This window comes from Mesorhizobium sp. NZP2234 (genome assembly GCF_013170765.1).
GTDB classification, from domain to species: Bacteria; Pseudomonadota; Alphaproteobacteria; order Rhizobiales; family Rhizobiaceae; genus Mesorhizobium; species Mesorhizobium loti_D.
Window position 1 is genome coordinate 5,257,042 of sequence record NZ_CP033364.1, and the last position, 112,117, is coordinate 5,369,158.

General features: G+C 63.1%; 115 protein-coding genes (2 of these 115 running past the window's edge). 61 read left to right on the forward strand and 54 right to left on the reverse strand.

What is annotated here, in order from left to right:
• Together ribB and aroC are read right to left on the reverse strand one after the other, a co-directional pair.
• Positions 1–336, reverse strand: partial view of a 3,4-dihydroxy-2-butanone-4-phosphate synthase gene (gene ribB / locus EB230_RS25960; RefSeq protein ID WP_056564010.1) — the 5' end (the start) only. Its footprint begins 765 nt before the window's first position; the window shows 336 of its 1,101 coding nt (coding positions 1–336); it begins with the start codon at positions 334–336; its stop codon lies off the left edge, out of view.
• 100 nt (positions 337–436) lie between these two features.
• Positions 437–1,543, reverse strand: a complete 1,107-nt coding sequence (gene aroC / locus EB230_RS25965) for a chorismate synthase (protein WP_056564013.1) — start codon at positions 1,541–1,543, stop codon at positions 437–439.
• Positions 1,544–1,727: 184 nt separating this feature from the next.
• Here aroC and EB230_RS25970 point away from each other — a divergent pair, with 184 nt between their 5' ends.
• Entirely contained in the window at positions 1,728–1,988 is a 261-nt protein-coding gene (locus EB230_RS25970; protein ID WP_056564015.1) for a DUF1344 domain-containing protein, read from the forward strand.
• A 10-nt stretch (positions 1,989–1,998) separates the two neighbouring features.
• Here the strand turns inward: EB230_RS25970 and EB230_RS25975 are convergent, their stop codons facing one another.
• From EB230_RS25975 to EB230_RS25990, 4 genes are all read right to left on the reverse strand, one after another.
• The gene (locus EB230_RS25975) at positions 1,999–2,586 is read right to left on the reverse strand and encodes a histidine phosphatase family protein (protein ID WP_056564018.1); all 588 of its coding nucleotides are present in this window, start codon (positions 2,584–2,586) and stop codon (positions 1,999–2,001) included.
• A gap of 51 nt (positions 2,587–2,637) precedes the next feature.
• The gene (gene fabI / locus EB230_RS25980) at positions 2,638–3,456 is read right to left on the reverse strand and encodes an enoyl-ACP reductase FabI (RefSeq protein WP_056564020.1); all 819 of its coding nucleotides are present in this window, start codon (positions 3,454–3,456) and stop codon (positions 2,638–2,640) included.
• Between the two features lie 105 nt (positions 3,457–3,561).
• Positions 3,562–4,491, reverse strand: coding sequence for a J domain-containing protein (locus tag EB230_RS25985; RefSeq protein WP_056564023.1), 930 nt, complete (start codon positions 4,489–4,491; stop codon positions 3,562–3,564).
• A gap of 100 nt (positions 4,492–4,591) precedes the next feature.
• Entirely contained in the window at positions 4,592–5,053 is a 462-nt protein-coding gene (locus tag EB230_RS25990; RefSeq protein WP_172374191.1) for an RT0821/Lpp0805 family surface protein, read from the reverse strand.
• A 40-nt stretch (positions 5,054–5,093) separates the two neighbouring features.
• Here EB230_RS25990 and pdxH point away from each other — a divergent pair, with 40 nt between their 5' ends.
• Complete coding sequence (gene pdxH, locus EB230_RS25995; RefSeq protein WP_056564028.1) at positions 5,094–5,711, forward strand: pyridoxamine 5'-phosphate oxidase; 618 nt, start codon at positions 5,094–5,096, stop codon at positions 5,709–5,711.
• Positions 5,712–5,718: 7 nt separating this feature from the next.
• On the opposite strand, the gene EB230_RS26000 is transcribed toward pdxH, so the two are convergent.
• Both EB230_RS26000 and EB230_RS26005 read right to left on the reverse strand, forming a co-directional pair.
• The gene (locus EB230_RS26000; RefSeq protein WP_056564031.1) at positions 5,719–6,468 is read right to left on the reverse strand and encodes a crotonase/enoyl-CoA hydratase family protein; all 750 of its coding nucleotides are present in this window, start codon (positions 6,466–6,468) and stop codon (positions 5,719–5,721) included.
• 19 nt (positions 6,469–6,487) lie between these two features.
• Positions 6,488–8,257 carry an acyl-CoA dehydrogenase family protein gene (locus EB230_RS26005; RefSeq protein ID WP_172374192.1) on the reverse strand — a complete coding sequence of 590 codons (1,770 nt, stop codon included), beginning with the start codon at positions 8,255–8,257 and terminating at the stop codon, positions 6,488–6,490.
• Between the two features lie 213 nt (positions 8,258–8,470).
• Here EB230_RS26005 and EB230_RS26010 point away from each other — a divergent pair, with 213 nt between their 5' ends.
• Positions 8,471–8,707 carry a hypothetical protein gene (locus EB230_RS26010; RefSeq protein WP_056564040.1) on the forward strand — a complete coding sequence of 79 codons (237 nt, stop codon included), beginning with the start codon at positions 8,471–8,473 and terminating at the stop codon, positions 8,705–8,707.
• A gap of 66 nt (positions 8,708–8,773) precedes the next feature.
• Here the strand turns inward: EB230_RS26010 and EB230_RS26015 are convergent, their stop codons facing one another.
• Complete coding sequence (locus tag EB230_RS26015) at positions 8,774–9,874, reverse strand: autotransporter domain-containing protein (protein WP_246738848.1); 1,101 nt, start codon at positions 9,872–9,874, stop codon at positions 8,774–8,776.
• A gap of 429 nt (positions 9,875–10,303) precedes the next feature.
• On the opposite strand from EB230_RS26015, the gene EB230_RS26020 reads away from it, so the two are divergent.
• Positions 10,304–11,743 carry a caspase family protein gene (locus EB230_RS26020; RefSeq protein ID WP_056564045.1) on the forward strand — a complete coding sequence of 480 codons (1,440 nt, stop codon included), beginning with the start codon at positions 10,304–10,306 and terminating at the stop codon, positions 11,741–11,743.
• A 245-nt stretch (positions 11,744–11,988) separates the two neighbouring features.
• Positions 11,989–13,086, forward strand: coding sequence for a glycoside hydrolase family 25 protein (locus EB230_RS26025; protein WP_056564054.1), 1,098 nt, complete (start codon positions 11,989–11,991; stop codon positions 13,084–13,086).
• Between the two features lie 17 nt (positions 13,087–13,103).
• Here the strand turns inward: EB230_RS26025 and purD are convergent, their stop codons facing one another.
• Both purD and EB230_RS26035 read right to left on the reverse strand, forming a co-directional pair.
• Positions 13,104–14,381 (reverse strand): phosphoribosylamine--glycine ligase, encoded by a 1,278-nt coding sequence (gene purD / locus EB230_RS26030; RefSeq protein ID WP_056564057.1) that lies wholly within the window; start codon positions 14,379–14,381, stop codon positions 13,104–13,106.
• A gap of 153 nt (positions 14,382–14,534) precedes the next feature.
• Positions 14,535–15,356, reverse strand: coding sequence for a phytanoyl-CoA dioxygenase family protein (locus EB230_RS26035; protein ID WP_056564061.1), 822 nt, complete (start codon positions 15,354–15,356; stop codon positions 14,535–14,537).
• 90 nt (positions 15,357–15,446) lie between these two features.
• On the opposite strand from EB230_RS26035, the gene EB230_RS26040 reads away from it, so the two are divergent.
• Both EB230_RS26040 and ubiA read left to right on the forward strand, forming a co-directional pair.
• Entirely contained in the window at positions 15,447–16,358 is a 912-nt protein-coding gene (locus tag EB230_RS26040) for a LysR family transcriptional regulator (protein WP_056564063.1), read from the forward strand.
• Positions 16,359–16,425: 67 nt separating this feature from the next.
• Positions 16,426–17,409: a 4-hydroxybenzoate octaprenyltransferase gene (ubiA, locus tag EB230_RS26045; protein WP_172375164.1), complete on the forward strand. Its 984-nt coding sequence runs from the start codon at positions 16,426–16,428 to the stop codon at positions 17,407–17,409.
• Positions 17,410–17,505: 96 nt separating this feature from the next.
• Here the strand turns inward: ubiA and EB230_RS26050 are convergent, their stop codons facing one another.
• The 3 genes from EB230_RS26050 to EB230_RS26060 all read right to left on the reverse strand — a co-directional run bounded on the left by EB230_RS26050 (position 17,506) and on the right by EB230_RS26060 (position 20,671).
• Entirely contained in the window at positions 17,506–18,072 is a 567-nt protein-coding gene (locus EB230_RS26050) for a DUF6101 family protein (RefSeq protein WP_056564066.1), read from the reverse strand.
• A 184-nt stretch (positions 18,073–18,256) separates the two neighbouring features.
• Positions 18,257–19,687, reverse strand: a complete 1,431-nt coding sequence (locus EB230_RS26055) for an FAD-binding oxidoreductase (protein WP_172374194.1) — start codon at positions 19,685–19,687, stop codon at positions 18,257–18,259.
• 9 nt (positions 19,688–19,696) lie between these two features.
• Positions 19,697–20,671 carry an L-threonylcarbamoyladenylate synthase gene (locus EB230_RS26060; protein ID WP_172374195.1) on the reverse strand — a complete coding sequence of 325 codons (975 nt, stop codon included), beginning with the start codon at positions 20,669–20,671 and terminating at the stop codon, positions 19,697–19,699.
• Between the two features lie 177 nt (positions 20,672–20,848).
• Here EB230_RS26060 and EB230_RS26065 point away from each other — a divergent pair, with 177 nt between their 5' ends.
• Positions 20,849–21,289, forward strand: a complete 441-nt coding sequence (locus tag EB230_RS26065) for a hypothetical protein (RefSeq protein WP_172374196.1) — start codon at positions 20,849–20,851, stop codon at positions 21,287–21,289.
• A 177-nt stretch (positions 21,290–21,466) separates the two neighbouring features.
• Complete coding sequence (locus EB230_RS26070) at positions 21,467–21,856, forward strand: hypothetical protein (RefSeq protein ID WP_172374197.1); 390 nt, start codon at positions 21,467–21,469, stop codon at positions 21,854–21,856.
• A 79-nt stretch (positions 21,857–21,935) separates the two neighbouring features.
• Here the strand turns inward: EB230_RS26070 and EB230_RS26075 are convergent, their stop codons facing one another.
• The 3 genes from EB230_RS26075 to EB230_RS26085 all read right to left on the reverse strand — a co-directional run bounded on the left by EB230_RS26075 (position 21,936) and on the right by EB230_RS26085 (position 25,150).
• Entirely contained in the window at positions 21,936–22,217 is a 282-nt protein-coding gene (locus EB230_RS26075) for an ATPase (protein ID WP_172374198.1), read from the reverse strand.
• A 110-nt stretch (positions 22,218–22,327) separates the two neighbouring features.
• On the reverse strand, positions 22,328–24,484 hold the full coding sequence (gene glyS / locus EB230_RS26080; RefSeq protein WP_172374199.1) for a glycine--tRNA ligase subunit beta: 2,157 nt from the start codon (positions 24,482–24,484) through the stop codon (positions 22,328–22,330).
• A 75-nt stretch (positions 24,485–24,559) separates the two neighbouring features.
• Positions 24,560–25,150 carry a DUF559 domain-containing protein gene (locus EB230_RS26085; protein ID WP_244493900.1) on the reverse strand — a complete coding sequence of 197 codons (591 nt, stop codon included), beginning with the start codon at positions 25,148–25,150 and terminating at the stop codon, positions 24,560–24,562.
• 60 nt (positions 25,151–25,210) lie between these two features.
• Between EB230_RS26085 and EB230_RS26090 the strand changes: the two genes are divergently transcribed.
• Complete coding sequence (locus EB230_RS26090; protein ID WP_171883324.1) at positions 25,211–25,387, forward strand: hypothetical protein; 177 nt, start codon at positions 25,211–25,213, stop codon at positions 25,385–25,387.
• Position 25,388: 1 nt separating this feature from the next.
• Here the strand turns inward: EB230_RS26090 and EB230_RS26095 are convergent, their stop codons facing one another.
• The 6 genes from EB230_RS26095 to EB230_RS26120 form a co-directional block, all read right to left on the reverse strand.
• Positions 25,389–26,309, reverse strand: coding sequence for a glycine--tRNA ligase subunit alpha (locus EB230_RS26095; RefSeq protein ID WP_171883367.1), 921 nt, complete (start codon positions 26,307–26,309; stop codon positions 25,389–25,391).
• Positions 26,310–26,600: 291 nt separating this feature from the next.
• Entirely contained in the window at positions 26,601–28,376 is a 1,776-nt protein-coding gene (locus EB230_RS26100; protein ID WP_056564096.1) for a tetratricopeptide repeat protein, read from the reverse strand.
• 183 nt (positions 28,377–28,559) lie between these two features.
• On the reverse strand, positions 28,560–28,997 hold the full coding sequence (locus EB230_RS26105) for a DUF1284 domain-containing protein (protein WP_056564098.1): 438 nt from the start codon (positions 28,995–28,997) through the stop codon (positions 28,560–28,562).
• Positions 28,994–29,584 (reverse strand): biotin transporter BioY, encoded by a 591-nt coding sequence (locus EB230_RS26110; protein WP_065004954.1) that lies wholly within the window; start codon positions 29,582–29,584, stop codon positions 28,994–28,996. The genes EB230_RS26105 and EB230_RS26110 overlap by 4 nt, the downstream gene beginning before the upstream one ends.
• Before the next feature lie 106 nt (positions 29,585–29,690).
• Entirely contained in the window at positions 29,691–30,359 is a 669-nt protein-coding gene (locus EB230_RS26115) for a GntR family transcriptional regulator (RefSeq protein ID WP_056564101.1), read from the reverse strand.
• Between the two features lie 105 nt (positions 30,360–30,464).
• Positions 30,465–31,481: a polyprenyl synthetase family protein gene (locus EB230_RS26120; protein WP_056565639.1), complete on the reverse strand. Its 1,017-nt coding sequence runs from the start codon at positions 31,479–31,481 to the stop codon at positions 30,465–30,467.
• 199 nt (positions 31,482–31,680) lie between these two features.
• Between EB230_RS26120 and EB230_RS26125 the strand changes: the two genes are divergently transcribed.
• From EB230_RS26125 to EB230_RS26155, 7 genes are all read left to right on the forward strand, one after another.
• Positions 31,681–31,905, forward strand: coding sequence for a DUF2007 domain-containing protein (locus EB230_RS26125; RefSeq protein ID WP_056564102.1), 225 nt, complete (start codon positions 31,681–31,683; stop codon positions 31,903–31,905).
• Positions 31,905–32,720 (forward strand): methyltransferase, encoded by an 816-nt coding sequence (locus EB230_RS26130; protein WP_056564103.1) that lies wholly within the window; start codon positions 31,905–31,907, stop codon positions 32,718–32,720. Before EB230_RS26125 ends, EB230_RS26130 begins: the two co-directional genes overlap by 1 nt.
• Before the next feature lie 79 nt (positions 32,721–32,799).
• A complete protein-coding gene (locus EB230_RS26135; RefSeq protein ID WP_056564104.1) occupies positions 32,800–33,660 on the forward strand; it encodes a S49 family peptidase in 861 nt (286 codons plus the stop codon).
• A gap of 140 nt (positions 33,661–33,800) precedes the next feature.
• Entirely contained in the window at positions 33,801–33,986 is a 186-nt protein-coding gene (locus EB230_RS26140; RefSeq protein WP_013896713.1) for a membrane protein, read from the forward strand.
• A gap of 26 nt (positions 33,987–34,012) precedes the next feature.
• A complete protein-coding gene (locus tag EB230_RS26145; protein ID WP_065004952.1) occupies positions 34,013–34,900 on the forward strand; it encodes a 4-(cytidine 5'-diphospho)-2-C-methyl-D-erythritol kinase in 888 nt (295 codons plus the stop codon).
• 1 nt (position 34,901) lies between these two features.
• Positions 34,902–35,456: a molybdenum cofactor biosynthesis protein B gene (moaB, locus tag EB230_RS26150; RefSeq protein WP_065004951.1), complete on the forward strand. Its 555-nt coding sequence runs from the start codon at positions 34,902–34,904 to the stop codon at positions 35,454–35,456.
• Positions 35,457–35,726: 270 nt separating this feature from the next.
• Positions 35,727–36,017 (forward strand): hypothetical protein, encoded by a 291-nt coding sequence (locus tag EB230_RS26155; RefSeq protein ID WP_172374200.1) that lies wholly within the window; start codon positions 35,727–35,729, stop codon positions 36,015–36,017.
• A gap of 6 nt (positions 36,018–36,023) precedes the next feature.
• On the opposite strand, the gene EB230_RS26160 is transcribed toward EB230_RS26155, so the two are convergent.
• On the reverse strand, positions 36,024–36,998 hold the full coding sequence (locus tag EB230_RS26160) for a hypothetical protein (protein ID WP_065004950.1): 975 nt from the start codon (positions 36,996–36,998) through the stop codon (positions 36,024–36,026).
• A gap of 145 nt (positions 36,999–37,143) precedes the next feature.
• Positions 37,144–37,671: a glycosyltransferase gene (locus EB230_RS26165; RefSeq protein WP_056564116.1), complete on the reverse strand. Its 528-nt coding sequence runs from the start codon at positions 37,669–37,671 to the stop codon at positions 37,144–37,146.
• A 150-nt stretch (positions 37,672–37,821) separates the two neighbouring features.
• On the opposite strand from EB230_RS26165, the gene EB230_RS26170 reads away from it, so the two are divergent.
• Positions 37,822–38,976, forward strand: coding sequence for a PA0069 family radical SAM protein (locus EB230_RS26170; RefSeq protein WP_065005111.1), 1,155 nt, complete (start codon positions 37,822–37,824; stop codon positions 38,974–38,976).
• 149 nt (positions 38,977–39,125) lie between these two features.
• Entirely contained in the window at positions 39,126–39,821 is a 696-nt protein-coding gene (locus EB230_RS26175; protein WP_056564120.1) for a ribonuclease HII, read from the forward strand.
• Between the two features lie 260 nt (positions 39,822–40,081).
• On the opposite strand, the gene EB230_RS26180 is transcribed toward EB230_RS26175, so the two are convergent.
• From EB230_RS26180 to EB230_RS26205, 6 genes are all read right to left on the reverse strand, one after another.
• The gene (locus tag EB230_RS26180) at positions 40,082–40,573 is read right to left on the reverse strand and encodes a F0F1 ATP synthase subunit B (protein ID WP_056564123.1); all 492 of its coding nucleotides are present in this window, start codon (positions 40,571–40,573) and stop codon (positions 40,082–40,084) included.
• Positions 40,574–40,583: 10 nt separating this feature from the next.
• Positions 40,584–41,186 carry a F0F1 ATP synthase subunit B gene (locus tag EB230_RS26185; RefSeq protein ID WP_056564126.1) on the reverse strand — a complete coding sequence of 201 codons (603 nt, stop codon included), beginning with the start codon at positions 41,184–41,186 and terminating at the stop codon, positions 40,584–40,586.
• A gap of 64 nt (positions 41,187–41,250) precedes the next feature.
• Complete coding sequence (locus EB230_RS26190; protein WP_013896722.1) at positions 41,251–41,475, reverse strand: F0F1 ATP synthase subunit C; 225 nt, start codon at positions 41,473–41,475, stop codon at positions 41,251–41,253.
• 84 nt (positions 41,476–41,559) lie between these two features.
• Positions 41,560–42,318 (reverse strand): F0F1 ATP synthase subunit A, encoded by a 759-nt coding sequence (locus EB230_RS26195; RefSeq protein WP_056564128.1) that lies wholly within the window; start codon positions 42,316–42,318, stop codon positions 41,560–41,562.
• A gap of 83 nt (positions 42,319–42,401) precedes the next feature.
• The gene (locus EB230_RS26200) at positions 42,402–42,809 is read right to left on the reverse strand and encodes an AtpZ/AtpI family protein (protein WP_056564131.1); all 408 of its coding nucleotides are present in this window, start codon (positions 42,807–42,809) and stop codon (positions 42,402–42,404) included.
• Between the two features lie 255 nt (positions 42,810–43,064).
• On the reverse strand, positions 43,065–44,249 hold the full coding sequence (locus tag EB230_RS26205; protein ID WP_056564132.1) for a cell wall hydrolase: 1,185 nt from the start codon (positions 44,247–44,249) through the stop codon (positions 43,065–43,067).
• A 238-nt stretch (positions 44,250–44,487) separates the two neighbouring features.
• Between EB230_RS26205 and EB230_RS26210 the strand changes: the two genes are divergently transcribed.
• Positions 44,488–45,693, forward strand: coding sequence for an acyltransferase (locus tag EB230_RS26210; RefSeq protein ID WP_172374201.1), 1,206 nt, complete (start codon positions 44,488–44,490; stop codon positions 45,691–45,693).
• On the opposite strand, the gene EB230_RS26215 is transcribed toward EB230_RS26210, so the two are convergent.
• Entirely contained in the window at positions 45,658–46,992 is a 1,335-nt protein-coding gene (locus EB230_RS26215) for an MFS transporter (protein WP_172374202.1), read from the reverse strand. The two genes, EB230_RS26210 and EB230_RS26215, sit on opposite strands and share 36 nt — an antisense overlap.
• A gap of 120 nt (positions 46,993–47,112) precedes the next feature.
• Between EB230_RS26215 and EB230_RS26220 the strand changes: the two genes are divergently transcribed.
• Positions 47,113–48,033 (forward strand): LysR substrate-binding domain-containing protein, encoded by a 921-nt coding sequence (locus EB230_RS26220; protein WP_056564139.1) that lies wholly within the window; start codon positions 47,113–47,115, stop codon positions 48,031–48,033.
• A 17-nt stretch (positions 48,034–48,050) separates the two neighbouring features.
• On the opposite strand, the gene der is transcribed toward EB230_RS26220, so the two are convergent.
• Positions 48,051–49,490, reverse strand: a complete 1,440-nt coding sequence (gene der, locus EB230_RS26225; RefSeq protein ID WP_056564143.1) for a ribosome biogenesis GTPase Der — start codon at positions 49,488–49,490, stop codon at positions 48,051–48,053.
• Positions 49,491–49,553: 63 nt separating this feature from the next.
• Positions 49,554–50,219, reverse strand: coding sequence for a tetratricopeptide repeat protein (locus EB230_RS26230; RefSeq protein WP_056564145.1), 666 nt, complete (start codon positions 50,217–50,219; stop codon positions 49,554–49,556).
• 216 nt (positions 50,220–50,435) lie between these two features.
• Here EB230_RS26230 and EB230_RS26235 point away from each other — a divergent pair, with 216 nt between their 5' ends.
• Positions 50,436–51,443 (forward strand): polysaccharide deacetylase, encoded by a 1,008-nt coding sequence (locus EB230_RS26235; protein ID WP_172374203.1) that lies wholly within the window; start codon positions 50,436–50,438, stop codon positions 51,441–51,443.
• 35 nt (positions 51,444–51,478) lie between these two features.
• Here the strand turns inward: EB230_RS26235 and sbmA are convergent, their stop codons facing one another.
• The 3 genes from sbmA to EB230_RS26250 form a co-directional block, all read right to left on the reverse strand.
• Positions 51,479–52,738, reverse strand: coding sequence for a peptide antibiotic transporter SbmA (gene sbmA / locus EB230_RS26240; RefSeq protein ID WP_056564147.1), 1,260 nt, complete (start codon positions 52,736–52,738; stop codon positions 51,479–51,481).
• Positions 52,739–52,849: 111 nt separating this feature from the next.
• Positions 52,850–54,007 (reverse strand): YbfB/YjiJ family MFS transporter, encoded by a 1,158-nt coding sequence (locus tag EB230_RS26245; protein ID WP_082582525.1) that lies wholly within the window; start codon positions 54,005–54,007, stop codon positions 52,850–52,852.
• A 119-nt stretch (positions 54,008–54,126) separates the two neighbouring features.
• Positions 54,127–54,351 (reverse strand): hypothetical protein, encoded by a 225-nt coding sequence (locus EB230_RS26250; protein WP_056564149.1) that lies wholly within the window; start codon positions 54,349–54,351, stop codon positions 54,127–54,129.
• A gap of 96 nt (positions 54,352–54,447) precedes the next feature.
• On the opposite strand from EB230_RS26250, the gene EB230_RS26255 reads away from it, so the two are divergent.
• The 3 genes from EB230_RS26255 to EB230_RS26265 are packed head-to-tail and all read left to right on the forward strand — an operon-like array spanning position 54,448 to position 57,075.
• Complete coding sequence (locus EB230_RS26255; RefSeq protein WP_056564151.1) at positions 54,448–55,440, forward strand: LysR substrate-binding domain-containing protein; 993 nt, start codon at positions 54,448–54,450, stop codon at positions 55,438–55,440.
• Positions 55,437–56,693, forward strand: coding sequence for an aminopeptidase (locus tag EB230_RS26260; protein ID WP_172374204.1), 1,257 nt, complete (start codon positions 55,437–55,439; stop codon positions 56,691–56,693). The genes EB230_RS26255 and EB230_RS26260 overlap by 4 nt, the downstream gene beginning before the upstream one ends.
• A gap of 25 nt (positions 56,694–56,718) precedes the next feature.
• The gene (locus EB230_RS26265) at positions 56,719–57,075 is read left to right on the forward strand and encodes a DUF488 domain-containing protein (RefSeq protein ID WP_172374205.1); all 357 of its coding nucleotides are present in this window, start codon (positions 56,719–56,721) and stop codon (positions 57,073–57,075) included.
• A 195-nt stretch (positions 57,076–57,270) separates the two neighbouring features.
• Here the strand turns inward: EB230_RS26265 and EB230_RS26270 are convergent, their stop codons facing one another.
• Complete coding sequence (locus EB230_RS26270; protein WP_056564156.1) at positions 57,271–57,621, reverse strand: ArsC family reductase; 351 nt, start codon at positions 57,619–57,621, stop codon at positions 57,271–57,273.
• A 168-nt stretch (positions 57,622–57,789) separates the two neighbouring features.
• Here EB230_RS26270 and EB230_RS26275 point away from each other — a divergent pair, with 168 nt between their 5' ends.
• Complete coding sequence (locus tag EB230_RS26275) at positions 57,790–58,146, forward strand: metalloregulator ArsR/SmtB family transcription factor (protein WP_056564159.1); 357 nt, start codon at positions 57,790–57,792, stop codon at positions 58,144–58,146.
• Positions 58,143–58,622: an SRPBCC family protein gene (locus EB230_RS26280; RefSeq protein ID WP_172374206.1), complete on the forward strand. Its 480-nt coding sequence runs from the start codon at positions 58,143–58,145 to the stop codon at positions 58,620–58,622. Before EB230_RS26275 ends, EB230_RS26280 begins: the two co-directional genes overlap by 4 nt.
• A gap of 90 nt (positions 58,623–58,712) precedes the next feature.
• Here EB230_RS26280 and EB230_RS26285 read toward each other — a convergent pair whose 3' ends face one another.
• The 7 genes from EB230_RS26285 to EB230_RS26315 form a co-directional block, all read right to left on the reverse strand.
• A complete protein-coding gene (locus EB230_RS26285) occupies positions 58,713–59,066 on the reverse strand; it encodes a SnoaL-like domain-containing protein (RefSeq protein WP_056564169.1) in 354 nt (117 codons plus the stop codon).
• A 138-nt stretch (positions 59,067–59,204) separates the two neighbouring features.
• The gene (locus tag EB230_RS26290) at positions 59,205–59,822 is read right to left on the reverse strand and encodes a 2'-5' RNA ligase family protein (protein ID WP_172374207.1); all 618 of its coding nucleotides are present in this window, start codon (positions 59,820–59,822) and stop codon (positions 59,205–59,207) included.
• Positions 59,823–60,117: 295 nt separating this feature from the next.
• Entirely contained in the window at positions 60,118–61,203 is a 1,086-nt protein-coding gene (locus EB230_RS26295) for an ABC transporter ATP-binding protein (protein WP_172374208.1), read from the reverse strand.
• Positions 61,193–61,801 carry a cupin domain-containing protein gene (locus EB230_RS26300; RefSeq protein WP_056564178.1) on the reverse strand — a complete coding sequence of 203 codons (609 nt, stop codon included), beginning with the start codon at positions 61,799–61,801 and terminating at the stop codon, positions 61,193–61,195. The genes EB230_RS26295 and EB230_RS26300 overlap by 11 nt, the downstream gene beginning before the upstream one ends.
• Positions 61,802–61,977: 176 nt before the next feature.
• Positions 61,978–63,045, reverse strand: a complete 1,068-nt coding sequence (locus EB230_RS26305; protein ID WP_065004940.1) for an ABC transporter substrate-binding protein — start codon at positions 63,043–63,045, stop codon at positions 61,978–61,980.
• 26 nt (positions 63,046–63,071) lie between these two features.
• A complete protein-coding gene (locus tag EB230_RS26310; protein WP_172374209.1) occupies positions 63,072–63,893 on the reverse strand; it encodes an ABC transporter permease in 822 nt (273 codons plus the stop codon).
• On the reverse strand, positions 63,890–64,774 hold the full coding sequence (locus EB230_RS26315; RefSeq protein WP_172374210.1) for an ABC transporter permease: 885 nt from the start codon (positions 64,772–64,774) through the stop codon (positions 63,890–63,892). Before EB230_RS26315 ends, EB230_RS26310 begins: the two co-directional genes overlap by 4 nt.
• A gap of 351 nt (positions 64,775–65,125) precedes the next feature.
• Between EB230_RS26315 and EB230_RS26320 the strand changes: the two genes are divergently transcribed.
• The 6 genes from EB230_RS26320 (at position 65,126) to EB230_RS26345 (ending at position 70,769) form a co-directional block, all read left to right on the forward strand.
• The gene (locus tag EB230_RS26320; RefSeq protein WP_056564184.1) at positions 65,126–66,283 is read left to right on the forward strand and encodes a fumarylacetoacetate hydrolase family protein; all 1,158 of its coding nucleotides are present in this window, start codon (positions 65,126–65,128) and stop codon (positions 66,281–66,283) included.
• 103 nt (positions 66,284–66,386) lie between these two features.
• Positions 66,387–66,581 carry an ATP-binding cassette domain-containing protein gene (locus EB230_RS33020; protein ID WP_056564186.1) on the forward strand — a complete coding sequence of 65 codons (195 nt, stop codon included), beginning with the start codon at positions 66,387–66,389 and terminating at the stop codon, positions 66,579–66,581.
• Between the two features lie 194 nt (positions 66,582–66,775).
• Positions 66,776–67,711 carry a substrate-binding domain-containing protein gene (locus tag EB230_RS26330; protein WP_056564187.1) on the forward strand — a complete coding sequence of 312 codons (936 nt, stop codon included), beginning with the start codon at positions 66,776–66,778 and terminating at the stop codon, positions 67,709–67,711.
• Positions 67,712–67,827: 116 nt separating this feature from the next.
• Positions 67,828–68,814, forward strand: coding sequence for an ABC transporter permease (locus EB230_RS26335; RefSeq protein ID WP_056564189.1), 987 nt, complete (start codon positions 67,828–67,830; stop codon positions 68,812–68,814).
• Positions 68,815–68,817: 3 nt separating this feature from the next.
• Positions 68,818–69,609: an ATP-binding cassette domain-containing protein gene (locus EB230_RS26340; protein ID WP_056564191.1), complete on the forward strand. Its 792-nt coding sequence runs from the start codon at positions 68,818–68,820 to the stop codon at positions 69,607–69,609.
• A gap of 137 nt (positions 69,610–69,746) precedes the next feature.
• Positions 69,747–70,769, forward strand: a complete 1,023-nt coding sequence (locus tag EB230_RS26345; RefSeq protein ID WP_056564193.1) for a LacI family DNA-binding transcriptional regulator — start codon at positions 69,747–69,749, stop codon at positions 70,767–70,769.
• 313 nt (positions 70,770–71,082) lie between these two features.
• On the opposite strand, the gene EB230_RS26350 is transcribed toward EB230_RS26345, so the two are convergent.
• Positions 71,083–71,673, reverse strand: coding sequence for a TetR/AcrR family transcriptional regulator (locus EB230_RS26350; RefSeq protein ID WP_172375166.1), 591 nt, complete (start codon positions 71,671–71,673; stop codon positions 71,083–71,085).
• 479 nt (positions 71,674–72,152) lie between these two features.
• Here EB230_RS26350 and EB230_RS26355 point away from each other — a divergent pair, with 479 nt between their 5' ends.
• Both EB230_RS26355 and EB230_RS26360 read left to right on the forward strand, forming a co-directional pair.
• On the forward strand, positions 72,153–75,338 hold the full coding sequence (locus EB230_RS26355) for a multidrug efflux RND transporter permease subunit (RefSeq protein WP_171883325.1): 3,186 nt from the start codon (positions 72,153–72,155) through the stop codon (positions 75,336–75,338).
• A 15-nt stretch (positions 75,339–75,353) separates the two neighbouring features.
• Positions 75,354–76,508, forward strand: a complete 1,155-nt coding sequence (locus EB230_RS26360; protein WP_172374211.1) for an efflux RND transporter periplasmic adaptor subunit — start codon at positions 75,354–75,356, stop codon at positions 76,506–76,508.
• Between the two features lie 44 nt (positions 76,509–76,552).
• On the opposite strand, the gene EB230_RS26365 is transcribed toward EB230_RS26360, so the two are convergent.
• Positions 76,553–77,461, reverse strand: a complete 909-nt coding sequence (locus EB230_RS26365; RefSeq protein WP_172374212.1) for a LysR substrate-binding domain-containing protein — start codon at positions 77,459–77,461, stop codon at positions 76,553–76,555.
• Between the two features lie 101 nt (positions 77,462–77,562).
• Here EB230_RS26365 and EB230_RS26370 point away from each other — a divergent pair, with 101 nt between their 5' ends.
• From EB230_RS26370 to EB230_RS26410, 9 genes are all read left to right on the forward strand, one after another.
• Positions 77,563–78,351 carry a 2OG-Fe(II) oxygenase gene (locus EB230_RS26370; protein WP_172374213.1) on the forward strand — a complete coding sequence of 263 codons (789 nt, stop codon included), beginning with the start codon at positions 77,563–77,565 and terminating at the stop codon, positions 78,349–78,351.
• A gap of 122 nt (positions 78,352–78,473) precedes the next feature.
• Positions 78,474–79,199: a GntR family transcriptional regulator gene (locus EB230_RS26375; protein ID WP_172374214.1), complete on the forward strand. Its 726-nt coding sequence runs from the start codon at positions 78,474–78,476 to the stop codon at positions 79,197–79,199.
• A gap of 56 nt (positions 79,200–79,255) precedes the next feature.
• The gene (locus tag EB230_RS26380) at positions 79,256–80,359 is read left to right on the forward strand and encodes a mandelate racemase/muconate lactonizing enzyme family protein (RefSeq protein ID WP_056564213.1); all 1,104 of its coding nucleotides are present in this window, start codon (positions 79,256–79,258) and stop codon (positions 80,357–80,359) included.
• A gap of 1 nt (position 80,360) precedes the next feature.
• Positions 80,361–81,545 (forward strand): mandelate racemase/muconate lactonizing enzyme family protein, encoded by a 1,185-nt coding sequence (locus tag EB230_RS26385; protein ID WP_056564216.1) that lies wholly within the window; start codon positions 80,361–80,363, stop codon positions 81,543–81,545.
• 263 nt (positions 81,546–81,808) lie between these two features.
• Positions 81,809–83,473 carry an ABC transporter substrate-binding protein gene (locus EB230_RS26390; RefSeq protein WP_056564218.1) on the forward strand — a complete coding sequence of 555 codons (1,665 nt, stop codon included), beginning with the start codon at positions 81,809–81,811 and terminating at the stop codon, positions 83,471–83,473.
• A 122-nt stretch (positions 83,474–83,595) separates the two neighbouring features.
• Complete coding sequence (locus EB230_RS26395) at positions 83,596–85,956, forward strand: molybdopterin-dependent oxidoreductase (protein WP_172374215.1); 2,361 nt, start codon at positions 83,596–83,598, stop codon at positions 85,954–85,956.
• A gap of 2 nt (positions 85,957–85,958) precedes the next feature.
• Positions 85,959–86,912 carry an ABC transporter permease gene (locus EB230_RS26400; protein WP_081294671.1) on the forward strand — a complete coding sequence of 318 codons (954 nt, stop codon included), beginning with the start codon at positions 85,959–85,961 and terminating at the stop codon, positions 86,910–86,912.
• Positions 86,909–87,787: an ABC transporter permease gene (locus tag EB230_RS26405; RefSeq protein WP_056564225.1), complete on the forward strand. Its 879-nt coding sequence runs from the start codon at positions 86,909–86,911 to the stop codon at positions 87,785–87,787. Before EB230_RS26400 ends, EB230_RS26405 begins: the two co-directional genes overlap by 4 nt.
• Positions 87,780–89,822 (forward strand): ABC transporter ATP-binding protein, encoded by a 2,043-nt coding sequence (locus EB230_RS26410; protein WP_172374216.1) that lies wholly within the window; start codon positions 87,780–87,782, stop codon positions 89,820–89,822. The genes EB230_RS26405 and EB230_RS26410 overlap by 8 nt, the downstream gene beginning before the upstream one ends.
• Before the next feature lie 37 nt (positions 89,823–89,859).
• Here EB230_RS26410 and EB230_RS26415 read toward each other — a convergent pair whose 3' ends face one another.
• On the reverse strand, positions 89,860–90,762 hold the full coding sequence (locus tag EB230_RS26415) for a LysR family transcriptional regulator (protein ID WP_172374217.1): 903 nt from the start codon (positions 90,760–90,762) through the stop codon (positions 89,860–89,862).
• Positions 90,763–90,877: 115 nt separating this feature from the next.
• On the opposite strand from EB230_RS26415, the gene EB230_RS26420 reads away from it, so the two are divergent.
• From EB230_RS26420 to EB230_RS26450, 7 genes are all read left to right on the forward strand, one after another.
• The gene (locus EB230_RS26420; protein WP_172374218.1) at positions 90,878–92,533 is read left to right on the forward strand and encodes an ABC transporter substrate-binding protein; all 1,656 of its coding nucleotides are present in this window, start codon (positions 90,878–90,880) and stop codon (positions 92,531–92,533) included.
• 172 nt (positions 92,534–92,705) lie between these two features.
• A complete protein-coding gene (locus EB230_RS26425; protein WP_172374219.1) occupies positions 92,706–93,575 on the forward strand; it encodes a DUF427 domain-containing protein in 870 nt (289 codons plus the stop codon).
• A 93-nt stretch (positions 93,576–93,668) separates the two neighbouring features.
• Complete coding sequence (locus EB230_RS26430; RefSeq protein ID WP_172374220.1) at positions 93,669–94,433, forward strand: SDR family oxidoreductase; 765 nt, start codon at positions 93,669–93,671, stop codon at positions 94,431–94,433.
• A gap of 230 nt (positions 94,434–94,663) precedes the next feature.
• On the forward strand, positions 94,664–94,819 hold the full coding sequence (locus EB230_RS26435; RefSeq protein ID WP_155772374.1) for a hypothetical protein: 156 nt from the start codon (positions 94,664–94,666) through the stop codon (positions 94,817–94,819).
• Positions 94,820–94,845: 26 nt separating this feature from the next.
• Positions 94,846–95,820 carry an ABC transporter substrate-binding protein gene (locus EB230_RS26440; RefSeq protein ID WP_056564253.1) on the forward strand — a complete coding sequence of 325 codons (975 nt, stop codon included), beginning with the start codon at positions 94,846–94,848 and terminating at the stop codon, positions 95,818–95,820.
• A 78-nt stretch (positions 95,821–95,898) separates the two neighbouring features.
• Positions 95,899–96,978: a glycine betaine/L-proline ABC transporter ATP-binding protein gene (locus EB230_RS26445; RefSeq protein ID WP_172374221.1), complete on the forward strand. Its 1,080-nt coding sequence runs from the start codon at positions 95,899–95,901 to the stop codon at positions 96,976–96,978.
• The gene (locus EB230_RS26450; RefSeq protein ID WP_056564260.1) at positions 96,975–98,954 is read left to right on the forward strand and encodes an ABC transporter permease subunit; all 1,980 of its coding nucleotides are present in this window, start codon (positions 96,975–96,977) and stop codon (positions 98,952–98,954) included. Before EB230_RS26445 ends, EB230_RS26450 begins: the two co-directional genes overlap by 4 nt.
• A gap of 21 nt (positions 98,955–98,975) precedes the next feature.
• On the opposite strand, the gene EB230_RS26455 is transcribed toward EB230_RS26450, so the two are convergent.
• The gene (locus tag EB230_RS26455) at positions 98,976–100,334 is read right to left on the reverse strand and encodes an NAD(P)/FAD-dependent oxidoreductase (RefSeq protein ID WP_056564262.1); all 1,359 of its coding nucleotides are present in this window, start codon (positions 100,332–100,334) and stop codon (positions 98,976–98,978) included.
• Positions 100,331–100,546 carry a hypothetical protein gene (locus EB230_RS26460; RefSeq protein WP_172374222.1) on the reverse strand — a complete coding sequence of 72 codons (216 nt, stop codon included), beginning with the start codon at positions 100,544–100,546 and terminating at the stop codon, positions 100,331–100,333. The genes EB230_RS26455 and EB230_RS26460 overlap by 4 nt, the downstream gene beginning before the upstream one ends.
• Before the next feature lie 49 nt (positions 100,547–100,595).
• Between EB230_RS26460 and EB230_RS26465 the strand changes: the two genes are divergently transcribed.
• Entirely contained in the window at positions 100,596–101,315 is a 720-nt protein-coding gene (locus EB230_RS26465; RefSeq protein ID WP_056564265.1) for an XRE family transcriptional regulator, read from the forward strand.
• A 303-nt stretch (positions 101,316–101,618) separates the two neighbouring features.
• Here EB230_RS26465 and EB230_RS26470 read toward each other — a convergent pair whose 3' ends face one another.
• From EB230_RS26470 to EB230_RS26485, 4 genes are all read right to left on the reverse strand, one after another.
• Positions 101,619–102,659 carry a DUF3445 domain-containing protein gene (locus EB230_RS26470; RefSeq protein WP_172374223.1) on the reverse strand — a complete coding sequence of 347 codons (1,041 nt, stop codon included), beginning with the start codon at positions 102,657–102,659 and terminating at the stop codon, positions 101,619–101,621.
• Between the two features lie 90 nt (positions 102,660–102,749).
• Positions 102,750–103,715 (reverse strand): PDR/VanB family oxidoreductase, encoded by a 966-nt coding sequence (locus tag EB230_RS26475; protein ID WP_172374224.1) that lies wholly within the window; start codon positions 103,713–103,715, stop codon positions 102,750–102,752.
• Positions 103,712–104,308 carry a dimethylamine monooxygenase subunit DmmA family protein gene (locus tag EB230_RS26480; RefSeq protein ID WP_172374225.1) on the reverse strand — a complete coding sequence of 199 codons (597 nt, stop codon included), beginning with the start codon at positions 104,306–104,308 and terminating at the stop codon, positions 103,712–103,714. The genes EB230_RS26475 and EB230_RS26480 overlap by 4 nt, the downstream gene beginning before the upstream one ends.
• 41 nt (positions 104,309–104,349) lie before the next feature.
• Positions 104,350–105,483 (reverse strand): aminomethyltransferase family protein, encoded by a 1,134-nt coding sequence (locus tag EB230_RS26485; RefSeq protein WP_172374226.1) that lies wholly within the window; start codon positions 105,481–105,483, stop codon positions 104,350–104,352.
• 284 nt (positions 105,484–105,767) lie between these two features.
• Between EB230_RS26485 and EB230_RS26490 the strand changes: the two genes are divergently transcribed.
• The 9 genes from EB230_RS26490 to EB230_RS26530 all read left to right on the forward strand — a co-directional run.
• Complete coding sequence (locus EB230_RS26490; protein ID WP_056564288.1) at positions 105,768–106,055, forward strand: hypothetical protein; 288 nt, start codon at positions 105,768–105,770, stop codon at positions 106,053–106,055.
• 12 nt (positions 106,056–106,067) lie between these two features.
• Positions 106,068–106,445 (forward strand): hypothetical protein, encoded by a 378-nt coding sequence (locus EB230_RS26495; RefSeq protein WP_056564291.1) that lies wholly within the window; start codon positions 106,068–106,070, stop codon positions 106,443–106,445.
• A 39-nt stretch (positions 106,446–106,484) separates the two neighbouring features.
• Complete coding sequence (locus tag EB230_RS26500) at positions 106,485–106,640, forward strand: hypothetical protein (RefSeq protein ID WP_162258859.1); 156 nt, start codon at positions 106,485–106,487, stop codon at positions 106,638–106,640.
• Positions 106,641–106,654: 14 nt separating this feature from the next.
• Positions 106,655–108,058, forward strand: a complete 1,404-nt coding sequence (locus EB230_RS26505) for an amino acid permease (RefSeq protein WP_056564294.1) — start codon at positions 106,655–106,657, stop codon at positions 108,056–108,058.
• A 45-nt stretch (positions 108,059–108,103) separates the two neighbouring features.
• Positions 108,104–108,793, forward strand: a complete 690-nt coding sequence (locus EB230_RS26510; protein WP_056564297.1) for a hypothetical protein — start codon at positions 108,104–108,106, stop codon at positions 108,791–108,793.
• Entirely contained in the window at positions 108,790–109,119 is a 330-nt protein-coding gene (locus EB230_RS26515) for a hypothetical protein (protein WP_056564300.1), read from the forward strand. The genes EB230_RS26510 and EB230_RS26515 overlap by 4 nt, the downstream gene beginning before the upstream one ends.
• A gap of 85 nt (positions 109,120–109,204) precedes the next feature.
• Positions 109,205–110,101 carry a glutamine amidotransferase family protein gene (locus EB230_RS26520; protein ID WP_056564304.1) on the forward strand — a complete coding sequence of 299 codons (897 nt, stop codon included), beginning with the start codon at positions 109,205–109,207 and terminating at the stop codon, positions 110,099–110,101.
• Positions 110,102–110,105: 4 nt separating this feature from the next.
• The gene (locus EB230_RS26525) at positions 110,106–110,837 is read left to right on the forward strand and encodes a GXGXG domain-containing protein (RefSeq protein WP_056564307.1); all 732 of its coding nucleotides are present in this window, start codon (positions 110,106–110,108) and stop codon (positions 110,835–110,837) included.
• Positions 110,838–110,843: 6 nt separating this feature from the next.
• Positions 110,844–112,117, forward strand: the 5' portion of a protein-coding gene (locus EB230_RS26530; protein WP_056564310.1) for an FMN-binding glutamate synthase family protein. It continues 55 nt past the right edge of the window; 1,274 of the gene's 1,329 nt are visible here — the first part of the coding sequence; it begins with the start codon at positions 110,844–110,846; the stop codon falls past the right edge of the window.

Sequence of the window (112,117 nt, forward strand, 5' to 3'; positions counted from 1 at the left end):
GTTGCGCACGGTGAGCGTGCGGTCGTCGGCCGAAATGCCTGTCGTCGTGCCATGCTTGAAATCGACGCTGACGGTGAAGGCCGTGGTGTGGGCGGAATCATTGTCGGCGACCATCGGCTGCAGGTTGAGCCGCTTGGCCTCCTCGCGCGGCATCGGCGTGCAGACGATGCCGGAGGTGTTGCGCACGATGAAGGCCATCTTCTCGGGCGTACAATGGACGGCGGCGACGATCAGGTCGCCCTCGTTCTCGCGCCCGTCATCATCCATGACGACGACGATCTCGCCACGTTCGAAGGCTCGGATGGCTTCGACAATCTTCTTTTGATCGTAAGGCATGGGCGCTCGCTTGGCTCGCAGGGCAGTAGGGAATAGGGCAGTTGGGAAAGGGAGGGTTTTGGCTGTTTCGGCAGGCAGCGTAACATACTGCCCTACCGCCTCATCCCCCTCCCTTCCCCGTCTGTCCTCGATGCCGCAGATAATGATCAGCGATCGCGCAGGCAACCATCGCCTCGCCGATCGGCACGGCGCGGATGCCGACGCAAGGGTCGTGGCGGCCCTTGGTCATTACCTCGACGTCGTTGCCGTCCTTGTCGATCGACTTTCGCGGCGTCAGGATCGATGAAGTCGGCTTGACTGCGAAGCGCGCAATGATCGCCTGTCCGGTCGAGATGCCGCCGAGGATGCCGCCGGCATTGTTGGACAGGAACACCGGCTTGCCGTCATTGCCCATGCGCATCTCGTCGGCATTCTGTTCGCCGGTGATACGGGCGGCCTCGAAGCCGTTGCCGATCTCGACGCCCTTGACGGCATTGATCGACATCAGCCCGGAGGCGATGTCCTGGTCGAGCTTGGCGTAGATCGGGGCGCCGAGACCTGGCGGAACGCCGTCGGCGACGATTTCGATCACAGCACCGACTGACGAACCGGCCTTGCGGATGCCGTCGAGATACTGCGTGAAGACGGGAACAGAAGCGGGATCGGGGGTGAAGAACGGGTTCTCGGCATCACCGATGAAATTCCAGTTCCAGTTGGCGCGATCGATCGACTTCTCGCCCATCGACACCAAAGCGCCGCGCACCACCATGCCCGGCACGACCTTGCGGGCAAGCGCCCCGGCGGCAACGCGCGCGGCCGTCTCGCGGGCCGAGGAGCGGCCGCCGCCGCGATAGTCGCGTATGCCGTATTTGACGTCATAGGTGTAGTCGGCATGGCCTGGCCGGTATTGGCGTGCGATCTCGCCATAGTCCTTCGAACGCTGGTCGACATTCTCGATCAGCATCGAGACCGGCGTGCCTGTGGTGATCATCGTCTGGCCGTCCCCGTCGAGGACGAAGCCGGACAGCACCTTCACCTCGTCTGGCTCGCGGCGCTGGGTGACGAAGCGCGACTGGCCCGGCCGGCGCTTGTCGAGTTCGGCCTGGATTTCATCCCGCGTGAAGCGGATGCCCGGCGGGCAGCCGTCGACCACGCAGCCGAGCGCTGCCCCATGGCTTTCGCCCCAGGTGGTGACGCGGAAAAGGTGGCCGAACGTGTTGTGAGACATGGAAAACTGCCCTGCCCGGCAGTCGAGCCGGTTGAAGCCTGCCTTCTATTGGCGTTTTTTGCGGTGGTCAAACTGTCATCCCCGCCGTTTAAGTTTTGACACATTCGGCTGGTTTCTGCTTTCTTCCATCCGCCGTTGAGGATCCGCCGCCACAGTGCCGGCGCAATGACCAAAGAGGACAATCATGCGTACCCTGATTGGCGCTGTTGCCGCCATGCTGCTTTGTTCCACCGCCGCCTTCGCCGGACAGACCGAGGGCCTGATCAAGAAGATCGACAAGGATGCGCTGACGCTGACGCTGGACGACGGCAAATCCTACAAGCTGAACGCCGAAACCGATCTCGACTCCCTGAAGCCGGGCATGGACATCGTAATCGCTTACGATGTGACCAATGGCGAGAATGTCGTGACCGATATGCAGTTGCCGGACAGCGACACGAACTAGCTCAGGCGGCTTAAAGCCACTCCAGACTATGCCCTTCGAGCTTGAGCACGCGATCCTGCGGTATCTCCAGGTTCGCGGCCTCGTCCTCGGCCATGTCAAGCACGAAGCGGAACAGGGTGCGCATGACGCCGCCATGCGTCACGCAGATCGTCCTGCGATCGAGTTCGTCGAAGCAAGGCTTCACCCGTTCGAGCAGCATCTGGTAGCTTTCCGCCCCCTCGCCGGGTGGCTGAAAATTCCATTTGTCCAGGGCACGTGACCGGCTTGCTCCGGGAGACTGCGTCTCGAGCTCGGCAAAGGTAAAGCTCTGCCAATCGCCGAAATTGACCTCAACCAGCCTGACATCGGTTCGATAGGCGAGCGGATCGAGCTTCATCGCGGCGCGGATGCGCTCCATCGTTTCGCGCGTCCGCCGCATCGGGCTGGCGACGAAATCGAAATCCCTGACATCGCCGACAAGTTGGGCCAGCCGATGCCCGTTTCCGGTTGCCTGTTCGCGGCCAAGGGCATTGAGGTCGGTGTCGGCCTGGCCCTGAAGCCGGAACTCGGCGTTCCACGCAGTCTGGCCGTGGCGCACGATATAAACCAGCGGGTACATCAGGTCTTCCGGAGGTCGGGCCAGGGCCTGGGCGGAGGAGGAGCGGAGGGATTAATCCTTGACCGTCGAAATATCGGGCGCGTCGACCGCCTTCATGCCGACCACGTGATAGCCGGAATCGACATGATGCACTTCACCGGTGACGCCACGCGACAGGTCGGACAGGAAATAGACGCCGGAATCGCCGACCTCTTCCTGCGTGACCGTCTGCTTCAGCGGCGAATTGTATTCGTTCCACTTCAGGATGTAACGGAAGTCGCCGATGCCGGAGGCGGCCAGCGTCTTGATCGGCCCGGCGGAGATGGCATTGACGCGGATTTTCTTGGCGCCAAGATCGACGGCGAGGTAACGCACGCTAGCCTCGAGCGCGGCCTTGGCGACGCCCATGACGTTGTAGTGCGGCATCACCTTCTCGGCGCCATAGTAGGTCAGGGTCAGCAGCGAGCCGCCATCGGTCATCAGCGCTTCGGCGCGCTTGGCGATGGTGGTGAAGGAATAGACCGAAATGTCCATGGTGCGCAGGAAATTGTCGCGCGTCGTCTCGACATAGCGGCCGGTCAGCTCGTCCTTGTCGGAAAAAGCGATCGCGTGGACGAGGAAGTCGAGCTTGCCCCAATGCTTGGCGACATTGGCGAAAACCTCGTCGAGGCTCGCCGGGTCGGTGACGTCGCAATGGCCGGCGACAAAGGCGCCGAGTTCCGCCGCCAGCGGCTCGACACGCTTCTTGAACGCCTCGCCCTGATAGGTCAGCGCGATTTCGGCACCATGATCAACGCAGGCCTTGGCGATGCCATAGGCAATCGACCTGTTGTTCGCGACGCCAAGAATGAGGCCGCGCTTGCCGGCCATCAGGCCCTGTCCACCCGCCATGTGAGCGCTCTCCGCAAGGTTTGTGCTTTGTGGAGTGCCTATCGCACAGGCACACTGCCCCTTCAAGCGCTCAAACCGGACAGTTCAGGGGACAAAAGCGCCGGATCAGCCTTTTTGGCCGCGCAACAGCGTTTCCAGCGCGCTGTCGCCGCCTTCCGGCAGCATGATGCGCACATGGGCGTAGAGGTCGCCATGGCCGCCGGCTTTTTCCGGGAGACCCCGCCCCTTCAGGCGCAGCACCTTGTCCGAACTCGACCAGGCGGGAACGTTGACCGCGAGCCGGCCGGTCGGCGTCTCGACCGGTACCTTGGCGCCCAGCACCGCATCCGCCAGCGGCACCGGCAGATCGGCATGCAGGTCGCGGCCTTCGATGCGGTAGCGCGGGTGACGGCGGATATGGATCTTGACCAGCGCGTCGCCAGGCTGGCCCGGCCCCTGCTCGCCCTGCCCCTTCAACCGGATGGTCTGACCATCCTCGACAAAGGTCGGCAGCTTGACAGCCACCTTGCGGCCATCGGGAAACATCGCCGTCACCTTTTCGGCGTTTGCCGCTTCCTCGATGGTGATGTCGAGCGTGACGTTCAGATCGGCCGCCGTCGCCGGCTGGCGACGGTCGCCTGCGCCCGCGCCGCGCGCACCGGAAAAGGCGTCGCCGAAAATCTGGCTGAAAATATCGCTGTTGCCGTCGAAAGGATCGCCGCCCGGGCGCCCTGACCGGAATTCGAATCGCGAACCACCGGCCCCTTGCTGGCGGCGAAACCCTGCAAAGGGGTCGCCACCACCGGCGGCGCCCTCAAACCCCTGGAAGCGCGGCTTGCCGTCGGCATCGATCTCGCCGCGATCGAAAGCGGCACGATTCTTCTCGTCGCCGACGATCTCATAGGCCTGATTGGCCGCGGCAAAACGGTCCTTCGCCTTGGGATCATTCGGATTCTGGTCCGGATGATGTTTCTTGGCGAGTTTCCGGTACGCCGATTTTATGTCCTTGGCCGATGCGTTCTTTGCAACGCCCAGCACCTCATACGGGTCGCGCATGCGTTCTGCCCTGGAGAAGAGTTGAGTCCATACTTGCCTCCTATATGCGCTCGCATAGGAAGAAATTCCAGTGGCGGACCGTCATATCAAAAGCGGAAAGTCAGAGCGCCTTGAAGCCCTGCATGCGCCATCCGCCGGCGCCGGCGAGGCACAGTTCACCCTCGAACATGGCAACGCCGTCAAAGCTTTCGCGTGAGGCCTTGAAGCGGCGGCACGTCTGCCCCCTGTCCTTCAACTCCGCCAGCTCGGTGATGGAGCCACGCGACCCGGTGCCGGCATTCGCCCACGGCACGGCCCGGCCGCCGAGTTGCTCGATATCGGCGGAGGACACCGCATTACCGATCGTCGTCTGATCGGAGTCGCGATCCGAATCGGCGGGGGCGGATGAAGCCGAGGTGCTGCTGGTCAGGATCGAGCGGTCGACTTCGGCTTTTTCCAGGCTGAATCCACCTGCGCCACAGCCAACAAGTGGCAGGGCGATTGCCACGATCGCCGCTTTCGCGCTGGCCGAAGCGATAACGCTCCATTGCCTGCTGTCAAAAGCTTGCGCGATACGCGACAATCGGCAACCTCCCCCGGTTCGTGACAATTTGAGAAAAACTATGAGTGACACAGAGTTAACAAGCAGTGACTTTACCGAGGCGGCCGAGCCGTTTCGCCTCTTTGCCGCATGGCTGGACGACGCCACCAAGAGCGAGATCAATGACGCCAATGGCGTGGCGCTGGCTACCGTCGATGCCGAGGGCATGCCGGATGTGCGGATGGTGCTGCTCAAGGGGTTCGATGAAGGCGGCTTTGTTTTCTACACGAATTTCGAGAGCGCGAAGGGCCAGGAGATTCTTGGCAGCATGAAGGCGGCGATGTGTTTCCACTGGAAATCGCTGCGCCGCCAGGTACGCATTCGCGGCCCGGTGGAGATCGTCAGCGACGCCGAGGCCGATGCCTATTATGCGACGCGGCCGCGCGGCAGCCGCATCGGTGCCTGGGCATCGAAACAGTCACGGCCGCTCGAAAGCCGCTTCGCGCTGGAGAAGGCGGTCGCCGAATACACGGCGCGTTATGCCATCGGCGAGATTCCGCGGCCAAGACACTGGTCGGGTTTCCGCATCGTGCCGAAGACGATCGAGTTCTGGCACGACCGACCCTTCCGATTGCATGACCGGGTGGTCTTTTCACGCAACGCCAAGGGCGGCTGGGACAAGACGCGGCTCTATCCCTGAGGAATTGCTACTTCTTCCTTGTCATGAACGCCGTGAGCGCCGCGCGCGCCTCGTCCGACTTCAACCGCTCGCGGAAATGCTCGCTTTCCTCGCCGATGCGCGCGACGAGGTCGTCGCGCGAGCCGCGCATGAGATCGCGCGCGATCTTCAGCGCCTGCGGCGGCTTGGCCGCGATCTGGCCGGCAGCCGCCAGCACCGAGGCCTCCAGCGCAGCCTCCTCGACCACGTCGTAGATCAGGCCGGCGGCCTTCGCACGCTCGGCGGAAAAGCCCTCGCCAAGGCCAAGCAGCGCGAACGCGCCTTGCTGCCCCAGGACCCGCGGCGCCAAAAGGCTGGATCCCGCCTCGGGCACCAGGCCAAGATCGACAAAAGGCGTCCTGAACACAGTGCGCGGCGTGGCAAAGGTCAGGTCGCAATGCAGGTTGATCGTGGTGCCGATGCCGACCGCGATGCCGTCGACGCCGGAGACGATGGGTTTTTCGACCCTGGCCAGCGCCATCAGGAAATCCCAGACTTCCGTGCCGCCATCGCCACCCGTGGCCACGACCATGAAATCGGCAAGGTCGTTACCCGAGGAGAACGCGCCAGGCACGCCGAGGAACACATGGACGCGGATCGCCGGATCGGCGTCACCCGAGGCCAAGGTTTGCGACATCTTGGCGTACATGGCGCGCGTCAGTGCGTTCTTCTTGTCCGGGCGGTTCATGCGTATGATCTGGATGGCGCCCTGGCGCTCGACGAGGATATGGTCTGTCACAGTGTTTTCCTTGTGAACGTCAGACTGAAATCAGCGTCTTGCCGGCAGCCACGAGGCTTTCCGCGCCATCGACAACACGCCCTTTCAGGGCACCCGTCTCGCCGAGCAGGTTTTCGGCAAAGAAGCGGCAAAGGCCGATGCGGCCCTGATCGGCAAGAGCGCCCCGCGCCAGATAGGCGCCGCCGGCGGCAAGCGAGATCAGTCTGAGATAAGGCGTCGCACCCGCCAGCGCCTCCTCCGCCCGACCGTCCGCCGACAGTTTTTGCAGGAAACGCGTCGCCTGCGTCAGATCGCCGAGTGCTGCGTCGAGCGCATCCGCGGTGCGACCGAAACCCTGCAGGTTCGAGGTGCGCACGGCGTTGGCGGCCACAGCCAGTTCGCCAATGAAGCCATGCACATGCTCGCCGCCGCCGAGCGGCAGCTTGCGGGTGACCAAGTCGATCGCCTGGATACCGTTGGTGCCCTCGTAGATCGGCGCGATGCGCGCGTCGCGGTAGAGAGCTGCCGCGCCCGTCTCCTCGATGAAGCCCATGCCGCCATGCACCTGGAGGCCGAGCGAGGCCACTTCGACGCCGACATCGGTCGAAAATGCCTTGGCCAGCGGTGTCAGAAGATTGGCACGATCACGCCAATGCCCGGCCTGGTCACCGTCCGAGACCCGCGCCATGTCGATCGCATGGGCACAGGAATAGCTGATCGCCCGCGCCGTCTGCGTCAGCGCCTTCATGGTCAAGAGATTGCGCTGCACGTCGGGGTGGTGAACGATCGGCGCCATGCCGGCGCCGGCGTAATCCGCCGCCTTGCCCTGGCGGCGCTCATTGGCATAGGCGACCGCCTTCTGGGTGGCGGCTTCCGCGACGGCGACCCCCTGCATGCCGACGGCCAGGCGGGCATTGTTCATCATGGTGAACATGCAGGCGAGGCCCTTGTTCTCCTCGCCGATCAGCCAGCCAATGGCGCCGGGCTTGGCGCCCTGGAACCCATCGCCATAGATCATGGTGCAGGTCGGCGAGGCATGGATGCCGAGCTTGTGCTCGAGGCCGGAACAGAAGACATCGTTGCGGACGCCGAGCGAGCCGTCGTCGCCGACCAGGAATTTCGGCACCAGGAACAACGAGATGCCGCGCGTCCCGGCAGGCGCATCGGGCAGCCGCGCCAGCACCAGATGGATGATGTTGTCGGTGAAATCGTGCTCGCCATAGGTGATGAAGATCTTCTGGCCGAAGATGCGGTAGGTGCCGTCGCCGGCAGGCTCGGCGCGGGCGCGCAAGGCAGCGAGGTCCGAGCCCGCCTGCGGCTCGGTCAGGTTCATGGTGCCCATCCATTCGCCGGAGACGAGCTTTTCGAGATATTTTGCCTTGAGCTCTTCCGAAGCATGCTTGTCCAGCGCTTCGACCGCGCCCATGGTCAGCGTCGGGCCGATGCCGAAGGCCATGGCGGCCGAATTCCACATTTCTAGCGCGGCGACGCCCAGCAGGGTCGGCAGCGCCTGGCCGCCATATTCCTCGGGCCCGGACAGCGCGTTCCAGCCGCCATCGATCCAGCGGCGATAGAGCTCCTTCCAGCCGGGCGGCGTGGTGACGGCAGCGTCCTTCAGCACCGCACCGTGTTCGTCGCCGATCTTGTAGAGGGGAGCCACTTCCTCGGTGGCGAAACGGCCAGCTTCGCCAAGAACGGCATCGACCAGATCCTCGCTGAGATCGCCAAATGCGCCGGCATCGAGCCCCTGCTTGAGCCCAGCCACGTGCTTCAGCGTAAAGGCGATATCCTCGACCGGTGCCCGATACATGCCGTTCGATCCTCCTGATGCATCGGCCTCGCCGACCCTAGAGCCAGTGCCGCCACAAAACCATCCGCCTTTGGGCGGTCTCCCATCGTCTTTTTACGTAAACGTCAAACTTTGTCACGCGGATTTTGCAATCGCGCCGGCCTGTATTAAATTCCGTCGAAGCCGGATCAAATCGACCGGCGATACACCAGAATCAGCCGACCGGAACATCCCATGCTCGCCAGACCCGACGCCTACCGCTGCATCGAATGCGGCCTGCCTTATCGCGCACCCGGGTTCTGGTATCATGAGGGCAGGCTGGAACATGGTGCGGCCTACTGGTCGGATCGCGGCATATTGTGCTCGCCGCAATGCTCGCTGGCCCACCACCGCAAGCGCGCCGCCGAAGGCACGCTGCAGCAGGAGCCCGCGCCCGACCCGTTTGAATTTCCGCCCGGCATCCGGCGCTAGCCTCATAACCGCCCGCCGAGCATCTTGCGTTGCCGGCGACCGAAACGATCATCTGGTCGTCCATGTTCAGAAGGCGATCTTTACGCCCAGCTTGCCGCTGACGGTTGAACTGTCTTGGGACCACTTGCCCCGGATCTCGCTGCTGAGGGTGGTCGATTGGGACATTTTCAGATTGAAGCCTGCCGACACCGCCGCCGAGAAGTCCGCATCTTCGAAGTCACTCTCGATACCGGATACGCTCGCGGTGTTTGAATAGCCGAAGCGCTGCTGCAGATCGGCTCGCGCGTAGGGGCTGATCACCATACCGTTTCCGAGTTGATAATCTGCATAAACTCCAGGTTCGAACTTGATTGCGCCAAATGACAGGCGGCTTTTTCCGTACGAAACGCCAGAGCTGTCCGTGTACTCGTCGCCGGTGAAACTAACACCAAGCAATCCACCACGCAGATCGAAGCGCACCCGATCGGTCAAGTTGAAGATGTGGCCGACCGATCCCGTCACGGCGTAGCCTTGTGTGTCATACGTGCCGGAGCCAAGGCCTGTGCTTTCGACATCGGTGTTGCCGAGGAACGCCGATGCCGCCACGAGCATATAGCTGGTGCCGCGACGATAGAGCCCATAACCGCCGAACATACCGCTTCTGTTGGTGGCTTCGCCGTTGGGAGGAAAGAAACCGAACGCATTGGCGTCTACGCTGGCCGATGCATAACCGCCAAACAGCCCCAGGTTCAGTCCGTGCTCATTGTCGAAACCGAAGTGCTTTGCAGCATTGAAGTCCACGCTGACCGCGGCGGAAAATTCGTCAACGTCGAAGTCCGGTCCGGTAATCACGGTCGGCCCCTGTGAAATCGTGAAGCCGTCGTGCTTCGTGTGCGCCAACTGGCCCGAAGCGAAGACGCCGAACGGCGCCGACAGAGCTTGCGCGGGGCCGCTCGCAGAGCCGACATCCGACTCGATCGCGTTATCGACAACACTCAGAAGCGCATCCAGGGACGTGTCGACAACCGCGCCATTGGCTATGCCGTTGAGATAGCACTGCCCTGACAGAACAGTTCCCTCGCCAACGAAGATGCAGGCGGCGGCCTTGGAAGGCAGGAGGACGGCCAGGGCACCGATCGAGAGCGCAATCGCGTTGACGGGGTCAAGATACCATTTCTTTGCTGTCATTGTCATTTCCCCTCTTTATTACAAGTAAGACAATAATAATCAGGGATGCAATTCGCCGACGATATTCAAAATATCCATCCAGCCTCAGCGTGCGCGCTCAACATACTGCGACTGCACTATGGTGATTATAACAGGCTATGCCCTGGGAAGATATGGCTTCGAGCGTCGAATCGGCTTGCGCATGCCGGCGCGGCCGCGGTCCTTGCCAAACGAGTCTTTTGAAGCGCTTATAAGACGATGGTTAGCGCCGTCCCGCTTGGCCGATCAAACGCGGGTCGCGAGACCCTCGCCCTTTCTTTGAGGCGGTTTGTGGTGTAAAATTCAGCGGTCTTCGGAGATACGGGTTTCCGGCGCCCAAGGGGGCGGCGCATCAGCCGGACGGACACTTCGACGGCGCGAACGTTGTCGCAGCTGAAACGAGCCCGTGACATGACCCACAGTTTCTTCCGGCACTTCGCTGCAGTTCTGCTGGTCGTGTTTTTCGGTTCGATGGCCGCCCAAGCCGCGGTCGAGGAAGTGCTTGCATCAAAGCCAAGCAAGCGGCTTGCCATCATCATTGGCAATTCGCATTACCAAAGCGCCCGCCTTCAACATCTGACCAATGCGGTAAACGACGCCACACAACTCTCCGAGAGTCTGAAGAGGCTGAATTTCGACGTGCTGACGGGGCTCGACCTTTCGTCGGACGGGTTTGCCAAGCTCTTCGACAGCGCCGACAGCAAACTCGCAACCGCCAGCGCCGTGGTGATCTTCTACGCCGGTCACGGCGTTCAGTTGCAGGGAGAGAACTATCTCCTGCCCGTCGATACACCCGATCCTGAAACCCTGGAAAAACTGACCGCGGGCGCGATCAGGCTAAACGACGTGATCGCAAAGTTTTCCAACCGGGAGAGGCAGACGTTTATTTTTCTCGACGCTTGCCGCAACAACCCGGTCGGCAAGGGCGCCAGCGTCATGGATGGCCTTGCCCAGGTCGAAGTGGGCGAAAACACGTTTGTCGCCTTCGCGACCCAGCCAGGCAACATCACGGCCGATGGCTCGGGAGACAACAGCCCCTTTACCACGGCCCTGTTGAGGAATGTTGAGATTCCCGGGCTCAGCATCTCGGATATGATGATCCGCGTTCGCAACGAGACAGAGGCACTCACCGCAGGTCGTCAGGTTCCGTGGGACCAGTCGAACCTTCGCGAGCAGTTCTATTTCACCGAGCAACAAGAGCTCGACCCGGCTCAGTTGAGCGCTAGCCTGTCTCGCATTCTGTCGGACCCGGCCGCCAAGAAAAAACTGCAGCTCGAGCTTGCTTCCAACGACCTGCAGACCGCCGTGCTTATCGTGGGACAGACATTGCGATCGGCCGAGATTTCAGTCCCGCCCGGCGCTTCACCGGAACCGGCAGGTACGCAGCTTGCCAGCCTTGAAGGAGCCCGGCAAAGCGTGGTTTCCGGTCTTGAAACATTGATCGTCGGCACGTCGGCAGGCGAGCCGGACCCTGCGAAAGCGACCGACCTCGCACGCAACATCCAGACGGAATTGCGCCGCTTGGGCTGCTATCGCATGACGGTCGATGGAGATTGGGGCAAGCACTCGGTCCAGGCTCTCAACACCTACTACAAGAACACCAAGCGGGCCGCGTCGGCGACCGAGCCAACGGTTGAACTTCTGGGCGATCTCTTCCTGCACTCCGGCCGCGTCTGCAAGGATCCGGTCATCGTGAAAGTCAAACCGGCGAAGGTCGCCTCGGACACCGCTCTGCGCAAAAAGGGAGCGCCGAGCAGAAAGGCCTCCACGCCCTCACGATCGCCATCGTCGCGTCCCGCCGCGCCCCCTCCCGACATCAGTGGCGGTATTGGGATTGGCGGTGTGTTCTAATCTGGCACGGGCTGCCCCAGCATCGAGAAGCATTCCTTAACCATGACGGTTCAGGATTTGCCTTTGATCAACGGGGATTCCCTGTTTTGAAATTGCAAAGGCGTTTCCATCGCCGTTCAAAGAGCGCTGTGCCAACGCTCGCCAGACCCTTTTTCCCTGGGCATGCCGCTTCTCTGAAACCTCTGTATATTTTCTGGCGACACGCACTGACGCCTCTGGCTTTCGCGGCGGCCTTGGGGCTGTCGATGGCGGCACAGGCTTCGAATTTCTCCGAGCCGTGGAAGAATGCCGACCGCGCCCTGGTGGTCGATGCCTATGAATACAATTCCATCGACTGGGCGCAACTTGCCACCGACAAGCGCATCGTCGGATTCATCAACAAGGCTTCCGACGGCATGCCGCCGCCCTATTTCTGTTCTGGCAGCGATACAGACGTGAAGCTGTGCAAGGCGCTGTGGAAACGCCATGCGGTGACCCGCGAACTGTTCCAGACGCGCCGGGTCGTGGCCAAGGCGCTCGGCATGAAGTGGGGCGCCTATCACCTGGCCCGCCCCGGCAATCCGGTCGAGCAGGCGAACAATTTCCTCGATTTTGCCGATCCCGCGCCGGACGATCTCATGGTTCTCGACCTCGAGGGCAACGATCCCTCGCAGTGGATGTCGCTCGACGATGCCGAGGAGTTCGTGCGCCAGGTGCATCGGCGCATGGGCCGCTTCCCGGTGCTCTATACCAACGGCAAGACGGCCCAGTACATCGCCGACAATCGCTACAAGTACCGGCTTCTGTCGCGGCTGCCGCTTTGGTACGCGCGCTACAGGCCTGATATCGACGTGCATTTTCCGATGGGCAACTGGCAAGGCTATGCGCTCTGGCAATTTTCCGCGCAGGCCAATTGCGGCCGCTTCCGTTGCCCCTACAGGGTTGCCGGCACGCCCAACGATATCGACGTCAACGTCGCGCCGACCGATGCCGCCACGCTGCGCCAGCAATGGCCGTTTGGCGGGCTGATCGACGTGCCATCAGACTATCTTGCCAGCGTGCCGGTGCCGCTCTCGCGCGAGGCAGCGCTCGCGGGCAAGGCGACCCTGATCTATGCGGATGTGGCAACGCCTCCGACGTTCGAGGAAATGGTCGCCGTGCTCGGTTCGCGCTGGTCGAAATTCCGCGACGGGTTCCACATGCCTGTGGTGAAGACGGTGCCGCGCAGGCCGGGCTTCGGCATTGTGCAATATGTCGCCTGGAAGCGAACCGAACAGCGTTCGCCCGAGCAGCTCGACGCCGCTTTCGCCGGGGCCGATCCGGTCAGCACCGCTTCGACCGAAATCGACCGCGGTCAGCAATAGGCCGCTACGCCCTAATTTCAGCTCGCCTGCTCGCGCGCCACGGCCTGCCAGCCGATGTCGCGACGGCAGAATCCGTCCGGCCAGTCGATCCGGTCGAGCGCGGCGTAGGCCCGCGCCTGCGCCTCGCGGACCGTGGCTCCGGTTGCCGTGACATTGAGGACACGGCCGCCATTGGCAACCAGCGCGCCGCCATTGATGGCGGTACCGGCGTGGAAGATCTGGGCGCCTTCGCCCGCCGCCTGCTCGACGCCGCGGATGACGGAGCCTTTTTCCGGCGTGCCGGGATAGCCCCGCGCGGCCATCACCACGGTGAGCGCCGCCTGGTCGCGCCAGCGTATGGAAGTGTGCGCCAACTGGCCGTCCACGGCGGCATTGAGCAGCACCAGCAAATCGTCCTTCAGCCGCATCATCAGCACCTGGCATTCCGGATCGCCGAAACGGGTGTTGTATTCGATCAGCTTCGGCCCCTTGTCGGTGATCATCAGCCCGGCGAAGAGAATGCCGGCGAAGGGCGCGCCAAGATCGGCCATGCCGCGCATCGTCGGCTCGATGATTTCGCGCATGGTGCGCTCGACCATCTCAGGCGTCATCACCGGGGCCGGCGAATAGGCGCCCATGCCACCCGTGTTGGGGCCGACGTCGCCGTCGCCAACGCGCTTGTGATCCTGTGCCGTGCCGAAGGGCAGTGCGGTGGTACCGTCGCAGAGACAGAAGAAGCTCGCCTCCTCGCCGGTCATGAACTCCTCGATCACCACTTCCGCGCCGGCGGCGCCGAAGGATCCCTCGAAACAGGCATCTAGTGCCGCCAGCGCCTCGTCCAGCGTCATGGCGACGGTAACGCCCTTGCCGGCGGCGAGCCCGTCGGCCTTGATGACGATCGGCGCACCAGTCTTCTCCAGATAGGCCTTGGCGGAGGCCAGATCGCCGAAACGGCCGTAGGCGGCGGTCGGGATGTTGTATCGCGCGCAGAGATCCTTGGTGAAACCCTTCGAACCCTCCAGCCTCGCGGCGGCTTTCGAAGGCCCAAAGACGCGGATGTTTTCCGCGCGCAGGTCGTCGGCAATTCCGGCGACGAGGGGCCCTTCCGGGCCGACCACCACGAGGTCGATTTCTTTCTCCCGGCAGAAGGCGGCCACGGCGGCATGATCGGTGATATCGAGCTTCACCAGCTCGGCATCGCTGCCGATGCCCGGATTGCCGGGGGCCGCGTAGAGCTTGGTCAGCAGCGGCGAGGCGGCGATCTTCCAGGCAAGCGCATGTTCGCGGCCGCCGGAGCCGAGAAGAAGAACGTTCATGGCCACCTCTTGATGCAAACCCTGGAGAGCACCCGCTATTGCTCTCCGGGCGACGGGTCAAGACACCAGGGTGTTTTGATCAAAATTGCACACGGGAACGTTATCCCGGCCGAAACCCGGCGCCGGCCATCGCCGCCGATTTTCTAGCCCGCTTCAGGCGGGAAAAACCACCGGGAACCAGTCCTCGCGCAATTTCTGGCCCGGCTGCATGCCGTGACCATGATAGGGCGGCGAGGTGCGGCCCGGCCGCTCGACATAGTGGGCATCGTCGCCGACCCAGCGCAGCGACAGCGCCCGGCGCCGTGCCGCGGTCGGGTTGCCGCGCGCGCCGTGCGCTGTGCGGAAGTCGAACAAGATGGCGTCGCCTGGCTCCATCTCCCATTCAAGAACCTTCATCGACGGATCGTTGTCGGGATCGGGTACCGGCAGGTAGTCGCCCTCGCCGGCGTAGAAATTGCTGTCGTCGAGCCAGCGCACAGGCAGGATCATCTTGTCCCATTTGTGCGAGCCGGCGATCAGGCGCAGCGTCGCCTCCTTTACCGGGTCGATGGGGATCCAGAAGCTCACCGTCTGCTGGCCATCGACGAAATAATAGGGGATATCCTGATGCCAGGGTGTCGGCTTCTGGGTGCCGGGTTCCTTGACCAGCACATGATCATGGAAGAACTGCGCGGTGCGCGACTGCATCACCGCCGCCGCCAGTTCGGCGGCCGGCGATTCGCGCACCACCCTGACGAATTCGGGAATACGCTCCCAGTTGCAGTAATCGTCGAAGAAACTGCCCTTGCCATTGGCGATGTCGGACGCGGTGGCGCTGCGGTTTTGCATATTGCGCTCGATGCCGGCGGCAATCGTGTCGACCCAACCCTTGAAGGCGCCGCGAATGCAGACTGCGCCGTCACGCTGGTAGTCGGCAATTATATCCGCGTCGATGATATCGGTGTCGATTGCGTGGGCAGCAGTCTGGGAAGCCATTGTGTCCTCCTTTCAGGATCGAGACGACTATCGCAACGATCGCTTATTCAGTAAAATAATAACTTCTCATCTGACATATAGACTGAAACTATGAACCTCACCCTCACCCAGTTGCGTTATCTGGTCGCTGTCGCCCGCCACGGCAGCGTCACCGGAGCGGCCAGAACTCTGAATATCTCGCAGCCGTCGATTTCGGTGGCTATCGACGCCATCGAAAAGGATTTCGGCCAAAAACTGTTCGTGCGCCAGCGCGGAAGCGGCGTTTCGCTGACCTCGTTCGGCCGTGTCGTCGTGGCGAAGGCAAAACAGGTTCTTGCTGAGACCGATGAACTCATGAGTCTCGGTTCGGGCAATTCAGTTATCGGCGGCGAGCTGGTGCTTGGATGTTTCGAGGATCTGGCGCCTTATTTCGCGCCGGGTCTCATCCGCGCTTTCTCCGAGCGCCATCCAAGTGTCGACGTCATCGTTCGCGACGAGACATTCGAGACGCTCGGACGACGCCTGGCGGACGCAGCCATCGATCTCGGGCTCAGCTACGATCTCGGTCTGCCCACGCATTTCGCCCGCATCCTGCTGCACGAACTGCGACCGCACGCGCTGTTGCCGGCGGGCCATGCTCTAGCGGGTCGCCCCGAAGTGAGCCTCGCGGATCTGGCCGCCTATCCGCTGATCACCACGAACCAGCCGCAGAGCTGGCAGCATATGCTCGATCTGTTCCGCAGCCGTGGTCTCTCGCCAGTGGCCGACAAGGCGACGAGTTCGTTCGAACTCCAGCGCAGCATGGTGGCGAACGGTTTTGGTGTCGCCGTCAGCTACACCCGGCCGCATGGTGACCGCAGCTACGACGGCCTGCCCCTGATCTGCAAGCCGCTGTCGGACCCGCTGCCGATGCAGCGGATCATTCTCACCTATGACACGCATCAGCGCGTGTCGAACGCGGCACTCGCGTTCGTCGAGGCGGCAAAATCCTGGTCTTCGACCCGCGATATCTTTACCTCATGACGGGTGACAGTCGCCCCTCGTCCGCTTGCCGCTTGACGGGTTCCGCGCCTGCTGCCACTCCATGGACATGGAACCTATCCAATCGAAAGCGGCCCAGGGCCGTGTCGCCGATGCGCCGAACGGCCATTGGGTCTACCGCGTGCTGCCGCGCGCGGTTTGGCCCTATGCGCAACTTGCGCGATGGGACAGGCCGATCGGCTGGCAATTGCTTCTGTGGCCGTGCTGGTGGTCGGCGGCGCTCGCGGCGAGCGCCTATCCGCGCCCCGGCGACCCGCTGCTCTCGCTGCTGCCGGCGCCATGGTATCTCGTGCTGTTCCTGGTCGGCGCCATCGCCATGCGCGGCGCCGGCTGCACCTACAACGACATCGTCGACGAAGGCATAGACAACCAGGTCGAGCGCACCCGCTCGCGCCCGCTGCCGTCCGGCCAGACCACGCGGCGGCGGGCCTGGCTGTTCCTTGTGCTGCAGGCCCTGGTCGGCCTTGCCGTGCTCCTTCAGTTCAACAGCTTCGCCATTCTGCTCGGCGTCTGCTCACTGGCGATCGTGGCCATCTATCCATTCATGAAGCGGATAACCAACTGGCCGCAACTGTTCCTAGGCCTTGCCTTTTCCTGGGGTGCGCTGATGGGATGGGCGGTCGAGTTCGGCGATCTCGATGGCCCCGCCATCATGCTCTATATCGGCTCGATCCTGTGGGTGATCGGCTACGACACGATCTATGCGCATCAGGACAAGGAAGACGACGCCATTGTCGGCGTGCGTTCAACGGCACGGCTGTTCGGCGACAACACCAAGGCGTGGCTGGCGGGGCTTTATGGCGGCACGCTGGTCTGCTTCGCCATCGCCTTCGCCTCGGCGCAGGCACCAGTGGTGGCGCTGGCGGGATTGATCGCCGCCGGCGCCCACATGGCCCGCCAGATCGCGGTTCTGGATATCAACGATCCGGACCAATGCCTGCGGCTGTTCCGGTCGAACAACCAGGTCGGCTGGCTGATCTTCCTTGGCCTGATCGGCGGCGCATTGTGGGTGGCCCTGAAGCCGCTGGTGTAGTGACTTTTTTCCGCGCCCCAGCCCTTCGCAGGCTCAGGCCGTTCGAAGCTCGAAAAGCCAAGCAATTGGCTTTTCGTTCGCTGCGCGAAACGCTTCTCAATCCCTTGAAATGATCTCCTGGCCGCCGATGACCAGCCTGAGACCAAGGTTGCCGGCCCTGCGGCGGGCGAGGAAGCGCGGGCGGCGCGTGGTCGAAATGCGGCCCTTGCGGCGATCCTGCGGCGGCAGCGTCTTGATGGCGGCGCCGAGCGATTCCTCCAGCGTGCGGGCAACGCCATCCGATTCGATCAGGAGCATCGGCAGGCGGTAGGCATCGGCCCAGGCGCGCCAGTCGGCGGCGACATCATCGAGGTCGTCGGCCACCAGCAGAGGCACCGACAGCATGGGGTCGTTGTGAAGGAGTTCGAGGGTAACCGTGACGTTGCCGTCCGGATCCTCCATCGCGCGGGCGGCAACGCCGCGGAACGCATTGGCGGGCAGTGCGATGATCGCCGGCACGCCGCTCATCTCAAGCATGCGACGGATCACAGCGCCGCGCTGGTCAATGGTGAAGGTCACGTCGCCATAGTCGTCGCGTGTGGCGTAGCTAACCACCTGCGGCAGGCGGAATGGGTCGAGGCGCATGTTGCGTCCCGCCCAGACTGGCTTCAGTCCAGTGTTCATAGAGTGCCTTCCTGTCTGTCTCCTGAGAGCCGGTGTCCGGTTCTCTCCGGGCCAGTTTTCCCGGCCTCGTTATGGGGAAACAGTAGCGTGGGCTCCTTACCGCCGCGCTTAAGAAAGTCGGTTAAATTTTGCTGATCTCAGGGATGGTTATCGGAATGCCACCGGGCACAAGCTGTTGAAAGGATCAGATAACCTTACCGGGATTCATGATGCCGGCAGGATCGAAGGCAGCCTTCACCCGGCGCATCAGATCGATGGCCATCGGCGGCGCGGTGGCGATCAGTTCGTCGCGCTTCAACTGGCCGATGCCGTGCTCGGCGGAGATCGAACCGTGGAAGGACCGCACGACATCATGCACGGCCTTGTTCATGGGATGATAAAGGGCGAGAAACGCCTCGTCGTCGCCCTCGAGCGGCCTCGAGATGTTATAATGGAGGTTGCCGTCGCCCATATGGCCGAAGCAGACCACGCGGGCACCGGCGCTGACCGATGCCACCGCGCCGGCCGCCTGTTCGATGAACCGGGGGATCGATGCTATCGGCACCGAAATGTCGTGCTTGATCGAAGCGCCTTCCGGCTTCTGGCATTCTGGGAGCGTCTCGCGAAAATTCCAGAAAGCGTCGCCCTGGGCAAGGCTTGCCGCGACCACGGCATCGCCAACGATGCCTTGCTCGAGACCATCCGCCAGCACCTCCTCGATCAGAGCCCGGCCGTCGGCATCCGAGCGGCCTGAGGAAACCTGCATCAAGACATACCAGGGCCAATCTTCGGCCAACGGCCTCACGACACCTTGACCATGCCTGAGGGTGAAATCGTAAGGTCTCTTGCCGATCAGTTCGAAGGCGGTGAGCGAAGCGCCGGCGCGGTCCATCGCCAGGCTGAACAGCGCCAGTGCCGCCTCGGGCGACGACAGCCCAACGAATGCGACCTCGCGCCCTTTCGGCTTGGGGAACAGTTTGAGCACTGCGGCGGTGATGATGCCAAGCGTGCCTTCAGCGCCGACGAACAGGTTCTTCAAATCGTAGCCGGTGTTGTCCTTCTTCAGCTTGCGCAAATCGTCGAACACCTCGCCCGTGGGCAGCACCACTTCGACCCCGAGGCACAGTTCGCGCGCGTTGCCGTAGGCAAGCACGCCGGTGCCGCCGGCATTGGAAGACAGGTTGCCGCCGATCTGGCAGGAGCCTTGCGCGGCGAGCGACAGCGGAAACAGCCGGTCGGCGGCGTCGGCCGCCTCCTGCAGCGTCTGCAGGATAACGCCGGCCTCCGCCGTGACCGTGTTCGACAGGACATCGATCTCGCGGATGCGGTTCAGCCGCGACAGCGACAGGATGATCTCGCGGCCGGATCTGTCCGGCACCTGGGCGCCGACCAGGCCGGTGTTGCCGCTTTGCGGCACGACCGGCGTTCCCGTCTCGGTCGCAAGCCGCATGATCCTGCTGACCTCGTCGACACTGCCCGGCCGCAGCACCAGCGATGTCACGCCATGCCAGAGCCCGCGCCGCTCGATGAGATAGGGCGCGATATCCTGCTCGTCGCGCAGCGCGTATTTTTCGCCAACGATGGCGGCGAAGCGATCGATGAGAGCGGGATCGAGTTTTTGCGAAATGTCGGTCATGTGGGAAAACTACGGTGCGGGCTGTACATTGTCACGAGGGGCGGCGGCACGCGAGAGCCGGTCGTTGATGGCCTCGCCAAGCCCGTCGAATGGAATCGTCTCGACGGCGATGGTGCGCGCGCCGCTGCGGTCAAGTTCCTGCATATAGGCGAAAAGATTGCCTGCCGCTTCGCGCAGGTCACCGGTTTCAGACAAATTGAGGAACGCTGCGGCATCACGCCAGCCTTCGGCCCGCTGGCGCCCGAAGCCGAGCAGGGCTTCGTCTTTGCCTACCGTTCCGGCGTTGAGCCGCACCCCTGCCCCCGGCGCGTAGTGCGAGGCAAGCATGCCCGGCGCCTCGATGCCGGCGGCACCGCCACGAAACAGTTTCACGCCAATGGCCGCTTCGATTTCCTCGGCGGAGACGCCCCCTGGCCGAAGCAAGCGCACTCCTGCCCCTTCGGCTTTGACGATGGTCGATTCCAGCCCGACCGGCGTCGCGCCGGCATCGACCACCAGCTTGATGCGCGTCCCGAGATCCGCCGCCACTGCTTGTGCGGTCGTCGCGCTGATCTTGCCGGATGAGTTGGCGCTGGGCGCGGCAAGTGGCCGGCCGAGTCTTGCGATGAGGTCACCGCCAAAGCCCCTCGGCATGCGCAAGGCAATCGTATCGAGCCCGGCCGTGACTAGCGGATGGATGCCGTTTCCGGGCCGCTGCGGCAGCACCAGCGTCAGCGGACCCGGCCAGAACGACTGCGCCAGTCTCCTCGACAGCGGATCGAATATTGCGATGCGCTCGGCCATCGCCATGTCAGCGACATGGGCGATCAGCGGATTGAAACGCGGCCGCCCCTTGGCCTCGAAGATGCGCGCCACGCCGATGCCGTTAGTGGCATCGGCGGCAAGCCCGTAGACGGTCTCCGTCGGGATGGCCACGACATCGCCGCCCTGAAGCAGAGCCAGCGCCCGCTCCAACGCTTCGTCGACGGCAAGTATCTCAGCCACTCTCGTCACCTCGCAGATGCCGGCTGCGTAGTACGATGGCGGCTATTGGGCAAGCCGGCTGTTGGGCAAGAGAGGGTCTTGGCGAATTATCAATTCCTAAAATGCTACGTTTTCGCGAAAGCCGGCATCAATTCCGGTCCGCTACCGTCAGGGCCTGGGCAAAGGGGAGTGGTCATCGTGTCTGTGCGTATCCTGTTGGGGATCACTCTGGCGGCGTTGAGCGGCGGAGTTCAGGCCTCGTCACTTGTCTTTCCCGGCGCGCCGGCCGCGACGCCCTCCATCCTTGTCGTGAAGGCGGACGGCATCCGAGCAAGCGACGTGCTGTCCGTCGTCGAGCTCGGCGAACCCGAGGTTACTGATGAAAAGGTGGCGGCGATCCCCAACGCGCCCGAGCCACGGCACGGTTTCATACAGGGCCCGATGATCATTCGTGGCGGCGTGGCCGGCGGCGACTTCTCGAAACCGACGCTAGTCAAGGCACCTGCCACGACCGCCACCCCCGCTCCTGCTCCAGCCCAGGCGACCGCCTCGGCGGTTCCGGCGTCGGGCACGCAGAAGAAGCCGACCGCACGGGCAGCCATACCAACGCCCGCTCCCGGGGCCAACAAGGTCAAGTAGCGGCCACAAATTGCTGGACTGGCCAGATCGTTGACAGCTTGACGGCGCCCTGCGCACCATTGCTGCGCGAGTTCGCCTTGAAGTATCTGACCGCTCGAAGCCGCCTGGATTTGGTCAAGCGATTCAGGCCAAGGGGCGGCTCTGGCAGACGACTTCGTCGTTCAAAGGGGGTTGATCATGAGACTATCCAAGACAGTTACCGTGGTCGCGCTTTTGCTGGCATCGATGCTGGGTGCCAGCGCGGCGCAAGCCGATGACATGCTGGGATCCTATGTGGCGCGTATTTCCGATCGGGATCACCAGGCGAGCGACGGCTATGCGCTGGACAGCGCCGCGCAGATGGTGCGGCAGGACCGCGCCAACTGGCACAAATTCCATCGCCGCGACCGCGACGATGAGGGTGATGCCTGGTTCGGGACCAACGACCAGCGCGCCGATCTGCAGCGCATGCTGGAACGTCCCGGCGCGATGAGTTCCTCGACCAAGCGCGCCATCGTCAACGGCGAACCGCTGATCCAGGTCGATGTCTACGAAAACAGCGTGCGGGTCAGCGTCCTGGAGAACTGACAAGTCAGTTCGGGACGACCGACAAAAACGGCGGCGCCGATGCGCCGCCCCTTCTTCCCGACAAAACCGGATTGAAATCTCAGGCCGCTTCTTCCTTGTCGTCGTCTTCGTCGGACTCGGCGTCTTCTTCGTCCTCGGCGTCGTCGCCTTCGGCCTTCACGGCTTCATCGTCGTCTTCGTCGGAATCTTCGCCGTCTTCATCGTCGCCTTCTTCGTCATCGGCATCGTCGTCATCCGACAGATCGGCGGCTTCGACCGCGGCGGCGGCGGCGTGATCGATGGCGGTTTCGGAAGCGGATTCAAGCGCCTCGGCGCCGGCCGAGGTTTCTTCAGTCACTTCGATTTCGTGATCGGAATTCATGGAAGCCTCCGTTGGGTTGGGGAACATGTCCCTTTTGCCACGCAGAGATCATCGTCATATGACTGTAAGCCGGCTCGAACGGCCGGCCGGAAGATATTTTTCCTGGGCGCTCAACCGGCGATTTTCGAGAAATCAGCGACCTGCCCCGTGGCCGCGCGGATGCGCGTGAGAAGCGCAAGACGGTTGGCCCGCACCGCCAGGTCTTCATCATTCACGAGAACGCCTTCAAAGAATGAATCAACGGGTTCGCGTAACGCGCTAAGCGCCAGCATGGCGGCGGAAAAGTCTTCGTTTTGAATCGCTTCGCCGGCTTGCTTCTCGGCCTGATTCACCGCCGCGAACAGCGATTTCTCGGCATTCTCCTTGAACAGAGCCGGCTCAACGGCTTCGGCGACCGCCGTTTTCTTCTTCTCTTCGGCAGCCAGGATGTTGGCCGCGCGCTTGGTGCCGGCGAGCAAGTTCTTGCCGTCCTCTGTGTCAAGGAAAGAGCCGAGCGCCTCGACGCGGCGGACGATCTGCAGGAGGTCGTCGGACTGCGGGGTGATGACGGCGTCGATGAGATCGTGCCGGGCGCCCTGATCGCGGAGGTAGACTTTCAGGCGGTCGTGGAAGAAGGCCAGGAGGTCTCGGATCTGCTCCACGCCGCCCCCCGCATACCGGGCACCAGCCTTTGCAAAAAGGGAAGTGAGCCGCAATTGAATTCGATTCTCGACCAAAATCCTCACAACGCCCAGCGCTGCGCGACGCAACGCATAAGGATCCTTTGACCCCGTCGGCTTTTCATCGATCGCCCAGAAGCCGACCAGCGTATCGAGCTTGTCGGCGAGCGCGACGGCGACCGACACCGGGTCGCTCGGCACATAATCGGACGGGCCCTGCGGCTTGTAGTGTTCTTCGATGGCCGCGGCCACGGAGGGGTGTTCGCCCTGCAGCAGCGCGTATTTGCGGCCCATGGCCCCCTGCAGTTCGGGGAACTCGCCGACCACCTCGGTGGTGAGATCAGCCTTGGCGAGAACCGCGGCGCGGGCGGCGAGCGCCGGCTCAGCGCCGACGTTCGGCGCCAATTCCCCAGCCAATCGCTGGATCCGCTCCACCCGCTCGCCTTGCGTGCCGAGCTTGGCGTGGAAGGTGACGCCGAGATGGTCGAGGCGGGCCATGCGCTGGTCGAGCGGCTTCTTCAGATCGAGCCCAAACTTTTTTGCCGACGCTTCGAGCTGGCCGAGGTCCGGCAGATCGCCTTGGTCGGTCGTCCAGAAATAGAGCGCGTCGGAGAGGCGCGCGCGCACCACCTTGCCGTTGCCGTGGGCAATCTCCTTGCCGCCGTCCCTGGCCTCGATGTTGGAAGTGAGGATGAAGCGGTTGGACAGCGTTTCGCCTTCACCTTGCGGGCGCGTGACAAAGCACTTCTGGTTGGCGCGGATGGTCAACCGGATCACCTCGGCCGGAATGGCGAGAAATGCCTCCTCAAACTCACCCATCAGCACGACAGGCCATTCGACCAGCCCGGACACTTCCTCCAACAGCCCATCGTCCTCGACCAGGTCGAGCCCGTTGGCAAAGGCGAGGTTGCGGGCGTCGGCGAGGATGATCTCCTTGCGCCGGTCGGCATCGAGCACGACCTTCGCGGCCTCCAGCTTGCTCACATAATCGTCGAAGCGACGCACGGTGATTTCGCCGGGCGCCAGGAAGCGGTGGCCATAGGTGGTGTTGCCGGAGCGGATGCCGTCGATCTCGAAATCGACCACGACAGGCTCCTCGGTCTCCGGGCCGAAGGTGCACAGGATCGATTGCAGCGGCCGCACCCAGCGCAGCGAGCCGGGCTTGGCCGAGGCCGGCCCCCAACGCATCGATTTCGGCCAGGGGAAATTGCGGATGATGCCAGGCACCAGTTCGGCGATGATCTCTTCAGCCGCCCTGCCCGGCTTCGAAATGTGAGCGACATAGAAGTCGCCCTTCTTCGGATCGGAGTGGACATGTGCCTCGGCGATGGAAGACAGGCCGGCCTTGCGCAGGAACCCCTGGACCGCCTGCTCGGGCGCCGTCGTCGACGGCCCCTTGATCTCTTCACTTATATCCTTCGAGCGCGCCGTCAGGCCCCTGATGTCGAGCGCCAGACGCCGCGGCGTCCAGTACTCGCGCGCCGCCTCATAGGTCAGCCCCGCCTCGACCAGACCGTCGGTCAGCATCTTCCTGAGATCACCAGCCGCCTTGCGCTGCATGCGGGCGGGGATCTCTTCCGAGCGGAGTTCTAGAAGCAGGTCAGGCATGGTTAGCTCCTCACCCTCCCCTTGATGGGGAGGGTCGGCGCGTTAGCGCCGGGGTGGGGTGGCGGCGTCTCGGTCTCAAGCGCCTTCGGCGTCTCGCGGGCCAAGGTGGGATTTTCGTTCTTCCACCGCCGCATAAATCGTATCGAGCACGGAATCCAGTTCGTTTTTGATTTCATGGTTCCAGAAGCGGATCACGCGATAACCCTGGCTCTCAAACCATCTTGTTCGACGCTCGTCATGGCGTTGCGGGTCATCGAGGCTGTGATGGGCGCCGTCCACCTCGACGATCAACTTCAGCCGATGTGAGATGAAATCAGGGAAGTAGATACCGACCGACGCTTGCCTGCGGAAATGAGTGTCTTCGACTGGAATGCGCCATAGATGCCGCCACAAGATGCGCTCCTCGTCGGTCATTGCCGCACGAAGCCGTTGCGCGGACAGCAGCTTGAACCGATCGAGTTTCGGCATGGAAAGTCGCGCCAGCACCCCCACCCGCCGCTTCGCGGCGACCTCCCCATCTAGGGGGAGGTAAGAGGGCATAGCAACTCGGCTGGCCGCTGTCACCCTTTCCGCGAGGTGATCGCCGACTTCGGCTGATTTCCAGAAACTTTGGCTGCCCTGTCGGGACGCGGCGATCCGGCCCGTCCTTGGATCAAAGATTTCCATGAACCGAACGCGGCGCTGAAGCGACCCACGCTCAGGCAGGGAACTATTGGCTGAACGACGATGAAAACGGCATCCAGACTTCTGCAGATCCTCGCGCTCAGCGCCTGCTTCACCGCGCAGGTCCACGGCACCTTCTCGATGCCGGGCGTACGGCAGGCGCTGCGGACGATGGCCGGACAAAGCGGCCAGATCCTGTCGCCGGCCCACGCTTCCCTCGAAATGATGAAGGGGGCCTGACTCAGGCCGCCAAACCACCAGCCTGCGTCTTCAAGAAGGCCTCGCCGCAGGCCTTCGCCAGATTGCGCACCCGCAGGATGTAGCTCTGCCGCTCCGTGACCGAGATCACGCCGCGCGCGTCGAGCAGGTTGAAGACGTGGCTGGCCTTGATGCACTGGTCGTAGGCCGGGAAAACCATCTTGTGCATCGGCAGATTGTCGTTCGAGGCCGGCGCACCGGCATCGAGCAGCGCCTTGCACTCGGCCTCGGCATCCTCGAAATGCCTGAGCAGCATCGCCGTGTTGGCGTATTCGAAATTGTGGCGCGAATATTCCTGCTCGGCCTGCAGGAAGACGTCGCCATAGGTCACCTTGTCGGCGCCCTCGCGGCCGTTGAAGTTGAGGTCGTAGACATTGTCGACGCCCTGCACATACATGGCCAGCCGCTCCAGCCCATAGGTCAGTTCGCCGGCCACCGGCGCGCATTCGATGCCGCAGACCTGCTGGAAATAGGTAAATTGCGAGACTTCCATGCCATCGCACCAGCATTCCCAGCCAAGACCCCAGGCGCCCAGCGTCGGGCTTTCCCAGTCGTCCTCGACAAAGCGGATGTCATGCAGCAGCGGGTCGACGCCGATCGCCTGGAGCGAACCGAGATAGAGTTCCTGCAAGTTCGGCGGATTCGGCTTCAGGATCACCTGGTATTGGTAGTAATGCTGCAGCCGGTTCGGGTTCTCGCCGTAGCGGCCGTCCTTGGGACGGCGCGAAGGCTGGACATAGGCGGCGTTCCAACGACGCGGTCCGAGCGCGCGCAGCGTCGTTGCCGGATGAAACGTGCCGGCGCCGACCTCCATGTCGTAGGGCTGGAGAATGACGCAACCATAGGCGGCCCAGTAATTGTGCAAGGTCAGGATCAGCCCCTGGAACGAGCGGCTGGGATGCATATGGGCGGGAATTTCAATCGTCACGGGTGGCCTCGACAGCAAAGGCTAGCTTGCCGGCACGTCCTAGAGACACGACGGCGAAGCGTCAAGCAAGGCACGCCGGATGCGGACGCCGAGAGGGTGCCGCGCAACGTTGAAGGTTTGCCGGAAGACTGCGATCTGCTTCGTCCCCTGTTCCAGGGTCAGCTGATATTCAGGTGATGCCGGCCCGAGCTGAATTCTGGCAAGCCCACGCCCGAAATGGAAAACGGGGCTGCCAAAGAAGCCCCGTTCGCATTCAAAAAGCCGACTTCACCCCTTCGGGGCGGGCACCGGCTCGGGCTTGACCTTCGGTGTTTCCTGCGCCGTGTTGGATTCGATCGGCGGCAGGCCCTTCATCAGCTTCTGCTGCAGCGTGGCCAGCACATCGGGATCGGGCTTCAGGTCGCGGGCCTGGTTCCATTGGAAGGTGGCTTCCAGCTTGCGCCCTACGCGCCAGTAGGCATCGCCGAGATGATCGTTGAGAACCGGATCCTCCGGCTTCAGCGATACGGCACGCTCCATCTCGCGCACCGCGTCATCAAACCTGCCGAGCCGGAAATAGGCCCAACCCAGCGAATCCACGATGTAACCGTCGCTCGGCCTGAGGTCGACGGCCTTCTGGATCATCGCCAGGCCTTCCTTGAGGTTGGTGTTCATGTCGACCCAGGAATAGCCGAGATAGTTCAGCACCTGGGGCTGGTCCGGCTGCAATTCCAGCGCCTTGCGGAAATTCGGCTCGGCCTTTGGCCATTCCTTCAGGCGCTCATAGGCGATGCCGCGCTGGTAGAAGATGTTCCAGTTGGCCGCGGTCGGCGTCTTCAGCACCTCGACAGCCTTGTCGTAGAGGTTGGCGGCGGAGCGGAAATCGTCCTTGGAGGAATAGACGCCGCCGAGCGCCAGATAGGCGCGCATGTCGTTGGGATGGGCGTCGACGAAAGCCTTCAGGTGAGTGATCGCCTCGTCATGGCGATCGAGATCGGCAAGGTTGAGGCCAAGCTGCAAGTCCGAAAGCTCTTTCAGCGGCGAAGAATCAGGGATGCGCCGATAGAGCGCGATGGCGCCCTCGCCGTCCTTCAGCTGTTCGGCGACGGCGGCGAGTTGCACGAGGGCAGCGTCGCTGTCGGGCCGCAGAGCCAGGGCGTATTGCAGGTAAAGACGGACGAACGGCTCGCCACCGCCACGGTTGAGCGCGGTGGCGAGATCGAGCAGGATTTCGGAAGCGCCATCGGACGGACCCGAGACAAACGGCGCGATCTTGTCGCCCTTGGCGATCCTGTCGCGCAAGGAGACGATTTCGAGCTTGCCCGGCGAAAACGTTTCAGCCTGATCCAGCACCGATATCGCCTTGGCCTTGTCGCCCTTGCGGGCCAGGAACGAGGCATAGGCCTGGGCATTGCGCATCCAGGTTTCAGGCGCGGCGCCGCCGGCGGCCGTGTCCTGCATCGTCGCGGCGTAGATCGCCTGGGCCTTCTCGGGCATGTTGGAGGCATCGGCGATCAGCGCGCGGTGGAAGGCCTTGAACAGGCCGAACCAGTCGGGGCCCTGAAGCTTGTCGATGGAGGCCATTGCATCGCTGGCCTGGCCGGCGCCCTGTTGGGCCCAACCGGACATGACGCCGGAGATCAGCCGGTCGAGGTCGGATTCCAGCGACAGCTTGAGCCAATACTGCGCCTTGGTGAAATCCTTCTTGTGGAAGGAATCGACAGCCAGCGCCAGGCGCGAGAATCGCTCCACATCGGGCACTTCCTTGAGCTTGTCGGCATAGACCAGGGATTCGTCGAAGCGGCCTTGCGCGATCAGCGACAGCATCAGGCTCTGTTGCAGGCCGGTGTCGCTCGGGTCAAAGGCCAGGGCCTGCTTGTAGTAGGCGATGGCGCTGTCGAGATCGTTGTCACCTTCGGCGATCCGGGCAGCCAGATAGGCACCCGAGAACGAGGAAATCTTGACCGGTTCGGTGGATTGCTTGGCATAGGCAGGCAAAGCCGAGATCGCCATGCCCGTCACAATTGCCAGCCTTGTCAGCCAGCGCGCACGTCCTTGCTGCATCGTATCCCTTTCAGCCAGGCGCCATCTCCGCGTCAGCGGGATCGACGTAGACTCGATCTTTCCGGGCAAAGCATGGCCTTTTTGGGGTCGCGCTTCAATCCGCCTGAAATTCACAATCGGGTCAGCCGATTAACAAACCATGGCTGGAACAGATTTTCGACCGGGGAAAAGCCCGCGTCAAGGTCAGCGCGGTACGGCGGACCGCTGCACCCTGGTATCGGGAAAGCCGCCGGCCGCTATCGCTCCGCACAACTCGTTCCATTCGCAGCCGCAGCAAGCCTTGCGTACGCCGCCAGCCGAAAACGCCCGGCGCATCCGTGCCAGTGTTGCCGCATCGAGATCGAGGCGGACGCCGGGTTGGATTGGCAGGGCCAGCAAATCCTCGACATCGCGTGCCGCTAGCCGGTCCCGCTCGCTGACGCTCTCGTTGAGACAATGCGGTTCCGGCCCGTCGAGCAACGGCGCGCACACATCATCCGGACCGGAGACGAGGAGGATGTCCTCGCCCCGGCTCAGGCGCTCCGCGATCGCGTCATAATTGGCGGTGAAGGCGGGGCTGTATCCCTTGCCCACATAGGTGAGCAGGCAAAGGAGGTGGTGGGCGCGCAGCCTGACCGTCACGGATTGGCCGGCTTGGCCTTGCCGCGAAGCGCCATGAGTGTCGCCGCGCCGAGCGCCGACTTCAGCAATCCGCCGACGATGAACGGCAGGAAGCCGAAGGTTATGGCCTGCTCGGCACCGATCATGACGGCAAGCCATGCCGTGCCGAGAGCCAGGCAGGCCAGATTGCCGAGCAGCATGGCGGCAAAGGCAAGCACCACCCTGTTGCCGTTCCAGCCGCGCTCGGCCAGCCAGCCGACCAACGCGCCGGTGACCGGGAAGGCGAAGAGATAGCCGCCGGTCGGCCCGACGAAATGCGCGGCGCCGGCAGCGCCGCCGGCCAGGACCGGAAAGCCGGCCGCGCCTTCGACAAGCCACGCAGCGATGGTGATCGCGCCAAGACGCCAGCCATAAAGCGCACCGATCAATGTCACCGCGAAAGTCTGCATGGTCACCGGCACCGGCACCATCGGCACTTCGATGTAGGATGACAGCGCCAGGAACAGCGTCCCGAGCACGACGGCTCCAACTTGCCAGGCGAGCGAGCGATCCTGGAGCCGAAGCGGGCTGAAGGACGGCTTGCGGGACGTGAATGCGATGTCTGTCATAGGGATTTCCTTCGACCGATTGAAATTATAGATAATTTCTTTTTTCGATCTATTATCGAATCCACATTTCCCAGGAGATAGCAAGCCCTGGCTGTGCAAAGACTGCCTAGCCCACGATCGCGAAGGCTTCGCGCGTCGCGCCCGAGGCCGTCCTGACCGGCTTGCGGCCGATCCATTGGACATGGCGCCCCAGCGTTGCAGCGGCCGATTCGGTGTTTCCCTGCCGTAAGGCGGTCAGGATTGCCCGGTGGTCCTGATCGGTGCGCGTCTCCCATTCCGATCGCCATGCCGCGAACAGGAAGCGGGCACTGGCGGCGTGCAGATCGTCGATGGTGGCGAGCAGGCGGGGCATGGCACATGGCGCCAGGATCAGCCGGTGAAAGGCGCGATTGGCTTCCTCCCATGACCTGACGTCGCGGGATTTGTCTCCGGCCTTGGTCGCTTCCTCGGCGAGATCGAGAATGGCTGACGTCAGATGCGGCGCGGCGTGGCGCAGTGCCAGCACCTCGAGTGCCGCCCGCATTTCGGCGACCTCCTTGACCTCGCCAAGATCGAAGGCGGCGACGCGCACGCCGCGGCGCGGTTCGCTAACGGCCAGGCCCTGCGCCTCGAGACGGCGGAACGCCTCGCGCACGGGAACATGGCTGGTATGGAATTCCTCGGCGATATGATCCTGGCGCAGCCTGGCCCCCGGCTCTATCGCGCCGGAGATGATGCGGTCCGCCAGCACCTTGCTGATGCGCACCGCGATGGTGTCGTCCGTGCCCTTTGCCATGTTTTATAGATAATTTGCGGCAGGGCAGCTTGTCGAGACGGCGAGGCCGTATTCATCGGCGTTCTCCCCAGCGCAAACCAGGAATTCCGGGAAAGGCCGGCCTTCTCAGTTCACCCGGCTGATGCAGAAATCGATGACGTCGATCAGCGCCGACTTCTGCAGCGTTTCTTCCAGCGGCGCCAGCGCATCGCGGGCGATCTCGCCGAAGTGGCGGGCTCGCCCGATCGTGTCGGCTATTGCGCCATGGCGGGTCATCAGGCCGATCGCCTTTTCCAGGCCCGCATCGTCGACGATGTTGTCCTCGATGGCACGTTTCCAGAAGGTGCGCTCGGCCTTGGTGCCGCGCCGGTAGGCGAGAATGACCGGCAGTGTCACCTTGCCCTCGCGGAAATCGTCGCCGACATTCTTGCCCAAATCCTTGCTGGTGCCGCCATAATCCAGCGCATCGTCGATCAGCTGGAAGGCAAGGCCGAGATTCATGCCGTAGGAGCGCAGGGCCGCGCGATCGTTGCGGGTCGCCTGGGCAATGACGGGGCCGACTTCGGCGGCGGCCGAAAACAGCGCGGCGGTCTTGGCCTTGATGACGGCGAAATGCTCATCCTCGGTGGTTTCGAGGTTCTTGGCGGCGGCAAGCTGCATGACCTCGCCCTCGGCGATGATCGAGGCAGCACTCGACAGGATGTCGAGAGCCTCGAGCGAGCCGACGTCGACCATCATGCGGAAGGCCTGGCCGAGCAGGAAGTCGCCGACCAGCACGCTCGCCTGGTTGCCCCAGATCATGCGGGCGGTCTTCTTGCCGCGTCGCATGCCGCTCTCGTCGACGACATCGTCGTGGAGAAGCGTGGCCGTGTGCATGAACTCGACCGAGGTGGCGAGCTTGACGTGGCCTTCGCCGGCATAGCCGAACATCTGCGCGGCGGCGAGCGTCAGCATCGGCCTGAGCCGCTTGCCACCGGACGAGATCAAATGGTTGGCGACCTCGGGAATCATCTCGACGTCGGAGCCGGCCTTGGACAGGATCAATTCATTCACGCGCCCCATATCGGTGGCCGTCAGATCGATGAGATCCTTGATGGAGGCGGGTTCCCGCTTCCCGTTTTCGATGTTGAGAACGACACCCACGACAATCACTCCCGTCTTGGTAAAACGCGTGCGACGGCACCCTTAGTCCCGATACGGACTCTAGGGCGGCGGACACGGCCACGGCAAGTGGCGAATTGGCGCGGCGCCGGTAACAGCCTGTCAACCGCTGGAGGAGCGAGGCCCGGCCAGGGAATCTCCGCCCGTTTACATCAATAGCGCAAACTGCGAGTTTCATCGGATGATAGAACTTGTCCGCACAAACGATGCCGTGATCATCTCCTTCGTCGAATCGCTGATGCGCGACGCCGGCATCGCCTGCTTTGTCGCCGATCAGAATATGAGCATTCTCGAAGGGTCGATCGGCCTTTTGCAGAAACGCGTCATGGTCGACGCCGATCAGGTCGATGCCGCGCGGCGTATCCTGACGGACGCCGGCATCGCCAACGAGATCCGCACAAAATAATGCCGGCCGCGCCAGCCGCCCCTGCCCTTGACACCCTTGGCCCGGACACGCCGGCCCATACGGTCGACGCCTTCCATCGCGGCCGGTTCTGGCTGGTGCAGCCCAAGCATGGCGGCCATCGCGCTGGCATGGATGCGATGATGCTGGCGGCGTCCGTACCATCCGCCTTTGGCGGACGCCTCGCCGATTTCGGCGCCGGCGCAGGCGCCGCCGGCCTGGCCGTGCTGTCGCGATGCCCGGCGGCCCAGGCCGTGCTGGTCGAACGCGCGCCGGAAATGGCGGCCTTTGCGGCGGCCACCCTTGCTCATCCCGGCAATGCCCATCTCAGTGATCGTGCATCCGTGCTCGTCGCCGATGTCACGGTATCCGGCCAGGCCCGGGCGGCGGCAGGTCTGGCCGACAATGACTTCGACTACGTCATCATGAACCCGCCCTTCAACCCCGCCCGGGACCGCGCCACGCCTGACCGGCTGAGAAAGGAAGCCCATGTCATGGAGGACGGGCTGTTCGAAAGCTGGATCCGAAGTGCGGCGGCGGTGGTCAAGCCGCGCGGCGGGTTGGCCGTCATCGCGCGGCCCGAACAGCTCGGCGCCATCCTCGACGCGATCGCAGGCCGTTTCGGCGATGCCGAGATGCTCGCCGTGCACCCTCGCCCCGACGCAGCGGCGATCCGCATCGTCGTACGCGCCGCGCTGGGAACCCGCGGAAAACTCGCCATCCGTCCGCCCCTGATGCTGCATGCGCAATCGGGCAATGGCCCCGACGAACGCAGCGAAATGATCACCAACGGTCTCGCCTCGCTGTTTGGAGATTGAGCTATTCCTGGCCGCCACATTGCCGTTGGCCGGGAAATCCCTACATGCCTGCAACCCATCGACCGGAGACCGCGTCCTCGTGAAACGTCTTTTCAACCGCCTGCTGCCGAAATCCTGGCGCTCCACCGTCGTCACCATTCCGGTCATCCGACTGCACGGCACCATCATGTCGGGCGGCCAGTTCAGGCAGAACCTGTCGCTGGCCTCCACCGCCGGCCTCATCGAAAAGGCCTTTTCCTTCGACGCGCCGGCGGTCGCCGTCTCGATCAATTCGCCCGGCGGTTCGCCGGTGCAGTCGCGGCTGATCTTCAAGCGCATCCGCGACCTGGCGAACGAAAAGAACAGACAAGTTCTGGTCTTCGTCGAGGACGTCGCCGCCTCCGGCGGCTACATGATCGCGGTCGCCGGTGACGAGATTTTTGCCGATCCCTCCTCCATCGTCGGCTCCATCGGCGTAGTCTCGGCCTCGTTCGGTTTTCCTGAACTGATGAAGAAGATCGGCGTCGAGCGCCGTGTCCACACCGCCGGCCAGAACAAGGCTGTGCTCGATCCGTTCAAGCCCGAGAAGAAGGAGGACGTCGAGCGGCTGAAGGCACTGCAGCTGGAGGTGCACGACACGTTCATCGATCTGGTCAAGGAGCGGCGCGGCACGAGACTGAAGGACGATCCGGACCTGTTCACCGGCCTGTTCTGGACCGGCAAGAAAGGCCTGGAACTCGGCCTCGTCGATGCGCTCGGCGACATGCGCACCGTGCTGAAGACCCGGTTCGGGGCAAAGACCCAACTCAGGCTGGTCTCGGCGCCGCGCGGCTTCCTCAGCCGCTTCGGCCTGTTCGGCTCGAGCAAGGGCTTTTCGGCGCCCGATATCGCCGGCGCTGCCGCCAGCGGCATCATCGATGCGGCGGAAGAGCGCGCGCTGTGGGCTCGCTTCGGGCTTTGAAAACCGGGCGAAACCGTCTAGCATGAGCGCTTGTAGTCTAATGCATGTCGTTTTCCCAAAACCGAACGCAGTTTTGGGCAACATGCATCAACCGACCCGACCGGCCGCCTTCGCCGGCCCAGCGTGGGAGGAGTTTTGACATGCCGCAGATCATTTTCTTCACCGTCGTTGGCGTCGCCGCCTATTTCGGCTACCGCACTTTCGTCCGGGAAGCCGAGCGCGTGACCGCCAAGGTGCGGCGGACTGAAAAGCAGGCGGCCAACGGCGCCATGGGGACGCTGGTCAAGGATCCGAAGACCGGCGAATACCGGCTGGCCAAGGACTGAGCATCATCCCCCACACGACTGACGCCGTGGACACCGAGATCGGTTCGCGCACCTGGCCCGCGCATGCCAAGATCAATCTGGCGCTGCATGTCACCGGCAGGCGGCCTGACGGCTATCACCTGATTGAAAGCCTGGCGGTGTTCACGCGTTTTGGCGACCGGGTCGAAGTCGCACTCGCCGACAGCGACGATTTCACCGTGTCCGGCCGCTATGCGCCGTCAGTTCCCCTGGATGCCAGCAATCTCGCGCTGAGGGCGCGCGATGCCCTGCGACGAGAGGCTGGCTCAGAGCGAACTCCGCCCGTCGCCATAAAACTCGAAAAGAACCTGCCGGTCGCCTCCGGCGTCGGAGGCGGATCGAGTGACGCGGCAGCCGTATTGCGCGGACTGGTGCGGACATGGGACCTGGCCATCGACGACGCCAGGCTGGCACGGATCGGTCTCTCGCTTGGCGCCGACGTCCCGATGTGCCTGGCGGCAAAGCCGCTGGTGGCGCGCGGCATTGGTGACGAACTGTCGATGGTGCCGGATTTTTCGGCGCTTGGACTGGTGCTGGTCAATCCGGGCACGCCGGTCTCGACGGCGGACATCTTCGCAGCCCTGTCGCGCCGCGACAATGAACCACTGGCGCCGTTGCCGCGCAGCATCGATTTTCACAGCCTGCGCAACTGGCTGGAGGTCACCCGCAACGATCTCGAACCGGTAGCAGTGGCGCTGCAGCCCGCCATAGGCCGGGCGCTGTCGTGGCTTGACAAGGCCGGATCGGGGTTTTCACGCATGTCCGGATCGGGCGCGACATGCTTCGGCCTGTTCGAGACCGGCAATGTCGCCAAGCGGGCGGCAGCCGAAATACGCGGCCGCCAGCCCGACTGGTTCGTCGCGGCGACGCGCAGCATCGCATCGGAGGCCGAATGAAATGGCTGGGATTAACGAGAGCCGTTCTTTCATTCCGGTTCGCATCGCGGTGCTGACCGTTTCCGACACGCGCAGCCTTGCCGACGACAAATCCGGCCAGACATTGGCCGATCGCATCACCGAGGCCGGCCATATCCTGGCCGCCCGCGACATCGTCACCGATGACCGCGACAAGATCCGCGACACGGTCCTGGCGTGGTCGCGGGACAAGAATATCGATGTCGTCATCACCACCGGCGGCACCGGCTTCACCGGGCGCGACGTGACGCCGGAGGCGCTGGAGCCGATCTTCGAAAAGCGCATGGACGGCTTTTCAGAGGTGTTCCACCGCATCTCCTACGACAAGATCGGCACCTCGACGATCCAGAGCCGGGCGACCGGCGGCGTCGTCAACGCCACTTTCGTCTTCGTGCTGCCGGGCTCGCCCGGCGCCTGCAAGGACGCCTGGGACGGCATCCTGAAGGCGCAGCTCGACTACCGCCACATGCCGTGCAACTTCGTCGAGATCATGCCGCGCCTGGACGAACATCTGCGGCGCGGCAAGTCGGCTCCGTAAAAGCCGAGGGCAAAGCCCGGTTCACGCCGCGTTTGCCAGGCAGAACGGCGCCGGCGCCTTCGAAACGCCATTCCAAAGCGGATGCCGGAGAAAGTACCTTTTCCTGGAACGGCAATAGCCGATCCCGGCGAGGACGATGCGATGAACGAGCATACCGGCGGATGCCATTGCGGCAACATAGGCCTTCGATTTTCAACCGAACGCGATCCATCGCAAATCGAGGTCCGCGCCTGCCAATGCTCGTTCTGCATCAAGCATGGCTCGCGCGCCGTGGCCGATCCGGACGGCAGGCTGACCATCTCGGTCAGGGATATCGCGCGGTTGCGCAGATACCGCTTCGGGTTGAGGACGGCCGACTATCTGATCTGCTCAGATTGCGGCGTCTATGTCGCCGCGATCACCGGAGACGACACGAAGGCAATCGTCATCATCAATGCCCTGGACGACCAAAAGGCGTTCAGCCGCGAGCCTCTCCCTGTCAATTTCGACGGGGAAAGCAGAGAGCAACGCGCTGCCAGGCGTCGCCTCCGCTGGATGCCGGGCGAGATCAGCTTCGATTGATCGCGCTCAGCGGATGACCGGCTCTCCATGGAAGCGCCGGCGTGACGGGCGCGAAACACCGAAGCCCACCTCCATCATCAGCCGGGGCGTGCGGGCCGGCACGGTGCCCATGTGGAAACCGAACGGGTCCTCGACGAAGCCGAAGCCGGCCTCTCCGGTCAGGGTAACCGGGCTTTGCTCGCCATAGACGTCCAGGACCTCCTGGGCGGAATGGCCGACCAACAGGGTCAGCTGATGCTTTATGGCGCGGCGCCTGTGGCTGCCCCTGACATAGACATGCGGGCCGGTGTCGGCGTCGACAGGCCTGAGGTAGAAGAAGAATTTCAGCATGCGCCAGTCGTCGAGGTCGAAATGATACTTGCCGAGCGAGGCGAGGTTCTTGTCGGCGTCGGAGGCCTCGCCGGTTGGAAAGCTCCACCAGACGCGTGTGGTGATCAGTTTCGCCTGGCCGCCGAGATAGTGCGCGGCAATGTCGAGCAGCAGCGGGTCGCGCTGTATGGCGAGTGCCGCCGGGCAGTCGAGGATGCGCTCGAAATAGTGTCCGCTGAGCAACGACCGAGCCAGGCGTTTCTCGGCTTGCGCATGCTCGCCCGGCATGAATTCGAGACGGCGGTCGAAATTGCCGAAGCAAGGCGTGCGTTCCGCGAAACGCGCGATCTCCTCATGAATTTCCGATGGCAGGACCAGGCCTGAAAACAGGCCGTCGGAGCGCAGCGCGTCGACCACCGCCGCCCGCTCGACACCGGAAAACATCGTATCCCCAACATTGCCGGCAGGACGGGCGCGTTTTGCACCCAGCCAATGCATCCTTCGCCCAGGCATGGTGCGCGCCAGCATGAACATCGGCAGCCAGGCAGGGTTTTCGCGCAGGTCCGTGAGATAGGTCGGAATGCGCGCGGCGATGCGCCGCAACAGGCTGCCATTGCGGGCAATGGCCTCAAGGCTGGCGGCGCCGGATTGTTCAGAGGTTGAAAGGTTCATCGGATCCTCGTCGATGAGCGTGAACCCGATGCCGCATCGGCGCCCACCACTCGTATGACCCAAACCCAATTCACCACCTCGGGGAGAGGCTAACCCCGCGTCACGTTTTGTGCAATGCACAATAGGCAGAGCAAATGCAAAAAAATCACTTTGGCAAGCGGTGCTGCTGCTTTGGCGGCGCTACCCAGATCTCGGCGTCGAGCCTCTTTGTCGCCAGGCCGCGCGCCAGCGCTTCGGCGCTACCGGCGCTCTTAGACAAGGACGCGGCTTGCCGCTTGCTGATCACCAGACCGTCGGCGAGCGCGCGGTTCCCCGAAAAGACCCGAGCCAGGAACGGTGTGCGGCTGCCCCGCGCGCGTGAGAATCGCGCCGCCATGGTTTGCCGCGCCGTGTGGGCGACAACCGCTTCGATCCAGCCCTCCACCAGCCGCGCGCCGGGCTCCAGCAGCAGCAGCCAGTCACCCTTGGCCTGCCGGATCCCCAAGGCAATGCCGCCGCTCGCCACGTACTGGCAGCCGGCATGCTCGGCGACATGATGCGTCTGGTCCGTGGAGCCGGCGTCGCAGACGACGACCTCGCGCACGACACCCTCGACAGCGCCGCCAACCAGCGAGCCGAGCGTACGGGCGAGAGCCTCTTCGTCATTGCGCGTTTCAATGAGAACACTGAGCATGTTTAGCCGAATAGCGGAAAGCAGCGCACAGCGCCAGTTTTTGCAGCGCAACATAGAAAGTTCTTGATTTGTTCTCATCAAGAAAATAGGAATAATTTCATGAACCGAGCGATTCGAAACAACATGGACAGTCCCTGGGAGCGGGCCAAGATGGAACCGATCGTGCGCGCCGACATTGCAGCCTTCGGAGCTGGACGAGCCGAGATGGCCAATGCGATGATCGAGCAGAGTGGCATGCGTATCCGTCCGGACCGCAATCGCGGCCGGTCGGCGGGCATCAATCCGTCCGGCCGGTTCGAGCCGGTCAGCCGCCATGTCTTCGATGATGGCTGGGATTCGCTGGAGGAACTGCCACCCTTCAAGACCGAGGTGCAGGTTGAAAAGCCGCGCACCATCATCACCCGCAACGAATCGCCCGATATCTCCTTCGACCGGTCGATCAACCCCTATCGCGGCTGCGAACATGGCTGCGTTTATTGCTTCGCACGGCCGACGCACGCCTTCATGGGCCTGTCGCCGGGCCTGGATTTCGAATCCAAGCTGTTCGCCAAGCCGGATGCAGCACGGTTGCTCGACAAGGAGCTGTCGAAGGACGGCTACCAGCCACGCACCATCGCCATCGGCACCAACACCGATCCCTACCAGCCGATCGAAAAACAGTACCGGATCATGCGTGAGATCCTCGAGGTGCTGGAAGCGCGTGGCCATCCAGTCGGCATCGTCACCAAGTCCGCGTTGGTGACGCGCGATATCGACATCTTGTCGCGCATGGCCGAGCGCGGGTTGGCCAAGGTGGCGCTGTCGGTGACGACAATGGACCGCATGCTGGCGCGCACCATGGAGCCCCGAGCGTCGACGCCGACCAAGCGGCTGGAGGCGATCCGGCAGCTTTCGGATGCCGGCATTCCGGCTTCGGTGATGGTGGCGCCGATCATCCCCGGCCTCACCGACCAGGAGATGGAACGGATCCTCGATTCGGCGCACGCGGCGGGTGCGCGCGAGGCGGGTTACGTCGTTCTGCGCCTGCCTTTGGAGGTCAGCCCGATCTTCAAGGACTGGTTGCTGCGCCATTACCCCGACCGCTACCGCCACGTGATGTCCCTGATTCGTTCGATGCGCGACGGCAAGGATTACGATTCGGAATGGGGCAAGCGCATGAAGGGCGCCGGACCCTACGCCTGGCAGATCGGCCGCCGCTTCGAGATCACCGCCAAACGGCTCGGTCTCAACGCTGAGCGGCGCACGCTGCGCACCGACCAGTTCGTCGCGGCCGGAAAGGATCAGGAGCAGCTGATGCTGCTCTGAACGCCCCCGTCACCGCCGCCTATTGCGGTCGCGGCAAAGAATCCCGTCCGGCCTGCCCCGGCCTGCAGACGGTGCCCTCCCGGTCCGGCGCCCCACCCGACCCGGAGGGACTTGCGGAGAATCGGAGCCGATGCGAACCTCGCCGCAACATGGCTCGCGCGCGTTCCGATTCTCCGCTTCTCTTCGAAATCGTCGAGAAACCCGATTTCTCCTTCGAGACGAAGGCGATGGCTGACGGGTTATGGCCCGTCGCGGGAATGGATGAGGCCGGCCGCGGCCCACTGGCCGGGCCGGTGGTCGCGGCCGCGGTGGTGCTCGATCCAGCCAATATTCCCGAAGGCCTCGACGATTCCAAACGTCTCAGTCATTTGCAGCGCGAGGCGCTGTTCCTGCGCATTCTTGGCTCCGCACAGGCGGTTTCGATGGCCTCCATCAGTGCCGAAGGCATCGATGGCAGCAACATCCTCAAGGCGAGCCTGGAGGCGATGCGGCGCGCGCTGGTCGGGCTGTCGGTCCGCCCGAAACTCGCGCTTGCCGATGGCCGCGATGTGCCGCCCGGACTGCCGTGCGACGGTCGCGCGTTGATCAAGGGCGACCAGCGCTCGCAGTCGATCGCCGCCGCCTCGATCGTCGCCAAGGTGATGCGCGACCGCATGATGTGCGGCTGCGGCAGCCATCACGACCGCTACGGCTTTGAAGTCCACATGGGCTACGCCACGGCCCGCCACCGCACGGCGATCGAGGCGCATGGCCCCGTCGCCCGGCTGCACCGCGTGTCGTTTGCGCCTTTCAGGCTGGGCGGGGCCGAGGTGACGGAAGAAGAGAGCCTGGCCGGGCTGGATTGAGCCAAGCGCGTAATCTCCCCCTCGAGGGGAGATGGCCGGCAGGCCAGAGGGGTCGCCGCTCATGGAAGCGCCGACTGTTTCTATTCTACGCCGCAAAGATTGTTCTGTTCTACGCCGCAAAATTGCGCTGAGACCGGTCGAACCGACCCCCTCTGTCGCCTTCGGCGACATCTCCCCCTCGAGGGGGGAGACTATCCGCGCCACAACAAAAAAGCCGCCAGGTTGCCCGGGCGGCTCCATGTCGGCGGTTCGGGAACCGCTCAGTTCAGCTTGGCCTTAACATCCGCGAGCGAAGCCTTGAACAGGTCGGCGCCGGCCTTGACATCGACCTTGGCGGCCAGCAGCGCGCGGGCGGCTTCGACTGCGATGTCGACGGCGCTGGCGCGCACCTCGGCGACCGCGTCGCGTTCAGCCTGACCGATCTTCTGTTCGGCAAGAGCGGTGCGCCGGGTAACGTAGTCCTCGGTCTTCTTGTGTGCTTCCGCGGCGAGCAGTTCGGCCTCTCGCTTGGCGGCCGCCACGATGTCGGCAGCCTCCTGCTCGGCTTCCTTGCGCTTCTTCTGGTACTGGCCGAGCAGCTGCTGGGCCTCGTCGCGCAGCTTGCGCGCCTCGTCGAGTTCACTGCTGATCCTGGCGGCACGGGCATCGAGCGCCTTGGCGATCAGGCCAGGCACCTTGATGTAGATGGCGACGCCCAGGAAGATGATCAGGGCTATCGTTGCCCAAAGCGTTGCGAGAGATGTGGCGTCCATGATGCGCTCCTCACCGAGCCACGGATTTGACCGCGGCCGCGATCTCGGTCTTGCTGGCCTTGCCGCCGCCGACCAGTGCCTCGACGATTGCCGAAGCGGTGTCCTCGGCGATGCTGCCGACTTCCTTCATGGCATTGGCCTTGATGGAAGAAATGCGTGCTTCGGCCTCGCCAAGCTTCTCGTCGAGCGCCGCCTCGATCTTCTTGCGCGTGGTCTCGGCTTCCGCCTTGGCCGCATCGTTGGCCTGCTGGCCGATCGAGTTGGCGTTCTTCTTGGCTTCCGCCAGTTCCTGCTCGTAAGCGGCAACAGCGGCGTCGGCCTCGCCCTTCAACTTGCTCGCCTGGTCGAGATCCTGGCTGATGCGGTCGTTGCGGACATCGATGATGCCGCCGACGCGCGGTACCACGACCCGCTTCAGGAAGAGGTAGAACAGCCCAAAAGTGATCGCCAGCCACAGAAGCTGCGACGGGAAGGTCGCAGGATCGAACGGCGGAAATGCGCCATGTGCCTCGGCAGGCACGCTGGTGCCGGAATGCGTGTCGCCTCCGGTCGCGGCATGGCTGGTATCGGCGGCGGGCGCTGACTCTTGCGCGAAGGCAGATGTCACGAACATGGACTATCCCCAGATATCAGGCCCGCCGCTTTCGCGGCCGGCCTGTCCAATCTTCCCAGTTGCTTCAGCCGAACAGGGCCAGAAGCGCGATGAGAAGCGAGAAGATGCCCAGAGCTTCGGTCACGGCGAAGCCAAAGATCAGGCGGCCGAACTGGCCATCAGCAGCCGACGGGTTGCGCAGCGCGCCCGAGAGGTAGCTGCCGAAGATGTTGCCCAGGCCAATGCCCGCGCCACCCATGCCCAGGCAAGCGATGCCGGCGCCGATGTACTTTGCTGCTTCTGCGTCCATTTGTTAACTCCTTTGGATCTGAAATTCCGTTTGTATTCCATCCGGCGCCAATGTTGGAAACTCTTGGGCCGGAAACTCTTTGGCTCAGTGCCCGGGATGCAGGGCGTCGTTGAGGTACATGCAGGTCAGCACCGCGAAGACGTAGGCCTGCAGGAAGGCGACCAGCAGTTCAAGCGCTGTCAGCGCCACGGCCATCGCCAGCGGCAGGACAGAGCCCGCCACGCCGACCGCGCCGAGCGCGGAGAGACTGACGACGAAGCCCGAGAACACCTTCAGCGTGATGTGGCCGGCCAGCATGTTGGCGAACAGACGAACCGAGAGGCTGACCGGGCGCGACACAAAGGAGATGACTTCGATCAACACCACCAGCGGCAGCAGGAACACCGGCACGCCGTGCGGAACGAACAGCTTCAGGAAACCGAGCCCATGCTTGCCAAAGCCATAGACGATGACCGTCGCGATAACGAGCGCCGCAAGGCCGAAGGTGACGATGATATGGCTGGTGACGGTGAAGAAATAGGGGAACAGGCCGAGCAGGTTGGCGACCAGCACGAACATGAACAGCGAGAACACGAACGGAAAGAACTTCATGCCCTGCGTGCCCGCGGCATCGCGCAACATGTTGCCGACGAATTCGTAGGCCATCTCGGAGATCGACTGCAGCCGGCCGGGAACCAGGCTGCGGCTCGACGTCGTGAGGAACAGGAACGCGGCAGCGACCACCACGGTCGCGACCATGAACAATGCCGAATTTGTGAAGGACAGGTCATAGCCGCCGATGTTAATCGGAACCAGCTTGATGATATGGAACTGGTGGATCGGATCGACCTTGTCAGCTGCCACGTTCTAACCCCGTCAATGCCGCGAACGGCCAAATTACCATTGCCGCACGAGGCGGCTATTTCCAAATGCCGCCTGAAGGGCGGTCATTTCCTGTCGTCCCGGCCAGAGCGCGATTTATCGCCCTGTCCGAATTCTGCCACAACGCCCGCGGAACGCATGACATTGAGCACGCCGGCGCCGAAACCAAGCAGCAGGAAAACGATCAGCCCCCATGGCGAAGTCCCCGCCATACGGTCGATGATCCAGCCGATGCCGGCGCCCACCACCACGCCAGCGATAAATTCACTGGAGAGTTTGACCGCCTGGCCGTATCCGGCCGCACTGCCCGCTTTCGCGTCGTCTTTCCCCTCGAGCCGGTTCGGCAGCCTTGTCGCAAGCGATGCTTCAAGTTCACGCCGACGTCGCTCAAGATCGTCGTCGCGGATGCCGGTTTCATGCTGCTTGCCGCGGCCGGTTTCTCCGGTTCCGTCTGGCCCATTCTTGTCGGCCATCGCAACCCCCCTGCCCGGTCAGACCGTCACCGTCCGTCCGCTTCTAAAGTCGCCGGCAACATAGTTAGAGGGGTTGCGCCCGTCAAGCCACGGGCGGAAGTTCATTGCCATGTATTTTAGGCAATAAAATCAATCAATTAGAGAGGTGCGACATCGTGCCCGCCGCGATGATGGGGATAGGTTGCGCGAATCCCCCGGGCAATGGCTCGCTGATCGGGCCCGTGGCCGGTGGAAAAGACCGGCGGCCGACAACCCTCAGCTCCAGCCGCCGCCATAGGTGCGGTAGAAGATATGCAGGCCGATCTTGGTCATCTTCTGCATGGTGCGCGCCCAGCCCGGATGGACATATTGGGCATAGTAGTGGGTCGACGATCCGACCTCCGGGATGAAGATCTTGCCGGCGGTGACGGCCATGGCGATGTCCTGCGCGGTCTTGTAGGCGACCGGGCTGTCGATGCGCTTCTTCCTGCCGTCGCAGGCGAAGGAGAACTGGCAGCGGTTGAACCAGCTGTCGTTCTGGTAGACCACGCCGCAGATCGAATTGGGATAGGCCGGATTGCGGACGCGGTTGAGAATGACCTGGGCAACGGCGGCCTGGCCGCGCACGGACTCGCTCCTCGCCTCGAAATAGATGCCGTTGGCCAGGCATGCCTGCTCCTTCTTGGAGAAGACACTTTCAGGCAGCGGATTCTGGATCCACCAATGGTCACCCTTGGCCATCGGCGGAATGAAGCGGCCGCTGTTGGGCTGCTCGTCCTGGAGAAGGGCTTCGAAGGGCGAGGCCTTGGCATAGTCCGGCTCGGATTGCGCATAGGCCGTTGCCAGCACATCGGGATGATCGTTGTTGACGAGGGCCGCAAGCATGGCCGGCACGCCGGGATCCCGCTTCTTGTCTTCGCGCGCATGGAATTCCGCGGCGATCTGGATTTCCTTGCCTTTGATCTGGGGCTTGGCAAAGGCCATTTTCAGGTCGCTGTCCATGCTCGGCCGCATCAAGGAAGAGGTCCGCTGGAAGATCGAACCGGCGTTGAAGTTCTTCGGCGGTGCGACGGGAGACACCTGGACGATGCGGCCCTTCTTGTCGGCGCGCATGACGCGATCCTCGTCGGGCGAGCCGCTGACCTTGCCGCCCTTGCCACGAAACGAGACAGAGCCGACGCCCGCCAGGTGAATACCCGATCCGGAGATCGAGCCGGTGACATCGGAATCGACGAACGGCATTTCGGCGGCATGCACCGAACCGGCGACGGATCTCTCGACATAGGAATTCCAGCGCGCGGTCGGCGATTCGAGGCCGGAAACCAGGCTGGTCATGTCCTGGTAGGCGGCGACGGTCGGGAAACCGATCCAGATGCCGAGGCCGATGATGAGCGGAGACACAAAATTGCGCTTCTTCTCACCGGCGGCGGCAGCAAGCCGCTTCAAGACGCGTCGATGCACGGAACTCTCTCCAGGAACGCTACTGACCCCACTGGAGAGCAAAATGATGCATTAACCTTGATGGGACGTTAACGGGATCGGTCGGGTTTTCCCGGCCGGCTCCAGGTCGTAAACGACCAGACGTTGCAGGACCAAGCCCGCAGGTCTGCTGTTCCAGAGAAATGAGCTTAACGGGATATCCATCTTCCAGCCGCCATATGGCAGTTGGCTTCAAACAGCGGTTCAGCATAGCGGACGGATGACAGCGGTCGCGGGAAATCTTGCCGTGGATGACGCCCAACCGGCGAAAGCAACGGCGCGCCCGATGCTTCTCAATCTGACCGCCCTGCGCGCCTTCGCAGCCCTGGCGATATTCGTCCACCATCTGACGGAACTGGGAATCGATGCATCCCGATCCATTCGGGATATGTATCTCGGCTGTGCTGTTTCGTTCTTCTTTGTCCTTTCAGGATTCGTGCTGGCGTACAGTTTCTCGGGACGATTCTTCGGCTGGCACGATATAAGAAACTTCATCTTCCAGAGATTCTTCCGGCTGTGGCCCGTCCACGTGCTATGTTTCTTCCTTGCCCTCGTGGCACGTCATCCTCCGACCAGCCTCTTCACCGCATACTTGGCGGCCACACTCCAAGGGTCATGGTTTCCAACCTACGGAACGGCCTACGCATACAACGGCGTTTCGTGGTCGATATCGGTTGAACTGTTTTTCTATCTGGCATTGCCGTTCATTGTGATCTTGCGGCCAAATCAGGTCATGCTGGTGGTCTGCTGCTGGACAGTTGCCGTCCTTGGTCTGATCGCTCTCACCGCGACTTTACCCGGGCCCGTATTTCCTCCTCCTTCCGAAAAGCCCTGGCTGGACCTCTACGTCACGGATGCGTCTCTGGTTCACCTCTTCCCGCCAGTGCGCATGGTGGAATTCCTGTCCGGGATAGCCGTTTATCGGCTGTTCAGTAGCCGACGCATTTCCAATGACTGGGTGACGTTCTGCCAAGTTGCAGCGGTGGTGTGCCTGATGCTTTGGGCATGCGTACATGCCGAGATCACGCAATTTATCGCTGATCATGCATCGCTGATGGCGTCCGTCGCCTATCGCGAATTTGGGCTGTATCCGCTATTCGCTGCCATCGTCTATGTCTTCGCACATCAGTCAGGCTCATTGACGCGCGTCCTGTCGTGCCGTGTGCTGGTTTTCTGTGGAGAGATCAGCTTCGCATTTTACATGATCCATCAGGTTGTCATCCACGTCCTGGCCTACAACTTCGAGATCAGGCAGCACTGTGGTCCGACAGTCGCCGCGATCTCGGCAGGCATGCTAAGCCTTGGTTTTTCAATCGTTCTCCATCGAGCCGTGGAGACACCCGGTATGGACTGGGCCAGGCAAAAGTTCCCGATGACCAGGCGGGCACCTTTATCCGCGCATGGTGCCGTCGGTGCCGTCGCCTGACGTTGTATCCACCTGCCGCAGGAAGATCGGCCATGCGATCAGTGCGCAGATGGCGGCCGACAGCCAGACGCCGGACCAGGACCACAGGTGCAGCAGCCCGGGGATGGCCACCGGCACCAGGAAGAAGCCAACGAAAACAAAGGTGTTGGCCAGGCTGAGCGCGGTTCCGACATGGCCGGCGCCGGCAAGCGTGGCAAGCTCGGTATAGGCAACGCCATGCCAGGCGGAGACCGAGATGCCCGCGGCAATCAGCACCAGGGGAAGAACAGCGATCAGGAAAGAATGGCCGCCCGGCATGGCGGGGCTGGCCAGGACCGATACCCAGAGCGCCACGAAGGCGAGCGCGCTGAACGCACTGCATCTGCGAAGAAACTGGCGGCGATTGCCGTGGCGGTCGGTAAAGCGGCCGCTCCAGACGCGCATGACCATGGCGCCGATCTGCACGGCCGCGAGGCTCGCACTGATCGCGGCGGTTCCCAGCCCTGCGAAGTCGTGCAGAAACACAGACGCGAAAGTGAGCACCGCCACTTGAGGGAAGCAGAGCAAGCCGATAGCGGTCGCGATGCGCCAGACCTCGATGTTGCGCAGCGGCGCCGATCCGGCCGCGGCCGGCGAAACGACGTGATCCACGGTCGGCGGCTCGTGCAGCCACCGCCAGGCGAACAGGGCGGAGAGAGCGGATGTGCCGGCGAGGAGCCCGAACACCGCGGAAAAGCCGAAAACCAGGGCGAGCGACGGCAGGAAAAGCGCGCCCAGGCCACCGCCAAGCGGCACCGCCGTCTGACGGATGCTCATGGCAAAGCCACGTTCGTTTTCCCGGAACCAGCCCATGATGGCGCGGCCGCTCGAGCCGTTGACGCTGCCGCCCAATAGTCCGGTGATGAGCAGGCTTGCCGACAGGAGCGTGACATCGGGAACACCTGACCTCGTCGGCACGACGAGCATGGCCATGGCAAGCAGCCAGGCCGCCGTCGCGCCAAGCCCGATCAGAAGCACGCGGCGATCGCCCCAGCGATCGGTGAGCAAGCCCCAGGGCAATTCGCTGAGCGCAACGCCCAGTCCGAGGAGGCCAAGCGCCAGGCCAAGCTCGGCATTGCTCAATTGGTAGCCCTGCCGAAGCACGACGGCCGTTGCCGGTATGCCGGAGAAGGTGGCCGAGAAGCTGGCGTTCGCGGCGACACCGATGCCCAGGACCTTCCAGCGATGCCCGGGGCTGAACACCCTTTCGGTGGGGCCGGCAGCCCTGTTCTGCAGGATTTGTGTTGGCTCTTGGTCGGCGCAGTCGGCGATGGCGGACATGATTTCGTTCCTATGGGTTCCAGTCGCATGGACCTTGACGCCATCTGTCTAGCGCCATAGATTCGTCCTTAAAATCAGGAAGTTTTTGATTATCAATCCTGAAAAACAGGATATTCCTTTATGCAACAACGCGTGACCTTCGACCTCGACGTTCTCCGCAGTTTCGTCACCGGCATGGAGTTGGGCAGCTTTGCCAGGGCCGCCGAACGGCTTGGCCGGTCGACCTCGGCGGTCAGCGCGCAGCTGAAAAAACTGGAAGAGCAGGCAGCGACGCCGATCTTCCGCAAATCGGGACGCGGCCTCGCCTTGACGGAGGCCGGCGAAACCATGCTCGGCTATGCGCGCCGGCTGCTCGAGCTGAATGACGAGGCGGCGGCGGCAATCCATGATGTCGAGCTGGAGGGCTGGGTGCGGCTCGGCCTGCAGGAGGATTTCGGCGAAGCGGTGCTGCCGGACGTGCTCGGCCGCTTCGCCCGTGCCCACCCCAAGGTCAAGATCGAGGCCAGGATCGCGCGCAGTTCCGAACTTGCCGACAAGATCACCTCAGGCAGTCTCGATATCGCGCTTGCCTGGCATAACGGCACGATGCTGCCCTATAGCGAGCACGTCGCCGACGTTCCAATGCGCTGGATCGGTCCGGCCAAGCGCATCGAGACCAGCCTGCTCGACGGCGAACCCCTGCCGCTGGTGGCACTCGAGGCGCCATGCCTGCTGCGCACGGTGGCGACGGAAACGCTCGACCGCGCCGGACTGCCCTGGCGCATGGCCTTCTCCAGCCCGAGCCTTGGCGGCATCTGGGCGGCCGTGGCCGCGGGGCTGGGGTTGACGATCCGCACCGACATTGGCCTGCCAGCCAGCGTCAGCACGATCCAGCCGGAGATTGCCGGCCTGCCGGCGCTGCCGAAAATGGCGCTGTACCTGCATCGCCGGGATGCCGAACTCGAGCCGGTGGCGGCGCGCCTCGCCGATATATTGCTGGAGGCGGCGCGACAGGCACTACCCGACAATGCGCGGACCGCAGGCCTGCGCGCCGTGGCCTGATCGGACGAGCGCCAGGCTCAGCCGCGTTTCTTGGCTCGGCCGGCGAACGGGTTGTCCGAGGTGCGCAGTGCGATGCGGATCGGCACGCCCGGCATGTCGAACGCTTCGCGGAGGCTGTTGGAGAGATACCGCACATAGGATTGCGGCATCGCATCCGGGCGCGAGCACTGGACCACGAAGCCCGGCGGCCGCGTCTTGGCCTGCGTGACGTATTTGACCTTCAGCCGGCGCCCGGCAACGGCGGGCGGCGGGTGATGCGCCAGGATGGCTTCAAGCCAGCGGTTGAGCTTCCCGGTCGAGACGCGGCTGTTCCAGACCTTGTGGGTCCTCAGCACCGCATCCATCAGCTTGTCGAGGCCACGCCCTGTCTCGGCCGAGACCGGAACGGCCTGGATGCCGCGCACCTGCGGCAGCAGCCGCTCGGTCTTTTCGCGCAGTTCCGCCAGAAGCTCCTGCGGATGATCGATCAGATCCCATTTATTGAAGGCGATCACCGGCGCCCTGCCCTCGCGGATGATCAGGTCGGCGATCTGCAGATCCTGCTTCTCGAAGGGGATCGTGGCGTCGAGCACGATGATGACGATCTCGGCGAAACGGATGGCGCGCAAGCCGTCCTGCACGGACATCACTTCCAGCTTTTCGTGGATCCTGGCCTTGCGGCGCATGCCGGCAGTGTCGAACAGCTTTATGCGGCGGCCTCGCCAGTCCCAATCGACCGATATGGAATCGCGGGTGATGCCGGCTTCCGGTCCGGTCAGCAGCCGCTCCTCGCCGATCAAGGCGTTGATCAGCGTCGACTTGCCGGCATTCGGACGGCCGACGACGGCGATGCGCATCGGCTTGGTGTCGTCGTAACTGTGCGTATCCTCGGCGTCGGGATCGGCGATGTCCTCGCCGATCAGCACCTCGGTGGCGGCGATCTCGTCGTCTTCGCCCTCTTCCTCCTCACCGAAGGCGCGCGCCTCGCCGAGTGCCGCGATCACCGCGTCGCGCAGATCGGGCATGCCCTGGCCATGTTCGGCCGAAACAGGGATCGGCTCGCCAAGGCCGAGTTCCCAGGCCTCCAGCATGCCGCCCTGGGCGCCCTTCGCCTCGGCCTTGTTGGCGACCAGAACCACCGGCTTGCCGGATTTGCGCACGATTTCGGCAAAGGTCCTGTCGTCCGGCAGCAGGCCGGATTTGGCATCGATGGTGAAGAAGATCAGGTCGGCTTCGTGAATGGCGATCTCGGTCTGCGCGCGCATGCGCCCAGGCAAGGTCGAGGCGGCGGCATCCTCGAAACCGGCTGTATCGATGACGTCGAAATGCAGGTCATAGAGCTTGGCGGCATGGACACGGCGATCGCGGGTGACGCCCGGCGTGTCGTCGACAAGCGCCAGCTTCCTTCCCACCAGCCGATTGAAAAGAGTCGATTTGCCGACGTTAGGTCTGCCGATAATGGCGACTTTGAAGGTCATACGGTCCTACAATCATGCATGTCGTTGTCCCAAAACCGCTGCACACTTTTGGGCGACATGCATTTACGAGGCATTGCCCGAGCCACGGATCAGCTCGGACATCAGCGTTGCCCGCTCGCGGGTGTTGCGCGGGGCGCCGTCGTCGGCGGCGATCTGGTCGAACAGTTTCAGCGCGTCCTGGGTCTTGCCTTCCTTCCACGCGGCAAGGCCGAGCGCCTCGCGTGCTGTATGGCGTAGCGTGTTGGTGTCCGATGTCAGCGCCTCGACGCGGCTGGAAACGTCGGCGAAGGAGCCGTGGTCGACGAGCAGGAGCGCCGCCCGCAGCCTTGCCATGTCGCGAATGCCCTGGGGTATGGCGGTGTCGGCGGCGACTTCGTCGAAATCCTTGACGGCGGCATCGGTGTCGCCCTTGCTCGCCTTGACGGTGGCGGCGCGCATGCGGGCAAGCAGGGGATAGGCGCCGTAGCCATCCTTCTCGAGCTGGTCGAGCGCGGCGAGCGCCTCGTCGTTCTTGCCGTCATTGGCAAGCTTCAGCGCCTGCGAGAACGCATCGCCGGAGCGGTTGGCGCGCGTCTCGTCCCAATAGCGATAGCCGACGAAAGCGGCGGTGCCGAGCACCACGAGGACCGCAATGACAAGCACGGCCGGGCCGAAACGGTCCCACAGCGCCTGCGCCTGTTCGCGACGGATCTCGTCATTGACTTCACGGATAAAACTGTCGTCGGACATCAATCAAAACCACTTTTGCCCCGGGCCGGGGCGGTTCATGAGCCCGCGTTTTAGCGAAATTTTGTCGGCATGGAAGGGGTTCGAGCGGAAAATCGCCTATTCCCCGGGGCAAACGGATGTTTGCCCCGGGGAATACGACAAAATGGCCCAATCGCATCCACGCCACATTTCGGGGATAGCCGGCTTGCTGACCGCCCGGAGCCTGTAAGTTTGCCGATGCCTCGTTTGTCCCGCGTTGTTGCGTTCTCTCTTGCCTCGCTCGCCGCTTCCGGCGCGGCTCTGGCCGATCCGCCCGCGCCGCCAATGCCGGCAAAGCCGAAGCAGGTCGTCATCATCTCCTTCGACAGCGCGCGCGACATCTCGCAATGGACGCGCAGCCGGGCGCTGGCGCGGCGCACCGGCGCGCATTTCACCTATTTTCTCTCCTGCGTCTTCCTGCTGTCGCCGGAGACGCGCAAGGAATACACCGCACCCGGCAAGACATCAGGCACATCCAACATCGGCTTTGCCGCCTCCAAGCAGGAAGTGACTGAGCGGCTCGAACAGATCGGCCTTGCCGCGCATGAAGGCCACGACATTGCCAGCCATGCCTGCGGTCATTTCGACGGCAAGGACTGGAGCAAGGCCGACTGGCTGAAGGAGTTCGCTTCGTTCGAGCACATTCTCGAGAACGCCTATGCGATCAACGGCATCGCGTCGGAGCCGGATGGCTGGCGAGAATTCGCCCGGCATGCGGTTGTCGGCTTCCGCGCGCCATATCTGTCGACGAACAAGGCGCTTTACGAGGCCTTGCCTGCCGCCGGCTACCAGTTCGACGCCAGTGGCGTGTCGCAGGGCCCTGCCCTGCCGCCGACTGTCGGCGGCATCACCCGCTTTTCACTGCCGCAGATTCCAGAAGGGCCGAAATCCCGACCGGTGATCGCGATGGACTACAATCTCTATGTCAGGCATTCCGGCGGCTTCGAGCGGCCGAGCAAGGCGGGCGAGTTCGCCGGCCGGACCTATCAGGCGTTTCGCGCTGCTTTCGACGCGCAGTATCAGGGCAAGCGCATTCCGCTGGAACTCGGCTTCCATTTCACGCTGATGAATGACGGCGCGTATTGGGACGCGCTTGAGCGGTTTGCCGGCGAGGTCTGCGTGAAGGCCGATGTCGAATGCATCAGTTTTCGCGATTATGTGACGCGGCAAAGCGCTGGCCAGAAACAGGCAACGGTCGGCGGCTGAGCCGCCAACCCGTTTCGGATTAAACCCAAATCTTCTCAAGCCGGGTCTTCGGCGCCATGCCTTGCCAGATAACGCTGGTCGATCTCGGGCAGCGGCTCGCCCAGGAGCGTGGCCTCGAAGGCGCGTAGGCGCTTGTGGACCGACTGGAGCTCGACGATGGTCGACCAGGAGGTGAGCAGAAACTGCAGCGAACCCGTCACCTTGCCAAAGGCGTTCGAGATCTGGTTCAGCGCGCCGAACGTTATCTTGTGGGCGACCAGCGACGGACCCAGGATCAGCAGGGAGAAGATATTGTCGGCCTGCAGGTAGGTGTACCGGACGACGTTGAAATAGATGTAGTGGAAATAGAGCCTGAAATAATTGTGCCTGACATTGGCGAACAGCTCGGCGGTGGTGGCAGGCTGTGCACGGTCCGCATGATCCTCGCCGTAAACCAGTTCCTTGCGGTAAGCGGCCTCGACGCGCTGGTTACGGAACTGCAGCCCCGGAAGCTTCAGGCCGGCTATCATCACCGAGATCGTTCCAAACAGACACCAGGCCAGTGCCGCGACCACCAGGGGCTGGGGGATCGCGCCGATGATCGGCAACTCGCTGATATGGGCCTGCAACTGGATCATGACCGGCAGGAAGGCGATCAAGGTCATGATCGACTGCACGAAGCTGGAGCCGAGATCCTCCATGATCTGCGAGAACCGCATCGTGTCTTCCTGAATGCGCTGCGAGGCACCCTCGATATGGCGCAACCTGGCCCAGTTCTCGATGAAGTAGTTGTTCATCGCCGTGCGCCAGCGGAAGATCCAGTGGCTGACGATGAAGGCATTGACCACCTGCACATTCATGCCGACCAGCGCGAGCCATGAGAAATCGGCCAGTCCGGTATAGAATTCACCGTTGGTCGATTTGCCGGTCCCTGACATCAGCCCTTGCACATAGTCAAAGAACGGCCCGTACCAGGCGTTGACGGCGACGCTGACCTGCACATTGAAATAGATGAAGAACAAGATGACCGCCGTCATCAGGATCGACCAGCGTTGCCAGGGATGCGGCGAATACCAGCTCCAGAACGCGTAGAAGATGGCCACGCAGACCACGAAATAGATATAGAACCAGAGGAACGGCTTCGACACGAGGACGGCAATGCCGATGATCGGCGGCGCGTCGGCGGCCGCCGCCGGCAGGCCGAAGACGGCGCCCAATTGCTCACCACCGAAAAACCAGAACAGGATCGCCGCAAGGCTCCAGATGGCGGCCGAAGAAAAGAAGAGCTTCGGCTGCGGGAAGAAGGATACGAACACTGGGCGAATTCCTTGCCTTAGGCGCAAATCAGCTGACAACAGCGGGCATAAAGTCACACATTAGAGGGAAAGAAAATGCCTGCCCGATGCCCAGCGCCAGCAAGACCATAATCATGGCGATTTTGGCGCGGCCGACCAGGCGATGGCGCCGGAGACGACCAGCATGGCCGCGGCGAGGAGCGAAGCGAGGAAGAAATCACCTGATATCTGCGCCAAAAAACCGGCAGCGATCGGGCCGATGATCTGGCCCAGGCCGAACGACGCCGTCATCAACGCAAAGATCCGCCGGGGCGCCCTTGGCGCCTGCTGGCGGGCGGCCTGCAAGCCCAGCGCGGTTATGGCAATGAAGGTGCCGCCGAGCAGCAGGCCCCCGAGCAGCGGCCCCGAATATCCGCCAAGCGCCACGCTGGCGGTGACGCCGATCACTTCTGTGAAACATGCCAGCGCATAGGCGGCGTAAAGGCCAATCCGCGCGGCGATCTTCTGCCACAGCCACGTCGAGGGAAAGCCGGCAAGGCCGGCGACCAGCCACACCATGGCCTCGAAGACGCGGCTGCCGCCGCCCTGGCGGACGATGGCGACCAGGAATGTCGCGGTCACCACATAGCCAAACCCGAACAGGCCGTAGGCGACGATGATCTTCATCAGCGACCGGGCTTTCGGCAGGGCCGGCTCTCGGGCGGCTTCGCCGTTGACGAGCGGGCCTTCGTTCGCCAGCAGCGCCACGACGATCAAGCCGCAAGCCGAAATCAGAGCCGACCACAACCAGCCCGCCGCCCAGCCGGCATGTTCAGTGACCAGCACCGCCATCATCACCGCCGAGATCGCCATGCCGAGCCCGACACCACCGAAATGCCAGGCCTGCAGATCGCCACGAGCCGCGGCATTGATATGGCTGAAAACGATGCTGGCCATGAAGACCATGACGAAGGCGCTGGCCAGACCGGCCAGAAAGCGGATGAGGAGAAAGGCGGGCATGGCGTCGGTCATCCCCATCAGCGCGGCCAGGACAGTGCTGGCGCCAAGAGCCGTCAACATCAGCAGACGTTCCCGGCCATGCGCCCAACCACCGGCCGCGGCAAACGCGCCGACGAGATAGCCGAGATAATTGGCGGAAGCGATCCACCCGGCATTGGCCGGCGACAGATGCAGCTCTTCCATCATGCCGGGCAGGATCGGCGTGTAGACGAAGCGGCCGATGCCCATGGCGACGGCCAGCGCGATCATGCCGGCGACGGTGAAGCGAAGCGCTGCTGAGGTCGATGTCATCGCGGCGCACAATAAATGCCGGCATTGCTGAAACAACCCGCATTTCATTGGGCCAATACGACCGCCAATGCGCCACGCTCTGTCCGACATTCCTCAGGCCGGACCGCGTGGCCTTCAACTCAGCGGCGTTCACCCAGACCGGCATGGGGTGAGCAGGTCTCGTGCTCGGTCCTTCGTGCCGTCAGCCTGAACGGCATGTCGCCAAGTTCGCGCTCCGACATGGCGTTCAGCACAGGATGTGACAGCGGGTCTGTCAGCCATCCCTGCGCCTCGCTCCCGGAGCGAGGCGCGCATGAGGCATTCGCGGCGAACAGGACCTTCAACGACGACACCATCCTCAGCATTTCCGGCTCCGCGGGTCTGTCTCCCATCAACAAAGTCTGCCGTCCCGATATGAGTTTCAATTGAGATTTCGGCCGGACCAGTTTAGAAAATCTCAAATGGCCATGCTCAATCGCGTCCATCTCAACGGCCTTCGGGCCGTCGAGGCCGTTGCCCGTCTCGGCTCGCTTGCAGCGGCCGCCGGCGAGCTCAACGTTTCCGTCAGCGCGGTCAGCCAGCAGATAAGCCGTACCGAAAAGCAGCTCGGCCAGGCGCTGTTCGAGCGCACGGCCAGCGGTCTCGCGCTGACCGAATTCGGCGCTGTCTTCGCGGCCCGTCTTGGTGCTGGATTTCGCGAGCTTGCCCAGGCGGTGGCGCTGGCGGACGAAGCGACCCAATGCACCCTGGTGGTTTCGGTGGCGCCGGCCTTTGCCTCGAAATGGCTGCTGCCGCGACTGTCGCGTCACTTCGACCGGCATCCCAATGTGCTGCTGCGCATCGACGCTTCGGTGCGGCTGGCCAATCTGGATCATTCCGACATCGACATCGCCATCCGGCTTGGCGACGGCAAATGGCCGGGCGGACGCGCGGAACTGCTTCTGGCGCAGGAAGTTTTCCCGGTCTGCGCGCCCGGCATCGCCAGGAAACTGAGCTCGATCGAGGACCTTGCCCGGACCTGCGCCATCACCGACGAGCGGGCAATGATCAACTGGGACAGCTGGTTCGCCGCCGCCGGTGTTGCGCCCGTCACCTTCCAGAAGGGCGCCCGCTTCACCGATCCGATGCTATGCTTGGAATCGGCGATTGCCGGCCATGGCGTGATGCTGGGCTGGCAGTTGCTGGCGGCGGATGCGCTGGCCGATGGACGGCTGGTGGCGCCGTTCGGAATCCGTGCCCAGAGCGGGCTCGGTTACTGGCTGGTGACGTCGTCGACGAAGGCGGAAAGCCGCAAGGTCCGGGACTTCAAGATCTGGATCAAGGAAGAGATCGAAGCGACGATGGCGCAATTCGGAGCGACGACTACAGGTCCCGCCAGCGCGATCGCGGTGGAAAGCACCGTGTCCCCGGTCTATGTAGAGTCGAATATCCAACTACGGCAGGCAGGATCATGACCACACATTCGCGCGGCGTTTCCGCAACGATCGACCCGGTGAAGCTCGACAGGCTGGCGGAAGTCGCCATCAAGGTCGGGCTGCAATTGCAGCCGGGACAGGATCTGGTGCTGACCTCGTCGATCGCGGCCCTGCCGCTGACCAGGCGGATCGTCGAACACGCCTACAAGGCCGGCGCCGGACTGGTGACGCCGATCTTCAACGACGACGAGATGACGCTGGCGCGCTACCGCTTCGGCGCCGACGCCGGTTTCGACCACGCCGCCGGCTGGCTCTATGAAGGCATGGCAAAGGCCTTTTCCAACAATGCGGCCAGGCTTGCCGTGCGCGGCGAGGATCCCTCGCTGTTGTCGGCGCAGGACCCGGCGAAAGTGGCGCGCGCCAACAAGGCGAATTCCATGGCCTACCAGCCGGCGCTGGAAAAGATCACCGGCTTCGACATCAACTGGAACATCATCGCCTATCCGGACCTCGCATGGGCCAAGCAGGTTTTTCCCGGCGATGCCGACGATGTCGCCGTGGTCAAGCTCGCCGATGCCATCTTCGCCGCCTCGCGGGTGGATGTGGAGGACCCGATCGGCAACTGGAAGGCGCACAATGCCGCTCTGCGCGGCCGCACCGAATGGCTGAACGGCCATGATTTCCACGCGCTGCATTTCACCGGACCGGGCACCGACCTGACGGTCGGGCTGGCGGACAGCCATGAATGGATGGGCGGCGCCTCGACCGCCAAGAACGGCATCACCTGCAATCCCAACATCCCGACCGAGGAGGTCTTCACCACGCCGCATGCCAGGCGGGTCGAAGGCCATGTCTCCTCGACCAAGCCGCTGTCCTACCAGGGCACGCTGATCGACGACATCTCGGTGCGGTTCGAAGCCGGACGGATAGTCGAGGCCAAGGCTTCGAAAGGGGAAGACGTGCTGAAGAAAGTGCTCGACACCGACGAGGGATCGCGCCGCCTGGGCGAAGTCGCACTGGTGCCGCATTCCTCGCCGATCTCGGCCAGCGGCCTGTTGTTCTTCAACACGCTGTTCGACGAGAACGCCGCCTGCCACATCGCGCTCGGCCAATGCTATTCGAAGTGTTTCGTCAACGGCGCCTCGCTCAGCCAGGACGAGATCGCGGCCCGCGGCGGCAACAAGAGCTTCATCCATATCGACTGGATGATCGGTTCGGACAAGATCGACATAGACGGCGTCCACAAGGACGGCAGCCGCGTGGCGGTCATGCGCAAGGGCGAGTGGGCCTGACGGCTTGCCAGCCTGCGAGGGCGGGATGACTTTCGATATCGCGGTCAAGCGCATCTACGAAGCACCCGACAAGGCCGACGGCCAACGGGTGCTGGTCGATCGCATCTGGCCGCGCGGCGTCAGCAAGGAGCATGCCGCGCTGGCGCTGTGGCTGAAAGAGATCGCGCCGAGCGACGATCTGCGCAAGTGGTTCGGGCACAAGCCCGAACTCTGGACGGAATTTCAGAAGCGGTATCGCGCTGAGCTCGATGAGAACGAAGAGGCGGTGGCGCGACTGCGTGGCCTGCTCCGCCATGGCAAGGTGACGCTGCTCTACAGTGCGCATGACGAAGCGCACAACAATGCGGTGGCGTTGGCGGGGTATCTCGCAGGCGTTCACTAGAGCAATTCCAGGAAAAGTGTGAGCGGTTTTCCGTCCGGAATTTCGTAAAAACAAGGAGTTAGAGTGGTTCGCCGTTTCCGTGAAACGGTGAAGTGCTCTAGCCATCGTTGGCCACAGCTTCGTCAACAGCTCCGAGGAATCAGACCGCCTCGGAGCCCCGCTTTCAGGCAATGACGAAGTGGGCGAATACAGCCCTTACTTGCCAACCGCCTGAGCATAGACATCCGGCTTGAACCCAACCAAGATCTGGTCTCCGACTTCAAGTACCGGACGCTTGATCATGGTCGGCTTGGCCAGCATAAGCGCCTTGGCCTTTTTTTCGTCGAGCGATTGCTTGTCTGCGTCCGGCAGTTCGCGGAACGTGGTACTGCTCTTGTTGAGCAGCTTTTCCCAGCCGACCTTGCCAACCCAGCCACCCAGCCGTTTCGCGTCCAGCCCCTCCGCGCGAAAGTCATGGAAGCGATAGGCAATGTCATGGCCCTCCAGCCAGACGCGCGCCTTCTTGACCGTGTCGCAGGTGGTGATGCCGTAGATCGTAGTCGTCAAAGCGCGTTTCCCTTGGGCTGACAATCGAATCCTTCCCACAGCCTAAAACCGCCCTTCCCGCTTTGCCAGCGCCCAGGCCTGAAACCGCGGAATTTTCGGACTTGCCAATACTAAGGAATTTTCCTAAGTATTTTTGGGTCGCTTTTGACGACGCTTTGGGACCGAGCAATGACAAGCCTCCAGACTGCCAATCCGAACCTTCCGCCCATCGACGGCATCTTCCGCGCGCTTGCCGACCCGACGCGGCGCAGTGTCGTCGAGCGGCTGAACCGCGGCCCGGCCTCGGTGAGCGAGCTGGCGCATCCCTTCGAGATGGCCCTGCCCTCCTTCATCGAACACCTCAAGGTGCTGGAGGGCTGCGGGTTGGTGCGATCGGAAAAGATCGGCCGCACCCGAACCTACCAATTGGCACCCGAGCCGCTGAAGCTTGCCGAGAACTGGCTGGCCGAACAGCGGACACTGTGGAAGCGCCGCCTCGACCAGTTCGACGCCTATGTGATGACCCTCAAGGAGCAGGAAAAATGAGCTATCCCTTCAAGCCGGATCCCAGGCTGGACCTCGTGCTGGAGCGCGTCGTCGATGCGCCGCGCGACCTGTTGTGGCGGGCGTGGACGAAGCCGGAGCATGTCAAGCAGTGGTTCACGCCGAAGCCGTGGATGATCACCGACTGCGAGATCGATCTCAAGCCAGGCGGGTTGTTCAGGACACGCATGCAGTCGCCCGACGGAAAGGAGGTCAACGACCGCCATTGCTGCTATCTCGAAATCGTGCCGAACGCGCGGCTGGTGTGGACGGATGCGCTGCTGCCGGGCTATCGGCCGTCAGGCGAACCGTTCATCACCGCGGTCATTTCTCTCCAGCCCGATGGCCGGGGCACGCGCTACACCGCCACCGCCATCCACCGCGACGAGGCGACCCGCAACAGCCATGAGGAGATGGGCTTCTTCGATGGCTGGGGCACGGTGGCCGACCAGCTTGCCGAGTATGTGAAGACGATTTGAGCGGCACATTGCGACCCGGACGCCGTCCCGGCCGCAATGCTTCTATCTCGAAGCGAAGAGCAGGCTTCGAAGTTGGAGGCATCTCCTGCCTCAGTAGTAAAAACGCTCTTCGGTAATCTTGCCGTTCTTGACCGTGTAGAGGCCAACCTCGTCCATGGTTACACGCTGGCCGGTGGCCTTGGGTGTGACGTCGAATGTGAAGCGCACCGCGAACTGGTCGCCATTGACATAGGGTCCCTCGACCGTTCCACCGTGGACCTCATGGTTCTCTTGCCACCATTGGCTTTTCTGCCTGAGGGCCTCCTTGCCGTGGCTGACGGCCATCGGTCCCTCCATGGCCTCGTAGCTGGCGATGTCATCGGCATTGTACTTTTCGGCGGCACCGTTGTGGTCTCCCTGCTTGAGGAGCTCGGTGAAATCCTTGGCAATTTCCGCGATGGTCATTTTGTGTTCCTCCTGTTCAGACGCACTCGAAGTAAGGAAGTGCTTGCCGGCCCGCCACCCTTGCCCCCATGACAGCTGACAAGCCGTGTCAGGACGATGGATATAGCGCGGCCGTGTGACGAGATTTGCTGCGGCGGCTTACATACCCGCAAGGGAATCGTCCTGACCGGTCAATTGCCAGATCGCCGGACATTCGTATTCGCCCTGATAGCTGCGGATCAGCGCAAAGCTGCGCACCGTCCAGAATATCGGCTCAACAATCTGTTCCCGCACTTTCGGCATGCCTCTTCTGTCACGAAGCAGCGTGACATGTGGCTCCAAAGAACTCGTGACGAACGGCTGCAGCGGGCTGTCGTCGATCACAGCGGAGAGCTTTCGCCAGAAGGCTTGCAGGGCCAGCGAATGGTCGCTGCTGCGAAGCACCAGCGCTCCGCCGCCGAAGGCCGACAGGCAGTCGAAGTAAACTTCGAATGGCGCAGCCTGTATTAGCAAGCCGACATGGCGGGCGATCTCCACCACACGCTCCTGTTTGCCGTCGCCAAGGCCCATCAGGGTTATGTGTATTTGATCGGTTGGCGTCAGCCATCCTCGCAACCCCAGTTCCCGATTGTAGCGCTCTGCCCTGCGCCGCAGCATCACGTTGACTGGGGCTTCGACCAGAAACGCGTAGAACAGATGTGGCTCCCGGATTGGACTCGGTTCCTCAAATGGGAAAGAGGTCTGACCGTTCTTTGCGAATGCAGGTTGCCTACTCATGACGGAACTCGTCGGCAAATTGAATCCAGTCGAGAAATATAGAACATAAAGTGAACAAATCAAGTTGAAACGAAACAGGCGCCGATGCTCTCCGCATCAGCGCCTGCAACTTCAAGATTGAGGGAGCCCTGTCAGGCAGGGCTCTCGAAGTCACCGTCGCCGATGATGCCCTTGATCTCGAAGAAGCCATGGATCGCACAACCTGCATATCCGCCCCCGAACGTGCCCGGTCCGATAGTCGATCGAGACCTGCTTCGCCCCCGCAGTTGTGTGCAGACCTTGCGAGGTGGTCAGCCTAGCCCGGCAGCACAGGGCAGTTGGCGCCACGACGCAGGCTGATATGCGCCACATCACCGACGCTGAATTGAAACCCCTCTGCCTTGCGCGGCGCATCGATCACGACCGGCAACCCTTGCCCGAGTTCGGCATGCAGGCGTAGCGTACGACCGTGAAATACGATGCTGTTGACACGTGCCGGCGCCGTGCCGGGCGCGGCCTCGGTCGTCGCCAGCAGATCCTCCGGACGCACGCCGATGGTGCGCATGTCGCCTTCGCCGGGGGACTGGCCGGTTTCGGAAATGGCCTCCAGCGGCAAGGTGCCGGCAGTGAAACGCAGGCGATCGCCATCGCGGCCGACAAAACGCGATTGCAGGAGATTCATGGTGCCGATGAAGCTCGCCACGAACTTTGTTGCGGGCCGATCATAGAGGGTTGCCGGCGGTGCGATCTGCTCGATGCGGCCCCTGTTCATGACGACGATGCGGTCGGAGATCGACAGCGCCTCGGTCTGGTCGTGGGTGACCATCACGAAGGTGGTGCCAAGCCGCGACTGCAGCCGCTTCAACTCGACTTGCATCTGTTCGCGCAGATGCGCGTCCAGCGCCGACAGCGGCTCGTCGAGCAAGAGCACGCGCGGCTCGCAGACGATGGCGCGGGCGAGCGCGACGCGCTGGCGCTGGCCGCCCGAAAGTTCCAGGACGCGAGCGCGAAGCTTGTCGGCGAGACCCACCATCTCCAGGGCTTCGCCGACGCGCTTAGCCTGCTCGGCGCCGGACAGTTTTCGCAAGGACAGGCCGAAGCCGACATTCTCGGCGACGTCCATGTGCGGAAACAGCGCGTAGTCCTGGAACACGGTGTTGACCGGCCGGTCGAAAGGCCGAAGGGCCGTGATGTCACGGCCCTCGAGCAAGACCTTGCCGCTCGACGGACTTTCGAAGCCGGCAATGACACGCAGGCTGGTGGTCTTGCCGCAGCCCGACGGCCCGAGCAGCGTGATGAATTCGCCGCTGACAATGTCGAGATCGACAGCATCGAGCCCGACGATGCCACCGGGGAAAACCTTGGAAACCGCCTGCAGCCGGACGAGTGGATCAGGCGCCATCGCGAACCTCGGACGGCTTCGTGGTGTTGACCCACAGGATCTGGCACTGCTCCGCGCCGGGATTGCGGAAGGCGTGCAAAAGCGTGCTCTTGAAAGCGAAACTGTCGCCGGTCTTCAGCCCATATCTTGTCGAATCCACCACCAGTTCGACTTCGCCCGAAAGCACGAAGCCGAATTCATGGCCGGCATGGGCGTAGGCTTCCGCCGTGCCGCCACCGGCTTCCACCGTCACCAGCATGCCGGTCAGCGTCGCGCCAGGCGGCGACAGCAGTGCCTTGGCGATGCCTTCGGATTTCACCGGAATCGCGCGGCGGCTGTTGGCGCGCACGCAATAGAGATCGTTGACGGCCTCGTTGCCATCGGCAATCAGCGCCGAAGGCTCGATGTCGAGCGCGGCGGCGAGCGGCCAGATTACCTTGACGCGCAACGAGGACATGCCGCGTTCGATCTGGCTGAGCGCGCCGATCGACACGCCCGCCCTCACGGCCAGCTCGGCCAGCGACAGGCGGCGCTCGAGCCTGAGCGCCCGCACGCGTCGGCCGACCCGCACATCGGCATCATCCTTCGGCTTGTCCGCCGCTTCGTCAAGAACATCCATGCATTCGTCCTCGTTTGCTTCTTCCTTCTCCCCTTGTGGGAGAAGGTGGATCGGCGCGTAGCGCCGAGACGGATGAGGGGTGGGTGACGGATCACCGTCGGCGCCAAGCTGGAGCACCCCTCATCCGTCGCCTTCGGCGACACCTTCTCCCACAAGGGGAGAAGGAAGAACCAGCATCACCCGCCAGCCTTCACTTTCTCGAACATCTTGGCCACATCGTCGTTCTGTTTCATCGGCCCGGTGAAGATGGTGCTCTTCAGCATCACCTCCGGGTCGGACGGCAGTTGCAGCTTCTCCAGTTCGTCCTTCGACACGCCGGCGAAAGCAGTGCTGAGCGAGCTGCCATAGCCATAGGACTGGATCAGGAATTTGCCGGAGTCGGCGTCGAGCCGACTGTTGATGAAGTCATAGGCGAGATCGACATTCTTGGCGTCCTTCAGCATGACGAAGCCGCAGGCCCAGGTCAGCATGCCTTCCTTCGGCTTCATGAACTCGACGGGCACGCCCTGCTTCTTCAGCGAGGTGGCCGATGCGTTCCAGGTCATGGCGGCGACCAGCTGGCCGCTGGCCAGCGCCTGCTCGACCGAGGTCATGTCGGTGGTGTAGCTCGACAGCAGCGGGCGCTGTTCGCGCAGCTTTGCCGCGACCTTGTCCATCTCAGCCGGCGTCATGTCGAAGGGGTTCACGCCGGCGAGAAGCGCGGCAACGATCGGCGTGTCATGGACGGCGTCGATGGTCGCCATGCGGCCGGCATATTGCTTGTCCCAGAGCAGGTTCCAGCTCGCCTCGGGATTCTTCACCAGGTCGGTGCGGTAGAGGATCGAGGTGTTGCCCCAGTCCCACGGCACCATCCAGACCTTGCCGTCGCCGGCTTGCAGGTCGGGCAGGTTCTTGAATACCGGGAAGATCGAATCCCAGTTCTTGATGCGCTTGGTGTCGATCGGCTGCAGCAGGCCTTCCTTGTTCCAGCGCGCCACCTTGTCATAGCAGGGATGGGCGATGTCAGGACGGAAGCCAGCCTTGACCTTGGTGAAGGCATCGTCGTCGTCCCCGAAGATCGAGGCCTCGACGCCATCGGGATGCGCGGCAAGGAAGCTTTTGTTGAAGTCGGGCAATTCGTAACCCGACCAGGTGAAATACTGAAGTTTTTCGGCGGCCAGCGTCACGGTCGAGGACAGGGCGAGCGCCAATGCCGCGAGGCCGGCCCGGGCCTTGTGTCCGGTTATCGATTTCAGGAATGCCATTTTCGTTCTCCTCTTGGTTGTTATGGTCAGGCTGGATTGCGGCGCGCGGCGCCAAGCCCGCGATGGCGCAGGATCTCGGCGGTACCGGCGATGATGAAGGAAACAGCCAGGATCACCGTCCCCAGCGCCATGACAGTCGGCAACGATCGGGGAAAGCGCAGTTGGCTCCAGATGTAGAGCGGCAATGTCGGCTCGGTTCCGGCGAGGAAGAAGACGACGATGAATTCATCGAAGGAGATCAGGAAAGCAAGCATGAAGGCCGACAGCACGGCCGGCAGGCTGAGCGGCAGCATGACGCGCCGGAACGTCGTCCAGTCGGAAGCGCCAAGATCGAGGGCCGCCTCGCGAACGGTCCTGGGGATGGCGGCGAAACGGCTGCGCATGATGACCACGGTGGTCGGCAGAGCCACCAGTATGTGGCCGAGAACGATGGCGATGCGCGATGGCCCGAGGCCGATCAGGTTGACAAGGATCAGCAACGATATGCCGACGATGACGCCCGGGATGAGGATCGGAAGCCGCGCGATGGCGCTGATGGTGACGGCCAAAGGGGAGCGGCCATACAGATCCATATAGGACACGGTGATGCCGCACAGCGTGGCGCCCGAAGCCGCGACGACGCCGATGACGAGGCTGTTGGCGAGCGCGCCCGAAAGCGCCGGATTGCCGTAGAGCGTCGCGTACCACTGCAGCGTGAAGCCCTGCAGGGGAAACGCCGCCTGGATGGAATCGTTGAAGGAAAACAGCGGGATCAGCAGAACCGGCAGATAGAGGAACACCAGATAGGCAAGTACGTAGAGGCCGAGCCAGCGGCTATCCCGTTTTGTACCGGCGCGTTCGGCCCTCATGTGCGGCTGCCAAATCTGCGGTCGGCGCCGCGCGCGACCAGCACAACGAGGAGAATGACCAGCATGACGCAGACCGAAAGCGCCGCGCCGAACGGCCAGTCATTGGCCTTGCCGAACTGTGACTGGATCAGCGTGCCGATCATGGTGCTGGCCGGGCCGCCGACCATGGCCGGCGTGACATAGTCACCGACCGTCGGCACGAAGACGACTAGGGCCGCGGCCAGAACGCCGGGCATGGAGTTTGGCAAAACGACGCGGCGGAACGCGGTGAACGGCCGCGCGCCAAGATCGGAGGCGGCCTCGAGCAGCGATTTCGGGATCGTGTCCAGCGCCACATAGATGGGCAGGATGGCGAACGGCGCGTAGGCATGGGCGAGCGTGACGACCACCGCCGCCGGCGTGTTGAGGAAGGCCAGCGTGGGCTCGGACCAGATGCCGCTTTCGATCAGCGCCGAATTCAAGACGCCATTATAAGCCAGCACGATCTTCCAGGCGAAGACGCGCAGGAGATAGCTGGTCCAGAACGGCAGCGTGACCAGGAAAAGCAGCAGGCCGCGCCGATGCCCGGCATGGAAGGCGAGATAGTAGGCGACGGGATAGGCGGTGACGACGGTTGCCAGCGTCACCAGACCGGCAATGACCAGCGAGCGCAGCGTCACCGTCCAGTAGAGCGGATCGGTTGCCACGGTGGTGAAGTTTTCGACGGTCAGCCCAACGCCGAGCAGCGAGCCGTCATTGCCGCGGAAGGCAAGGAACAGCACCAGGCCAAGCGCGAACAGGATCACCAGGAACGTGACCATTGCCCCCGGCAGCAGCATGGCGAGCCGGAAGCCCGACAAGGACCGGGATTCGGGCACCTCTGTTGCAACCAGGGTCGACATGGACCTGTTCCATCGAGATTCTGAAATTGGCTGAGATTTTTTCATATTTGTGAAACTGTCAAGCAGAATCCCGCTGGCATTGATGGTTGGGATCAACGCCCGAATTCGGCGAGACCGGAGCCGCACGGGCTTACTTGTCCGGCATGAAAATCCATTGGGCGTTTCATCCTCTTGAAAAAGCTCGCCGTTTTGTGCCGCCTGGCAAGACCGAGCTGTCGCGGATCCGAGGTTTCACAGCCAAAGCACGGCAGCTTGGATCACCATCGATGGGATAGACCTTTGAGCGGAATCCGGTGAAAGTGCCGCGCCCATCCGGCAAGCCGCAATTTCGATGATCAGAGGATCCCGCGCATGACAAACCCGACGCATCTGCCCACCGAGGGTCTTTTTGTCGGCCGCGCCAGGAGTGGCGATGTCTCGCATCCCATGGTGGTCACGGTACGTGACGGCACCGTCTTCGACATCACATCAAGCGCGGCGCCGACCGTGCGTGATATCTGCGAGATGGCCGATCCGGCAGGGCATGTGCGCTCGGCCAGGGGCAAGCCGATCGGCTCGCTCGATGACATCGCGGCCAACAGTTTCGAGGCCGGGCGCGATCCGGCAAAACCGCACCTCCTCTCCCCTGTCGACCTGCAGGCGGTCAAGGCATCGGGCGTCACCTTCGTCGTCAGCCTGCTCGAGCGGGTGATCGAGGAACAGGCGCGCGGCTCGGCGGAAAAGGCCGATGCCATCCGCGCCGACATTGCCGGACTGATCGGCCATGATTTGTCGAAGCTCAAGCCGGGGTCCCCGGAGGCCATGGAGATCAAGGCCAAGCTCATCGCGCGCGGCGCCTGGTCGCAATATCTGGAAGTGGGCATAGGCCCCGACGCAGAGATCTTCACCAAGTGCCAACCGATGGCCTCGGTCGGCTTCGGCGCCGATGTCGGCCTGCATCCGGTGTCGACCTGGAACAATCCGGAACCGGAGATCGCCATGATCGCCGCCTCGAGCGGCAGGATCGTCGGCGCCACCATCGGCAACGATGTCAATCTGCGCGACGTGGAAGGACGCTCCGCACTGCTGCTTGGCAAGGCCAAAGACAACAACGCCTCCGCATCGCTTGGCCCCTTCATCCGCCTGTTCGACGACACGTTCTCGATCGACGACGTGAAGCGGGCCGTGGTGCGCCTGAAAGTCGAGGGCGAGGACGGATTCTCGCTGGAAGGCGCAAGCTCGATGGCCGAGATCAGCCGTTCGCCGGAAGAGTTGGTTGCCGCGGCCATGGGGCCGCACCATCAGTATCCGGACGGGCTGGCGCTCTATCTCGGCACCATGTTCGTGCCGTCGAAGGACCGCGGCGAGAAAGGCAAGGGGTTTACACACAAGGTCGGCGACATCGTCACCATCTCGTCGGAAAAATTCGGCGCGCTGGTCAACCGGGTGCGGCTGTCGCCCGATTGCCCGCACTGGACCTACGGCGCCAGCCATTTGATGCGCGACCTGGCGAAAGCTGATCTTCTCTAGAATCTTCGCCCAAACCGCCGCAACCAACATGATTTTGCGCGGAACTGGATGACTGCGGACGCGATCCGCTTCAAGGTCGCGGTGCGGTCAGGGGGCCGCTCCGATGTCCGATTCGCCGATCCTGTTCGTGCGCAAGGTCGCCAGTCGCCTTGGCGGCACGGTCATGCTCGAAGACATGAACCTTGTGATCGAGGGCGGCTCGATCCACGCGCTGGTCGGCGAAAGCGGCGCCGGCAAGTCAACGCTGACAAAGGTGCTGACGGGCCGAGCCCCTTCGCCGATCATCCGGCTGCCCTGAAAAATCCTCCCAACTGATGCAATCTGATGGGTCCGCTGATGGCGGCGCGTCAGGCGCCGACTACATCTGCAGATGGAGGCTTGCCATTCGTCGAAAAAGGGAATGCTCTTAGGCATCCGAGCGGCGCTGGCAAAAGACGCAATCCGGCCGAGCCGGAACAAGGGACGGATCATCTTCAACCGGGAGGAAATCAAATGCTGACAAGACTGAGACTTGTGCTCTACGGCCTGCTGGTCGCGCTGACGGTCATTCCCGCCGCGGCACAGGCCAAGACCTTCTACTGGATTTCACATGGCGGCCCGGCCGACCCGGTCTGGACCTACTTCCTGGCCGGTGCCAAGCAATGGGCCAAGGACACCGGCAATACCGTCAACACCTCGTTCCACAATGGCGATGTCGCCTCCCAGCAGGAAGCGGTTCGCGCCGCCCTCTCGGCCAAGGCCGACGGTATCGTCACCACCAGCCCCGATCCGGGCAGCCTTGTCGAGATCGTCAAGGAAGCCCGCGCCGCCAACATCCCGATCATCAACTTCAACACGCCCGATCCCAAGGCCAATTTCAATGCCTATGTCGGCGGCGACAACGTCACCTTCGGCAAGCATTGGGCGCAGTATCTGGTCGACAAGGGCCTGGTGAAGAAGGGCGACTTCGTCTGGATGCCGGTCGAGATTCCCGGCGCCACCTACGGCGTCCAGGAAGAAGAAGGCATCAAGAGCGTGTTCGGACCGCTCGGCATCACCTATGAAGTGACCGAAGCGACGCTCGATCAGGCCGAGGTGATCAACCGCATGGTCGACTACCTCACCGCCCACAAAGGCAAGGTCAACGCCATCATCGGCCTCGGCGACCTCGTCACCGGCTCGATCAAGCGGGTGTTCGACCAGGTCGGCGTCAAGCCGGGCGAAATCCCGGTCGTCGGCTGGGGCAATTCGCTCGACACCACGCAGGAAGTGCTGAACGGCTATGTCAATGCCGGCCAGTGGCAGGACCCGCAGGCGACCAGCTATGTCGCGCTGTCGCTCGCCAACATGGCCGCGTCAGGCATTCCTCCGGGCTTCAACGTCATCACCGGCGCGCTCTACGAAAAGGACACGGCCGGCGTCTACGACAAGATCCTGTCCGGCAAATAACCGCGATCCTGGCGCCGCACCGTTCTGGCACGCGGCGCCAGGTTTCCCTTGCGCCGCGACTGGCCCGCCCGATGCGGTGGGATCGCGGCCCGTTCCAACCATGTCGCGGGTTCCCTGTGGAAAATCATTCGCTTGTCCAACGCCTGATCGCGCGGCCTGAATTTGGTCCCTTCGTGCTGCTCGTCGTAGAGATCGGTGTCTTCTGGGGCTTCAACCACGACTTCCTGTCGCCACAGAATATCTCCAACACGCTGGCCTTCACCGTCGAGCTCGGCCTGATCGCGCTGGCGATGACGTTGCTGATGACGTCAGGCGAATTCGACCTTTCCGTCGGCTCCCTGTTCGGCTTTTCGCCGGTGCTGATGTGGACGCTGTTCAACAGTGGCGTCACCTCGCTGGAAATGGGCTTCGTCGCCGCGCTGCTGGTCGCCGCCCTGATCGGCCTGGTCAATGGCTGGTTCGTCACCCAGCTCAAGATCCCCTCCTTCCTGGTGACGCTCGGCATGCTTTTAGTGGTGCGCGGCAGTGCCCTTTTCATCACCGACGGTTTTCCGCAACGCACCTGGAGCGCCGAGGGCAGCTGGCTGGCGGAAGCGCTGGTCGGCGACTTCTTCATCGGGCCGTTCCGCATCTACATGTCGCTGTTCTGGTTCATCGCCGCGGCGATCGCGCTCGGCTATGTGCTGACGCAGAGCCGGACCGGCAACTGGATCCAGGCGGCGGGCGGCAATCCCAACGCGGCGCGGGCCCGCGGCGTCAATGTCAACCGCGTCAAGATCGGCCTGTTCGTGCTCTCCTCGGTCATGGCTTCGCTGGCCGGCGTCATCTCCTCGCTGCGCACGTCCGCAGCCAATCCCAACAGCGGCACCGGCTACGAACTCGAAGTCATCGCCATGGTGGTGATCGGCGGCACGGCGCTGACCGGCGGGCGCGGTACCATCATCGGCACCGTGCTCGGCATCCTGATCCTGCGGGTGATGCGCAACGGCATCGTGCTGATCGGCGTGCCGGGCCTCGCCTACAACATCTTCATCGGCGCTATCATCCTTGGCATGATGGCGCTCCACTCATGGCTGGAACGCCGGCATCAGGCAGGGACTTGAACCATGGCCGAGCCATTGATCCGCATGCAGAATATCCGCAAGTCCTATGGTCGCGTGCAAGCGCTGGAGGACGCCAATTTTCATGTCAATGAGCGGGAGATCGTCGGCCTGCTCGGCGACAACGGCGCCGGCAAATCGACGCTGATCAAGGTGCTCTCAGGCGCCGTGCCGCTGACCAGCGGCGACATTTTCATCCGCGGCAAGAAGGTGACCTTGCGCAGCACCAGCGACGCCATCGCCCAGGGCATCGAGACGATCTACCAGGACTCGGCTCTGGTCACGCAACTGTCGATCGCCCGCAATCTGTTCCTCGGGCGTGAGCCGATCAAGCCGCCGCGTTTCCTCAACCGCATGGACCAAGAGGCGATGAACACCGTCGCCCGCGACCTGCTCAAACAGGTCGGCATCTCGAAGAACATCCCGCCGACGACGCCGATCGGCTCGCTGTCGGGCGGCGAGCGCCAGGCGGTGGCGATCGCGCGCGCCATGCATTTCGACAGCGACCTCATCATCCTCGACGAGCCGACCAACAACCTCGGCGTCGCCGAAACGCAGGGCGTGCTGAGCTTCGTACGCAACGCCCGTGATTCCGGCCATTCCTGCATCTTCATCGCGCACAACATTCATCATGTCTTCCAAGTGGTCGACCGCATCGTCGTCATGCGCCGGGGCAAGGTGGTCGCCGACGACATCGACCCGAAGAAGACAACCGTGACGGAAGTCGAGCGGATCATCACCGGCATGTCGGACAAGGAAATCCGCGACGCCATCGCCGACGGCAAGCCGTCACATTGAGGACGGGCGGAAGCCATCTTGTCGAGGCAGCCGAATGCGCATCGCGATGATGGGTGTCGATCACCCGTCCCTAATATCGCATCGGCCGCCAAATCGCTTGTCTGGCGCGCCATAGCATCGGCGCATAGGGTTGCGGCATGAAGGCCACCGTCTCCGACATCGCCAGGAACTGCGGACTCTCGACCGCGACGGTCGACAGGGTGCTCAACAACAGGCCAGGTGCCAGTGCAGCCAACCGGCAGCGCGTGATGGAGGCGGCCAAGCAGCTTGGCTATTTGCCGGTCGCCGACCAGGTGACGCTTCCCTCGAAGCCTGCAAATCTCGAATTTTTCCTGCCGATCGGCAGCAATGCCTTCATGCAGGATCTGGCAAGACACATCGAGGACTATGCATCACGCCTGCCGCTGGTCGCCTCCTGCCGGATCCACAACCTCGCCGGCATCGCGCCGAATGCGCTGCAGGGGGCCGTCGAAAACCTGTCGCTGAGGGCCAATGGCGTTGGTGTCATCGCCATCGACCATCCGCGAACCCGCAACATCCTGCGCGACATTGTCGACACCGGCATCCGCCTGGTGACGCTGGTGTCCGATATTCCGGCCGCTCCCCGCTCGGCCTATGTCGGCATCGACAACCGCGTGGCGGGACGGACGGCCGCGCTCTTGATGGGACGCTTCCTCGGCGGCCGCGAGGGCCATCTTGCGATGGTCGTCGGCTCGCGCTCCTATCGCGGACATGAGGAACGTGAAATGGGCTTTCGCTCCGTGCTTGGCGAGGAATTTCCCAACCTCACCGTAACCAGTGCCGTCGAGATCAACGATGAGCCGGATGCCAGCTATGCCGAAACCATGAAGGCGCTGCACAACGAACCGGAACTGCTCGGCATTTATTGTGTCGGGGCCGGGCGCTCCGGCGTTGCAAAAGCCATCCGGGAAGCCAGGCCCAACCGCAAGCCGGTCTTCATCTGCCACGACCTGACGAGAGAAACGCGCGGCTACCTCGTCGACGACCTCGCCGATGTCGTCATCGACCAGAACGCCAGGCTGATCGCCGAACAGTCGGTCATTCGCCTGCTGGGCTCCATCGCCTCATCGGCGCCCTATCTGACGCGAAAATTCATCGAGCCACGACTGATCTTCAGGGAAAACGTTCCGGTGCAATGATACCGTGTTTCCCGGCTTTTGCGGACGACACGGCAAATCTGCACAGCAGCTATGCACAATTCATTGTTGCCGAATCATTGGGCAACTCATACTTTCTGGTTGTCGGCCATCTACTCCTCCCAGATGCGATGCCGATGCTGAATGGGGTGCACCTCCTCCCGCATCACATTCGAAATCGAGCCCGCTGCCACCTCCTCCCGGCAGCGGGCTTTTTTCGTTCTGCTATCAGGGATGGCGGCACAGCCTGCGTCGAACGGCGCCAGGCATCGCCTCGGTCTTATGACCGGAAAACCACCGACAGAGGCGACTAAACTCAACCAGCGGCAGCGCCCCGGAAGGAAACGACCAGCCCTTCGGCCATGCGCACGAACTGGGTGCTCGGACCTTCGGCCCCTACCGTCTGCACGCTGACGCGCGCACCCTCGAACAGAAGCGACAGCGTGTCGGCGAGCAGTTCGGCCTGACCAATGCCGGCATCCCGGCATAACGTCACGAGGCGCTCGCGCTGAGCCTCCTTGAGTTCCTTAATCACCAGCCTGGCCGGATGGTCCGGCTCGGTCAGCTCCGCGGCGGCATTGGCCATATCGCAGCCGCGACCATCCGCATTGAGCATGGCAGCTGCCTTGCGAATCCAGGCATGCAGTTGCGCAAGCTTGTCGCCAGGGAACTCGGCCTCGAAAGTGTCCCACATGGCGCCCGCCTTGGCCGCGTTGGCGCGCAGGCACTCGACGATCAGCTCGTCCTTGGATTCGAAGTGACGATAGAGCGTCATCTTGTTCGTGCCGGCAGCTTCGGTAATGGCGTCGACGCCGACGCCCTTGATGCCGTGCTTGTGGAACATGTCGCGTGCCGTCTCCAGGATTCGATCCCGGGGACGAGAGCGCTCCACGACGCCGTCTGTCATCATGATCTCCTTTCGTTTCCAAAAAACCCTCGGCCACCTCTTGACTAGGGTGTTACCGGTCTGTAACTTCCAGAATGTTACTTACTGGTAACACCTATGTCGTCCGCCGTCAATAACAAGGCCGTGAACTGGTCCTGCCAGATGAGAGGGACGAGAAACTGCCAATCATGCGGCCTCGGCCGGTGAAGAAATGAAAACGGTTCGCGAGCATGGGCTGCGAATCGACAGACAAGGAGCCGGCCAATGCCACAGCGCCGCGATCTTACCATAGATGAGGCCGTCCGGGATCCGATGATCCGGCTGGTCATGAAAGCAGATGGGGTCGACCCCCGCGCTTTCGAGAAAATGCTTCGCTCGCTTGCCGATGGGCAGCGTCGCGAGGTGCCGTTGCTGCGTTCACGGGAAGCGTCCCGTGACGGGCACGGCCAGTTGTCCAGGGTTGCCAGTGCCTTCGGGCGGGCAAGAGCAGCCGGCGAGGCATGTGTGTCGTGGTAAACTTTTTCATTCACCGCCCGATCTTCGCCTCGTCGATTGCCATCATCATGGTGCTCGCCGGGACGATTTGTTATTTCCTGCTGCCGGTCTCGCAGTTTCCCGACATCACGCCGCCTCAGGTCGTGGTCAGCGCCCACTATCCGGGCGCCAGCGCGCAAGTGGTGGCCGACACGGTGACGACGCCGCTGGAGCAGCAGATCAACGGCGTGCAAGGCATGACCTACATGTCGTCGACGAGCTCCAATGACGGTTCCTCGACCATCACCATCACCTTCGATGTCGGCTACTCCCTGAGCACCGCCGCCGTCGACGTCCAGAACCGCGTCTCGCAGGCGGCATCGTCGCTGCCGGCGATCGTCAACCAGGGCGGCGTGACGATCAAGAAGCAGAACCCGAACTTCGTCCTGATCGTCAACCTGACCTCGCCCGACAGCTCCGTCGATCCGGTGGCGCTCTCGAACCTTGCCTATCTGCAGGTCGTCGATCCGCTGAAGCGGCTGGAAGGCGTTGGCGACGTCCAGATCTTCGGCGAGCGGCGCTATTCGATGCGTGTCTGGCTCGATCCCGACAAGCTCGCCAATCTCGGCATCACCGCCGTCGACGTGCAGAATGCCATCGCCGAACAGAACGTCCAGGTGGCGGCGGGCAAGATCGGCCAGTCTCCGGCGCCGGCAGGCACCGCCTTCGAGATGCAGGTCAACGCCGTCGGCCGCCTGAGCGACCCGAAGGAATTCGGCGACATCGTCGTGCGCGCCAACACCGACAGCGGCTCGCTGGTGCGGCTGCGCGACGTTGCCCGGATCGAGCTTGGCGCGCTGCAATATTCGTCCTCGGCCTTCTTCGGCAAGGACCCGACCGTGGTGCTCGCCGTCTACCAGATGCCTGGTTCCAACGCGCTCGACCTTCAGCAGCGCGTCAAGGACAAGATGCAGGAGCTGTCCGGCCGATTCCCCAAGGGCGTATCCTACGCGATGCATTACGACACGACGCGCTTCGTTTCGGCGTCGATGCATGACGTGCTGATCACGCTCGGCGAAGCGCTGGTGCTGGTCGTCGCCGTGGTGTTCGTCTTCCTGCAGAGCTGGCGCACGACCATCATCCCGACCATCGCCATTCCGGTATCGCTGGTGGCGACGCTGGTCGTCATGGAGATGCTGGGCTTCTCGCTCAACATGCTCTCCCTGCTCGGCATGGTGCTGGCGATCGGCCTCGTGGTCGACGACGCCATCGTGGTGGTCGAGAATGTCGAAAGGCAACTGGAGGCAGGGCTGAAACCACTGGCGGCGACCAAGGCCGCCATGGCCGAAGTCACCGGCCCGATCATCGCCACCACCGCGGTGCTGATGGCCGTGTTCGTGCCGGTTGCCTTCATTCCCGGTGTTTCGGGCCGGCTCTACAACCAGTTCGCGCTGACCGTGGCGATTTCCGTCGGCATTTCCGCCTTCAATTCGCTGACGCTCAGCCCCGCGCTCAGTGCCGCCTTCCTGAAGCATCGCCAGCCGACGCAGTTCGTGCTGTTCCGCTGGTTCAACACCGGCTTTGACAGGCTGTCGCATGCCTATGCCCATGGCGTGCGCTTCCTCATCCGCTTGCGCTGGATCATGCTCGGCCTGTTCGCGGCCGGACTGGTCGCAACATACTTCGTCTGGCAGCGTCTGCCGTCGACCTTCCTTCCGGTCGAGGACCAAGGCTATTTCTTCGTCGTCATCCAGTTGCCCGACGGCGCCTCGCTGGAACGCACCGACGCGGTGGCCAAGCAAGCGCGCGACATCCTGCAGGCGACGCCCGGCGTCGACATCGTCGGCTCGATCAGCGGCCTGAACTTCCTGACCAGTGCCGCGCAATCGAACTCGGCGGTCGAGTTCGCCATCCTGAAGCCATGGGAAGAGCGTGGCCCCGACCAGAGCGCATCGAAGCTTGTGTCCGACGTGCGCGGCAAGCTGATGCAGATTCCGGAAGCCTTTGCGCTGAGCTTCGATCCGCCTTCCATCCCGGGTATTGGTACCACGGGCGGCTTCGAATTCGTCGTCGAGGACCTGACCGGTCGTGGCAGCACCGCCCTCAACGACGCGACGCAAGCCGTGATCGCCGAGGCGCGCAAGCAGCCGGAGATCAACCCGCAGCAGCTGTTCTCGCCGTTCTCGACCTCGACGCCGCAGTTCAACTACGACCTCGACCGCAGCAAGGCCAAGCTGCTCGGCCTCAACCTGCCCGATGTCTTCAACACGCTGCAGATCTATCTCGGCTCGCTCTACGTGAACGACTTCAACCTGTTCGGCCGCACCTTCCGGGTGACCATCCAGGCCGACAAGGATGCACGTGCGGGCGCCGCCGACATTTCGCGGCTTTATGTGCGCAACGCCTCCGGCGGCATGGTGCCGCTCTCGACGCTGGGCAAGCTCGTGCCCTTCGTCGGTCCCGAAACCGTGCCGCACTACAACAACAACGCCTCCGCCTCGATCAATGGCGGTGCCGCACCCGGCTTCTCCTCGGGCCAGGCGGTCGCCGCCATGGAACGGGCGGCCGCCACCGCCCTGCCCAGGGATTTCGGTTTCGAATGGACCGGCATCACCTTCCAGGAGCTCAAGGCAGGATCGATCGCGTCCGTCGTCTTCGGCCTCGCCATCGTCTTCGTCTTCCTGATCCTGGCGGCTCAGTATGAGAGCTGGGCAATGCCGTTCATGGTGCTGCTGGCGGTGCCTCTAGCCCTGTTCGGCGCGTTCGCCGCACTTTGGGCGCGCGGCATGCAGATCGACGTCTACTCGCAGATCGGCTTCGTCATGCTGATCGGCCTGGCGGCCAAGAACGCCATCCTGATCGTCGAGTTCGCAAGACGGCGACGCGAGGAGGGCCTCAGCATCGTCGAGGCGGCGATGGAAGCCGCGCGGCTCAGGCTGCGGCCGATCCTGATGACGGCTTTCGCCTTCATCCTCGGCGTGCTGCCGCTGATGTTCGCCACTGGCGCCGGTGCCGCGAGCCGTCAGTCGATCGGCACCACCGTGTTTGGCGGCATGGTCGCCGCGACCATCCTGTCGCTGGTGTTCGTGCCGGTCTTCTACGCGGTCATTGAACAACTGCGGGAGCGCCGCGAAAGCGGCGAGCCCGCCTCCAAGCACACTGAACCAACTGCCGAACCCGCCTTCCCTCCCCTGGCGGAAGCGGCCGAATAAGATTGGAGACTAATCATGCGTAAATGGAAAATCGCGTTGGGAACGGCTGTCGCACTGGGCGCGATCTCGGTGGCCAGCGTCCACCTGCTCGACATGGGTAACCTCAGGTTGAGCGGCGCCACGGCGGGAGCGGCGACGCCGGCTCCGGCGGCATTCGTCATGCCGGTGCCGGTGGCAAGCGTCGTCAAGAAGACGATCCCGATCTATCTCGACTATGCCGCCCGCATCGAGCCGATCCGCAGCATCACGCTGCAAGCGCGCGTGCCGGGCTACCTGCAGGAACAGACCGCGCAAGATGGCGCGGATGTGCGGCAGGGCGACCTCCTTTACAAGATCTCGCCCGACGACTTCCAGGCAGCTCTCGACCAGGCGAAAGCCCAGGTGCAGCGCGATACGGCGACACTCGACTATGCGCGTTCCAATCTCGGCCGCGGCACCGAGCTCGCCAAGAGCGGCTACCTGGACAAGGACAGCTTCGACCAGCGCACAAGCACCTTGCGCGAGGCACAGGCGTCGCTGGCGCTCAACCAGGCAGCGGTGCGCACGGCGGAGCTCAATCTGAGCTATGCCGAGATCCATGCGCCGTTCACCGGGCGCCTGGGCCGCAATCAGGCTTCGGTCGGAACGCTGGTCAGCGTCGCCGGCACGGTGCTCAACACGCTGGTGCAGCTTGACCCGATCTATGTCACCTTCAATCCGAGCGAGACGGATCTGGCCGAGATCGAGCAGGCCCGCGCGGCCGGCCCGATCGAGGTCGAGGTTCTGCTTCCGGGCGAGACCGAGGCCAGCCAGAAGGGCGAACTCACCTTCATCGACAACACGGTCGACCATTCGACCGGAACCATCACCGCACGCGCCACCATCGGCAATGCGAAGTTCACGCTGATGCCTGGCCAGTATGTCCGCGTGCGGCTGCATATCAGGCAGCAGCCCGACGCGCTGATGGTGCCGCAGACGGCGCTGGGTTCGAGCCAGCTCGGCAAATATCTCTACGTCGTCGGCAAGGGCAACACGGTCGACCAGCGCCTGGTCTCGCTCGGCCCGACCAGCGGCGATCTGGTTGCGATCCTGAGCGGCGTCGCCGAAGGCGACCAGATCATCACAGGCAATCTGCAGAAGATCGGACCGGGAATGCCGATCTCGCCACTGCCACAGAAACCGGCTACCTGAATCCCCCGCAGGCCCGGTTTCCGCGCGGCGCCCTCGACCTTTTCTCAGGTCGCGGGCGCCGTTTTCACGAGCAGGCCGACAAGGGCGGCCACATCGGCGCGATCGGCCCTGGCCGGTGGCATGAAGGCGCAATAGGGATGGCCGAGGCGCACTGAAACAGTGGAAAGCGCAACCAGGCGGCCCGCCTCCAGATCGGCTTGCGCCATCACCCGCTGGCCAAGGGCAATGCCCAGGCCGAGCCTCGCCGAGGCGATCGCCAGACTGGACAAGCCGACACGGCGCCCATGCGACGGGTCTGGCGAGCGGCTCTCGCCGCATGCCGCGAACCAGTCGGCCCAGGTTGGGTGCGAGGCGTAGTTCGGACCCCAATTGGTGTGGATGAACAGGCTCTCATGCAGGTCCGTGAGACCCGGATCGCCATTGCCGTGCCGGTTCCAGAATTCCGGCGCGCAGACCGGCAGCACATCGTCATGGACGAGGCGGATCATCCGCAAACCGGGATAGTGATAGTCGCCATAGGAAATGCGCAGATCGACATTCTGGCGCATCAGATCAATCGGATCGTCTTCCGCGCGCACGTCGATCGCCATGTGCGGAAAGGCATCGAGAAGCGCAGCCAGCCTCGGCGCCAGCCATAGCTCGGCCAGCGAAAACGGCACGCTGACGACCAGCCGCGTTCTCAGGCCGCCTTCCAGCATGCGCTGGCCGATGGCCGCGATGTCGCCAAGCGCACGCGCGGTCTGCGGGTAGATGGCGTGGCCGGCGTCGGTCAGCGTGATGCGGTTGCCAGTGCGCACGAACAGCTGCTTGCCGAACCAGGTTTCGAGATTGCGGATCTGCTGGCTGACCGCCGCCGAGGACACGCCAAGCTCGCTCGCGGCCAGGGTGAAACTGCCGGAGCGGGCGGCGACCTCGAAGGCCTTGATCGCGTTCAGCGGCGGTAGTTTTTCCATGCCAGGTTCCGTAAGATTTTCTTGGTCAATCCTAATAATTTTCCACGTTGAGAGAAAGAATTTTTTGCCGTCTTCTGTGTTCAACCTTTGGAGCACGTGACATGAAAGACATTCTCGATCTCGACCGCTATCCGCTCGACCGCGAAGGCAGCGCCGACTGGAAGCGCCTCGTCGAACAGTCCGTCGCGGCGCTCAAAGCCGACGGCATGTTCAATCTCGAAGGTTTTTTGCGGCCCGGCGTCGCCGAACAGGCAGTGCGGGAAATCAAGCCGGTCATGGACACGCAGTCCCATATCCACAAGCGCATGCACAATATCTACTTCAAGCCCAGCATCCCCGAACTGGCGCCCGACCATCCCGCCTTGCGCAAGGTCGAGACCATCAGCCACACTGTCTGTGCCGACCAGCTTCCCGACAGCACCGTGCTTGCCATCTACGAATACGAACCCCTTGTGCGTTTCCTCGCAGCGACGATGGGCAAGACAGAACTGCATGTCATGCAGGATCCGCTGGCCCGCACCAATGTCATGGCCTACCGCGCCGGAGAGGCGCTGAACTGGCATTTCGACCGCTCGGAATTCACCACGACGCTTCTGCTGCAGCAGGCGCAGAGTGGCGGCGACCTCGAATACCGCACCGATCTGCGCTCGGACGACGATCCAAACTATGACGGCGTCGCAAGGCTGCTCGAAGGGCGGGACCCCGACGCAAAAATCCTGCGCATGAAGCCCGGTACGCTCAATGTCTTCCGCGGCAAGAACACCGCGCACCGCGTCACCACCGTCGAAGGCGAACGCGAGCGCATGATCGCGGTTTTCTCCTATTACGAGAAACCCGGCGTGATGTTCAGCGCCGAGGAACGGGTCGGCTTCTACGGCCGGGCGGCCTGAACCGCCCTCCACCGCATCCGGGTCGGATTTTGCGCGGCGCCGAGAAAAATCCGAAAATGAGACCTTGTTAGATTGTCGACAATCTGATTGTCTTGCTGTCTGTTCTCGCTGGAGTGGGCCGGATGGTGAAGACGGATTTCAGCCCGATTGCCGACACGACGCGCCGCGCCGAGATCGTGGCGCTGCTGCGGCGCGCTATCCTGACCGGCCAGTTGGAGCCCGGCCAGAAGCTCAACGAACTCAGGATTTCCGAGCAGATGCGGGTCAGCCGCGCGCCATTGCGCGAGGCGATGCGCGAACTGGTGCAGGAGGGTCTTCTCGCCAGCATTCCCTACGCCGGCACCTTCGTCGTCGACGTCACCGCCAAGGACATCGACGATGCCTATTCGCTGAACAAGGTTCTGGACGAATTCGCCATCGAGCGCACCTGGCCGCTACGCGACCAGCGCTTCTTCGACGAGATCGACCGGCGCCATGAGGCGGTGAAGCAGGCGACGCGGGCTCTCGACACCACGCGCCAAATCGAGACCGCGCTGCAACTGCACGGACTGATTTACGAATGGGCCGACAATTCGGTGCTGCTGGAAACCTGGCAGCGGCTGACCAGCCGGCTGCAGATGTATTTCGCGCTCCATCTGCATGCCCGCAACGAGCCGGTGCCGGTCGAGGACATGCACGAAACCTATGTGCGGCTCATGAAAGGCAAGGATATGCGCGCCGCACAGCGCTATGCCCGCGAACATATCGACATCGATTTCGAGGAGCTGCTCGCCTATGCGCGCGGGCTGGAGCAACGGGAATCGAAGGGCGCCAAGGCCGATCGAGCCGGACGGAACAACAACGTCTGAGGCCCTCGCCATCACGGCGATGCTTTCCTGAAATCACCGACAGCGGACAGACAATAGTGCAGATCAAATCCATCAAGGCCTACCATGTCGTTCAGCCCTTCGTGGACGGCCCCTACCGCATGTCAAAGGGGCGGGTCGCCGACTGCTTCGACGCCGTCATCGTCGCCATCACTTCCGATAGCGGCGTGACCGGCTGGGGCGAGATGGCGCCGCTCGGCAATTTCTATTCGGCCGCGTTTCCAGCAGGGACACGCGCGGGCGTGCCGGAGATCGCGCCGCATCTCATCGGCCAGGACCCGCGCGGGCTGGCCAGCATCGGCCGGCTGATGGACACGGTGTTCAAAGGCCATCCCTACATCAAATCGGCGCTCGACATGGCCTGCTGGGACCTGGCCGCACGCGCCGCCGACGTGCCCCTGGTGACCATGCTCGGCGGCCGCGAGAGCGATATGGCGGAGACCTACCGGGTCGTCACCCACGGCACGCTCGACCAGATGGCGGCCCTGGCAAAGAGGATCATCGCCGAGGGCTGTCGCCGTTTGCAGGTCAAGGTCGGCGGCAATGTGCACGACGACATCGAGCGGGTAGCGACGGTCGCCTCGGCCGTGCCGAAAGGCACGGTGATTTTCTGCGACGCCAATGCCGGCTGGACACCCTATCAGGCACGGCAGTTCGCCGATGCCACGCGTGGCATCGACTACACGTTCGAGCAGCCCTGCACGACGATCGAGGAGAACATGTCGGTGCGCCGCATGCTCGACAAGCCGATGGTGCTCGACGAATCCGTGACGTCGCTGGAAGAGATGCTGGAGATCCACCGCCTGGGCGCGGCCGACGGGTTGACGCTGAAAATCTCGCGGCTGGGCGGCGTCACCAGGACCCGGCAGATCCGTGACGTTGCCGTCGACCTCGGTTTCATGATCACGGTCGAGGACACGGGCGGCGCCGAGATCGACACGGCGGCGATGGCACATCTGTCGCTGTCTACACCGCAAGAGCGGCGATTGCATGCCATTGCCTTCCATGAATGGGTGACGGTGCGCACGGCCTTCAACGCCCCGCCGGTCACCGGCAGCCATATGGGCATTCCGGATGGGCCTGGCCTCGGCATCGACGTGGACCCGAGCCTGCTCGGCAAGCCTTTCTTCGAGGTCGGCTGAGATGAAAATCCGCAGCATCAAGGCCACGCCGATCAATCTTCGCCTCGAAGCGCCCTATGGCTGGGTCTTTGGCGAGCTCGACGGCTTTTCGCAGACCATTGTCGAGGTCGAGACCGAGGATGGGCTGATCGGCCTCGGCGAAGCGCCAACGCCGGCGGCAGCCGCGATCATCAACGATGTCCTGGCCGAGCGCCTGGTCGGACGAGATGCCTTCGACATCGCCGGCGCCGAATATGTCTGCCTGCCCTACTGGACCGGTGTGCAGTCGATCAACGATCGCACCCGTATCATGGCCTTCGGCGCCATCGAGATGGCGTTGTGGGACCTGCGCGGCAAGGCGTGGAAGCAGCCGCTCTACCAGCTGCTCGGCGGCGCCGTGCGCAAGGACATTCCGTTCACCGACTATTTTTCGTTGCGCGGCGACGGGCCCAAGGTGAAAGGCGAGACGACGCCTGAAGAAGTCGCCGACTATTGCGTCGAACTCAACGAGACACATGGAACGACCTTCTTCGAAGGCAAATTCTCGACCGAGGACCCGAAAGTCTCGCTGAGAATGGTCGAGCTGATCCGCGAAAAGCTCGGCGACGGGGCGATGATCCGCATCGATTCCAACCAGGCCTATTCGCTGGCCACCGCGCGGCGGCTGGCGCGGCCGCTGGAAGACCTCGGGGTGCGCAACTGGGAGGACCCGGTGGCGACGATCGAGGAGATGAGGCAGTTGCGGCAGCATTGCTCGATCCCGTTCTCGACCCACAATATCGATATCGCGCGCGCCATGGACCTCAAGGTTCCCGACGCCTTCGTCGGCAATCCGACGGCGCATGGCGGCATCGGCCGCCTGCTGCGCTTCGTCGGCGCCTGCGAACATGCGGGCGTCGATTTCTGGTGCTATAGCGGCGACAGCGGCATCGGCAGCGCGGCCTATCTTCATCTGTGCGCGGCGCTCGGCTGGATCCGGGAGCCGAACCAGTCGCTGTTTCGCATGCAGCCGATGGACATCACCGAAGAAGGGCCGTTTTCGCCGAGGAACAATGTCGTGCGCGTGCCGGAAGGCCCCGGCCTCGGCGTTACCCTGTCGCGGAAAAACCTCGCGGCCTGCCATCGCGACTTCACCGAGAACGGCCCGTGCAACAAATATCACGACCCGGCAAAGCCCGGAACATACCGCCGCCTGCCGCTGAACTAGGAGACAGAGAAGGAAAGGAGACTAGCCGACAACAAGGGGCGCCGCAGCGACTTGGATCGCCAAGGTAGCACCTGACGGGTGGAAGCATTGCTTCAAGAAAATCTGACCCTGCGCCGCAAGGATCGGATGGACCAGAAAAGACAGCATGCTACAGTCCCGGTCGACCGACTTCGTTGATGGCCGGGACAGGAGAACTCCACGGAATTTCGTCAACCGCAAGTGCATTCTTCAGCCATAAGAAACAAGGGGAAAGGGTTAAACCCATGAGCAAGAACTACCGCATTCTCGACCTGATCCGGCGCAACCGCTCGCCGCTCGAAAATCACCTTATCGACGGTCTCGTCGACGGCCGCGTCAGCCGCCGCGACTTCATCCGCCACGGCAGCCTGCTCGGCCTGTCGCTGCCACTCCTGGGTGGCATCACCACGGCCGCCGGCCTCGGCGGCATGCCGTCGCTCGCCCGCGCCCAGGGCGCGCCCGGCGCCACCATCCGTGTCGCCAGCAGCGTGCCGGCGGCAGCCATCGACCCGGTCACCATCGCCGACGCCGGCGGCCTGCTGGTCATGCAGCAGGTTGCCGAGTTCCTCTGCGTCGATGGCCCGGACCTCGTGCTCAAGCCGGCACTGGCCGAAAGCTGGAAGCCGAACGACAACGGCTCGGTGTGGACCTTCAAGCTGCGCAAGGGCGTGAAATTCCATTCGGGCGGCGAGATGAAGGCCGAGGACGTGGTGGCCAGCATCGACCGCCTTGCGGACCCGGCAAACTCGTCCAACGCGCTGTCGGTGTTCACCGGCATCCTGTCGAAAGGCGCCAGCAAGAAGGTCGACGACTATACGGTGGAGTTCCACCTCGACGCGCCGAACGGCAACTTCCCCTACATGCTCTCATCGGACAATTACAACGCCGTCATCATCCCGGCGAGCTACAAGGGCGACTACGAGAAGAGCTTCGACGGCACCGGGCCGTTCAAGGTCGAGAAGTACACGCCGAAAGTCGGCGCATCCTTCGTCCGCAACGAGAATTATTGGGGCGAGAAGGCCCTGCCCGATCGCACGGAATTCACCTTCTTCACCGATGTGCAGCCGATGATCCTGGCCCTGCAGGGCGGCCAGGTCGACATCATCAACCAGATGCCGGTCCTGGCCGGCGTCGCCCTGCTCAGCGATCCGAGCGTCGACATCATCAGCCTGAAGTCCTCAGCGCATCAGCAACTGCACCTGCGCTGCGACGACGGCCCGTTGAAGGACGCGCGCGTGCGCCGCGCCATCGCGCTCAGCATGGATCGCGACAAGCTGGTCGCCGGCCTGATGAAGGGTCGCGCCGTGGCGGGTAATGACAGCCCGTTCGCATCGGTCTACCCGTCCACAGATACCAGCGTGCCGCAGCGCAAGCAGGACATCGCACAGGCCAAGCAGCTGATGGAAGCGGCGGGCGTCGGCAAGGGCTTCAAGATCACGCTGACCACCGAGCGCTACCTCGAAATCCCCGAATATGCCCAGCTCATCCAGAACTGGGTCAAGGAGATCGGCATCGAGCTCGAGCTCAACATCCTCGACCAGAGCGCGTATTACGGCGACGCGGTGTTCGGCAAATCGAACTGGCTGGATTCGGTGATGGGCATCACCGACTATGGCCACCGCGGCGTGCCGAATGTCTATCTCGCTGCCCCGCTGAAGAGCGAAGGCACCTGGAACGCGGCGCACTTCAAGAACAAGGACTACGACGCCCTGGCGACCAGCTACATCGCGGCGCTTGATCTTGAGGCGCAGAAGGCCGATGCCGGCAAGATCCAGAAGCTGCTGCTCGAGGAAACGCCTGTTATCTTCGGCTATTTCTACGACTACCTGACGGCGACGGCGAAGGGCGTGGCCGGCGTACAGCCGACCGCCATGTCGCAGCTGTTCCTCGAAAAGGCATCGAAGGCCTAAGCGGAGGCAGACAAGCCCATCCCGCGACCGCCAGCCCCCAGTGGGGCTGGCGCTTTCGCTGCCAGGCCGAGCGCGCCGGCCGGACGCGGAGCCTCGCGTTGCGGGACGATCGATCGTTGCCCATGGAGTCCGAGACCCTGCTCACCACCATGCATTGGGGGACCTACGAAGTCCGTGCCGAGAAGGGCAGGCTCGTCAGCGTCGAGCCGTGGATCGGCGACCCCGATCCATCGCCGATCGGCAAGTCCATGCTGGGCACCGTGCAGGGCGACCTGCGTGTCTCCCGTCCTGCCATCCGGCGCGGCTGGCTGGAAGGGAACAGGTCCGGCGGCAGGGGCGGGCGCGGCGGCGAGGCTTTAGTCGAAGTCTCCTGGGAAACGGCACTGGACATCGTGGCGGCCGAACTGGACCGTGTTCGCGTCGAGCATGGCAACAGCGCAATCTATGCGGGCTCCTATGGATGGGCGAGCGCGGGGCGGTTCCACCATGCCCAGAGCCAGGTCCACCGTTTCCTCAACACGATCGGCGGCTATACGAGCTCGGTGCTCAGCTATTCCTACGGCGCGGCCGAAATCATCCTGCCGCATGTGCTTGGCGGGACCGACGGCCTGACGGGCAATCATTCCACCTGGGACGGTATCGAACGGCATAGCGAACTGATCATCGCCTTTGGCGGCTTGCCCTGGCGCAATGCGCAGATACAAGGCGGCGGCGCGGCCCGTCACGAGGCCGCCGCGGCCTTGCGCAATGCTGTCGCCAACGGCGCCCGGCTGATCAATGTCTCGCCCGTGCGCGATGACGCACCGCGTGGCGTCGAGACCGAATGGCTGGCGCTGCGACCGAACAGCGACACCGCCTTGATGCTGGCCCTGTGCCATGTCCTGCTCAGCGAGCATCGTCATGACGAGGCATTCCTGGCGCGCTACTGCACCGGCTTCGAGGCTGTGCGGGCCTACATCCTGGGAGAAACCGACGGCCAGCCGAAAAGTCCAGCATGGGCTGCCGCCCTGAGCGGCGTGGCGCAGGACAGGATCGTCGCCCTGGCCAGGGAAATGGCCACCAAGCGCACGATGTTGATGGTGAGCTGGTCCTTGCAGCGCGCCGACCACGGCGAACAGCCATACTGGGCGGCGATCACGCTTGCCGCGCTGCTCGGCCAGATCGGACTGCCGGGCGGCGGCCTTGGCTTCGGCTATTCGTCGACCAACGGCGCCGGAAGACCGGAGATGGGATTCCGGTGGCCATCCGTGCCGCAAGGCAGGAACCAGGTTCCGGACTTCATCCCGGTCGCGCGGATGGCCGATATGCTGCTCAACCCGGGCGGTTCCTTCGACTTCAACGGCGCCGCGATGACCTATCCCGACATCAGGCTGGTCTACTGGGCCGGCGGTAATCCGTTTCATCATCACCAGGACCTGAACCGGCTGGTGGAGGCTTGGCAGCGGCCTGAAACGATCATCGTCAACGAGCCCTTCTGGACGGCCACGGCGCGCCATGCCGACATCGTGCTGCCGGTCACCACGCCGCTGGAGCGAAACGACCTCGCCTTCTCGAACCGGGAAAACCTCGTCGTCGCCATGAAGCAAGCGATCGACCCGGTTGGGGAAGCACGCGACGATTATCGGATCTTTGCCGACCTCTCGACGCGGCTCGGTACCGGCGAAGCCTTCACCGAAGGACGCGCGGCCAGCGACTGGATTCCCTTGCTTTACGAGCAGGCCAGGAACAATGCGAATGCGGCCGGAGTGGAGATGCCGCCCTTCGACCGTTTCTGGCATGACGGCCACGCCGACCTTGCCCGGCAGCTGACGTCGCAGACTTTGCTCGGTTCCTTCCGCGCGGATCCGGAGCGCCAGCGGCTGGCGACGCCATCGGGCCGCATAGAGCTGTTCTCGCAGACGATCGACTCTTTCGGCTATGACGACTGTCCCGGTCATGCCGTCTGGCGGGAGCCGAGGGAATGGCTGGGCAGCGAGCTTGCCAGCCGGTTCCCGCTGCATCTCCTGTCACCACAGCCCGCCGACAAGCTGCACAGCCAGTACGATCACGGTTCGGTCAGCCGGGCAGGCAAGGTGTCGGACCGCGCGCCGCTGTGGATCAACCGGGCGGATGCCGCGGCGCGCGGTATCGTGGACGGAGCCGTCGTGCGCGTCTTCAACGATCGCGGAGCGTGCCTCGCGGGCGCGGTGCTGACGGATGGACTGATCCCCGGCGTCGTCCAGTTGCCCACCGGTGCATGGTTTGACCCCTCCACGCCAGGACAGCCGCACAGTCTGGAAAGGCATGGCAATCCGAACGTGCTGACGCCCGACCGGGGAACGTCGCGCCTTGCCCAATCACCGACCTGCAATTCGACGCTGGTCGAGGTATCTCGATTTGACGGAGCCGTCCCCCCGGTGACAGCCTTCGATCCGCCTGCCACAGTGCGTTTAGCCGATGTGCCCGGCCTGGCCGGACCGCAGCCCCATCACAAGGAGGCTTAGCCATTCTTTCCTTCTTTGCCCGGCGTGTTTCGCTGTCGCTTGTGACGCTGTTCCTGCTCAGCATCATGGTGTTCCTGGGCGGCCAGGTTCTGCCCGGTAATGTCGGGCGTGCGATCCTGGGGCCGTTTGCCGACCAGCGCGCGGTCGACGCGCTCAATCATACGCTCGGTGTCGACCGGCCGCTGCTCACCCAGTATGCGACCTGGATCTGGAATTTTGTCCGCGGCGACATGGGCACGTCCTACATCTTCCGCTCGCCGGTGGCGCCATTCGTCATCGATGCCTTGGGCAATTCGATGAAGCTGGCCGCGGTCGCCTTCGTGCTGGTGGTGCCGATCGGTATCCTCGGCGGCGTCGTGGCGGCGCTCAACCTCAACCGGCCGCTCGACCGCATCATCAGCCTTGGCGGCTTGTCGGTGACCGTGCTGCCGGAATTCGTCACCGGCATCATCCTGATCCTGATCTTCGGCGTGTGGCTGCGCTGGCTGCCGATCTCGGCGGCATGGCCGAAGGATGCCGGCTTCTTCACCCAGCTCTATTATCTGATCCTGCCGTCGCTGCCGCTGTTCCTGGTGCTGTTCGGCTATATCGCGCGCATGGCGCGTTCCGGCATGATCGAGGCGCTTGATTCCGATTATACGAGAACCGCGGTGCTCAAGGGCCTGCCCTGGCGCACGGTGATCTGGCGCCATGTGCTGCGCAATGCGCTGCTGCCGACCATCACCGTCATCGCCACCCAGACCGGCTATCTCATCGGCGGCCTGGTGGTGATCGAGACGCTGTTCCGCTACCAGGGCATCGGCTCGCTGATCTTCACCGCCGCGCGCGGCAAGGACTTTCCAATGCTGGAATCGGGCATCCTGACCATCGGCATCGTCTATGCCGTGGCGACGTTGATCGCCGACTTCCTCTATTCCGTGCTCAATCCACGCATCCGGCTGGGGTCAGACCAATGAGCGCCGTGCAGACCACCTCTCCGCCACAAGACGGCACGCGCCGGCGCAGTCCCCTCGCGGAAGTCCTCTTCTCGCTCATGCGCTCGCGGACCTTCCTCGTCGGCCTTTTCATCGTGCTGTTCTGGGTCGCCTGCGCGCTCTTCGGCGAGCACTTCGCACCCTACGATCCGCTTGCCGACGACATCATCAACGCGCTGGCGCCGCCTTCGTCCGAACACTGGTTCGGCACCGACCAGATCGGCCGCGACGTCTTCTCACGCGTCATTGTCGGCTCGCGCGACATCCTCACCGTCGCGCCACTGGCGACCTTGCTGGCGACGGTTGCCGGCACGGCGCTCGGCCTGCTCACCGGTTATTTCCGCGGCATTGTCGACGATGTCGTCAGCCGCGTCCTGGAAGCCTTCATGGCCATCCCCGTGGTCATCGTCGCGTTGCTGGCCATCGTCGCGCTCGGCACCTCCAAGGCCACCGTCATCGTCGTCATTGGGCTCAGCTTCGCGCCGATCATCGCCCGCACCGTGCGCTCGGCGGTGCTGGCCGAGCGCGAACTGGATTACGTCGCAGCCGCGCAGTTGAGGCACGAGAGCGCCTTCCACACGATGTTCGTCGAGATCCTGCCCAACGTCATCCCGCCGATCCTGGTCGAGACCACCGTGCGGCTGGGCTACGCCATCTTCGCGGTCGCCACGCTCTCCTTCATGGGTTTCGGCATCCAGCCGCCCTCACCCGACTGGGGGCTGTCGATCTCCAGCAATTACGGCATGATCGGCGGCGGCTTCTGGTGGACGGTGCTGTTCGACGCACTCGCCATCGCCTCGCTGGTGATCGGTGTCAACCTTGTGGCCGACGGCGTTCATGGAGCGCTCAATGACTAACTCCGCGAAGGCGCAAAACGCGCTCGAACTCACCGACCTGTCGGTCGCCTACCGGGTGGCCGGGCGCAATCGGGCCGTGCTGCGCAACCTCAGCCTCAACATCGGGCAAGGCGAGGCCTATGGGCTCGTCGGCGAATCCGGCTGCGGCAAATCCACCGTGGCGCTCACCGTCGTGCGCTATCTGCCGAGGAACGGCTCGATATCGGGCGGCGCGATCTCGCTCGACGGCAAGGACGTGATGAAGCTCGACGCCGAGGCCTTGCGGCGCGCGCGCGCCGAAAGCGTCTCGATGGTCTATCAGGATCCCGGCAAGGCGCTGAACCCGTCGATCCGCATCGGCCGCCAGCTGACCGAGATCTTCGAGCTTGGCGGCATAACGGGCGAGGCGGCCACCGATCGCGCCATCGCCATGCTCAACCGGGTGCGCATCTCCGATCCGCCAAGCGTCATGCAGCGCTATCCGCACCAACTCTCCGGCGGCATGCAGCAGCGCGTGGCGATCGCCATGGCGCTGGCCAACGATCCCTCGATGCTGATCCTCGACGAACCGACCACCGGCCTCGATGCGACGGTCGAGGCCGAGGTGCTCGACCTTATCGCGCAGCTCAGGCAAGAGCTGTCGGCCTCGATCCTGTTCATCAGCCACAACCTCGCCGTCGTGTCCAACATGTGCGACCGCGTCGGCGTGCTCTATGCCGGGATGCTGGTCGAGGAGGGACCGACCGATGTCGTCTTCAACGACCCGCGCCATCCCTATACGGTAGCACTCCTGCGCTGCCTGCCGCGCGGCGGCCAGCGCAAGGACCAGGGGCGGCTCGACACCATTCCGGGCTTCCTGCCGGGTATTGGCGCCGACATCAAAGGCTGTGCCTTCGCCGACCGCTGCGCCTTGGCGGACGACCGCTGCCGCACCGAATTGCCGCCGCTCTATGATCTGAGCGACGAGCGAGGCAAGCGCCTGTCGCGCTGCTTCCATCACGACAGGGCGCAAGCCCTGCCACGCGCCACACCGAGCGACGTGGCGGCAGCGCCCAAGCCGGCAACCGCACCGGTGCTGCGTGTCGCCGGACTGAACAAGACCTATGCCAGCCATGGCCATCCCTTGCGCGCGGTGAAGGACGTCTCGCTCGATCTCAGCCCCGGCGAGACGCTCGGGCTGGTCGGCGAATCCGGCTCGGGCAAGACAACCTTCGCCAGGCTGCTGCTCGGCCTTGTCCCGCCCGATGACGGCGGCACCATCGAGCTCGAGGGCAAGGCGCTGGCGCCGAAGCTGGAGAACCGTGGCGACGACCAGGTCAAGGCGATGCAGATCGTCTTCCAGAACCCGGACTCGGCCCTCAATCGCGCGCATTCGATCCGCCATATCCTCGGCCGCGCCTTGAAGCGATTGGCCGGCCTCTCAGGCAAGGCACAGGAGGCGCGCCTCGACGACCTCGTCCGCTCGGTGCGCCTCACCGAGCGGCATCTGGCCGTCAAGCCGCGCCAGCTCTCAGGCGGGCTGAAGCAGCGCGTCGCCATCGCGCGTGCTTTCGCCGGCGATCCCCGCATCGTGGTCTGCGACGAGCCAACCTCGGCACTCGACGTCTCCGTCCAGGCGGCGATCCTCAACCTGCTCGCCGATTTGCAGGCCAAGGAAGACGTCAGCTACATCTTCATCTCGCACGACCTTGGCGTGGTGCGTTACCTCTCCGACAAGATTGCCGTGCTCTATCTCGGCCGCATCATGGAGATTGGACCATCGGAGGAAGTCTTCTCCGGACCGCATCACCCCTATACGGAAGCGCTGCTGTCGGCGGTGCCCAAGCTCGACCAGACCGAGACGGCACGCATTCGGCTCGACGGCGAGATCCCCAGCGCCACCAACCCGCCCTCGGGATGTGTGTTCCACACGCGCTGCCCGCGCAAGATCGGCCCGATCTGCGAGCAGCAGGAGCCGCCACTGGCCCAGGCCCAGCCCGGACACTCGATCCGCTGTCACATCCCCTATGCGGAGCTGGCGAGGCTGCAGAAGGGGGGCGTGACCGAGCCGGCGTAGCAAGGCATCGCTGCGGATGACCGCATGCGCCGGTCGGCTACACCTGGCCGGCCATGCCGAGCGATCGGTCACCTTCCGAAAAGCCCTGGCCTTTGGCCCAATCCCTGGCCAGCGCACGCAAACCCGTCAGTGCGACATCCAGCACATCAGACGAAACCGGGTTGCTCGGATAGGCAAGGTAGATCGGTCGCTGGAACACCGGCGTGTTGTCGATGCGGCGCATCTCGCCGCGTTCAATATGACCGCTTACGGCGCTGAGCGGCAAATAGGCGGCCGCCTGTTGCGACAGCACATGCTGCAGGCCGATGAAGACCAGCCCGGCCGAAATGGCCGGCTTGACCATGCCGGCAAAGGCACGGTCGTGCTCGATGCGGAATTCGAGCCCCCAGTCCATAAGGATGTAGTTTTCGGACCATGGCTTGGTCTGCGCGGCATGCTGGACAAGCACCACCTGATCGACGGCCAGCGTTTCATAGACGATGCCGGGATGCGGGCGCGGCAGATAGAGGATGCAGATGTCGAGCAGTCCTTCCGCCAGTTGGTCGATGGCCAGATCCGGGAAACTGCCCTCGAGCCGTAGCGCCACGTTCGGCCGCCTAGCGCGCATCCACTCGACCCATGGCGAGGTGATGCGCTCCCACAGATAGGCGGGTGCGGTCAGCCGCAGCAGGCTGTCATAGCCATCGGGAACTGCGATATCCTGCCTCGATTGCTCCCAGGTGCGGGTGATGGAAGAGGCGTGCGGCAGGAACTGCCGGCCGGCAGGCGTGAGCGTGACGCCGTCACGATCGCGCACGAAAAGCCGGCGCCCCAACTGCTCCTCCAGCCCCCTGATCCGCGCGCTGACCGTGGATTGCGCAAGGTTGAGCCGGCTGGCCGCGACTGTGAAGCTGCCATGCTCGGCGACTTCCAGGAAACTGCGCAGGTTCTCGGTATCCATGGCCACACCTCGCATCGAAAATTCCGATGACCCCTATCAAAAAATATCGCTTTCCGATCGCGGTCAACAATGACCTAAATGGCCGATCCCCCGAGGGCAAGCGAGGAATGCAGCCATGCCAAGGCCTCTCGTGACGATCGACGCCACCCGCAAAAATCTGACCGCAATCGAAAATTCCGCTGTCGACGAACTGCTTGCCGGCAGGCTCGACCGCCGCGATTTCCTGCGTCATGGCAGCGTTCTTGGCCTTTCCCTGCCGTTCCTGGGCAGCCTTGTCGCCGCTGCCGGCCTCGGCACGCAAAAGGCCCGCGCCGAGGGCAAGCCGGGCGGCACGGTGCGCGCCGGCGTCGCCACGCCGGGCGGCGCCATCGATCCCGTCACCTACTATGACAGCGGCAGCTACCAGCTGGTTTTCCAGACCGCCGAGTTTCTGTGCGTCACGCAACCGGATCTCACCCTGAAGCCGGTGCTGGCGGAGAGCTGGTCGCCGAACGCCGATGGCAGTGTATGGACCTTCAAGCTGCGCAAGGGCGTGAAATTCCACAATGGCGAGGACTTCAAGGCCGACGATGTGGTCGCGACCTTCGATCGCCTCGCGGACCCCAACGGCGCCTCTAACGCGCTTTCGGTGTTCAAGGGCCTGCTGTCGAAGGGCGGCACGCGGAAGATTGACGACCACACCGTCGCCTTCCATCTCGATCAACCGAACGGCAGCTTTCCCTATTCGGTGTCGATCGACAATTACAACGCCGTCATCCTGCCGGCGAGCTACAAGGGCGACTACGAAAAGACCTTCGAGGGCACCGGCCCGTTCCGGCTGGAGAGCTACACGCCAAAGGTAGGCGCGACCTTCGCGCGCAATCCGGACTATTGGGGCGAGAAGGCCTTGCCCGACCGGCTCGAATTCAAGTTCTACGGCGACGTGCAGCCGCGCATCCTGGCGCTGCAGGCCGGCGAGGTCGATGTCCTCGACGCAGTACCGCTCGATGTCAGCCAGGTGGTGCTCAACAGCCCAGACATCACCGTGCTGCGCGTCGCCTCCACCGCGCATCGCCAGTTGCACATGCGTTGCGACACCGGCCCGTTCACCGACAAGCGCGTGCGCCAGGCGCTGGCGCTCAGCATCGACCGCTCCAAGCTGGTCGATGGTCTCTGCCGCGGCATGGCGGCAACAGGCAATGACAGCCCGTTCGCGCCCGCCTTCCCCGCCACCGACAAGTCCGTGCCGCAGCGTGTCCAGGATATCGCCAAGGCCAAACAACTGCTCGAAGCGGCCGGCCTCGCCAACGGCTTCGACATGACCCTGACGACGCTGCGCTATTCCGACATCCCGGGCTATGCGCAGCTGTTCCAGAATTTCGTCAAGGAGATCGGTGCCCGCATCGCGCTCAACATCGAGGACCAGGACAAATATTACGGCAAGGCGGTATTCGGCCAGTCGGACTGGCTGGACAGCCCGTTGGGGATCACCGACTACGCGCATCGCAGCGTGCCCAACGTCTTCCTCAAGAGCCCGCTGGTCAGCGACGGCCCGTGGAACGCGGCGCATTTCAAGAGCACGGCCTATGACGGCATGGTTACCAGCTATCTCAAGGCGCTCGACATCGGCGCGCAGCGCGCGGCCGCATCCGACATCCAGAAACTGCTGCTCGACGAGACGCCGGTGATCTTCAGCTATTTCCCGGATCTGCTGGTGCCGGTGCGCAAGAATGTCAGCGGCCTGCCGCCGATCGCGGCCGGACTGCTGCTCGATCGCGTATCGCTGGGATAGAGGCCGGATTGGACAATTCTGTCTTTCGGGCGGTGCGGCTATCCCCTGGCAGGCTGCAAAGAGCGATGGGGGGCCATCGCTCGAGCCGCTCGATGCAAGAGAAACCCGCCGCCCGGAAACCCTCCGACACCATGGCTCAATCCAGGTTCATCTCGCTTTGCGCCAACGCTCGATGACAAAAGAAAAGAAACGGGAGACTACCATTCGCAAGCCTCATTTGCGCGGTCGCGGACCGCATTTCCCCCTGCTCGACACTATCGTGCAGTATGAATCGGAACCCGGCTATGTCGCCTTCACCATGCCGATGCAGAAGCGGCTGCGCGTGCAGGTGGGATCGATGATCGTCGCCGACACGACCAAGGCGCTGGTGCTCTACGAATCCGACCATTTGCCGGTCTATTACTTCCCGATCGGCGATGTGCGCGAGGAGTTCCTGCTGCCCAGCACCACGACGACCGAGAGCCCGTTCAAGGGCGTCGCCATGCATTATTCGCTGAACACCGGCATCACGCTGGTCGAGGATGCCGCCTGGCGCTATCTCGATCCGGTCAAGGGATCGCCGGACCTGTCGGACTACATGTCCTTCTATTGGCCCAAGATGACGCACTGGTACGAGGAGGACGAGGAGATCTTCGTCCACGCCCGCGATCCGTTCCGCCGGGTCGACTGCCTGCCGTCGTCGCGGCGGGTACAGGTCATCCTCGACGGCGAGCAGGTCGCCGATTCACGCCGCGGCGTGTTCCTGTTCGAGACCGGCCACCCGGTGCGTCACTACTTGCCGATCTCGGACACGCGGCTCGATATGTTTACGCCCAGCCGCTACATTTCACGCTGCCCCTACAAGGGCATCTCCAACTATTATCACGTGACGACGCCCAAGAAGCGGCACGAGAACCTCGTCTGGTATTATCCGGAGCCGGTGCACGAGGCCGAGCGCATCAAGGGGCTGGTCTGCTTCCATCACGAACTGGTCGACAAGATCCTGGTCGACGGCGTCGAGATACCGAAGGAATTCACGGCTGCATCCAGCGGCTATTTCTAGGCATCGCCCGCCCTCCCTAGTCGGCTTGCGCGCCGAAGGCTTGATAGAAAGGCGGCTCCGCGCATACCTTCCCTATGGCAGGGAGGACTATCAATGGATCTTTTCAAGCTGGACGGCGATGTCGCGCTGGTCACCGGCGCCGGCAGCGGCATTGGCCAGGCAATCGCGATCGGACTGGCTGAGGCAGGGGCTGATGTCGCCTGTTTCGGTCATGCATCGAAGGGCGGGCTGGAGGAGACCGCGCACCGGATCACGGCACTTGGCCGCAAGGCACTGGTGCTGACCGGCACAGTGACATCCGAAAGCGATCTCGTGGCGGCAATCGATCGCATGGAGGCCGAACTCGGCGCACTGACCGTCGCCGTCAACAATGCCGGCATCGCCGGCTCGGAACCGGCCGAGACCTTGTCGCTGGAGACATGGCAGAAGGTGCACGAGGTCAACGTCGCCGGCGTGTTCCTGTCCTGCCAGGCCGAGGCGCGCAAGATGCTGGCGCGACGCAAGGGCTCGATCATCAACATCGCCTCGATGTCGGGCACCATCGTCAATCGCGGGCTGACGCAGGCGCACTACAACTCTTCGAAAGCCGCCGTCATTCACCTGTCGAGGAGCCTCGCCATGGAGTGGGCCGATCGCGGATTGCGCGTCAACGTCGTCAGTCCCGGCTACACGCTGACGCCGATGAACAAGCGGCCGGAGGTGGCTGAGGAGATCAAGATCTTCAAGCGCGACACGCCGATGGGGCGCATGGCCGCGCCGGAGGAAATGGTCGGGCCGACGGTGTTCCTGGCCAGCCGCGCGTCGAGCTTCGTCACCGGCCTCGATCTGATCGTCGATGGCGGCTACGTCTGCTGGTAAGATCGCATCTTCGCCTGCAGTCTGAATTTGTGCAGCCGCGAGGCGTTAGTCGTTGCGTGAGATGAACGTTGGTATATATAATTTCACCCCATGAAACGGCGTTGGCGAGACGGGGCTTGCCAGGCCGGTAGCCGAGATCATGGGACCTTGATGGCTCGCACCTTGCAGGGCGCCGCAAGACTGGCAATTGATCCGCGGATGATCGCTCCCGCAGCGATGCATCGGCAGTCATGACGCTGACCCTCCCGGCATACTCCACCATCACCGAAATTCAGCATCATTTCGCCTGCGCCGGCTTTAGCCGCGACGTGGCGGCAAGGGCCTTGCGCAACGACCAGTCTTTCCACCACAATCATAAAAAGACGCAAGAAGGGAACGAACAATAACCGCCACAGCTTGAAGGAGAACAAGCATGTCATTTCGCAGCTATATCTCGAAGTTATCGATGAGTGCCGTCGCGCTCGCGACACTAAGCCTGTTGTCACCTTCCGCCCACGCCGCCGCACCGGAATCCAACGACCCGATCAAGATCGCGCTGTTCGACTGGACCAGCGTCAACCTGAACGCCAAGATCCTCGGCGGCATCCTGGAAAAGCTTGGCTATACGGTTGAATACCCGACCGCCGACTACCTCTCCAGCCTGACCACCGGCCTCACCAATGGCGACCTCGATGTCGGCCTGGAATTCTGGGACACCACCGCCGGCGAAGCCATGAAAGCGTCCGATGCGACCGGCCAGACCGAACGTCTCGGCAAGCTCGGACCGAAAGCCAAGGAAGAATGGTGGTTTCCCGAATACATGAAGGAAAAATGCCCGACCTTGCCGGATTGGCATGCCCTTCTGGATGCCACATGCGCCGCATCGTTCTCGACGGCGGAGACGGCGCCGAAGGGCCGCTATCTCGGCGGCCCGGTGACCTGGGAAGGCTTTGACGACGAGCGCGTCGCCGCACTGAAACTGCCCTTCACGGTCATTCATGCCGGCACCGACGCGGCGATGTTCGCCGAACTCGATTCAGCCTATCAGCGCAAGGCGCCGATCATGCTGTGGATCTATTCGCCGCATTGGGCGCCGGCCAAATACAAGGGCGAATGGGTGCAATTCCCCGAATACACGCCCGAATGCTACAACGACCCGAAATGGGGCGTGAACCCCGATGCCAAATATGACTGCGGCAAGCCGCACGGCGAGATCTGGAAATATGCCTGGAACGGCATGAAGGACAAATGGCCGGTCGCCTACAAGGTGGCCAAGGCCTATACGATCGACACCGACGAGCTCAACAAGATGAGCGGCGAGATCGACCTTGACGGCAAGACGACGGAAGACGTCGCCGCCGCCTGGATCGCCGCGCACGAAGCCGACTGGAAAGCCTGGGCGCAGTGATCGTTCCTACTGGAAAATGGGGCCTGGCCGTTTGATCGGCCGGGTCTCAAATCTTGATGGTTCCAGAAGGACGATTGGATGACGGACAGGACTGAACAGAGGTCGGCTCAACCGGGCACGGATGACCGTCCGGTGAAACTTGCCTGCCGCAATGTGTGGAAGCTGTTCGGGGCGAACGCGGCCAATTTCATTCGCGAGCACGACGGCAAGGCCAGCATGGCCGATGTCACGGCTGCCGGACTGGTCGGCGCGGTGCGGGCGGTCGATCTCGAAATCCGCCAAGGCGAAATCTTCATCATCATGGGTCTGTCGGGTTCCGGCAAATCGACGCTGGTGCGCTGCATGTCGAGGCTGGTCGAGCCGAGCCACGGCAAGGTCGAGTTCGAAGGCAAGGACCTGCTGAAGATTTCCGACGCGGCGCTGATCGAACTCAGGCGCCATCGCATGGGCATGGTGTTCCAGAACTTCGCGCTGCTGCCGCATCTCAATGTCCTGGACAACATCGCCTTTCCGCTCAGCATACAGGGGCAGGACAGGCCGAGACGCGAGGCGCGCGCCCGCGAGGTCATCGAACTCGTCGGTCTGCGTGGCCGCGAACATTTCTATCCGCGCGAGCTTTCCGGCGGCCAGCAGCAACGTGTCGGCATCGCCCGCAGCCTGGCGACAAAACCGGAGATCTGGTTCCTCGACGAGCCGTTCTCCGCGCTCGATCCGCTGATCCGCCGCGAGATGCAGGACGAGTTGATGCGGCTGCAGACCATGCTGCACAAGACCATCGTCTTCATCACCCATGATTTCGACGAGGCGATCAGGCTCGCCGACCGTATCGCCATCATGAAGGACGGCGAGGTCATCCAGACCGGCACGCCGGAAGAACTGGTGGTCAATCCGGCGACCGACTATGTCGCCGAGTTCACCCGCGACGTCGACCGCGCCAAGGTGATCTCGGCGCGCAGCCTGATGCGCGCCTGCGACGGCACAGAGCATGGCGGGACGGTGGCGCCGGAGGCCAAGATCGCCAGTTTTTCCGCCAGCATCGTTTCCGCCGGCAAGCCGTTCGCGGTGGTCAACGGCACCGGCAAGCCAATCGGTGAAGTCACACCGCAAGCGGTCATCGACCTTTTGGCCGGCATCGAACATACGAGAACCGGCACATGACGGTGACGGCAAGCGCCAGCGAGCCGAGGCCACCGCTTCAGCGGTGGCTGCTGGTCTGGGCGGCGGCACTTGCCGCCGTGCTGGCGGTGTTCCTGCTGCAGGACAGCGTCCCCTGGGCTGTCAACTATCCGGCCAACGCGGTCGTTCCCGTAGCGGACTGGGTCAGCGCGCTGATGGGCTGGATCAAGTCGAACCTATCGTGGCTGACCCGCTCGATCACCGCGGTGCTCGGCGTGCCACTCGACTTCGCGCTCAATCTGCTCGCCAAGAACTTCAAGGTCGGCCACGGCGCGGACGCCTATGTCCTGCCGCGCCTGTCCTGGGTCGGGGTGTGCGCCACGGCTTTCCTCGCCGGGCATGCCGTGGGCGGTCGCAAACTCAGCCTGCTGGTCGGCGGCTGTTTCCTCTACATCGCTCTGTTCGGCCAATGGACCAGCGCCATGCTGACGCTGGCGCTGATTTCCATAGCCGTGCCGTTCTGCATCGTCACCGGCCTGTTCGCCGGCATCTGGGCCTGGCGCAAGCCATGGGCGGAAAGGCTGATCGTCTCCCCTGCCCTCGACCTGATGCAGACCATCCCGACCTTCGCCTATCTCATCCCGATGCTGCTGCTGTTCGGCAACAGCCCGGTATCGGCGATGATCGCCACCGCCATCTTCGCGACGCCGCCGATGGTGCGGGCGACGATGCTCGGACTGACGCGGGTGCCGCTGGAGATCGGCGAATTCAGCGACATGGCCGGCTGCACGGCGCGGCAGAAACTGTGGCGGGTGCTGTTGCCGTCGGCGCGGCCGACGTTGATGGTCGGTGTCAACCAGGTGATCATGCTGGCGCTCAACATGGTGATCATCGCCTCGATGATCGGCGCCGGCGGCCTCGGCTACGATGTGCTTCTGGCGCTGCGCGCGCTGAAGGTCGGCGAAGCCATGGAGGCTGGTCTCGCCATTGTGGCGCTGGCCATCGCGCTCGACCGGCTGAGCCAGGCCATCGCGCACAAGCAGGCAAAGGGCTATGTTCACCAGGCGGTGAACCCGAGCTTCTGGCGGCGCTACCCCAATCTGACGCTGGCCATCGCCATCCTTGCCGTCACCACGCTGCTCGGCCTGTTCGTGCCGGTCTTCGCCGCGGTGCCGAAGGCCATCACCTTCACCACCGCGCCGCTGTGGAAGGCGGCGGTGAACTGGGTGACGATCAACTTCTTCGATGCGATCGAAGCCTTTCGCGTGGCGCTGATCCTCAACGTGCTCAACCCGGTGCGTACCTTCTGCGAAGGCTTTCCGTGGCTGGGGGCCGTGTTCCTGCTCGGCCTCGCCGGCTATCAGCTTTCGGGTCCGCGCCTGGCCGCCCTGGTCGCGGCACTGACCCTCTTCTGCGCCGTCACCGGGCTGTGGGAAAAAACCATGGCGACCGTATATCTCTGCGGCATCTCGGCCTTCATCGCCTGCCTGATCGGCATCCCGATCGGGCTGATGGCGGCGCGCAGCGACCGCTTCGAGAAGATCGTCACGCCCATCATCGACACGCTGCAGGTGCTGCCGTCCTTCTGCTTCATCATTCCGGTGGTGATGCTGTTCAGGGTCGGCGACGTCACCGCCATGATCGCAACGATCGCCTTCGCCGTGGTGCCGGCCATCCGCTATACCAATCATGGCATCAGGCAGGTACCACCGGCATTGATCGAGGCGGCCAAGGTGTCGGGCTGCACGCCGCGCCAGACTTTCTTTCGCGTGCAATTGCCGCTGGCGCTTCCCGAGATCATGCTCGGCGTCAACCAGACCATCCTGATGGCGCTGGCGATGATCATCATCTGCGCCATGGTCGGCACACGCGACCTCGGCCAGGAGGTGTTCATCGCGCTGTCCAAGGCCGATTCCGGCCGTGGCATCGTCGCCGGCCTGGCAATAGCCTTCATCGGCATCGTCGCCGACCGGCTGTTCAACGCCTGGACGGCGAAAGCGCGGGCAAGGCTGGGATAGGGCAGGACGACGCGCCGCGGCCTATTCCGCCGCGACGCCCTTCACCTCGAGATAGCTCTCCATCGAATCGTCCAGCGCCTGCAGCCACGGCGTATGATGCAGCGGCGCCATGGTGCCGGTCATCAGCGAGCGATAGGCGTGATCGCGGAAGCTCATGATGTCTTCCGCCTTGTGGTGTTCCCATTCCATGAAGGTCTGGTTGACCGCCTCGACATCGAAGCCGGGATAGTCGGTCTGGTCCATCAGTTCCTTGGTGTAGTCGCCCTGGAACCAGATCATCTGCTCGGCGTCCTCCAGCGTCTCCTCCCGCGCCCGCCACTTGGCACTGTGTTCGGCCATCGCCTTGGCCGAGGGAAGCTTGATGCGGCCCATGATGACATCGCGCGCGAACCAGGCCTGCGCGTCGAACATGTTGAAGGTGTAGAACTGGTCCTGCATGCCGATATAGGACAGCTTCGGATTCTTCTCCCACACCACACCTTCATAGAGGTCGAGCGGCCACATGCGGTTGGCGGTCTTGAGCTTCAGGTCGTCGGTGAGGAAGGGGAAGGAATGCAGATAACCGGTGCACAGGATGATGGCGTCGACATCCTTGGTGGTGCCGTCCTTGAAGTGCGCGGTCTTGCCGACGACCTTCTGCAAGAGCGGTACCTCTTTCCAATTCTCAGGCCATTTGAAGCCCATCGGCTTGGAGCGGTAGCTGGAGGTGATCGACTTGGCGCCGTATTTGTAGCATTGCGAGCCGATATCCTCGGCCGAATAGGAGCGGCCGATGATCAGGATATCCTTGCCCTTGAATTCCATCGCGTCGCGGAAATCATGGCTGTGCAGGATGCGGCCGTTGAAGGTCGAGAAACCCTCGAAGTAAGGCACATTGGGCACCGAGAAATGCCCGGAGGCGACGACGACATTGTCGAATTCTTCGGAATAGGTGACGTCGTTGGTGCGGTCATGCGCGGTGACGGTGAATTTCTTTGTCTCGTCGGAGAAGGTGACCATGCGCACCGGGCTGTTGAAGCGTACCCATTTGCGCAGTCCCGACTTCTCGACGCGGCCCTTGATGTAGTCCCACAGCACGGCGCGCGGCGGGTAGGAGCCGATCGGCCGGCCGAAATGCTCCTCGAAGGTATAGTCGGCGAATTCCAGGCATTCCTTGGGTCCGTTCGACCAGAGGTAACGGTACATCGAACCGTGCACGGGGTCGCCATGTTCGTCGAGGCCGGTGCGCCAGGTGTAGTTCCACAGGCCGCCCCAGTCGGACTGCTTTTCGAAGCAGACGATTTCGGGAATCTCGGCGCCCTTGTCGGCAGCCGACTTGAAGGCCCTGAGCTGTGCCAGGCCGGACGGTCCGGCTCCGATGACGGCAACGCGAGTTTTCATTTCAGGGCCTCCTCTTTTTTGATTTCCCCAGCGAAACAAATTTCACTGAGAGTGACAGTAATTGGCCCTTCCGTGCTGTCAACAGACATCTGCTGGAACGGCATTTGCGCGCAGCGGATTCCTGGCGAAAAACCTGCGGCGATTGCAGCCGCCGAGCCGGCACCTGCGACACAAGATGGCTTGCCGTCGCGGTTGCGCTCCTGTATCGGCACCTGAGATGTTCACCGTGAGTGAAATAAATCCTGAGGTTGCGGGGGCGAGATGGCAAAGACAATTTCGGATTCGAAGGCCGGTCATGGTCCTGCAAAAGCCAAGCCGTTGGCAAAGGTCTCCGCGGACGGAAAGACCATCCGCGCGCCGCTGACGCAGAACCCGCACGCCATCCGCGACACACGCGAGAAAGTGCTGGAGGTCGCGATCGGCCGCGAGGTGCGGGCGTTCCGCAAGAAGCTCGGGATCACAGTCGCCGACCTGGCGGTCGCCACCGACATTTCGCTGGGCATGCTGTCGAAGATCGAGAACGGCATCACCTCACCGTCGCTGACCACCTTGCAGGCGCTGTCACGGGCGCTCGGCGTTCCCGTCACCGCCTTCTTCCGTCGCTTCGAGGAAGAGCGAAGTGCTGTCTTCGTCAAGGCCGGCGAAGGCCTCGATGTCGAGCGCCGCGGCACACGTGCCGGTCATCAGTACAATCTGCTCGGCCATATCGGTTCGAACACCAGCGGCGTCGTCGTCGAACCCTACCTGATCACGCTGACCGAGGATTCGGACGTGTTCCCGACCTTCCAGCACGAGGGCATGGAATTCCTCTACATGCTGGAAGGCGAAGTCGTTTACCGGCACGGCGGCAACCTCTATCCGATGAAGCCCGGCGACAGCCTGTTCTTCGACGCCGACGCGCCGCATGGCCCGGAGCAGCTGACGAAGCTGCCGATGCGGTATCTGTCGATTATCTGCTATCCGCAGGGCAGTTCCGGGTGATTGGCTAATCGCCCTCTCGTGGGAGTGATGTACGGTAGCACAGAGGGGCGCGCCCTCGGCATGTCTTTGCTTGCACCGGCTCAAACCGCGCGCTTCGTCATCCTCGGGCTTGACCCGAGGATCCATGCCGCGACCTTCGCCGACGGTGCAACGGAGCAGAATCCTCAACCGTTACAACGCTTTAACGTCACGGAATGGATCCTAGGGTCTGCGCCGCGTCGCTTCGCTCCTTGCTTCGCCCAAGATGACGAATTCGATGGTTCGCGTTCCTTCGTGCCCATCTTGGCAGCTTCGACGGCAGCTCTAATCCGGCCCAAACCCTGGGCTCGTCGGGCTGCCATCATCCAGCCTCGACAGCCACTCCACCAATGTGGGGCGGTAGCGCGTCAGGCCCTTGTAGGTCGCGAGTTCTTCAGGCAGGTCGCGGATGACGCGGTGCAGGCGCCGCGCCCATTTCGGCTGCGTCACCAACTCGTCCATCTTGATCAGGTAGCAGCGGATCGGAAAGACGATGCCGTTGGAGCGCGGCAGCCGCCAGAAGCTCTGCAATTCGACGCGCAGATGGACCTTGTCGCCGACATTCTCCGGTGTCACGGTTGTCCGGTCCGGACCCCATTTGTGATAATTCTCCGGGCTGGTGTCGAGGCGCGGATTGATGGTCATCGTCCAGTTGAGACGACGTGCCGGCTTGCCTTGCTGGATGTTGGTGAGGAACTTCAGCGCCCTGACGAAAATCCCCTTCTCATGCGCCAGCGGTACCGGCGCGTGCCACTCGAAAAAATTCATGCCTATGTCGAAATCGAGCGACCAGTCGGCCTGGGTGGTGACCATGCCGGCATCCATCCACAGATTGCCGTCGCGCTGGTCGAGGATGCAGAAATCGCCCTGGCTCTGCCTCGTGATATATTCCATCGGGCCGTAAGGCAGCGTCGAGGTGTCGCCGAAGGTGAAGGTATCGTCGATGCCGAGCGGCCGGTTGATCCAGCGCCAGCGGTCACCGTCGCGCGTCAGCGTGAAATGCTCGGGATAGCCGAGCGCCTGCTGCTCCATCAAAAGCTCAAGCAGGTCCCAGCCGGCCAGCGTCATGTGCGGCAACGATTGGCAGCGCAGCGGATCCTCGGCCAGCACCAAAGCGCGGTCCTGCATCTCGGCGACATAGTGCTCGTCGACGTCGATCAGGTTCTCGAGCACGCTGCCCTTGGGGCCGACGACATGCGGTTCGATGTTGACCGCATACATGTAGGCGTCTTCGTGGAACGGGAACGGGAACCGCCTGATATGCTCAGGGCTGTTCCTGAAGGTGAAATCGTCGCGGAACGTTTCCTTGCGAAAGGTGATGCCCATGATTTCCTCCTAGAGCGAGATGCCCGCTCTATCTCTTTGTTTAGCCGCATTTCTGCGACGCCAAGTGTATCCACTTGGCTGCAAAATGTTCTACCGCTCCAAGACCAGTGACCGGCCCTCGAAGCGCGACACGCACGGCATGATCTTGCAGCCGGAACGATGGTCTTCCTCGCTCAGCCAATGGTCATTGTGGATGAACTTGCCATCGTAGGAGATGACGTTGGTCTCGCACTGGCCGCAGACGCCGCCGCGGCAGAGATACGGCGGATCCACGCCGGCCGCCTCGATGGCCTCGAGCAGGCTCTGCTGTTCGCCGACCCGGATCGTCTTGCCGCTGACGGCCAGCGTCACGTCGAAGGGCAGTCCAGGCTGGGGTGCCGCGAAATGCTCGAAATGCACGGCTTCCGACGGCCAACCCAGACTAGCCGCGCGGTCGCGCACCCAGTTGATCATGCCGGCCGGGCCACAGACATAGAGATGCGTGCCGAGCGGCTGCGTCGACAGCAGCCGGTCGAGGTCGATGCGCTCGTCGCGGTCGTCATGGTAGAGCCTGATCCGGCGGTCGTAACGCTCCCGCAGCACATCGGCATAGGTACCGAGCGAGGCGGTGCGGCAGGTGTAGTGCAATTCGAAGTTTCCGCCTTCGCCGGCCAGTTGCGCGGTCTGCGCCATGAAGGGCGTGATGCCGATGCCGCCGGCAAGCATCAGATGCTTTCTTGCACGCAGGTCGAGCGAGAACAGATTGACCGGGTAGCTGATCACCATCTCCAGCCCCGGCTTGACGCTGCGATGCATGAACAGCGAGCCGCCGCGGCCGACATCGTCGCGGCGCACGGAGATCGTGTATTCGCGCGTGTCGAGCGGCGAGCCCATCAGCGAATAGGGATTGAGCCGGGTGCGATCGCCGTCGCGCATCTCGACCACGACATGGGCGCCGCCGGAAAAGGTCGGCAACATCTGCCCGTCGCGCCGGCGGAAATGGAAGCGGGTGACCAGTTCGTTGACAGGAACGACGTCGCTTACCACGACATCGAGCTTGGTGGTGCCGGTGCTCATGGGAAGGCCTCCTCCATCGGAGGAATCTCGGAGCGATCCTCGGCGTTGATGCACACGCCCTGGAAAGCAGCGAGGCGCCTGGAGTAATGATCGCGCACCAGAAGCAGCAGCCCGCAGTGCGAACAGGTGGCGGGCTGCGTCGTCACGTTTTCGGTGATGCCTTTGCAGTGCACGCATTGCATGCGCCGTGCCAGGGAACCGCGATGCTCGGTCTGCATGGAGGTATGGTCGATGCCGGCTTCGAGCGCTACTTGCGTGGCCTGGCCGATCAGGCCTTCGGTGCCGGCGAGGTAGAGGCGCAACCCCATATGGGCATTGCTCAGTGTCTGCTTCAGTCGCGGCAGCACGCTTGCGAAGGACGGCGCCTGATGAAACTGCCCCGGCTTCAGCGCTTCGAGGGCGTCGACATGCTTGCCGTCGGGGCCCGGGATGAAGACGATTTCGGCGCCGTCGAAAAACCCGGCCGGCGCTCCTGCGGCCATGTCTGAAATAGCGAGCGCACCTTCGGCATCGGCGATGAAAAGATGGTGTTTGCCGGGCTGCGGAGAGAGCGTTCCGTAGACCGGCCGGCTGATGATGCTTTTGGCTGCCATTTAAGTCTTCGTGCCTCGAACCCCTCGCCGTTGATGATGCCTCAACCCTTGGCCGTGCGCTTGGTCTTTTTGGGATCGTCGAAAGGCAAGGGCTGCGCCGTCGCCTTGATCGACCCGTTCTTGTTGCGGATCTCGAGCTTGGTGTCCTTGACCGCGCAGTCGACGTCGAGGCGGGCGATGCCCATCGATTTCTTGACCAGCGGCGAATACATGGCACATGTCACCACGCCGACCTTTTTGCCGTCGCGGTAGACCGGTGCGCCTTCGTCGGCGGGCTCCTTGCCGTCGAGCAGCACACCATAGATCTTGAAGCGCTCCTTGCCCTTCAGCCGGTAGTGCTCCTCGGCCCCACGGAAGCCGGTCTTCCCGGGGCTGACGGTGAAGTCGAGGCCGAGTTCCCACAGCGTGTCGCCGGGGCCTTCGTTCTCGAACGGATATTTTTGGGAATTGTCGTAGGGGTAGAAAAGCAAATAACTTTCGACACGCAGCATGTCGAGCGTGGTGAAACGGCACGGAATGATGCCGGCGCTCTTGCCCTCGTCGAGAATCCTGTCCCAGATCGTGCCGGCGTCCTGGCCGCGGCAGAAGATCTCGTAGCCGCGCTCGCCGGTGTAACCGGTGCGCGAGATCATTACCGGGAAACCGAACAGCTGCGTCTGCATATGATGGAAATAGTTGAGATCGCGGATACCGGGCACATGCTTGGCCAGATAATCGACCGCGGTCGGTCCCTGCAGCGACAGATCGTGCAGATTGTCATCGAAGCGCAGCGAGACATCGCGGCCCATCGCGGCGCGCTGCAACTCCTCATGGCCGGTGCCCGAACCATGCACCACCATCCAGCTGTTCGGGCCGGTACGGTAGAGGATGCAGTCGTCAGTGAATTTTCCCGCCTCGTTCAGCATGCAGGCATAGGCCGACTTGCCCGGATAGATCTTTTCCACGTCGCGCGTGGTGGCGAGGTCGATGAGGTGCGAGGCATGAGGCCCAGTGATGTGAACCTTCTTGAGCCCCGACACATCCATCAGACCGGCCTTGGTGCGGATGGCGATGTATTCTTCGTCGGCGTCCTTGTCGTAGGTCCAGGCGGTCCCCATGCCGCTCCAGTCTTCGAGCTTCGAACCCAGCGCGCGGTGGCGGTCCGCCAGGGTCGAAAATCTCCAGGATGCCGTCATCCGCTCGTCCTCCGTTCAAAAATCCACTGTTCCCTGCTCCTTGGCGCGGAGGCCGGAGCTTTGGCTTGAATATTGACCGCAAACGCAGGAGAGCCGCAATCCCCTGAAAGCAAATAATTTCATTGTCAGGCAAAATTGACCGCCCCAAGCAAATGGTTAACCCACGTAAATTCATCTTGACAATTGCGGGAAACGGCCTGAATTTATGAAAAAAATTTCACTCTCTTGAAAGAGAGCGGCGCGCGGAGGATTCGGAACCGGGCGCCCGGAAAAGGGGAAAACCGATGTCAGACCTGCAGCAGCGCATCGAAGCGCTGTACCGTTCCGACTTGCGCGGAGCCGCGTTGCTGATCATCTGCCTGTGGGCGACGATCCTCTTCGTGCTCTTCATGACATGGCCGTACATTCCGCACGACGGCATCAAGGCCGTCGTCGCGATTGCCGCCGCCGCCGTGCTGATCTTCAACACGGCCGCGATCCTGGCGATGGTCAAGCACTACAAGGAAGACAAGGACTTCATCTACGGTCTCGATATCAAGAACGCCGACGCCTCCCGCAACCGCAAGTCCTGAGGGGTACAACGCATGTCCCGCTACACGCCGCCGGAGCAGAGCAAGACCGGCCAGGTTTTCGACATCGTGGTCGTGGTGGTCGCCATTTTCGTGGCGCTGTGGCTGCCGCTGAAACTGGGCCTTGCCGGAGCCGCCAAATCCATCGACGCGCTTGACGCCAAGACCTGGGAAGCGCTTGGCCAGAACCCGACGATGGCCTCGATCTGGGAAAAGCTCGGCTACACGCCCGAGACCGCGCACGACATCATCCAGAACCGTTTTCACTACGTCATCGACTGGCCGACGCTGATCATCATGGCGGCGGTGCTGATCGGTTATTTCGTCTTCCTGTTCCGTGCATCCGATCGCGAATATCGCGACGTCATCAACGAGAAGTTCGACGACAAGTAAAAGTTCTGGCGACGAGTCATCGGGGACACGATCATGTGGATGGCACTTTCTTACGCATGCTGGGGCATCTCGATCTTGCTCGCGATCTGGATGCTCTACGACTGGTTCAAGGTCGATACGACCTATTCCGAGGACGTTCTGACCTCGTCGCGCGAAGGCGAGCTTGAAGCCGTTTCCGAAAAACACCGGATCTGAGTGGGGATTGAACGATGACGGTCGCGCTTGAAACGGCAGAAACGGTAGTGCATGGCGGCCGGGTTTCGCTGCTCAGGGTACTTGGCCCTTCCCATGTCTGGGCCCTCGGCGTGGGTATCGTTCTGGTGGGCGAATTCACCGGCTGGAATTTTGCCGCGGACAAGGGCGGCACGCTGGCGGCGCTGATCGTCTGCTGGATCGTCGGACTGCTCTACACCTCGGTCGCCATGATTGATTCCGAGGTGACGTCGACTGTTGCCGCCGCCGGAGGCCAGTACGCGCAGGCAAAGCACATCGTCGGACCGCTGATGGCATTCAACGTCGCGCTGTTCCTGGTCTTCGCCTACACCATGCTGGAGGTTTCGGACGCTATCCTGCTCGGCGACACGATCGTCGCCAAGGCGGGGGTCGAGGGGCTGAACCACAATGCCTTCATCGCCGCGACCATCGTCGTCCTGGCCTGGCTCAATTACCGCGGCGTGCTGATGACGCTCAACGTCAACTTCGTCATCACCGCCATCGCCTATGTCTCGATCGTCATCCTGTTCTTCTCGGTCAGCCCGTGGACGCAAGGTGCCGTGCTGAAGCTGAACGAGCTGGTCACACCCGCCAATGCCCTGCCCTATGGCTGGATCGGCGTCATCGCCGCCTTCCAGTTCGGCATCTGGTTCTATCTGGGCATCGAAGGCACCACGCAGGCCGCCGAGGAAGTTCGCTCGCCGGCGCGCTCCCTGCCCTACGGCACCATGGCCGGCATGATCACGCTTCTGATCGCCGCCGCCATGACCTGGTATGTCTGCGCCTCGCTGATGCCCTGGGAATATCTCGGGATCACCTATTACCCGCTGTGGGACGCCGGCAGGCTGACCGGCAGCCCGCTGCTCGAGAACCTGCTGTTCGTCGCCACGCTGCTCGCGGCCCTGGCATCGGCCAATGGCTGCATCAACGACGCGGCACGCGCCTGGTTCTCGCTCGGTCGCGATCGCTATCTGCCGAGCTGGTTCTCGGCCGTGCATCCCAAATACCGCACGCCTTACCGGTCGATCCTGTTCCTGCTGCCAATCGCGCTCGCCTTCGCCTTCATCGCCGACCTCAACCAGGCGATCACCTTCTCGATCCTGTCAGGCGTGCTGCAATACACTTTCATGAGCATCAATATCATGATGTTCCGCAAGAAGTGGCCGCTCGGCACGATCCGCCGCGGCTATACGCATCCCTTCCATCCGCTGCCGGCGATCGTGCTGTTCTGCCTGTGCGTGGTGACTTTCTTCGCCATCTTCCTCGGCTTCGGTTCGCAGCTGAGCGCCATGGTCGCGTTCTACTTCCTGATCTCGTTGTGGTTCCACTTCTACCGCTACAAATTCGTGCGGCGTGGCGACCAGTTCACCATGCCCTGGCCGAAACCTCAGGGCTATTGATGGGAGTAGGCTTGTCCGGATTCGGGGTGAGCCTGGCATGACAAAATGTCCGAAGTGACATCAGCACTATTCGCCGGGGCCATTGTCCTGGCTCTCGCCCTCCATCTTGCGTGGCTGGCGCGTCGCGGCCGCAACAGGGTTCTGGCGGCGCTTGCCGCCGACGAGGCCGCCGTCCGAACCGTCATCGCCGATGCCGCCGATGTTTCTGACGGCACCGCCGGTGTCATCACCTGGGAAGGATCGTGGAGCGGCCAACGCGTTCAACTGCGCACCATTGTCGATACGCTGGCAACAAGAAAACTCCCGGCCCGCTGGCTCAGCGTTTCGATCATCGAAAAGGTCGCGGTGCAGGCCACGTTCGACATGATGATGCGGCCGGGCTCGCCGACGACCTTCTCCAATTTCGACCATCTCCAGCATACGCTGCCCAAGGCTCCGGGATTTCCAGCCGAGGCGGTGCTGCGCACCGACCGTCGAGGCACGCGTTTCCCGCAAGGCATCATCGCCGACCACCTGGAACCCTTTTCGGAAGGACGCGCCAAGGAACTGTTGATCACCCCCGGAGGTGCGCGCATCGTCTGGCTGCTGGCCGAGGCCGAGCGGGCACGCTACGGCGTTTTCCGGCAGGCCGCCTTCGTTGACGCTCGGATCGATCCGACGCTTGTTCAGCGGCTGCTTGTCTCCCTCTCGGAGCTGCGAGACGCCATCAATCGCAGCGAACGGCAAGCCGCATGACCAGTCCAATCCCCAAGCCAGCCCCGGTGAGCCCTTATCTCGTCCTGGGTTCGGCCATCGTGCTGCCGGCAAGCGGCCATGTCATTCTGGGCGTGCCGGTGCGCGGGCTGCAGTTTCTGTTCTTCATGATGATCCTGGCCTGGGTGACCGTCAGGATCGCGCCGCCGGACGCCGGCTTCATCGGCCGTCATGCCGGTGGCTTCCTGATCTATGCCCTGTCGATCCTCGACGCCTACAAGCTCGCCCGCATCCGCCACGCCCGATGGGTTCACAATGCCGTGCAGGACAGCGAGAATTCGCATGGCGGCATTGCGCCACATACGTAACTAGAGGAAAATTTTTTTCATATGATTGAATTCACACAACGCATTCGATACATCATCTCTTAGCTGCAAACGCCGGGAGGCTGACATGTGTGGAATTGTCGGACTGTTTTTGAAGGACAAGTCGCTGGAGCCGAAGCTCGGCGCGATGCTGTCGGAGATGCTGGTCTCGCTCAGCGATCGCGGCCCGGACAGTGCCGGCATCGCCATCTATGGCGCGCCCTCCAGGAATGAAGCCAAGATAACCATCCAGTCGGCGAAGCCGGCGCGCGATTTTCGCGACCTCGATAGCGAGCTTGCCAAGGCGATCGGTGTGCCGGTGAGCATAGCGGTGAAATCGACTCATGCCGTCGTCAGGACAGCGCCTGCCAAGATCGACGAAGCGCGCGAGGCGATCCAGGCGCTGCGCCCCGATATCCGCATCATGGGCGCCGGCGACGTGGTCGAGATCTACAAGGAAGTCGGGCTGCCGGAAGCGGTCGTCGATCGCTTCGATGTCCGCAAGATGGCAGGCACGCATGGCATCGGCCACACCCGCATGGCAACGGAATCGGCGGTGACGACCATGGGCGCGCATCCGTTCTCGACCGGCGCCGACCAGTGCCTGGTGCACAATGGCTCGCTCTCCAACCACAACAATGTCCGCCGCGAACTGGTTCGCGAAGGCATGAAATTCGAGACCGAGAACGATACAGAGGTCGCCGCCGCCTACCTCTCCTCGCAGATGGCGCATGGCAAGAACCTCGGCGAAGCGCTGGAAGGCACGCTTTCCGACCTCGACGGCTTCTTCACCTTCGTCGTCGGCACCAAGAACGGTTTCGGCGTCGTGCGCGACCCGATTGCCTGCAAGCCCGCCGTCATGGCCGAGACCGACCAATATGTCGCCTTCGGCTCGGAATATCGCGCGCTGACCAAGCTGCCCGGCATAGACAATGCGAGGGTCTGGGAACCGGAACCCGCAACTGTCTATTTCTGGGAGCATTGAGTTCATGCCGGCAACCAAACTTTCGAAGGCAGCGACGCAAGACCACGCCTCCCGGATCTTCGATCTCGATGTGTCGTCGCTGCGCGAGCTCAACCAGGCGCTGCACAACCTGGCTCCGGGCTCGAATGAAACGGCATGGGAAGTGCTGCACCCGAAGGGCAGCCATTCGGTCGCCGTCGGGGTCGACCAGCCTGTCAGCATCGATGTGCGCGGCAGCGTCGGCTACTACTGCGGAGGCATGAATTCGGGCAGCACCATCACCGTCCATGGTTCGGCGGGACCCGGCGTCGGCGAGAACATGATGTCGGGGTCGATCATCGTGAAAGGCGATGCCAGCCAGTATGCCGGCGCAACCGGCAAGGGTGGCCTGCTGGTCATCGAGGGCAACGCGTCGTCGCGCTGCGGCATTTCGATGAAGGGCATCGACATCGTCGTGCACGGCAATATCGGCCACATGTCGGCCTTCATGGCGCAGTCCGGCAATCTGGTGGTGCTGGGCGATGCCGGCGATGCGCTGGGCGATTCCATCTACGAGGCGCGGCTGTTCGTGCGCGGCAAGGTCGACAGCCTGGGTGCCGACTGTATCGCCAAGGAGATGCGGCCCGAGCATCTCGAGTTGCTGCAAGGCCTGCTCGACCGCGCCGGCATCACCGGCGTCAAGCCGTCGGAGTTCAAGCGCTACGGCTCGGCGCGCACGCTCTACAATTTCAATATCGACAACGCCGACGCGTATTGAGGCAGCATGACCTATCGCAACCCGCCGACGACGCCGCGCAAATCCGCGACCTTCGACGACTACACGCTTTCCGAGATCCGCCGCGCCGCGGCGACCGGCATCTATGACATCCGGGGCGCCGGCGCCAAGCGCAAGCTGCCGCATTTCGACGACCTGCTGTTCCTCGGCGCCTCGATCTCGCGCTATCCGCTCGAAGGCTATCGCGAGCGCTGCGATACCTCGGTCGTGCTCGGCTCGCGCCACGCCAAGAAGCCGATCGAGCTTAAGATCCCGATCACCATCGCCGGCATGAGCTTCGGTTCGCTGTCGGGCCCGGCCAAGGAAGCGCTCGGGCGCGGCGCGACGCTGTCAGGCACCTCGACCACGACGGGCGATGGCGGCATGACCGAGGAGGAGCGCGGCCATTCCAAACAACTGGTCTACCAATATTTGCCGTCGCGCTACGGCATGAACCTGCGCGACCTGCGCCGCGCCGATGCCATCGAGGTCGTTGTCGGCCAGGGCGCCAAGCCGGGTGGCGGCGGCATGCTGCTCGGCCAGAAAATCTCCGACCGCGTCGCCGAGATGCGCACGCTGCCGAAAGGCATCGACCAGCGCTCGGCCTCGCGCCATCCCGACTGGACCGGCCCGGACGATCTCGAGATCAAGATCCTCGAACTGCGCGAGATCACCGACTGGGAAAAGCCGATCTACGTCAAGGTCGGCGGTGCCCGCCCCTATTACGACACCGCGCTCGCCGTGAAGGCCGGCGCCGATGTCGTCGTGGTGGACGGCATGCAGGGCGGCACGGCGGCAACGCAGGAAGTGTTCATCGAGAATGTCGGCCAGCCGACACTCGCCTGCATCAGGCCGGCAGTGCAGGCACTGCAGGACTTGGGCATGCACCGCAAGGTGCAGTTGATCGTCTCCGGCGGCATCCGCAACGGCGCCGATGTCGCCAAGGCGCTGGCGCTCGGCGTCGATGCCGTCTCGATCGGAACGGCAGCCCTGGTCGCGCTCGGCGACAACGACCCCCGCTGGGAGGCGGAATACAACAAACTCGGCACCACGGCCGGCGCCTATGACGACTGGCATGAAGGCCGCGACCCCGCCGGCATCACCACGCAGGATCCCGAACTGATGAAGCGGGTCGACCCAGTGGCCGCCGGCCGCCGGCTGGCCAACTACCTCAAGGTGATGACGCTCGAGGCGCAGACAATCGCGCGAGCCTGCGGCAAGAACAGCCTGCACAATCTTGAGCCCGAGGATCTCGTCGCGCTCACCATCGAAGCCGCCGCCAT

Bases quoted from the DNA above. Each gene is read 5' to 3' on its own strand.
- ubiA (WP_172375164.1), top strand. From the start codon at position 16,426: ATGGAACCTATCCAATCGAAAGCGGCCCAGGGCCGTGTCGCCGATGCG.
- EB230_RS26525 (WP_056564307.1), top strand. From the start codon at position 110,106: ATGCCGGCAACCAAACTTTCGAAGGCAGCGACGCAAGACCACGCCTCC.
- pdxH (WP_056564028.1), top strand. From the start codon at position 5,094: ATGAGTGACACAGAGTTAACAAGCAGTGACTTTACCGAGGCGGCCGAG.
- EB230_RS26495 (WP_056564291.1), top strand. From the start codon at position 106,068: ATGTCCCGCTACACGCCGCCGGAGCAGAGCAAGACCGGCCAGGTTTTC.
- EB230_RS26095 (WP_171883367.1), bottom strand. From the start codon at position 26,309: ATGCATCCCAGCCGCTCGTTCCAGGGGCTGATCCTGACCTTGCACAAT.
- EB230_RS26455 (WP_056564262.1), bottom strand. From the start codon at position 100,334: ATGAAAACTCGCGTTGCCGTCATCGGAGCCGGACCGTCCGGCCTGGCA.
- EB230_RS26375 (WP_172374214.1), top strand. From the start codon at position 78,474: ATGGTGAAGACGGATTTCAGCCCGATTGCCGACACGACGCGCCGCGCC.
- moaB (WP_065004951.1), top strand. From the start codon at position 34,902: ATGGCTGGGATTAACGAGAGCCGTTCTTTCATTCCGGTTCGCATCGCG.
- EB230_RS26500 (WP_162258859.1), top strand. From the start codon at position 106,485: ATGGCACTTTCTTACGCATGCTGGGGCATCTCGATCTTGCTCGCGATC.
- EB230_RS26430 (WP_172374220.1), top strand. From the start codon at position 93,669: ATGGATCTTTTCAAGCTGGACGGCGATGTCGCGCTGGTCACCGGCGCC.
- EB230_RS26160 (WP_065004950.1), bottom strand. From the start codon at position 36,998: ATGAACCTTTCAACCTCTGAACAATCCGGCGCCGCCAGCCTTGAGGCC.
- EB230_RS26295 (WP_172374208.1), bottom strand. From the start codon at position 61,203: ATGGCGCCTGATCCACTCGTCCGGCTGCAGGCGGTTTCCAAGGTTTTC.
- EB230_RS26360 (WP_172374211.1), top strand. From the start codon at position 75,354: ATGCGTAAATGGAAAATCGCGTTGGGAACGGCTGTCGCACTGGGCGCG.
- EB230_RS26350 (WP_172375166.1), bottom strand. From the start codon at position 71,673: ATGACAGACGGCGTCGTGGAGCGCTCTCGTCCCCGGGATCGAATCCTG.
- EB230_RS26130 (WP_056564103.1), top strand. From the start codon at position 31,905: ATGCCGGCCGCGCCAGCCGCCCCTGCCCTTGACACCCTTGGCCCGGAC.
- EB230_RS26465 (WP_056564265.1), top strand. From the start codon at position 100,596: ATGGCAAAGACAATTTCGGATTCGAAGGCCGGTCATGGTCCTGCAAAA.
- EB230_RS26050 (WP_056564066.1), bottom strand. From the start codon at position 18,072: ATGAACACTGGACTGAAGCCAGTCTGGGCGGGACGCAACATGCGCCTC.
- EB230_RS26125 (WP_056564102.1), top strand. From the start codon at position 31,681: ATGATAGAACTTGTCCGCACAAACGATGCCGTGATCATCTCCTTCGTC.
- EB230_RS26235 (WP_172374203.1), top strand. From the start codon at position 50,436: ATGCCTCGTTTGTCCCGCGTTGTTGCGTTCTCTCTTGCCTCGCTCGCC.
- EB230_RS26490 (WP_056564288.1), top strand. From the start codon at position 105,768: ATGTCAGACCTGCAGCAGCGCATCGAAGCGCTGTACCGTTCCGACTTG.
- EB230_RS26175 (WP_056564120.1), top strand. From the start codon at position 39,126: ATGGCTCGCGCGCGTTCCGATTCTCCGCTTCTCTTCGAAATCGTCGAG.
- EB230_RS26395 (WP_172374215.1), top strand. From the start codon at position 83,596: ATGGAGTCCGAGACCCTGCTCACCACCATGCATTGGGGGACCTACGAA.
- EB230_RS26055 (WP_172374194.1), bottom strand. From the start codon at position 19,687: ATGACCGACATTTCGCAAAAACTCGATCCCGCTCTCATCGATCGCTTC.
- EB230_RS26365 (WP_172374212.1), bottom strand. From the start codon at position 77,461: ATGGAAAAACTACCGCCGCTGAACGCGATCAAGGCCTTCGAGGTCGCC.
- EB230_RS26355 (WP_171883325.1), top strand. From the start codon at position 72,153: ATGTGTGTCGTGGTAAACTTTTTCATTCACCGCCCGATCTTCGCCTCG.
- EB230_RS26385 (WP_056564216.1), top strand. From the start codon at position 80,361: ATGAAAATCCGCAGCATCAAGGCCACGCCGATCAATCTTCGCCTCGAA.
- EB230_RS26015 (WP_246738848.1), bottom strand. From the start codon at position 9,874: ATGACAGCAAAGAAATGGTATCTTGACCCCGTCAACGCGATTGCGCTC.
- EB230_RS26220 (WP_056564139.1), top strand. From the start codon at position 47,113: ATGCAACAACGCGTGACCTTCGACCTCGACGTTCTCCGCAGTTTCGTC.
- EB230_RS26340 (WP_056564191.1), top strand. From the start codon at position 68,818: ATGGCCGAGCCATTGATCCGCATGCAGAATATCCGCAAGTCCTATGGT.
- EB230_RS26475 (WP_172374224.1), bottom strand. From the start codon at position 103,715: ATGAGCACCGGCACCACCAAGCTCGATGTCGTGGTAAGCGACGTCGTT.
- EB230_RS25975 (WP_056564018.1), bottom strand. From the start codon at position 2,586: ATGTACCCGCTGGTTTATATCGTGCGCCACGGCCAGACTGCGTGGAAC.
- EB230_RS26185 (WP_056564126.1), bottom strand. From the start codon at position 41,186: ATGTTCGTGACATCTGCCTTCGCGCAAGAGTCAGCGCCCGCCGCCGAT.
- fabI (WP_056564020.1), bottom strand. From the start codon at position 3,456: ATGGCGGGTGGACAGGGCCTGATGGCCGGCAAGCGCGGCCTCATTCTT.
- EB230_RS26405 (WP_056564225.1), top strand. From the start codon at position 86,909: ATGAGCGCCGTGCAGACCACCTCTCCGCCACAAGACGGCACGCGCCGG.
- EB230_RS26260 (WP_172374204.1), top strand. From the start codon at position 55,437: ATGACCACACATTCGCGCGGCGTTTCCGCAACGATCGACCCGGTGAAG.
- EB230_RS26180 (WP_056564123.1), bottom strand. From the start codon at position 40,573: ATGGACGCCACATCTCTCGCAACGCTTTGGGCAACGATAGCCCTGATC.
- EB230_RS26300 (WP_056564178.1), bottom strand. From the start codon at position 61,801: ATGGATGTTCTTGACGAAGCGGCGGACAAGCCGAAGGATGATGCCGAT.
- EB230_RS26425 (WP_172374219.1), top strand. From the start codon at position 92,706: ATGACAAAAGAAAAGAAACGGGAGACTACCATTCGCAAGCCTCATTTG.
- EB230_RS26165 (WP_056564116.1), bottom strand. From the start codon at position 37,671: ATGCTCAGTGTTCTCATTGAAACGCGCAATGACGAAGAGGCTCTCGCC.
- EB230_RS26480 (WP_172374225.1), bottom strand. From the start codon at position 104,308: ATGGCAGCCAAAAGCATCATCAGCCGGCCGGTCTACGGAACGCTCTCT.
- EB230_RS26245 (WP_082582525.1), bottom strand. From the start codon at position 54,007: ATGACATCGACCTCAGCAGCGCTTCGCTTCACCGTCGCCGGCATGATC.
- EB230_RS26515 (WP_056564300.1), top strand. From the start codon at position 108,790: ATGACCAGTCCAATCCCCAAGCCAGCCCCGGTGAGCCCTTATCTCGTC.
- EB230_RS26440 (WP_056564253.1), top strand. From the start codon at position 94,846: ATGTCATTTCGCAGCTATATCTCGAAGTTATCGATGAGTGCCGTCGCG.
- EB230_RS26315 (WP_172374210.1), bottom strand. From the start codon at position 64,774: ATGTCGACCCTGGTTGCAACAGAGGTGCCCGAATCCCGGTCCTTGTCG.
- aroC (WP_056564013.1), bottom strand. From the start codon at position 1,543: ATGTCTCACAACACGTTCGGCCACCTTTTCCGCGTCACCACCTGGGGC.
- EB230_RS26310 (WP_172374209.1), bottom strand. From the start codon at position 63,893: ATGAGGGCCGAACGCGCCGGTACAAAACGGGATAGCCGCTGGCTCGGC.
- EB230_RS26215 (WP_172374202.1), bottom strand. From the start codon at position 46,992: ATGTCCGCCATCGCCGACTGCGCCGACCAAGAGCCAACACAAATCCTG.
- EB230_RS26035 (WP_056564061.1), bottom strand. From the start codon at position 15,356: ATGGCTTCCCAGACTGCTGCCCACGCAATCGACACCGATATCATCGAC.
- EB230_RS25985 (WP_056564023.1), bottom strand. From the start codon at position 4,491: ATGCGCGACCCGTATGAGGTGCTGGGCGTTGCAAAGAACGCATCGGCC.
- EB230_RS26305 (WP_065004940.1), bottom strand. From the start codon at position 63,045: ATGGCATTCCTGAAATCGATAACCGGACACAAGGCCCGGGCCGGCCTC.
- EB230_RS26415 (WP_172374217.1), bottom strand. From the start codon at position 90,762: ATGGATACCGAGAACCTGCGCAGTTTCCTGGAAGTCGCCGAGCATGGC.
- EB230_RS26320 (WP_056564184.1), top strand. From the start codon at position 65,126: ATGACAAACCCGACGCATCTGCCCACCGAGGGTCTTTTTGTCGGCCGC.
- EB230_RS26470 (WP_172374223.1), bottom strand. From the start codon at position 102,659: ATGGGCATCACCTTTCGCAAGGAAACGTTCCGCGACGATTTCACCTTC.
- EB230_RS26445 (WP_172374221.1), top strand. From the start codon at position 95,899: ATGACGGACAGGACTGAACAGAGGTCGGCTCAACCGGGCACGGATGAC.
- EB230_RS26410 (WP_172374216.1), top strand. From the start codon at position 87,780: ATGACTAACTCCGCGAAGGCGCAAAACGCGCTCGAACTCACCGACCTG.
- EB230_RS26010 (WP_056564040.1), top strand. From the start codon at position 8,471: ATGCTCGCCAGACCCGACGCCTACCGCTGCATCGAATGCGGCCTGCCT.
- EB230_RS26330 (WP_056564187.1), top strand. From the start codon at position 66,776: ATGCTGACAAGACTGAGACTTGTGCTCTACGGCCTGCTGGTCGCGCTG.
- EB230_RS26115 (WP_056564101.1), bottom strand. From the start codon at position 30,359: ATGGCAAAGGGCACGGACGACACCATCGCGGTGCGCATCAGCAAGGTG.
- EB230_RS26345 (WP_056564193.1), top strand. From the start codon at position 69,747: ATGAAGGCCACCGTCTCCGACATCGCCAGGAACTGCGGACTCTCGACC.
- EB230_RS26265 (WP_172374205.1), top strand. From the start codon at position 56,719: ATGACTTTCGATATCGCGGTCAAGCGCATCTACGAAGCACCCGACAAG.
- EB230_RS26085 (WP_244493900.1), bottom strand. From the start codon at position 25,150: ATGGAAATCTTTGATCCAAGGACGGGCCGGATCGCCGCGTCCCGACAG.
- purD (WP_056564057.1), bottom strand. From the start codon at position 14,381: ATGAACGTTCTTCTTCTCGGCTCCGGCGGCCGCGAACATGCGCTTGCC.
- EB230_RS26370 (WP_172374213.1), top strand. From the start codon at position 77,563: ATGAAAGACATTCTCGATCTCGACCGCTATCCGCTCGACCGCGAAGGC.
- EB230_RS26110 (WP_065004954.1), bottom strand. From the start codon at position 29,584: ATGACAGACATCGCATTCACGTCCCGCAAGCCGTCCTTCAGCCCGCTT.
- EB230_RS26020 (WP_056564045.1), top strand. From the start codon at position 10,304: ATGACCCACAGTTTCTTCCGGCACTTCGCTGCAGTTCTGCTGGTCGTG.
- EB230_RS26190 (WP_013896722.1), bottom strand. From the start codon at position 41,475: ATGGACGCAGAAGCAGCAAAGTACATCGGCGCCGGCATCGCTTGCCTG.
- EB230_RS26520 (WP_056564304.1), top strand. From the start codon at position 109,205: ATGTGTGGAATTGTCGGACTGTTTTTGAAGGACAAGTCGCTGGAGCCG.
- EB230_RS26450 (WP_056564260.1), top strand. From the start codon at position 96,975: ATGACGGTGACGGCAAGCGCCAGCGAGCCGAGGCCACCGCTTCAGCGG.
- EB230_RS26075 (WP_172374198.1), bottom strand. From the start codon at position 22,217: ATGAATTCCGATCACGAAATCGAAGTGACTGAAGAAACCTCGGCCGGC.
- EB230_RS26435 (WP_155772374.1), top strand. From the start codon at position 94,664: ATGACGCTGACCCTCCCGGCATACTCCACCATCACCGAAATTCAGCAT.
- EB230_RS26170 (WP_065005111.1), top strand. From the start codon at position 37,822: ATGGAACCGATCGTGCGCGCCGACATTGCAGCCTTCGGAGCTGGACGA.
- EB230_RS26100 (WP_056564096.1), bottom strand. From the start codon at position 28,376: ATGCAGCAAGGACGTGCGCGCTGGCTGACAAGGCTGGCAATTGTGACG.
- EB230_RS26025 (WP_056564054.1), top strand. From the start codon at position 11,989: ATGGCGGCACAGGCTTCGAATTTCTCCGAGCCGTGGAAGAATGCCGAC.
- EB230_RS26040 (WP_056564063.1), top strand. From the start codon at position 15,447: ATGAACCTCACCCTCACCCAGTTGCGTTATCTGGTCGCTGTCGCCCGC.
- EB230_RS26210 (WP_172374201.1), top strand. From the start codon at position 44,488: ATGACAGCGGTCGCGGGAAATCTTGCCGTGGATGACGCCCAACCGGCG.
- glyS (WP_172374199.1), bottom strand. From the start codon at position 24,484: ATGCCTGACCTGCTTCTAGAACTCCGCTCGGAAGAGATCCCCGCCCGC.
- EB230_RS26275 (WP_056564159.1), top strand. From the start codon at position 57,790: ATGACAAGCCTCCAGACTGCCAATCCGAACCTTCCGCCCATCGACGGC.
- der (WP_056564143.1), bottom strand. From the start codon at position 49,490: ATGACCTTCAAAGTCGCCATTATCGGCAGACCTAACGTCGGCAAATCG.
- EB230_RS26070 (WP_172374197.1), top strand. From the start codon at position 21,467: ATGAGACTATCCAAGACAGTTACCGTGGTCGCGCTTTTGCTGGCATCG.
- EB230_RS26510 (WP_056564297.1), top strand. From the start codon at position 108,104: ATGTCCGAAGTGACATCAGCACTATTCGCCGGGGCCATTGTCCTGGCT.
- EB230_RS26420 (WP_172374218.1), top strand. From the start codon at position 90,878: ATGCCAAGGCCTCTCGTGACGATCGACGCCACCCGCAAAAATCTGACC.
- EB230_RS26140 (WP_013896713.1), top strand. From the start codon at position 33,801: ATGCCGCAGATCATTTTCTTCACCGTCGTTGGCGTCGCCGCCTATTTC.
- EB230_RS26250 (WP_056564149.1), bottom strand. From the start codon at position 54,351: ATGCTGAGGATGGTGTCGTCGTTGAAGGTCCTGTTCGCCGCGAATGCC.
- EB230_RS26290 (WP_172374207.1), bottom strand. From the start codon at position 59,822: ATGAGTAGGCAACCTGCATTCGCAAAGAACGGTCAGACCTCTTTCCCA.
- EB230_RS26255 (WP_056564151.1), top strand. From the start codon at position 54,448: ATGGCCATGCTCAATCGCGTCCATCTCAACGGCCTTCGGGCCGTCGAG.
- EB230_RS26005 (WP_172374192.1), bottom strand. From the start codon at position 8,257: ATGTATCGGGCACCGGTCGAGGATATCGCCTTTACGCTGAAGCACGTG.
- EB230_RS26285 (WP_056564169.1), bottom strand. From the start codon at position 59,066: ATGACCATCGCGGAAATTGCCAAGGATTTCACCGAGCTCCTCAAGCAG.
- EB230_RS26505 (WP_056564294.1), top strand. From the start codon at position 106,655: ATGACGGTCGCGCTTGAAACGGCAGAAACGGTAGTGCATGGCGGCCGG.
- EB230_RS26280 (WP_172374206.1), top strand. From the start codon at position 58,143: ATGAGCTATCCCTTCAAGCCGGATCCCAGGCTGGACCTCGTGCTGGAG.
- EB230_RS26390 (WP_056564218.1), top strand. From the start codon at position 81,809: ATGAGCAAGAACTACCGCATTCTCGACCTGATCCGGCGCAACCGCTCG.
- EB230_RS26485 (WP_172374226.1), bottom strand. From the start codon at position 105,483: ATGACGGCATCCTGGAGATTTTCGACCCTGGCGGACCGCCACCGCGCG.
- EB230_RS26090 (WP_171883324.1), top strand. From the start codon at position 25,211: ATGAAAACGGCATCCAGACTTCTGCAGATCCTCGCGCTCAGCGCCTGC.
- EB230_RS26200 (WP_056564131.1), bottom strand. From the start codon at position 42,809: ATGGCCGACAAGAATGGGCCAGACGGAACCGGAGAAACCGGCCGCGGC.
- EB230_RS33020 (WP_056564186.1), top strand. From the start codon at position 66,387: ATGTCCGATTCGCCGATCCTGTTCGTGCGCAAGGTCGCCAGTCGCCTT.
- EB230_RS26230 (WP_056564145.1), bottom strand. From the start codon at position 50,219: ATGTCCGACGACAGTTTTATCCGTGAAGTCAATGACGAGATCCGTCGC.
- EB230_RS25970 (WP_056564015.1), top strand. From the start codon at position 1,728: ATGCGTACCCTGATTGGCGCTGTTGCCGCCATGCTGCTTTGTTCCACC.